112 protein-coding genes, 2 tRNA genes and 2 pseudogenes (2 of these 116 cut by a window edge) are annotated in these 112,472 nt (G+C 63.5%); 25 read left to right on the top strand and 91 right to left on the bottom strand.

Annotated features, from left to right (window positions below; genetic code table 11):
- The 3 genes from fmdA to HMPREF3157_RS02595 all read right to left on the bottom strand — a co-directional run.
- A protein-coding gene (gene fmdA, locus HMPREF3157_RS02585) for a formamidase (protein WP_016664060.1) crosses the window boundary here: on the bottom strand, nt 1–1,128 show its 5' portion. The gene continues 129 nt to the left of window position 1, outside the view; only the first 1,128 of its 1,257 coding nucleotides appear in the window; it begins with the start codon at nt 1,126–1,128; the stop codon falls past the left edge of the window.
- 36 nt (nt 1,129–1,164) lie between these two features.
- Nucleotides 1,165–1,452 (bottom strand): FmdB family zinc ribbon protein, encoded by a 288-nt coding sequence (locus HMPREF3157_RS02590; protein ID WP_016664059.1) that lies wholly within the window; start codon nt 1,450–1,452, stop codon nt 1,165–1,167.
- Nucleotides 1,453–1,582: 130 nt separating this feature from the next.
- The gene (locus tag HMPREF3157_RS02595) at nt 1,583–2,518 is read right to left on the bottom strand and encodes a MaoC/PaaZ C-terminal domain-containing protein (RefSeq protein ID WP_016664058.1); all 936 of its coding nucleotides are present in this window, start codon (nt 2,516–2,518) and stop codon (nt 1,583–1,585) included.
- Nucleotides 2,519–2,606: 88 nt separating this feature from the next.
- Between HMPREF3157_RS02595 and purL the strand changes: the two genes are divergently transcribed.
- Nucleotides 2,607–4,901: a phosphoribosylformylglycinamidine synthase subunit PurL gene (gene purL, locus HMPREF3157_RS02600; RefSeq protein WP_016664057.1), complete on the top strand. Its 2,295-nt coding sequence runs from the start codon at nt 2,607–2,609 to the stop codon at nt 4,899–4,901.
- Nucleotides 4,902–4,991: 90 nt separating this feature from the next.
- Complete coding sequence (locus tag HMPREF3157_RS02605; RefSeq protein ID WP_016664056.1) at nt 4,992–7,298, top strand: N-acetylmuramoyl-L-alanine amidase; 2,307 nt, start codon at nt 4,992–4,994, stop codon at nt 7,296–7,298.
- Nucleotides 7,299–7,434: 136 nt separating this feature from the next.
- Here the strand turns inward: HMPREF3157_RS02605 and rplQ are convergent, their stop codons facing one another.
- The 24 genes and pseudogenes from rplQ to HMPREF3157_RS10190 all read right to left on the bottom strand — a co-directional run.
- Nucleotides 7,435–7,944 carry a 50S ribosomal protein L17 gene (gene rplQ / locus HMPREF3157_RS02610; protein WP_016664055.1) on the bottom strand — a complete coding sequence of 170 codons (510 nt, stop codon included), beginning with the start codon at nt 7,942–7,944 and terminating at the stop codon, nt 7,435–7,437.
- Between the two features lie 30 nt (nt 7,945–7,974).
- Nucleotides 7,975–8,976 (bottom strand): DNA-directed RNA polymerase subunit alpha, encoded by a 1,002-nt coding sequence (locus tag HMPREF3157_RS02615; RefSeq protein ID WP_070435449.1) that lies wholly within the window; start codon nt 8,974–8,976, stop codon nt 7,975–7,977.
- A gap of 96 nt (nt 8,977–9,072) precedes the next feature.
- Entirely contained in the window at nt 9,073–9,480 is a 408-nt protein-coding gene (gene rpsK, locus HMPREF3157_RS02620) for a 30S ribosomal protein S11 (protein WP_016664053.1), read from the bottom strand.
- 77 nt (nt 9,481–9,557) lie between these two features.
- Nucleotides 9,558–9,935 (bottom strand): 30S ribosomal protein S13, encoded by a 378-nt coding sequence (rpsM, locus tag HMPREF3157_RS02625; protein ID WP_016664052.1) that lies wholly within the window; start codon nt 9,933–9,935, stop codon nt 9,558–9,560.
- 172 nt (nt 9,936–10,107) lie between these two features.
- Nucleotides 10,108–10,221: a 50S ribosomal protein L36 gene (gene rpmJ / locus HMPREF3157_RS10185; protein ID WP_016664051.1), complete on the bottom strand. Its 114-nt coding sequence runs from the start codon at nt 10,219–10,221 to the stop codon at nt 10,108–10,110.
- A gap of 75 nt (nt 10,222–10,296) precedes the next feature.
- Nucleotides 10,297–10,518, bottom strand: a complete 222-nt coding sequence (infA, locus tag HMPREF3157_RS02630; protein ID WP_016664050.1) for a translation initiation factor IF-1 — start codon at nt 10,516–10,518, stop codon at nt 10,297–10,299.
- 176 nt (nt 10,519–10,694) lie between these two features.
- Entirely contained in the window at nt 10,695–11,552 is an 858-nt protein-coding gene (gene map / locus HMPREF3157_RS02635; protein WP_016664049.1) for a type I methionyl aminopeptidase, read from the bottom strand.
- A 6-nt stretch (nt 11,553–11,558) separates the two neighbouring features.
- Entirely contained in the window at nt 11,559–12,143 is a 585-nt protein-coding gene (locus HMPREF3157_RS02640; protein ID WP_016664048.1) for an adenylate kinase, read from the bottom strand.
- Nucleotides 12,140–13,447: a preprotein translocase subunit SecY gene (secY, locus tag HMPREF3157_RS02645; protein ID WP_016664047.1), complete on the bottom strand. Its 1,308-nt coding sequence runs from the start codon at nt 13,445–13,447 to the stop codon at nt 12,140–12,142. Before secY ends, HMPREF3157_RS02640 begins: the two co-directional genes overlap by 4 nt.
- Nucleotides 13,448–13,604: 157 nt before the next feature.
- The gene (gene rplO, locus HMPREF3157_RS02650; RefSeq protein ID WP_016664046.1) at nt 13,605–14,057 is read right to left on the bottom strand and encodes a 50S ribosomal protein L15; all 453 of its coding nucleotides are present in this window, start codon (nt 14,055–14,057) and stop codon (nt 13,605–13,607) included.
- 3 nt (nt 14,058–14,060) lie between these two features.
- Nucleotides 14,061–14,243 carry a 50S ribosomal protein L30 gene (rpmD, locus tag HMPREF3157_RS02655; RefSeq protein ID WP_034372287.1) on the bottom strand — a complete coding sequence of 61 codons (183 nt, stop codon included), beginning with the start codon at nt 14,241–14,243 and terminating at the stop codon, nt 14,061–14,063.
- A complete protein-coding gene (rpsE, locus tag HMPREF3157_RS02660) occupies nt 14,240–14,932 on the bottom strand; it encodes a 30S ribosomal protein S5 (RefSeq protein ID WP_016664044.1) in 693 nt (230 codons plus the stop codon). Before rpsE ends, rpmD begins: the two co-directional genes overlap by 4 nt.
- 35 nt (nt 14,933–14,967) lie before the next feature.
- Nucleotides 14,968–15,354, bottom strand: a complete 387-nt coding sequence (gene rplR / locus HMPREF3157_RS02665; protein ID WP_016664043.1) for a 50S ribosomal protein L18 — start codon at nt 15,352–15,354, stop codon at nt 14,968–14,970.
- Between the two features lie 2 nt (nt 15,355–15,356).
- Nucleotides 15,357–15,899 (bottom strand): 50S ribosomal protein L6, encoded by a 543-nt coding sequence (gene rplF, locus HMPREF3157_RS02670; RefSeq protein WP_016664042.1) that lies wholly within the window; start codon nt 15,897–15,899, stop codon nt 15,357–15,359.
- A gap of 18 nt (nt 15,900–15,917) precedes the next feature.
- A complete protein-coding gene (rpsH, locus tag HMPREF3157_RS02675; protein ID WP_016664041.1) occupies nt 15,918–16,316 on the bottom strand; it encodes a 30S ribosomal protein S8 in 399 nt (132 codons plus the stop codon).
- Nucleotides 16,317–16,379: 63 nt separating this feature from the next.
- A complete protein-coding gene (locus tag HMPREF3157_RS02680) occupies nt 16,380–16,565 on the bottom strand; it encodes a type Z 30S ribosomal protein S14 (protein ID WP_016664040.1) in 186 nt (61 codons plus the stop codon).
- Between the two features lies 1 nt (nt 16,566).
- On the bottom strand, nt 16,567–17,124 hold the full coding sequence (rplE, locus tag HMPREF3157_RS02685; RefSeq protein WP_016664039.1) for a 50S ribosomal protein L5: 558 nt from the start codon (nt 17,122–17,124) through the stop codon (nt 16,567–16,569).
- A complete protein-coding gene (rplX, locus tag HMPREF3157_RS02690) occupies nt 17,124–17,534 on the bottom strand; it encodes a 50S ribosomal protein L24 (RefSeq protein ID WP_016664038.1) in 411 nt (136 codons plus the stop codon). The genes rplE and rplX overlap by 1 nt, the downstream gene beginning before the upstream one ends.
- Nucleotide 17,535: 1 nt before the next feature.
- Nucleotides 17,536–17,904 (bottom strand): 50S ribosomal protein L14, encoded by a 369-nt coding sequence (gene rplN / locus HMPREF3157_RS02695; protein ID WP_016664037.1) that lies wholly within the window; start codon nt 17,902–17,904, stop codon nt 17,536–17,538.
- Nucleotides 17,905–18,376: 472 nt separating this feature from the next.
- Complete coding sequence (locus HMPREF3157_RS02700) at nt 18,377–19,288, bottom strand: sensor histidine kinase (RefSeq protein WP_070435450.1); 912 nt, start codon at nt 19,286–19,288, stop codon at nt 18,377–18,379.
- On the bottom strand, nt 19,285–20,058 hold the full coding sequence (locus HMPREF3157_RS02705; protein ID WP_016664035.1) for a response regulator transcription factor: 774 nt from the start codon (nt 20,056–20,058) through the stop codon (nt 19,285–19,287). Before HMPREF3157_RS02705 ends, HMPREF3157_RS02700 begins: the two co-directional genes overlap by 4 nt.
- The gene (locus HMPREF3157_RS02710) at nt 20,048–20,578 is read right to left on the bottom strand and encodes an OmpA/MotB family protein (RefSeq protein ID WP_232049688.1); all 531 of its coding nucleotides are present in this window, start codon (nt 20,576–20,578) and stop codon (nt 20,048–20,050) included. Before HMPREF3157_RS02710 ends, HMPREF3157_RS02705 begins: the two co-directional genes overlap by 11 nt.
- Before the next feature lie 29 nt (nt 20,579–20,607).
- Complete coding sequence (locus HMPREF3157_RS02715) at nt 20,608–21,315, bottom strand: hypothetical protein (RefSeq protein WP_016664033.1); 708 nt, start codon at nt 21,313–21,315, stop codon at nt 20,608–20,610.
- Between the two features lie 328 nt (nt 21,316–21,643).
- Nucleotides 21,644–21,754: pseudogene (locus tag HMPREF3157_RS10190) on the bottom strand (50S ribosomal protein L5); the annotation flags it as partial.
- Between the two features lie 471 nt (nt 21,755–22,225).
- On the opposite strand from HMPREF3157_RS10190, the gene HMPREF3157_RS02720 reads away from it, so the two are divergent.
- On the top strand, nt 22,226–22,627 hold the full coding sequence (locus HMPREF3157_RS02720) for a hypothetical protein (RefSeq protein WP_040386478.1): 402 nt from the start codon (nt 22,226–22,228) through the stop codon (nt 22,625–22,627).
- Entirely contained in the window at nt 22,624–22,770 is a 147-nt protein-coding gene (locus HMPREF3157_RS10490; RefSeq protein WP_168161673.1) for a hypothetical protein, read from the top strand. The genes HMPREF3157_RS02720 and HMPREF3157_RS10490 overlap by 4 nt, the downstream gene beginning before the upstream one ends.
- A gap of 389 nt (nt 22,771–23,159) precedes the next feature.
- Here the strand turns inward: HMPREF3157_RS10490 and rpsQ are convergent, their stop codons facing one another.
- The 11 genes from rpsQ to rpsJ are packed head-to-tail and all read right to left on the bottom strand — an operon-like array spanning nt 23,160 to nt 28,803.
- Entirely contained in the window at nt 23,160–23,435 is a 276-nt protein-coding gene (gene rpsQ / locus HMPREF3157_RS02725) for a 30S ribosomal protein S17 (protein WP_016664029.1), read from the bottom strand.
- 17 nt (nt 23,436–23,452) lie between these two features.
- Nucleotides 23,453–23,686 carry a 50S ribosomal protein L29 gene (rpmC, locus tag HMPREF3157_RS02730; RefSeq protein WP_016664028.1) on the bottom strand — a complete coding sequence of 78 codons (234 nt, stop codon included), beginning with the start codon at nt 23,684–23,686 and terminating at the stop codon, nt 23,453–23,455.
- Nucleotides 23,686–24,105, bottom strand: coding sequence for a 50S ribosomal protein L16 (rplP, locus tag HMPREF3157_RS02735; protein WP_016664027.1), 420 nt, complete (start codon nt 24,103–24,105; stop codon nt 23,686–23,688). Before rplP ends, rpmC begins: the two co-directional genes overlap by 1 nt.
- 5 nt (nt 24,106–24,110) lie before the next feature.
- Nucleotides 24,111–24,938, bottom strand: coding sequence for a 30S ribosomal protein S3 (gene rpsC / locus HMPREF3157_RS02740; RefSeq protein ID WP_016664026.1), 828 nt, complete (start codon nt 24,936–24,938; stop codon nt 24,111–24,113).
- Nucleotides 24,938–25,303 carry a 50S ribosomal protein L22 gene (rplV, locus tag HMPREF3157_RS02745; RefSeq protein WP_016664025.1) on the bottom strand — a complete coding sequence of 122 codons (366 nt, stop codon included), beginning with the start codon at nt 25,301–25,303 and terminating at the stop codon, nt 24,938–24,940. The genes rpsC and rplV overlap by 1 nt, the downstream gene beginning before the upstream one ends.
- Before the next feature lie 59 nt (nt 25,304–25,362).
- Nucleotides 25,363–25,644: a 30S ribosomal protein S19 gene (gene rpsS / locus HMPREF3157_RS02750; protein WP_016664024.1), complete on the bottom strand. Its 282-nt coding sequence runs from the start codon at nt 25,642–25,644 to the stop codon at nt 25,363–25,365.
- 21 nt (nt 25,645–25,665) lie between these two features.
- Nucleotides 25,666–26,502, bottom strand: a complete 837-nt coding sequence (gene rplB, locus HMPREF3157_RS02755; protein WP_016664023.1) for a 50S ribosomal protein L2 — start codon at nt 26,500–26,502, stop codon at nt 25,666–25,668.
- A 46-nt stretch (nt 26,503–26,548) separates the two neighbouring features.
- Entirely contained in the window at nt 26,549–26,851 is a 303-nt protein-coding gene (gene rplW / locus HMPREF3157_RS02760) for a 50S ribosomal protein L23 (protein WP_016664022.1), read from the bottom strand.
- Nucleotides 26,848–27,795, bottom strand: a complete 948-nt coding sequence (rplD, locus tag HMPREF3157_RS02765; RefSeq protein WP_070435451.1) for a 50S ribosomal protein L4, sunset domain variant — start codon at nt 27,793–27,795, stop codon at nt 26,848–26,850. Before rplD ends, rplW begins: the two co-directional genes overlap by 4 nt.
- 5 nt (nt 27,796–27,800) lie before the next feature.
- The gene (rplC, locus tag HMPREF3157_RS02770; RefSeq protein ID WP_016664020.1) at nt 27,801–28,481 is read right to left on the bottom strand and encodes a 50S ribosomal protein L3; all 681 of its coding nucleotides are present in this window, start codon (nt 28,479–28,481) and stop codon (nt 27,801–27,803) included.
- Nucleotides 28,482–28,494: 13 nt separating this feature from the next.
- Nucleotides 28,495–28,803 (bottom strand): 30S ribosomal protein S10, encoded by a 309-nt coding sequence (rpsJ, locus tag HMPREF3157_RS02775; protein WP_055089348.1) that lies wholly within the window; start codon nt 28,801–28,803, stop codon nt 28,495–28,497.
- Nucleotides 28,804–29,375: 572 nt separating this feature from the next.
- Here rpsJ and HMPREF3157_RS02780 point away from each other — a divergent pair.
- Nucleotides 29,376–30,245, top strand: coding sequence for a YflT domain-containing protein (locus tag HMPREF3157_RS02780; protein ID WP_070435452.1), 870 nt, complete (start codon nt 29,376–29,378; stop codon nt 30,243–30,245).
- A gap of 320 nt (nt 30,246–30,565) precedes the next feature.
- Here HMPREF3157_RS02780 and tuf read toward each other — a convergent pair whose 3' ends face one another.
- The 13 genes from tuf to rplJ form a co-directional block, all read right to left on the bottom strand.
- Nucleotides 30,566–31,753 (bottom strand): elongation factor Tu, encoded by a 1,188-nt coding sequence (gene tuf / locus HMPREF3157_RS02785; RefSeq protein ID WP_016664017.1) that lies wholly within the window; start codon nt 31,751–31,753, stop codon nt 30,566–30,568.
- Nucleotides 31,754–31,882: 129 nt separating this feature from the next.
- Nucleotides 31,883–34,030: an elongation factor G gene (fusA, locus tag HMPREF3157_RS02790; RefSeq protein ID WP_070435453.1), complete on the bottom strand. Its 2,148-nt coding sequence runs from the start codon at nt 34,028–34,030 to the stop codon at nt 31,883–31,885.
- Between the two features lie 42 nt (nt 34,031–34,072).
- A complete protein-coding gene (rpsG, locus tag HMPREF3157_RS02795; RefSeq protein ID WP_070435454.1) occupies nt 34,073–34,543 on the bottom strand; it encodes a 30S ribosomal protein S7 in 471 nt (156 codons plus the stop codon).
- A complete protein-coding gene (gene rpsL / locus HMPREF3157_RS02800) occupies nt 34,543–34,917 on the bottom strand; it encodes a 30S ribosomal protein S12 (RefSeq protein WP_016664014.1) in 375 nt (124 codons plus the stop codon). Before rpsL ends, rpsG begins: the two co-directional genes overlap by 1 nt.
- A gap of 401 nt (nt 34,918–35,318) precedes the next feature.
- Nucleotides 35,319–36,581: a septal ring lytic transglycosylase RlpA family protein gene (locus HMPREF3157_RS02805; RefSeq protein WP_070435455.1), complete on the bottom strand. Its 1,263-nt coding sequence runs from the start codon at nt 36,579–36,581 to the stop codon at nt 35,319–35,321.
- Nucleotides 36,582–36,869: 288 nt separating this feature from the next.
- A complete protein-coding gene (locus HMPREF3157_RS02810; protein WP_070435456.1) occupies nt 36,870–40,757 on the bottom strand; it encodes a DNA-directed RNA polymerase subunit beta' in 3,888 nt (1,295 codons plus the stop codon).
- A 117-nt stretch (nt 40,758–40,874) separates the two neighbouring features.
- On the bottom strand, nt 40,875–44,360 hold the full coding sequence (gene rpoB / locus HMPREF3157_RS02815; RefSeq protein WP_070435457.1) for a DNA-directed RNA polymerase subunit beta: 3,486 nt from the start codon (nt 44,358–44,360) through the stop codon (nt 40,875–40,877).
- A 307-nt stretch (nt 44,361–44,667) separates the two neighbouring features.
- Nucleotides 44,668–45,438 (bottom strand): hypothetical protein, encoded by a 771-nt coding sequence (locus tag HMPREF3157_RS02820; RefSeq protein WP_141740593.1) that lies wholly within the window; start codon nt 45,436–45,438, stop codon nt 44,668–44,670.
- A gap of 65 nt (nt 45,439–45,503) precedes the next feature.
- Nucleotides 45,504–46,307: a hypothetical protein gene (locus tag HMPREF3157_RS02825; protein ID WP_070435458.1), complete on the bottom strand. Its 804-nt coding sequence runs from the start codon at nt 46,305–46,307 to the stop codon at nt 45,504–45,506.
- 16 nt (nt 46,308–46,323) lie between these two features.
- Nucleotides 46,324–47,100, bottom strand: coding sequence for a hypothetical protein (locus tag HMPREF3157_RS02830; protein WP_141740594.1), 777 nt, complete (start codon nt 47,098–47,100; stop codon nt 46,324–46,326).
- A 15-nt stretch (nt 47,101–47,115) separates the two neighbouring features.
- Nucleotides 47,116–47,970 (bottom strand): hypothetical protein, encoded by an 855-nt coding sequence (locus HMPREF3157_RS02835; protein ID WP_070435460.1) that lies wholly within the window; start codon nt 47,968–47,970, stop codon nt 47,116–47,118.
- Nucleotides 47,971–48,114: 144 nt separating this feature from the next.
- Nucleotides 48,115–48,501, bottom strand: a complete 387-nt coding sequence (gene rplL, locus HMPREF3157_RS02840; RefSeq protein ID WP_016664006.1) for a 50S ribosomal protein L7/L12 — start codon at nt 48,499–48,501, stop codon at nt 48,115–48,117.
- Nucleotides 48,502–48,618: 117 nt separating this feature from the next.
- The gene (gene rplJ, locus HMPREF3157_RS02845; RefSeq protein WP_016664005.1) at nt 48,619–49,134 is read right to left on the bottom strand and encodes a 50S ribosomal protein L10; all 516 of its coding nucleotides are present in this window, start codon (nt 49,132–49,134) and stop codon (nt 48,619–48,621) included.
- Nucleotides 49,135–49,813: 679 nt separating this feature from the next.
- Between rplJ and adhE the strand changes: the two genes are divergently transcribed.
- Nucleotides 49,814–52,429, top strand: a complete 2,616-nt coding sequence (gene adhE, locus HMPREF3157_RS02850; protein ID WP_070435461.1) for a bifunctional acetaldehyde-CoA/alcohol dehydrogenase — start codon at nt 49,814–49,816, stop codon at nt 52,427–52,429.
- Between the two features lie 93 nt (nt 52,430–52,522).
- Here the strand turns inward: adhE and HMPREF3157_RS02855 are convergent, their stop codons facing one another.
- Nucleotides 52,523–53,704, bottom strand: coding sequence for a Gfo/Idh/MocA family protein (locus HMPREF3157_RS02855; RefSeq protein ID WP_070435462.1), 1,182 nt, complete (start codon nt 53,702–53,704; stop codon nt 52,523–52,525).
- 364 nt (nt 53,705–54,068) lie between these two features.
- Between HMPREF3157_RS02855 and HMPREF3157_RS10705 the strand changes: the two genes are divergently transcribed.
- A complete protein-coding gene (locus tag HMPREF3157_RS10705) occupies nt 54,069–55,022 on the top strand; it encodes a peptide MFS transporter (protein WP_246816495.1) in 954 nt (317 codons plus the stop codon).
- Nucleotides 55,019–55,651, top strand: coding sequence for a POT-type proton-dependent oligopeptide transporter (locus HMPREF3157_RS10710; protein WP_246816497.1), 633 nt, complete (start codon nt 55,019–55,021; stop codon nt 55,649–55,651). The genes HMPREF3157_RS10705 and HMPREF3157_RS10710 overlap by 4 nt, the downstream gene beginning before the upstream one ends.
- An 83-nt stretch (nt 55,652–55,734) precedes the next feature.
- Here HMPREF3157_RS10710 and rplA read toward each other — a convergent pair whose 3' ends face one another.
- From rplA to HMPREF3157_RS02885, 5 genes are all read right to left on the bottom strand, one after another.
- Entirely contained in the window at nt 55,735–56,454 is a 720-nt protein-coding gene (rplA, locus tag HMPREF3157_RS02865; RefSeq protein WP_016664001.1) for a 50S ribosomal protein L1, read from the bottom strand.
- Nucleotides 56,455–56,459: 5 nt separating this feature from the next.
- Nucleotides 56,460–56,891: a 50S ribosomal protein L11 gene (gene rplK, locus HMPREF3157_RS02870; protein WP_016664000.1), complete on the bottom strand. Its 432-nt coding sequence runs from the start codon at nt 56,889–56,891 to the stop codon at nt 56,460–56,462.
- Nucleotides 56,892–56,972: 81 nt separating this feature from the next.
- Nucleotides 56,973–57,737 (bottom strand): transcription termination/antitermination protein NusG, encoded by a 765-nt coding sequence (gene nusG / locus HMPREF3157_RS02875; protein ID WP_193433707.1) that lies wholly within the window; start codon nt 57,735–57,737, stop codon nt 56,973–56,975.
- 28 nt (nt 57,738–57,765) lie between these two features.
- Nucleotides 57,766–58,029 (bottom strand): preprotein translocase subunit SecE, encoded by a 264-nt coding sequence (gene secE, locus HMPREF3157_RS02880; protein WP_034372185.1) that lies wholly within the window; start codon nt 58,027–58,029, stop codon nt 57,766–57,768.
- A 71-nt stretch (nt 58,030–58,100) separates the two neighbouring features.
- A tRNA-Trp gene (locus tag HMPREF3157_RS02885) sits at nt 58,101–58,173 on the bottom strand.
- A 206-nt stretch (nt 58,174–58,379) separates the two neighbouring features.
- Between HMPREF3157_RS02885 and HMPREF3157_RS02890 the strand changes: the two genes are divergently transcribed.
- Both HMPREF3157_RS02890 and HMPREF3157_RS02895 read left to right on the top strand, forming a co-directional pair.
- On the top strand, nt 58,380–59,603 hold the full coding sequence (locus HMPREF3157_RS02890) for a pyridoxal phosphate-dependent aminotransferase (protein WP_070435463.1): 1,224 nt from the start codon (nt 58,380–58,382) through the stop codon (nt 59,601–59,603).
- Nucleotides 59,604–59,606: 3 nt separating this feature from the next.
- Entirely contained in the window at nt 59,607–60,653 is a 1,047-nt protein-coding gene (locus HMPREF3157_RS02895) for an adenosine deaminase (RefSeq protein WP_070435464.1), read from the top strand.
- A gap of 7 nt (nt 60,654–60,660) precedes the next feature.
- On the opposite strand, the gene galK is transcribed toward HMPREF3157_RS02895, so the two are convergent.
- Both galK and HMPREF3157_RS02905 read right to left on the bottom strand, forming a co-directional pair.
- Nucleotides 60,661–61,860 carry a galactokinase gene (galK, locus tag HMPREF3157_RS02900; protein WP_070435465.1) on the bottom strand — a complete coding sequence of 400 codons (1,200 nt, stop codon included), beginning with the start codon at nt 61,858–61,860 and terminating at the stop codon, nt 60,661–60,663.
- Between the two features lie 9 nt (nt 61,861–61,869).
- Nucleotides 61,870–63,432, bottom strand: a complete 1,563-nt coding sequence (locus tag HMPREF3157_RS02905; RefSeq protein WP_070435466.1) for a threonine/serine exporter family protein — start codon at nt 63,430–63,432, stop codon at nt 61,870–61,872.
- Between the two features lie 50 nt (nt 63,433–63,482).
- Here HMPREF3157_RS02905 and HMPREF3157_RS02910 point away from each other — a divergent pair, with 50 nt between their 5' ends.
- Nucleotides 63,483–64,130 carry a carbonic anhydrase gene (locus HMPREF3157_RS02910; RefSeq protein ID WP_070435467.1) on the top strand — a complete coding sequence of 216 codons (648 nt, stop codon included), beginning with the start codon at nt 63,483–63,485 and terminating at the stop codon, nt 64,128–64,130.
- A gap of 8 nt (nt 64,131–64,138) precedes the next feature.
- Here HMPREF3157_RS02910 and HMPREF3157_RS02915 read toward each other — a convergent pair whose 3' ends face one another.
- Complete coding sequence (locus tag HMPREF3157_RS02915; protein ID WP_070435468.1) at nt 64,139–64,426, bottom strand: DUF3017 domain-containing protein; 288 nt, start codon at nt 64,424–64,426, stop codon at nt 64,139–64,141.
- Nucleotides 64,427–64,529: 103 nt separating this feature from the next.
- Here HMPREF3157_RS02915 and HMPREF3157_RS02920 point away from each other — a divergent pair, with 103 nt between their 5' ends.
- On the top strand, nt 64,530–65,996 hold the full coding sequence (locus HMPREF3157_RS02920; protein WP_070435469.1) for an aspartate ammonia-lyase: 1,467 nt from the start codon (nt 64,530–64,532) through the stop codon (nt 65,994–65,996).
- A gap of 24 nt (nt 65,997–66,020) precedes the next feature.
- Here HMPREF3157_RS02920 and ppk2 read toward each other — a convergent pair whose 3' ends face one another.
- From ppk2 to purN, 3 genes are all read right to left on the bottom strand, one after another.
- Nucleotides 66,021–66,971 (bottom strand): polyphosphate kinase 2, encoded by a 951-nt coding sequence (ppk2, locus tag HMPREF3157_RS02925; protein ID WP_051120632.1) that lies wholly within the window; start codon nt 66,969–66,971, stop codon nt 66,021–66,023.
- A 137-nt stretch (nt 66,972–67,108) separates the two neighbouring features.
- Nucleotides 67,109–68,689 carry a bifunctional phosphoribosylaminoimidazolecarboxamide formyltransferase/IMP cyclohydrolase gene (gene purH, locus HMPREF3157_RS02930; RefSeq protein WP_016663989.1) on the bottom strand — a complete coding sequence of 527 codons (1,581 nt, stop codon included), beginning with the start codon at nt 68,687–68,689 and terminating at the stop codon, nt 67,109–67,111.
- Nucleotides 68,690–68,783: 94 nt separating this feature from the next.
- Nucleotides 68,784–69,359 (bottom strand): phosphoribosylglycinamide formyltransferase, encoded by a 576-nt coding sequence (gene purN, locus HMPREF3157_RS02935; protein ID WP_016663988.1) that lies wholly within the window; start codon nt 69,357–69,359, stop codon nt 68,784–68,786.
- Nucleotides 69,360–69,434: 75 nt separating this feature from the next.
- Between purN and HMPREF3157_RS02940 the strand changes: the two genes are divergently transcribed.
- Nucleotides 69,435–69,854 (top strand): hypothetical protein, encoded by a 420-nt coding sequence (locus HMPREF3157_RS02940; protein WP_141740596.1) that lies wholly within the window; start codon nt 69,435–69,437, stop codon nt 69,852–69,854.
- Here HMPREF3157_RS02940 and HMPREF3157_RS02945 read toward each other — a convergent pair.
- On the bottom strand, nt 69,851–71,362 hold the full coding sequence (locus tag HMPREF3157_RS02945; RefSeq protein WP_016663986.1) for a cell division protein PerM: 1,512 nt from the start codon (nt 71,360–71,362) through the stop codon (nt 69,851–69,853). The two genes, HMPREF3157_RS02940 and HMPREF3157_RS02945, sit on opposite strands and share 4 nt — an antisense overlap.
- A 132-nt stretch (nt 71,363–71,494) precedes the next feature.
- On the opposite strand from HMPREF3157_RS02945, the gene HMPREF3157_RS02950 reads away from it, so the two are divergent.
- Nucleotides 71,495–72,760 (top strand): isochorismate synthase, encoded by a 1,266-nt coding sequence (locus tag HMPREF3157_RS02950; protein ID WP_246816498.1) that lies wholly within the window; start codon nt 71,495–71,497, stop codon nt 72,758–72,760.
- On the opposite strand, the gene HMPREF3157_RS02955 is transcribed toward HMPREF3157_RS02950, so the two are convergent.
- From HMPREF3157_RS02955 to HMPREF3157_RS02970, 4 genes are all read right to left on the bottom strand, one after another.
- The gene (locus HMPREF3157_RS02955; protein WP_016663984.1) at nt 72,741–73,865 is read right to left on the bottom strand and encodes a S1C family serine protease; all 1,125 of its coding nucleotides are present in this window, start codon (nt 73,863–73,865) and stop codon (nt 72,741–72,743) included. The two genes, HMPREF3157_RS02950 and HMPREF3157_RS02955, sit on opposite strands and share 20 nt — an antisense overlap.
- Before the next feature lie 9 nt (nt 73,866–73,874).
- Nucleotides 73,875–75,539: a 2-succinyl-5-enolpyruvyl-6-hydroxy-3-cyclohexene-1-carboxylic-acid synthase gene (gene menD / locus HMPREF3157_RS02960; protein WP_016663983.1), complete on the bottom strand. Its 1,665-nt coding sequence runs from the start codon at nt 75,537–75,539 to the stop codon at nt 73,875–73,877.
- 17 nt (nt 75,540–75,556) lie between these two features.
- Nucleotides 75,557–76,534, bottom strand: a complete 978-nt coding sequence (locus HMPREF3157_RS02965; RefSeq protein WP_016663982.1) for an o-succinylbenzoate synthase — start codon at nt 76,532–76,534, stop codon at nt 75,557–75,559.
- A 155-nt stretch (nt 76,535–76,689) separates the two neighbouring features.
- Entirely contained in the window at nt 76,690–79,152 is a 2,463-nt protein-coding gene (locus HMPREF3157_RS02970; RefSeq protein ID WP_016663981.1) for a phosphoketolase family protein, read from the bottom strand.
- Between the two features lie 179 nt (nt 79,153–79,331).
- Between HMPREF3157_RS02970 and HMPREF3157_RS02975 the strand changes: the two genes are divergently transcribed.
- From HMPREF3157_RS02975 to HMPREF3157_RS02985, 3 genes are read left to right on the top strand one after another with little or no spacing between them, the layout of a single operon-like run.
- Nucleotides 79,332–80,312: a 1,4-dihydroxy-2-naphthoyl-CoA synthase gene (locus HMPREF3157_RS02975; protein WP_070435470.1), complete on the top strand. Its 981-nt coding sequence runs from the start codon at nt 79,332–79,334 to the stop codon at nt 80,310–80,312.
- Nucleotides 80,313–80,369: 57 nt separating this feature from the next.
- Nucleotides 80,370–81,899 (top strand): AMP-binding protein, encoded by a 1,530-nt coding sequence (locus tag HMPREF3157_RS02980; RefSeq protein ID WP_016663979.1) that lies wholly within the window; start codon nt 80,370–80,372, stop codon nt 81,897–81,899.
- On the top strand, nt 81,900–82,799 hold the full coding sequence (locus HMPREF3157_RS02985) for a 1,4-dihydroxy-2-naphthoate polyprenyltransferase (RefSeq protein WP_016663978.1): 900 nt from the start codon (nt 81,900–81,902) through the stop codon (nt 82,797–82,799).
- Between the two features lie 9 nt (nt 82,800–82,808).
- On the opposite strand, the gene HMPREF3157_RS02990 is transcribed toward HMPREF3157_RS02985, so the two are convergent.
- Nucleotides 82,809–83,093, bottom strand: a complete 285-nt coding sequence (locus HMPREF3157_RS02990) for a DUF4229 domain-containing protein (RefSeq protein ID WP_051120630.1) — start codon at nt 83,091–83,093, stop codon at nt 82,809–82,811.
- 37 nt (nt 83,094–83,130) lie between these two features.
- Here HMPREF3157_RS02990 and HMPREF3157_RS02995 point away from each other — a divergent pair, with 37 nt between their 5' ends.
- On the top strand, nt 83,131–83,661 hold the full coding sequence (locus tag HMPREF3157_RS02995) for a PLD nuclease N-terminal domain-containing protein (RefSeq protein ID WP_051120629.1): 531 nt from the start codon (nt 83,131–83,133) through the stop codon (nt 83,659–83,661).
- 65 nt (nt 83,662–83,726) lie between these two features.
- Here the strand turns inward: HMPREF3157_RS02995 and HMPREF3157_RS03000 are convergent, their stop codons facing one another.
- The 9 genes from HMPREF3157_RS03000 to HMPREF3157_RS03040 form a co-directional block, all read right to left on the bottom strand.
- The gene (locus HMPREF3157_RS03000; protein ID WP_016663975.1) at nt 83,727–84,956 is read right to left on the bottom strand and encodes a GHMP family kinase ATP-binding protein; all 1,230 of its coding nucleotides are present in this window, start codon (nt 84,954–84,956) and stop codon (nt 83,727–83,729) included.
- The gene (locus HMPREF3157_RS03005; RefSeq protein WP_052126825.1) at nt 84,953–85,747 is read right to left on the bottom strand and encodes a nucleotidyltransferase family protein; all 795 of its coding nucleotides are present in this window, start codon (nt 85,745–85,747) and stop codon (nt 84,953–84,955) included. The genes HMPREF3157_RS03000 and HMPREF3157_RS03005 overlap by 4 nt, the downstream gene beginning before the upstream one ends.
- 44 nt (nt 85,748–85,791) lie before the next feature.
- A complete protein-coding gene (locus HMPREF3157_RS03010; protein ID WP_016663973.1) occupies nt 85,792–86,613 on the bottom strand; it encodes a fructosamine kinase family protein in 822 nt (273 codons plus the stop codon).
- A complete protein-coding gene (gene ccsB / locus HMPREF3157_RS03015; RefSeq protein ID WP_016663972.1) occupies nt 86,614–87,660 on the bottom strand; it encodes a c-type cytochrome biogenesis protein CcsB in 1,047 nt (348 codons plus the stop codon).
- Entirely contained in the window at nt 87,657–89,282 is a 1,626-nt protein-coding gene (locus HMPREF3157_RS03020; RefSeq protein ID WP_070435471.1) for a cytochrome c biogenesis protein ResB, read from the bottom strand. The genes ccsB and HMPREF3157_RS03020 overlap by 4 nt, the downstream gene beginning before the upstream one ends.
- 32 nt (nt 89,283–89,314) lie before the next feature.
- Nucleotides 89,315–90,064: a cytochrome c biogenesis CcdA family protein gene (locus tag HMPREF3157_RS03025; protein WP_168161682.1), complete on the bottom strand. Its 750-nt coding sequence runs from the start codon at nt 90,062–90,064 to the stop codon at nt 89,315–89,317.
- A gap of 5 nt (nt 90,065–90,069) precedes the next feature.
- Complete coding sequence (locus HMPREF3157_RS03030) at nt 90,070–90,648, bottom strand: TlpA family protein disulfide reductase (protein ID WP_070435473.1); 579 nt, start codon at nt 90,646–90,648, stop codon at nt 90,070–90,072.
- A complete protein-coding gene (locus tag HMPREF3157_RS03035) occupies nt 90,645–91,292 on the bottom strand; it encodes a histidine phosphatase family protein (protein WP_070435474.1) in 648 nt (215 codons plus the stop codon). Before HMPREF3157_RS03035 ends, HMPREF3157_RS03030 begins: the two co-directional genes overlap by 4 nt.
- A gap of 68 nt (nt 91,293–91,360) precedes the next feature.
- A complete protein-coding gene (locus HMPREF3157_RS03040) occupies nt 91,361–91,873 on the bottom strand; it encodes a MarR family winged helix-turn-helix transcriptional regulator (protein ID WP_034372109.1) in 513 nt (170 codons plus the stop codon).
- 228 nt (nt 91,874–92,101) lie between these two features.
- Here HMPREF3157_RS03040 and HMPREF3157_RS03045 point away from each other — a divergent pair, with 228 nt between their 5' ends.
- Nucleotides 92,102–92,644, top strand: coding sequence for a YceI family protein (locus tag HMPREF3157_RS03045; protein WP_034372106.1), 543 nt, complete (start codon nt 92,102–92,104; stop codon nt 92,642–92,644).
- Nucleotides 92,641–92,982 (top strand): glutaredoxin family protein, encoded by a 342-nt coding sequence (locus tag HMPREF3157_RS03050; protein WP_016663965.1) that lies wholly within the window; start codon nt 92,641–92,643, stop codon nt 92,980–92,982. Before HMPREF3157_RS03045 ends, HMPREF3157_RS03050 begins: the two co-directional genes overlap by 4 nt.
- Nucleotides 92,983–93,352: 370 nt before the next feature.
- Here HMPREF3157_RS03050 and HMPREF3157_RS10195 read toward each other — a convergent pair whose 3' ends face one another.
- From HMPREF3157_RS10195 to HMPREF3157_RS03060, 3 genes are all read right to left on the bottom strand, one after another.
- Nucleotides 93,353–93,451 (bottom strand): 30S ribosomal protein bS22, encoded by a 99-nt coding sequence (locus HMPREF3157_RS10195; protein ID WP_005504750.1) that lies wholly within the window; start codon nt 93,449–93,451, stop codon nt 93,353–93,355.
- Between the two features lie 197 nt (nt 93,452–93,648).
- The gene (locus HMPREF3157_RS03055; protein WP_070435475.1) at nt 93,649–95,343 is read right to left on the bottom strand and encodes a GTPase family protein; all 1,695 of its coding nucleotides are present in this window, start codon (nt 95,341–95,343) and stop codon (nt 93,649–93,651) included.
- Nucleotides 95,343–97,121 (bottom strand): dynamin family protein, encoded by a 1,779-nt coding sequence (locus HMPREF3157_RS03060; protein WP_070435476.1) that lies wholly within the window; start codon nt 97,119–97,121, stop codon nt 95,343–95,345. Before HMPREF3157_RS03060 ends, HMPREF3157_RS03055 begins: the two co-directional genes overlap by 1 nt.
- Nucleotides 97,122–97,266: 145 nt before the next feature.
- Here HMPREF3157_RS03060 and HMPREF3157_RS03065 point away from each other — a divergent pair, with 145 nt between their 5' ends.
- Nucleotides 97,267–98,673, top strand: coding sequence for a TrkH family potassium uptake protein (locus HMPREF3157_RS03065; RefSeq protein ID WP_141740597.1), 1,407 nt, complete (start codon nt 97,267–97,269; stop codon nt 98,671–98,673).
- A 19-nt stretch (nt 98,674–98,692) separates the two neighbouring features.
- Nucleotides 98,693–99,361 carry a potassium channel family protein gene (locus HMPREF3157_RS03070; protein ID WP_016663961.1) on the top strand — a complete coding sequence of 223 codons (669 nt, stop codon included), beginning with the start codon at nt 98,693–98,695 and terminating at the stop codon, nt 99,359–99,361.
- Nucleotides 99,362–99,402: 41 nt separating this feature from the next.
- Here HMPREF3157_RS03070 and proC read toward each other — a convergent pair whose 3' ends face one another.
- From proC to HMPREF3157_RS03085, 3 genes are read right to left on the bottom strand one after another with little or no spacing between them, the layout of a single operon-like run.
- Nucleotides 99,403–100,242, bottom strand: coding sequence for a pyrroline-5-carboxylate reductase (gene proC / locus HMPREF3157_RS03075; RefSeq protein WP_168161674.1), 840 nt, complete (start codon nt 100,240–100,242; stop codon nt 99,403–99,405).
- Between the two features lie 15 nt (nt 100,243–100,257).
- Nucleotides 100,258–100,437, bottom strand: coding sequence for a hypothetical protein (locus HMPREF3157_RS03080; protein ID WP_070435478.1), 180 nt, complete (start codon nt 100,435–100,437; stop codon nt 100,258–100,260).
- The gene (locus tag HMPREF3157_RS03085; RefSeq protein ID WP_070435479.1) at nt 100,434–104,918 is read right to left on the bottom strand and encodes a hypothetical protein; all 4,485 of its coding nucleotides are present in this window, start codon (nt 104,916–104,918) and stop codon (nt 100,434–100,436) included. Before HMPREF3157_RS03085 ends, HMPREF3157_RS03080 begins: the two co-directional genes overlap by 4 nt.
- 194 nt (nt 104,919–105,112) lie before the next feature.
- Between HMPREF3157_RS03085 and HMPREF3157_RS03090 the strand changes: the two genes are divergently transcribed.
- A complete protein-coding gene (locus HMPREF3157_RS03090; RefSeq protein WP_070435480.1) occupies nt 105,113–105,328 on the top strand; it encodes an Rv0909 family putative TA system antitoxin in 216 nt (71 codons plus the stop codon).
- A gap of 306 nt (nt 105,329–105,634) precedes the next feature.
- On the opposite strand, the gene galE is transcribed toward HMPREF3157_RS03090, so the two are convergent.
- Nucleotides 105,635–106,648 carry a UDP-glucose 4-epimerase GalE gene (galE, locus tag HMPREF3157_RS03095; protein WP_070435481.1) on the bottom strand — a complete coding sequence of 338 codons (1,014 nt, stop codon included), beginning with the start codon at nt 106,646–106,648 and terminating at the stop codon, nt 105,635–105,637.
- A gap of 690 nt (nt 106,649–107,338) precedes the next feature.
- On the opposite strand from galE, the pseudogene HMPREF3157_RS10375 reads away from it, so the two are divergent.
- Nucleotides 107,339–107,467: pseudogene (locus HMPREF3157_RS10375) on the top strand (transposase); the annotation flags it as partial.
- Between the two features lie 125 nt (nt 107,468–107,592).
- Here HMPREF3157_RS10375 and HMPREF3157_RS03100 read toward each other — a convergent pair.
- The gene (locus HMPREF3157_RS03100; RefSeq protein WP_070435482.1) at nt 107,593–108,279 is read right to left on the bottom strand and encodes a copper resistance CopC family protein; all 687 of its coding nucleotides are present in this window, start codon (nt 108,277–108,279) and stop codon (nt 107,593–107,595) included.
- A gap of 26 nt (nt 108,280–108,305) precedes the next feature.
- Nucleotides 108,306–108,992 (bottom strand): molybdenum cofactor guanylyltransferase, encoded by a 687-nt coding sequence (locus HMPREF3157_RS03105; protein ID WP_070435483.1) that lies wholly within the window; start codon nt 108,990–108,992, stop codon nt 108,306–108,308.
- 128 nt (nt 108,993–109,120) lie between these two features.
- On the opposite strand from HMPREF3157_RS03105, the gene HMPREF3157_RS03110 reads away from it, so the two are divergent.
- Nucleotides 109,121–109,193: transfer RNA gene (locus tag HMPREF3157_RS03110), tRNA-Arg, on the top strand.
- Between the two features lie 96 nt (nt 109,194–109,289).
- On the opposite strand, the gene HMPREF3157_RS03115 is transcribed toward HMPREF3157_RS03110, so the two are convergent.
- The 4 genes in view from HMPREF3157_RS03115 to HMPREF3157_RS03130 are tightly spaced (at most 36 nt apart) and all read right to left on the bottom strand, a layout consistent with a single transcriptional unit that may run on beyond the window.
- The gene (locus tag HMPREF3157_RS03115; RefSeq protein WP_070435484.1) at nt 109,290–110,294 is read right to left on the bottom strand and encodes a Gfo/Idh/MocA family protein; all 1,005 of its coding nucleotides are present in this window, start codon (nt 110,292–110,294) and stop codon (nt 109,290–109,292) included.
- Nucleotides 110,291–111,295: a Gfo/Idh/MocA family protein gene (locus HMPREF3157_RS03120; RefSeq protein WP_070435485.1), complete on the bottom strand. Its 1,005-nt coding sequence runs from the start codon at nt 111,293–111,295 to the stop codon at nt 110,291–110,293. The genes HMPREF3157_RS03115 and HMPREF3157_RS03120 overlap by 4 nt, the downstream gene beginning before the upstream one ends.
- Before the next feature lie 36 nt (nt 111,296–111,331).
- Nucleotides 111,332–112,231: a carbohydrate ABC transporter permease gene (locus HMPREF3157_RS03125; RefSeq protein ID WP_061211050.1), complete on the bottom strand. Its 900-nt coding sequence runs from the start codon at nt 112,229–112,231 to the stop codon at nt 111,332–111,334.
- Nucleotides 112,224–112,472, bottom strand: the final stretch of a protein-coding gene (locus HMPREF3157_RS03130; protein WP_016663950.1) for a carbohydrate ABC transporter permease. It continues 723 nt past the right edge of the window; 249 of the gene's 972 nt are visible here — the last part of the coding sequence; the start codon falls outside the window, past its right edge; the stop codon is at nt 112,224–112,226. The genes HMPREF3157_RS03125 and HMPREF3157_RS03130 overlap by 8 nt, the downstream gene beginning before the upstream one ends.

The following is a 112,472-nucleotide window of genomic DNA, read 5'->3' on the forward strand; positions in this document are numbered from 1 at the left end:
AACGACGCCCGAGAAGCGGCCCTCGATCGGCGCGGCACCGAGCAGGAGGAAGATCTGCTCCGGCGTCCAGCCGAAGGTCGTGAGGTAGTCGATCGCGTGGAGGCAGGCGCGCTGGTAGGCAAGCTGCGAATCGAGGTAGCGCTGCTCGCCGTCGAGCGTCACGGACGTACCCGAGAAGGAAATCCACTCGCTGTAGCGCGGCTCGACATTGCCGGGCATGAAGATCGCGTTTTCCTTGACGTTGTACTTGTCCATGCCGCCAGGGATGACATCCACGTGCACGTCGATGAAGCCCGACATCTCGATGCCGCCACAGAAGGTGATCTCGCCATCGCCCTGCGAGAAGTGCAGGTCGCCTACCGAGAAGTGCGCGCCATCCACGTAGACGGGGTAGAACACGCGCGTGCCCTTCGAGAGGTTCTTGATGTCCTGGTTACCGCCGTTTTCGCGCGGCGGAGCGGTGCGTGCACCCTCGGCTGCGACGCGATCGAAATCGTCGCCGGTGAGCGTGCCAAGAACTGCATCCTTCGGTTCGGGCGGGAGCGCGAGCGGAGGCAGGCGGTTCGGGTCCGTGGCGATCAGCGCGGCCTCGCGGTCGTTCCACTTCTTAAGAAGCTCGTGCGAGGGCGCCGTGCCCATGAGGCCCGGATGGATGAGACCCGTAAACGACACGCCAGGCACGTGGCGCGAGGTCGCGGTCTGGCCGTTGAAGTCCCACACAGCCTTGTAGGCATCCGGGAACTGATCCACGAGGAAGCTGCCGCCATTGTTCTTCGCGAAGATGCCGGTGTAGCCCCAGCCCTGACCCGCGAGGGGGCCCTCATCTTCCTGCGGAATCGGGCCAACGTCGAGGATGTCCACGATCAACAGGTCGCCCGGCTTCGCACCCTTAATGTGGAACGGGCCCGAAAGTGCGTGGACCTTGCTCACGGGGGCTTCGAGGATGTCCTGGGCGCTGTCATCGTTCTTGATGTCGCCGTCGAACCACTCGCGGCAGTCGATGCGGAACGTGTCGCCGGGGTTTACCGTGACAGCCGCCGGAATGTCCGGGTGCCAACGGTTGTGGCCAACGATGTCCTGATCTTTGAACGACTTCGTGGAATCAAGCGGGAAAAGATTCTTAGGCATGGCTCTGTGTGCTCCTTTGCTTGCCTACTCGGGGCGTCAGGGACGCGGAAGTGCACGATGGCGCGGATCGTGCGATACAGGGGTTGGCTTGGCGCCTCGCGAAGAGGGAAGCGAAGAATGAACCTGGGGCTCATAGGCGCTGCGCTTCGCTGAATCAATCGCGTTTGTCAGTGCTGGATCGAGCGACCGCACAGCGGGAGCGCTCACGAGGCGCCTCGCGGTGGTGTCGCACTCGGGGCACTGGCGTTCTCGAGTCGTGCTGCTCATCGGCAGCAGTGCTTCGCTGAGGTGACCTTCACCGCACCGAAACTCGTACAGGGGCATGGCACTCCTTCGTCCGCACCTTCGGCGACGCAATTCCCGCGCCACCTTCGTCTTTGCTTAAATCACGCTAACGCCCACCGCATCGAGGTTCCTGAAATCTTCTTGAGTTTACTGAGGCCACGCGGGGCTCTCATGCGCCTCCAAGGACCGTTACGCGGCCAGAAAAGGCACGGTGCGCCGTGCGATCGGCAGGCGTCGGACCCCGCAGGCTGAAGCCTGAGAACGCGACCGAACTGCCCTTCGTTCCTTCCTTCGGCTCCTCTCGCCCGTACCGCACCCACACCGTTGCGGGCAAAGGCGGAAGCGACGGGAACTCGAGTTCCCACAAAAGCGGAGAGTGCGCCCCTACTCCGGCTTCGCTGAGCGCACGCGATCCCAGGAACATGCCGTGGGCGAGCGGCGAAGGGGCACCAAGCGCACGTGCGCTCAGTGCGCTCACGTGAATCGGGTGGACATCGCCGCTCACTCGTGCGAACTCGCGCCCCACACCCGCGGAGAGCTTCCATCGCGACGGAGACGCCGCCGAGGCGAAAGGAGCCGCCTCGGTCTGGAGAGACTTTGCACGCATCGCAGAATTACCGGAGCCACGCAGCAGGTACGTCGAGACGTCGGTCGCGACGATGTCACCCCCGCTCGACAACACCGAGACCACTTCGCACGCGCTCCCCCGTGAAGAGCGTGCGAGGTCCCCAATACGTGTCTCAATGTCGATCCTCTCCCCTATGCACACTGGCCGGTGCAACAAGAGCGAATTCTTGACGTGCACAAGCCCGAGCGCGGGAAGCGGAAAACGCGGAGCCGCCATGAGCGCGAGCCCGAGCGGATGCGCGAGGGCATGCAAGAAACCGGGATGGGCGAGATGCGCATCAGCCCACGCGTCCCTTCCATGAGGCGCAACGACGCGCGAATAGCGCAGGGCGCGCCGCTCCTCAATGGCAACACCGCGCACGCTATAGCGGCGATCGGGAACGTCCTCGGCGCGCGCGACGGGCGCGCGGGTGAGAATCGCTGCCCACGCGGCGGCAGCGTTCGGCACACGCGCAAGAGTCTTCGTGGAAGGCGACATGTCTCTACTCTGTCATTCCGCGTTACCGTGCGCGACGTCGTAAAATACGAGGTGCTGAGAACAACCGACACGGAGGACAGCCGCGAGCATGAACACGCACGAGCCAGACACGATCGAGCGGGCGCGTGAAACCCCGAACGAACAGCAGCCGTGGGCCGATCTGGGCCTCAAGGAAGAGGAGTACGCGAAGATCCGCGAGCTCCTCGGCCGCCGCCCCACGAACGCCGAGCTCGCCATGTACTCCGTTATGTGGTCTGAGCACTGCTCGTACAAGTCCTCCAAGATCCACCTCAAACAGTTCGGCCAGAAACAGACCCCCGCGATGAAGGAAAACCTCCTCGTGGGTATCGGCGAGAACGCTGGCGTCGTTGATATCGGCGACGGCTGGGCCGTGACGTTCAAGGTCGAATCGCACAACCACCCGAGCTACGTCGAGCCTTACCAGGGGGCTGCGACCGGCGTTGGCGGCATCGTCCGCGACATCATCTCGATGGGGGCCCGCCCCGTCGCCGTCATGGATCAGCTCCGATTCGGCGCGATCGACCACCCGGATACTGCACGAGTCGCCACCGGCGTCGTCGCCGGTATCGGCGGATACGGCAACTGCCTCGGTTTGCCCAACATCGGTGGTGAAACCGTGTTCGACCCCGCCTACCAAACCAATCCCCTCGTCAACGCCCTCGCCGTGGGCGTGCTTCGCCACGAGGACATCCACCTGGCCTCCGCGACAGGCGCCGGCAACAAGGTCGTGCTGTTCGGTGCACGCACAGGTGGCGACGGAATCGGCGGCGCGTCGATCCTCGCCTCCGAAACCTTCGAGGACGAGGGCCCGGCGAAACGCCCGAGCGTCCAGGTCGGCGACCCGTTCATGGAGAAGCTGCTCATCGAGTGCTGCCTTGAGCTCTTCGCGAAAGGCACCGTCGAAGGCATCCAGGACCTCGGCGCCGCCGGCATCTCGTGCGCAACGAGCGAACTCGCGTCCAACGGCGGCTCCGGCATGCACATCGACCTCGAAAACGTGCTCCTTCGCGACCCGACGCTGACCGCGGGCGAGATCCTCATGAGCGAATCGCAAGAGCGCATGATGGCCGTCGTCTCCCCCGACAACCTCGAGGAATTCCTCGCCATCACCGACAAGTGGGGTGTTGAAGCCGCCGTCATCGGCGAAGTCACGGGCGAGGGACGGCTCACGATCGACCACTACGGCAAGCGCATCGTCGACGTCGATCCCACGACCGTCGCGCACGAGGGCCCCACCTATGACCGCCCCTACGCGCGCCCGGCATGGCAGGACGCCCTCGAGGCCGACCACGCCGAAGGCCTCCCCCGCCCTGCAAGCACCGACGAACTCGTCACGCAGCTGTGGGCACTCACGACCTCCCCGAACCTCGCGAGCACCGCGTGGGTCACCGACCAATACGACCGCTACGTCGGCGGCAACACCGCGCTCGCGATGCCCGACGACGCAGGTGTGCTCCGCATCGACGAAAAAACGGGCCGCGGCATCGCCATCGCCACCGACGGCAACGGCCGCTTCGCGATGCTGAACCCGAAAGAAGGCGCACGCGCCGCGCTCGCGGAGGCCTACCGCAACGTCGCCACGGCAGGCGCACGCCCTCTCGCCGTGACCGATTGCCTCAACTTCGGCTCGCCCGAAGACCCGGACCGCATGTGGCAGTTCGTCGAAGCAATCACGGGGCTCGCCGACGCCTGCCAGGAGCTCGAAGTTCCCGTGACCGGCGGCAACGTCTCCCTGTACAACTCCACGGGCGAGCCCGGCCGCCTCAACTCGGCAATCCACCCGACCCCCGTCGTCGGCGTCCTCGGCGTGTTTGACAACGTCGCGACGCGGGTGCCCTCCGGATGGCACGAAGAAGGGCTTGCCATCTACCTTCTCGGTGAAACTCGCGAGGAGCTTTCGGGCTCCGCGTGGGCCGACGCCACCCACGCTCACCTCGGCGGCACACCCCCGCGCGTGTCGCTTGCACACGAAAAAGCCCTCGCTACCGTACTCATCGGTGCGGCCGACCAGGGAATCGCACGCGCAAGCCACGACCTCAGCGAAGGCGGCCTCTTCCAGTCACTCGTCGAATCCACCACTCGATTCGACACGGGCGCATCGATCGACCTCACGACCGTGATCGACCGTGACGGCATCGACGCGTTCACAGCCCTCGTCTCCGAGTCGCACGCGCGGGCCATCGTCGCGGTGCGCCCTGACGATGCTCCTGCCCTCGAGGAACTCGCACGCAGTGCGTCGGTCCCCGCGGCTCGCATCGGCACAAGTGGTGGCGACGGCCTGGAGCTGGCTGGCGTCGGAACGTTCCCCCTCGCGGAGCTTCGCGAGCGCCGCGCCCAAACGCTCCCCGAGCATCTCGCTTAACCCGGTCAGATGACGCACGCGGGCCTTCCCAGCGAAGGCCCGCGTGCGCTATGGTAAGGCCGACTTCCCCTCACAAGAAAGCACTTCCCCATGACCTTCGAAAAATCCCCCCTCAATCGTCGCACCCTACTCAAGGTCGGTGCCGTCACCCCCTTCGCCGCAGCCGGAGTGGGCGCTCTCGGAATGGGCCTTGCCCTTGCCGACGACTCCCCCGCCCCCAGCGGTGGTGACACCGCCGTTGTGGATCGCGACCTCGCGCGCACTAACACCGTCGAAACGCAAGGCGCCTCGGAAAACAACCCCGAACTGAACGGTGCTGCGGCAAAGCATGTCGCCGGCTATGTCACCATGGCCGCGGCAACCTGGCCCGCCGATATCGACGCGCCCGACGTGGTGGAGTTCCAGGGCCAAGACATCAACACTGGCGACTGGGGCGATTGGCTCAGCGCAGAGCTGATGACCGACATTGAGGAAAACGCGAGCGAAGCCGTGTGGGTCGGGCCCTCGAGCGCGGTTAATGTCCGCGCCTTCCGCGATGGCATCGACATTTCCGAGCAGCTCACCGCGCACCTCATCACCACGTCGGAATCACGCAGCGACGTGCGCCTCGCCTCAAGCGGTAGCGGTTCCGGCATCACCCGCATTCTGCCTGCTACCGTGACGCCCGGCACCGGCGCGCCAACGTTCATCACCCGTGAGGAATGGAGCGCCGGCACGGTCAACACTTCACGTTTGAGCTACGCGAAGGAACTCAAGGCGATCTGCATCCACCACACGGGCGGCTCCAACACCTACACCGCGGCGCAAAGCCCTCAGGTTGTGCGCGGGATGTTCACCTACCACACTAAAACCCTCGGTTGGGCCGATCTCGGCTACAACGTCGTCGTCGACAAATACGGACAAATCTTTGAGGGGCGCGCGGGTGGCCTGCACCGCAACGTTGCCGGCGCCCACGCCCGCGGCTTCAACACGGGCTCCTGTGGCATCTCCGTCATGGGTGACTACATGGACATTCCCGTGCCCACCGCGGCGCTCAACGCCATCGCAACCGTGGCTGCGTGGAAGCTCGCCAGCACGTTCACTCAGGACGTGTACGGCACCGAGACCTGGACCGTCACCACCTCGAACGTGAAGCGCAGCGGCACCTTCTCCATGCCCCACCTCTTCGCGCACCGCGACGTGAACTACACGGATTGCCCGGGGGACACCTACTACGGCCAGCTTCCGAAGCTGCGCAGCCTCGTGCAGCAAAAGCTCAACGGATTCAAGGAGCGTTACCCCGAGCACCTCGTTGCCTACGTCAACGGCGGCGGGCGCGGTGCGTTCGGAACCGTCACGCACGTTCGCCGGGCAGAAGGGGCCTACGACGTCACTCGCCTCACGGGTGGGCTCATTCTCACGGCAGGTGGTCGCACGAGCGCTCACAAAAGTGCCTTCGGCGCCGACTGGACGTCTGCCTGGGGACGCCCCCTCGAAAGCACGACGGGCACTACCCAGCGCTTCGAGAACGGCACCGCAACACGCGCCAATGGCAGGGTCACTTTCACGCCGCAGAAGAACACGACCTCGCCTTCAGCCGAAGGCGTCACCGGCGCGATCGGGGCTTTCTACGTGAGCAACGGTGGCGCAACGGAATTTGGTGCCCCGCAAGACGCGGAATTCCGCATCGACGGCGGATACCAGCAGAAATTCGCTCGTTCAACCATATCGTGGCACCCTGCGACCGGCGCTTACGATACGCGTAACGCTATCGGCAACAAATGGGATTCCCTTGGCGCAACCGGATCCAGGCTCGGGTTCCCCACGAGCCGCGAGCGAGTTCTGAGCGACGGAGGATTCGCACAATCCTTCCGCAATGGGCAAATTGTCTGGTCCCGCGCTACTGGAGCCGTAACGGTAAGCGAGGCTATCCTCCACTACTGGAACAAGCTCGGCGCCGAAAAAAGCTGGCTAAAGTATCCCGCCCGAGATCCTTTCGCCGGGCTTAGGAATGGCGGCAGCTCGCAATTTTTCCAAGGTGGAATTGTGCTCCACGATGCAAAGAACGGTAAAACCTTCGCCGTCAAGGGCGCGATCCGCGGTGTTTATGTGCGCGAGAACTTCGAGCGCGGAAGTCTCGGTTACCCCGCCAGCGAGGAAGTCGCTGTCAAGGGCGGTGTATACCAAGCGTTCGAGAACGGTCAACGAGTGTATTGGTCGCGTGCAACCGGCGCACGCATTATTAAGAATGGTTTCCTCACCTATTGGCTTCACAGAGGGGGAGAAAAAAGCACACTCGGCTTCCCAACCACGAACGAGTTCAAAGACTCCCGCGGACGCACCGTTCAAGATTTCCAAGGCGGGCGTCTCACGTGGGATCCCAAGAGGCGATCGGTCGCTTTTACTCGACGCAGCTAAGACTCAGCAGTGTGTCGTCCTGCGTGGTTACGGCTGCGCTTAAGGCACGACCGTAGTCGACAACAATAGAGGAAACGGCCCGACACCCCATTCACGGGGGTCGGGCCGTTTCCTCTACGTGAAGAAGAGCCGTGGATCAGGCCTCGGTGTTCTCCGTGGTCTCCTCTGCAGGCGTTTCCTCAGCCGCGGTCTCTTCGACCTTCGTCTCCTCAGCGGGAGCTTCGTCGGCCTTTGCGGATGCCTTGGCAGCGCCTTCGGCTTCCTTCACGACGGCCTGCTTCGGCGAGTACTCTTCCTCCACGAGCTCAAGAAGAGCCATGGGGGCGTTGTCGCCCTTGCGGTTCTCGAGCTTCGTGATGCGGGTGTAACCGCCGGGGCGGTCCGAGAACTTCGGAGCGATCTCAGTCATGAGAACGTGCGCGGCAGTCTTCGTCTTGAGCGTCTGCATCACGCGGCGGCGATTGGCAAGGTCGCCCTTCTTCGCCTGGGTGATGAGGCGCTCAGCGAGGGGCTGAACGCGCTTCGCGCGGGTATGCGTCGTGGTGATGGCACCGTGCTCGAAAAGGGCAGTCGCGAGGTTCGCGAGAATAGCCTTCTCGTGAGCCGGGGACGAGCCGAGTCGAGCGCCCTTAGTGGGTGCAGGCATGTTGTTTCTCCTCGAAGAAAAAGATGGAAATCAGAACTGCTCGCCGAACTCGTCGTCGCCGTACGAGTCAAGAACAGTGGAAGGATCGAAACCGGCCGGGGAATCCTTGAGCGAGAGGCCTAGCTCAGCGAGCTTCGCCTTGACTTCGTCGATGGACTTCTGGCCGAAGTTGCGGATGTCGAGCAGGTCCGCCTCGGAGCGATTGGTGAGCTCACCAACGGTGTACACACCCTCGCGCATAAGGCAGTTGTACGAACGAACCGTGAGGTTGAGGTCGTTGATCGGAAGCGCAAGGTCGGCGGCAAGGGCCTGATCGGTCGGCGAAGGACCAATCTCAATACCCTCTGCCTCGTGGTTGAGCTCCTGTGCGAGACCGAAGAGCTCCACGAGGGTCTTGCCAGCCGAAGCAATGGCATCGCGCGGGGCGATCGCCGGCTTCGTTTCGACATCGATGATGAGTCGATCGAAGTCCGTGCGCTGCTCAACACGAGTGGCTTCAACCTTGTACGTCACCTTGAGAACAGGCGAGTAGATCGAGTCGACCGGAATGCGGCCAATCTCGCTCTCGGCGCCCTTGTTCTGCTGGGCCGAAACGTAGCCGCGGCCACGCTCAACGATCAGCTCGACCTCGAGGCGACCCTTCGAGTTGAGGGTCGCGATGTGAAGGTCGGGGTTGTGAATCTCGACGCCTGCCGGCGGGGGGATGTCGGCGGCGGTCACGACGCCCTCACCCTCCTTACGCAGGTACATTACGACCGGCTCGTCGTTTTCCGACGACACCACGAGGTTCTTGATGTTCAGGATGAGCTCGGTGACATCTTCCTTCACACCCGGAACGGTCGAGAATTCGTGGAGGACGCCGTCGATGCGGATCGACGTCACTGCCGCGCCCGGGATGGACGAGAGCAGTGTGCGGCGCAGCGAGTTGCCGAGCGTGTAGCCGAAGCCCGGCTCGAGCGGCTCGATGACGAACCGTGAGCGGTAGTCAGAAACGACCTCTTCGGTCAGCGTGGGGCGCTGTGCAATGAGCACGTTGTGTCCTTTCTTGGAACGTCCGCTATATGACGTTCGCGGTGGCGGTACGACACTGATGGATGACGGTTATCGTTTCGCGCACCCGAGCAATGCTCAGTTGCGGCGACGCTTCGGCGGGCGAACGCCGTTGTGCGGCTGGGGGGTAACGTCCTGGATCGAACCGACCTCGAGGCCCGCTGCGGTGAGCGAACGGATCGCGGTTTCGCGGCCCGAACCCGGTCCCTTAACGAAGACGTCGACCTTCTTGAGGCCGTGCTCCTGGGCGCGGCGCGCGGCGGCCTCGGCGGCCATCTGCGCAGCGTACGGGGTGGACTTACGCGAGCCCTTGAAGCCGACTTGGCCCGAGGAGGCCCACGAGATCACAGCACCGCTCGGGTCAGTGATCGACACGATGGTGTTGTTGAAGGTGCTCTTAATGTGTGCTTGGCCGTTGACGACGTTCTTCTTGTCCTTGCGGCGAGGCTTACGCGCCGCGGCGGCCTGACGTGACTTGGGAGGCATGTGCCAAAACTCCTTGAGTTCGTGAAAGGTGATCGATACGGGTCAGTGCCGAACACTGCCCGTGGAGTAACTGCCGCTCAGCGAGCAGCCTTCTTCTTGGCGGCCACGGTGCGCTTCGGGCCCTTGCGGGTACGTGCGTTGGTCTTGGTGCGCTGACCACGGACCGGAAGGCCGCGGCGGTGACGCATGCCGGCGTACGAGCCGATCTCGATCTTGCGGCGGATGTCAGCTGCGACCTCGCGTCGCAGGTCGCCCTCGACCTGGTAGTTCTCTTCGATGTAATCGCGCAGCTTGACGAGGTCCTCATCGGAAACCTGGTGGACGCGCTGGTTGCCGTCAACGCCGGTGGCGTTGAGAGCTTCGATTGCGCGGGTGCGACCCACGCCGTAAATGTACGTCAAGGCGACTTCCAGGCGCTTTTCGCGCGGGAGGTCGACGCCAACGAGACGTGCCATGAGCAGTTCTCCTACTGTTTTACTCAGGGGCCTGATCCAGCATGTCGCTCCCGTCTAGGCGGTGCGCCGCGGCCCCTGGCCCGCGGGTGATCCTCGCAATGAGGTTCATGCTGTCTCTTTACTTATAGGTGCGGCGTGAGCCGCGGGGTGCCTCCCGTTGGAGGCGGTGCACTCAGCCCTGGCGCTGCTTGTGGCGCGGGTTCGTGCAGATAACCATGACACGCGAGTGGCGACGAATCACCCTGCAGTTGTCACAGATACGCTTCACGCTGGGGTAAACCTTCATGATGCCCTTCTACAGTTGATCTGCGCTCAGGCCCTGCGGGCCCGAGAGCGTAGCTGACCGCATGCGCGGCCCGGCTTACTTGTATCGGTAAACGATGCGACCCTTTTCAAGGTCGTACGGGCTGAGCTCGACCACAACGCGATCCTCGGGGAGGATCCTGATGTAGTGCTGGCGCATCTTGCCCGAGATATGCGCGAGTACTTTGTGGCCGTTGTCCAGCTCAACGCGGAAGCGCGCGTTTGCGAGCGCTTCGGTCACGGTGCCCTCGACTTCGATCACGCCGTCTTTTTTCGCCATAGTCTCTACTGTCCCTCTGCCCCTTGCGGGGACTGGTTTCGCATGTGCTACCTTCAAGCGCGCACTTTTCAAGCGGCGAACCGCTTAAATTTTCGGGGTTGCCGAAAGAGCGCACTCGACTGTCAATCGTACACGCGCACGCGGGCCGCGATAAGTGGCTTGGCGCGTGCGATCGCTCACCTTCCGTTGACGGTGTGGTCCGACGGTTCCTCAGCGATCGTCACGCCACGCTTTGCAAGTTCAGCTTTGCCGCCGTCTGCGGCACTGAGCACGAAGATTCCCGTGTCGGTCACCGCGACGGAGTGCTCGAAATGGGCTGCGCGCCCACCCTTTGTCGCCACGACGGTCCACTCGTCGTCGAGGATGTCGAATTCACCGTCGCCTTGGATGAGCATGGGTTCGATGCACAGGGCCATACCGGGCACGATTTTCGGGCCGCGATCGCGCGTGCGGAAGTTCATGACGTCGGGCGGCTCATGCATGGCTCGGCCGATGCCGTGCCCTCCGAATTCCTCGAGGTGCTGGATCCGCTCCCCTGCACAGTCGGCGACGTAGTCTTCGATAGCGGCGCCGATCTCTCCCACGCGGCTCGCGGTGGCAAGCGTCGCGATGCCTTCCCACATCGCGCCCCTGGTTACGTCGACGAGCTCGCGATCGGCTTCGCTTCGCGCCGTGCCCACGATATGGGTGCGGGCGGCGTCGGAGTGCCATCCGTCCACGATGCAGCCAGCATCCACGCTCACCACATCACCGTCGCGAATCACCCGGGTGCCGGGGATCCCGTGCACGATTTCCTCATTCACGCTCACGCACACAGTCGCCGGGAAGCCGTGGTAGCCGAGGAAGTTGGACTTCGCACCGGCTTCGGCAATGACGGCACGAGAGATTTGGTCGATGTCTGCCGTCGTCATACCGCTGCGGAGGTTCTTTTCGATCTCATCGTGGATACGGTCAAGCAGAAGCCCCGCGCGGCGCATTGCCCCGAGCTGTTCGGGGGTTTTGAGGCTCACGCGGGGCTTGCGGCGAAAGGACATCCGGGCTCAGACTCCGAGCGCGACGAGGATATCTGCGGTCACAGCGTCGATATCTTTCATGCCGTCGACGCGCTTGACGAGACCTCGCTTGTCGTAGATATCGATGAGGGGCGTGGTCTGCTCGCTGTAAACGTCGATGCGGCGGCGAATGGTCTCTTCGTTGTCGTCGCTGCGGCCCTGCTCTTTTCCGCGCTGAAGAAGCCGCTGCACGATAGCTTCACTCTCAACGTCGAGGAGAATGACGGCGTCGAGCGCCACGCCGAGCTTCTCGAGAATTCCATCGAGAGCCTCCACCTGCGCCACGGTGCGGGGGTAGCCATCGAGGAGGAAGCCGTTCGCGGCATCATCTTCACCAAGGCGGCTCTCCACCATCTCGTTGGTGACCGAGTCGGGAACGTACTCGCCCTTATCCATGTAGGACTTCGCGAGAACACCAAGCTCAGTTTCATTGGAGACGTTCGCACGGAAAATATCGCCCGTGGAAATGGCGGGGACGCCGAGCTTCTCGACAATGCGCTCCGCTTGCGTGCCCTTGCCGGCACCCGGAGGTCCAACAATGAGGAGGCGGCGGGCCGGAGTGGAGGCGGTCATCGGAGAATCCCTTCGTAGTGATGTTGTTGGAGCTTGGAGCTGATCTGCTTCAAGGTATCGAGGCCAACACCGATGATGATGAGGAGCGAGGTTCCGCCGAACGGGAACTTCTGGTCTGCACCAAGAAGCGCGAACGCGATCAGGGGAACAAGCGCCAAGATACCGAGGTACAGGGAGCCCGCGGAGAGCACGCGGTTGATGACGTACTCGAGGTAGCGCGCTGTTGGGCGGCCCGCACGGATACCGGGAACGAAGCCGCCGTACTTCTTCATGTTGTCTGAGATCTCTTCAGCGTTGAAGGTGATCGACACGTAGAAGAACGCAAAGAACACGATGAGGGCGAAATAGACAAGCGAATATATCCACGAGAAGCCCTGGCCGAGCACGAAGTTGGCGTGGATCCACTGCACCCATCCGGACCTCTGGTCGCCAAACGAGGCTATGAGCTGCGGCAGGGCAAGAAGTGAGGATGCGAAGATAATGGGGATAACGCCGGCCTGGTTCACCTTGATCGGGATGTAGGTCGAGGAGCCGCCCACGAGGCGACGGCCCACCTGGCGTTTGGCGTATTGGACGGGGATGCGGCGCTGCGACTGCTCGACGTAGATCACGGCGATCACGATGATCATGCCGATCAGCATGACGATGGAGAAGGTCATCCACCCCTGGAGCTTCAGGATCTGACCGAACGAGGCGGGAAAGCCCGCGGCGATCGACGTGAAGATCAGCAGGGACATGCCATTGCCCACGCCCTTTTCGGTGATGAGCTCGCCGAGCCACATGATAACGAGGGTGCCGGTCGTCATCGTCAGGATCATGAGGACGAGCATCCACCACGACTGATTGGGCACGAGCGGGAGGTTGCAGCCCGCGAAGAAGGCGCCGCTGCGCACGAGGGTGATCACGGTGGTGGACTGCAGGACCGCGAGGCCGATGGTCATGTACCGCGTGTACTGCGTGAGGGTCGCCTGACCTGCTTGGCCGTCCTTGTGCAGCTCCTCGAACTTGGGGATCACGACGCGTAGCAGCTGCACGATAATCGACGCCGTAATGTATGGCATCACGCCGAGCGCAAAGACGGACATCTGCAAGAGCGCCCCGCCGGAGAACAGGTTCACCATGCCGAGCACACCGCCACCGGCACCGTTCAATGCCTGTTCGGTACACGCAGCGATGTTCGTGTAGTCGAATCCGGGGGTCGGCACGAACACGCCGAAGCGGTAGATGGCGAGCATTCCAAGGACAAACAGCAGCTTGTTCCTGAGCTCAGGGGTTCGGAAGGCGCGCACGAAGGCGTTGTCCACCAGGTTCCTCCTGTCGGGCGGCCCGAGGGGTGGGCCTATCATGCACACGGAGCGCATTTGAACTAGGGGCTATTGGCCTATAAAAACAGGCACCGCGCCTCAAAATATCCTGAGTCGCGGTGCCTGGTCAAAGAAGCACTATGAAAATTGCTTCAACTCACGCCACGGTGATCGAGCCGCCAGCGGCGGTGATCTTCTCCTCGGCCGAAGCCGAGAATTTCTGGGCAGTGATGTCGATCTTCACGGTGATGTCGCCAGAGCCGAGCACCTTGACGGGCTGGTTCTTGCGCACGGCACCCTTCGCGACAAGATCCTCGACGGTGACGGTGCCACCCTCGGGGAACAGCGCTTCGATGGTGTCCAGGTTGATGACCTGGAACTCCACACGGAAGGGGTTCTTGAAGCCACGAAGCTTGGGAAGGCGGCGGTGCATCGGGGTCTGACCACCCTCGAAGCCTGCCTTCACCTGGTAGCGCGCCTTCGTACCCTTGGTACCGCGACCCGAGGTCTTACCCTTCGAGCCTTCACCACGGCCCACGCGAATCTTAGCGGTCTTCGCGCCGGGAGCCGGGCGAAGATCGTGGAGCTTAAGCGGGTTTTCGTTCGCCATGGATCAGTCCACCTCTTCAACCGTCACGAGGTGACGGACGGCATTGATCATGCCGCGAATCTCGGGGCGGTCTTCTTTGACGACGACGTCGCCGATGCGCTTGAGACCGAGGCCTCGCACCGTCGAGCGCTGTGCGTCGTTACCGCCGATTACAGACTTGACCTGAGTAACCTTGAGCTGCATCAGGCACCTACCTTCTCTTCACGCGCCTCGCGAGCCGCTGCGCGACCCTCGGCCTGTGCACGAAGCAGGTAGCCGGGGGCGACGTCCTCGAGGGGAAGGCCGCGGCGAGCTGCCACTGCTTCCGGCTCCTCGAGCTGCTTGAGGGCCTTGACGGTCGCGTGCACGATGTTGATCGTGTTCGAGGAACCGAGCGACTTCGACAGAACGTCGGCGACGCCCGCGCACTCGAGAACCGCACGCACCGGACCACCGGCGATTACACCGGTACCGGGAGCAGCCGGGCGGAGGAAGACAACGCCTGCGGCGTCCTCTCCCTGAACCGGATGCACGATCGTGCCCTGGATGCGGGGAACGCGGAAGAAGTTCTTCTTCGCTTCCTCGACACCCTTCGAGATGGCGGCGGGAACTTCCTTCGCCTTGCCGTAGCCGATGCCAACGGTGCCGTCACCGTCGCCAACCACGACGAGCGCGGTGAAGGCGAAGCGGCGACCGCCCTTGACAACCTTCGACACGCGGTTGATTGCTACCACGCGCTCAAGGAAGGCCGACTTCTCTTCCTGACGACCGCCACGGCCCTCGCCGCGACGCCCGCCCTGGTTGCGGTCATTGCCGCGACCGCGGTTGTTACGATCCTCGTTCTCGCCCCTCCGACCGGAGGCCGCGGGACCATTGTTACGCTGCTCAGCAGCCATGTGAATCCTCTTCTCGTCCTATTTCCGGGGGGTGGTCACAGAGTCAGTCCGGCCTCGCGTGCACCGTCAGCGACGGCGGCCACGCGGCCGTGGTACTTGTTGCCGCCACGGTCGAAGACCACGGCGTCGATACCGGCTTCCTTCGCGCGCTGGGCCACGAGCGAGCCGACCTGCTTGGCCTTCTCGGTCTTCGTGGCTTCCGACGAGCGGAGGTCTGCTTCCATGGTCGATGCCGATGCGAGGGTGATGCCCTTCGTATCGTCGATGACCTGAACGTACATGTGGCGCGCCGAACGGGTCACGGCGAGGCGGGGACGCTCAGCGGTACCCGCAACGCGGCGACGGAGGCGCAGGTGACGACGGCCACGTGCGCGGACGCGGCTCTTGCGGTCACCACGAGTGTGCTTTTCAGCGAAACCCATTATCACTTACCAGCCTTTCCGGCCTTGCGCTTCACGGTCTCGTCGGCGTAGCGCACACCCTTGCCCTTGTACGGCTCGGGCTTACGAATCTTGCGAATCTTCGCGGCGGTCTCGCCGACCAGCTGCTTATCAATGCCCGATACCGAGAACTTCGTGGGGCTCTCCACGTTGAACGTGATGCCCATGGGGGCCTTCACGAGCACGGGGTGGGAGAAGCCGAGCGCGAACTCGAGATCGGTTCCCTTCGCGACGACACGGTAGCCGGTGCCCACGATTTCGAGCTTCTTTTCGAAGCCCTCCGTGACACCCTCAACCATGTTCGCGATGAGAGTGCGTGCAAGGCCGTGGAGGGCCTTGTTCTCACGCTCTTCGTTGGGGCGGCGCACGACGATCGAGCCATCCTCAGCGCGCTCAACGCTGAGAGGCTTCGGAACCTCGTACTGAAGCTCGCCCTTGGGGCCAGCGATCTGGACGTGCTGGCCGTCGATAGTCACACCAGTGACGGAAGCCGGTACGGAAACCGGTCGAAGTCCAATGCGGGACATTACGGTTCTCCTTTCCGGTTACCAGACGTAGGCGAGGACTTCCCCACCCACGCCTTTCTTCGTGGCCTGCTTGTCGGTGAGGAGGCCGGAGGACGTGGACAGGATGGCCACGCCGAGGCCGCCGAGCACCTTGGGCAGGTTGGTGGACTTTGCGTACACGCGAAGGCCGGGCTTCGAGACACGGCGGACGCCCGAGATCGCGCGCTCGCGATCGTCGGTGTACTTGAGTTCGATGACGAGGTTCTTTCCAACCTCGGCTTCTTCCTCGCGCCAGTCCTTGATGTACCCCTCGGCCTTCAGAATCTCCGCGATGCGGGACTTAAGGTTCGAGTACGGCATGGTCACGGAATCGTGGAACGCGGTGTTGGCGTTCCGGATTCGCGTGAGCATGTCCGCGATCGGATCAGTCATTGTCATGTCGAATGCTTCTTTCTCACCGTGGTTTCCCTCGCGTAAAGCGGGGACCTGTGGCGATAGTCCTTACCAGCTGCTCTTGGTGACACCGGGCAGTTCACCGCGGTGGGCCATCTCGCGAAGGCACACGCGGCAAAGGCCGAACTTGCGGTACACCGAGTGCGGGCGACCGCACTTCTGGCACCGGGTGTAGGCGCGCACAGCGAACTTGGGCTTGCGCTGCTGCTTGTTCTTAAGCGCTGTCTTGGCCATATCAGTTCTCCTTGAAGGGGAAGCCGAGCGCACGAAGCAGCGCACGTCCCTCGTCATCGGTCTTGGCGGTGGTCACCACGGTGATGTCCATGCCGCGAACGCGGTCGATCTTGTCCGGATCGATCTCATGGAACATGACCTGTTCGGTGAGACCGAAGGTGTAGTTGCCGTTGCCATCGAACTGCTTCGGCGAAAGGCCGCGGAAGTCGCGGATACGCGGAAGCGCGGTCGAGAGCAGGCGGTCGAGGAACTCCCACATGCGGTTGCCGCGCAGGGTCGTGTGGCAGCCAATGGCCTGGCCCTCACGAAGCTTGAACTGCGCGATCGACTTGCGGGCGCGCGTCACCTGAGGCTTCTGGCCGGTGATCGCGGTGAGATCCGCGATGGCACCGTCGATGACCTTCGAGTCACGTGCGGCATCGCCGACACCCATGTTCACAACGACCTTCGTGAGGCCGGGGATGAGCATCGGGTTGGCGTAGTTGAACTCGCTCTGGAGCGAATCCTTAATTTCTTCGCGGTACTTGGTCTTAAGGCGCGGGGTGGTCGTCTCGGTCATCAGATGTCCTTCCCGGTGCGCTTCGAGTAACGCACACGAATGGTCTTCGTGCGGCCGTCCTCGAGCTCGACCTTCTCTTCACGGAAGCCGACGCGGGTCGGCTTGCCGTCGTCAGCCACGAGGGCGACGTTCGAGATGTGGATCGGGGCTTCGACCTGCTCGATGCCACCAGCCTGGCCGTTGTAGCCGGGCTTGTTGTGGCGGGTGATGCGGTTGACGCCCTCGACGAGCACGCGCTGGGTGTCGGGGAACACCTGGAGCACGCGGCCCTGCTTACCCTTGTCGCCAGCGGCGAGCTCGCCCTTGCCCTTTGCGGCGCGGGTCTCGTTGCGCTTGGCGATTTTGTCTGCGTCGCTCGTGCGACCGGTGATGACCTGAACGAGGTCACCCTTCTTAATCTTCATGCTCATGTCACAGCACCTCCGGTGCCAGCGAGATGATCTTCATGAACCGGCGGTCACGCAGCTCGCGGCCCACGGGGCCGAAGATACGCGTGCCACGCGGCTCGCCGTCGTTCTTGAGGATGACGGCTGCGTTCTCATCGAATCGGATGTATGAACCATCGGCACGACGGCGTTCCTTCGTGGTGCGAACCACGACGGCCTTCACAACATCGCCCTTTTTGACGTTTCCGCCAGGGATTGCATCCTTGACGGTCGCAACGATGGTGTCACCAATGCCGGCGTAACGGCGACCGGAGCCACCGAGAACACGGATGCAGAGGATCTCCTTTGCACCGGTGTTGTCGGCGACCTTGAGTCGCGACTCCTGCTGAATCACTAACGTTCTCCTTGCGTCTCGCCGGTTCTCTCGGCGTTCGCCTCAAGCCTTGCGGAACGGATATCGGACTTGTTTTCCACCGCACTCACGTGGGGCGCAGCGGCTTCCAGTTCCCGGGCATCAAAAAACCCCGAGCCGGACTCAGGCACTGCCGAAAGGCGATGCAAGGTCTCCGACTGGGATGGGTCCCACTTGGGGCCCGAGGACCGGGTCCTGTGCTCAGTGGCGCATCCCGCCAACCTCCCGGTTTTTTGGGTGCGTTCACACAGCAACCCGTCTAGTTTACGGCACGCGGGCACCGAACGTAAGGGGGCGAGGGGCCCTGCGCGTGTGTGCTTGGTCTCGCTGCGTTTGGCACCGCCGGTTCAGCGAGTGCGGGGGCGCCGTTTGTCAGGGTCCGACGGTGGACGGCAAGCGTCGGACCTTCTTTTCATACGTGCCCTTAGCCCGACCCGCTCTTTTTCCAGGTGTTTTACCGCGCGGGCCCCGCAAACGGGAGGGTAAGGCTCACGGATGTCCCTTCGCCATGCCACGACGTGAGGGTCGCAGTGCCTCCATGGCGTTCAACGATCGCTTTAACCATGGGCAACCCGAGGCCCGAGCCCTCGATTCCGCGCACCTCGCTCGCGCGTCCGAGCTCTTCCCATACGAGCGGAAGGTCGTCCGGGGAAATCCCGAGTCCGGTGTCGGCGACCTCGAGCACAATGCCGCTTTCGAGCTGGCGCCCCCGCACTTCGATCGCATCGCCCGGCCACGAATACTTCACGGCGTTGCTCAAGACGTTAACGAGGCACAGGAAGAGGAGGTCTTCGTCACCGTTGATCGTCGGCAGAGGGCGCGGAGCCGTGGGAAGCGAGACGCGGATCGAGCGTTCGCTCGCACCGGGCACCTCGCGCGCGGTCTCGATGGCATCGTGGACGAGGCGCGAAGGGTCGATCTGCGTAATCTCGAGCTGGGTGTGCTCGACCTCCCCAATTTTGCGCAGGTCGCTCAGAAGGGAGGTGAGGCGGCGTGATTGGGCGTCGATGCTCGAGCGCTGGCGCTCGGACGGTTCGTCGGCAAGCGCCGCTCGAATGCCCTGGATCGGGTTCTTTATTTCGTGGTCGAGTCGGGCGATGAGCCGACGCCGGCTTGCCGTCTGCTCGGCCACTGTTTCGCGCCGCGCCTTGCTCACGGCGTGGCGCGTGTACCACCACGCGCCAAGGGCTGGGAGCACGGCGAGGGTGAGCACCGCGCCAATCGTGAGCGGGAGCCAGGCGAGCGACATAGAGAAGTAGATGTGCCTCGATTCGCCGAGGACGCTCCATACGAGGGACGCCACCACGCCGATCGCGAGGGGAAGCGCGGCGAAAGCCGAGGCGTAGGCAAGTGGGTGTTTCTTCATGAACGTTCGACCTTCTGGGCGAAGCGATAGCCGAGGCTCGGGACTGTCTCGATGTACGTGGGGGAACCGTCGGCGGAACCAATCACGCGGCGAATCTCGGCGATGCGGTGATCAACGGCTCGCGTGGTCACGATCGCATCGAAACCCCACACGGTCTGCAGGAGCCGCTCACGCGTGAACACTTCGCCGGGGTGCGCCATGAGGTACTCGAGGAGCGCGAACGCCCGCGGCGTGAGCTGGTCTTCCTTGCCACCCACGAAGATCCGCCGGGCCGTGCGATCGATGCGCAGCTCACCGGAGGTGAGTGTCGAGGACGTGCTGAGCGGGGCCGAGCCGCGCGAGCTTCGACGCAGAACTGCCCTGATCCGCGCGAGGAGCTCGTGAGGGTCGAACGGCTTATTGAGGTAATCGTCGGCCCCTTCGTCGAGCGCGGACGCACGCTCGAAGCTCTCCCCCACCTGGGTAAGAAGGATGACGGGTAACCATTCATGGCGTTCCCGGATCCGGCGAAGCGCTTCTCGACCGTCCATGACCGGCATCATGACGTCGAGGATGACGAGATCGGGTTCCTCCTCATCGAGCCTCTCGAGTGCCTCGGCACCGTTCGCTGCCATGCGCACATCAAGCCCGCTGCGTGAGAGCACTCCCCCGAGATGCTCGCGAATCGTCTCATCGTCGTCCACGAGCAGGATGCGCTGACGCGCCGGATCGGCCGGCTCCGCTGAACCGGCCGATCCCGACGCGAATGAAGGAGTCTGGCTACCCGTCATAGCGGATCTCCACGCGCCTGTTCTTAGCGCGCCCTTCAGGGTTGTCCTCGTCGCCGTTCTTGTTCGGCTGCACGGGTTTCGTGTCGCCGTGGCCCGCGACCTCGAGCTTGAGGTCAGGGCGGGCCGCGGAGATCGCGTCGGCCACCGCCTGCGCACGCTCCTTAGAGAGCACGTCGTTGCCGCGATGGTACGGAATGTTGTCAGTGTGACCATCGACCTTCACGGTCGCACCCTGCGGAACGTCTTTGACGAGCTCACCGATGCGCTTTTTCGCGGGGTCCGAAAGCTCGTTGGATCCGTAGTCGAAGAGGATGTCCGAGTTCAAGGTGACGACCTTGGTGTTGCCCTCTTGTGTATCGGTGTTGAGGTCTTCAATATTTTGCTCGAGATCGTAAATGTTTTGGTCGAGCGAGTAGATATTGGACTCGTAAGTTCCGATTTGCGACGGTGGCTCGGGGGCGGGCGTTTCGCCGCCATTGTCCGCGAGGGCTGCTGGCCCCGCAGCGAATACGAAAGCCACGGCCGTGAGGCTTACAAGGTGACGCTTTCTCACTTGATTTCGACCCCCTTCGCGACCTCAGTGCCGTCCATAAGACTCACGTCCATCTGCTTGACGTCCGCCGGCGGCGCGGCAAAGGTTGCGAACGCGTACGTGGTTTGACCGGGCATGAGGTCCACGTCTTCCATAGGAGTCATCGCATAGTGCTGGCTATTCGTCGTCGAAAGTGGCGTGTGCTTCTTCAAGTTCACGTTGTCAATAAGGAATGGCTTCCAGATCAGACTCCCATTGAGGAAAAAGAAGTCCTTAGCCTCTTTCGCCGTCGAGTTGAGTGTGAAAGAGACGTAAGCGGTGACCGTATCACCCTCGCGCTTGAGCTGATGAAGATTGACGGTCAATGTTGCGTTCGGATCTTCTTTCACCTCAACAGGACGCTCGGTCGTGAAAATCGGCGCAGGATAGTTCGCCTTATTCTGACCTCCGCTGGCCGGCTTCCCGTTCTCGCCGCCCTGATCGGAACCTGCCGCAGCGCCGCCGTCATCGCTCGCGCCCTGCGCGGGATTCGCGCCGTCGGACCCGCTTCCCTGATCGCCGCCATTGCCGTTGTCTGCCGGGGCTGCCGCGCTCGTCTGTTCCGTGGGCTTCTCATCGCTGCTACCGAGCACGCCGAACGAGCACCCGCTTGCACCGGCAACAAGAAGAGACGCGGCTGCAAGGGCTGCCGCGAGGCGGCGCTTCGTCATCGTGGTCGTCGTCATGGGATTCACTCCTCAAAGTCACGGGAGCCGCTTCTCGCCTCCTCGTTACCTCCACGCTATTGCCCGGATATCGCGGCGGCGTTGCGACGCGGTACCTACTCTGCCATGTCGTGTCGCAGATTTGCGACAACTGTCGTCACGCGTATGACCATCGGTCATCGTAACGCCACGAGGGCGTGAACGCCCGCTCAATAGCGGAAGGGGCCGCCCGCTGAGCAGCGGACGACCCCTTCTCGGAGATCTTTCGGGACTGAGCCCGACAGATTTACTTAGCCTTCTCGATGATTTCGACGAGACGCCAGCGCTTCGAAGCACCCAGCGGGTAAGTCTCCATGATGAGAACGCGGTCGATCTTGTCCTGATCGATCTCATGGAACATGACCTGTTCCGTGAGGCCAAAGGTGTAGTTGCCGTTGCCGTCGAACTCCCTCGGCGACAAGGCCACGGTTCCCACGAAGCTCACCGCCAAGAACAAGAAGACCGGAGAGACGGACACAAAGACCTCAACGTTCACCCTCGTCAAGGAAGATGGAAAGTGGGTCATCTCCGACGGCGGAAACATGTTTGAGAATTAACCCTTTTCCACCGAATGTGGGGCCGGCCGCCTTTGGCCGGCCCTACATTGCCTTGCCAATCCTCGTTGTTGTTCGCGCGTCACACGGGCGAGCTTCTCGCCCGTGACCCCAACCGAAGCCCAAGCCCAAGTTGCGCCCTACCTCCCAATCCCCAAGCCTCCGCAACACATGTTTGCACGTGCAAACTCAAGCGCGTATCTTTGCAACTGTAACGCAGGTCATGCGAAAGGTGCACAATGACCTACCCCCACTACTCCCCTGCACCCCCTCCCCCATACGTCCGCCCCCAAGGTTCCAGTAGGGGCGTTTTTTGTGGCATTTGCGGTTGCCTAAGCTTGCTCAGCCTCGCCGGTATCGCCGCCCTCGTTCTCGTCATCGGCGGTGGAGCGGCCCTCATCCATGGGCCCAAGAACACTGTGGACGACATGTTCGCTGCCATTGAGTCCCAGGATTGTTCGGCATTCACGGGCGCTCTCGAGGATCAAGCGGCTGACAGCGTCGATTGCGAGCGTTTCAAGAAAGCCGCAGCGGAAATCGACCGTCGCGGCGGATTCGACTACGACATCACGCACATCAGCACCGAAAACACCAAGGCCCAGGTGGAGGTCACCACCACACTGCACGACCCAGCCGTGAGCGTCCCCGAGACAGACCACGTCTTCGACCTCGAGCTCCAGGATGGCGAATGGAAGATCACTGGAAGCAAGAGCAGCAACAACAGCTGGAAGATGCCGTGACAGCGAAGCCCAAGGCCGCCATTATCCTCACCGCGTGCACCGCCCTCGTTATCGCTGGGCTTTGTGCCGGAACCCTCACATTGTGGCTGCTGCTCACCCCGGACAGCGAAGAAGACACAATCAAGGAATCCGCTCATGCATGAGCCATGAGCGTCCGGCAAGATTCGTGCCCCGGGTTGAAGGCAACCGTCGGCCCCGCTTCCCGCACAGCTGCAGCGAACTCCAGAAGCCGCTCATTGCACCACCCCGCCCCCGAATGCCCGAAGACGGACGCGTTGCGGGTATCGATGTTCGCGGCAGGATTGCCCGGGTCCAGTACGAGTACGGCGACGCGGCACATATGGGCTTCACGCCCGAACTCACCGGGTCCCTCACGTTGGCAAAGCAGGCCGACGGCAGCTGGCGCGTCACGAACCTCGAACGTGGGAAGCACTCGCAACCCACACCACGAAGGCACAAAAGAGAGGCCGGGGTGGATCCGCATTGCGGGTCCACCCCGGCCTCTCTATGTTCAGGCGAACCTGAGAACGGCTTACTTAGCCTTCTCGAGAATCTCCACCAGACGCCAGCGCTTGGAAGCGCTCAGCGGGCGGGTTTCCATGATGCGAACAAGATCGCCGACACCGGCGGTGTTCTCCTCATCGTGGGCCTTGAACTTCTTGTGCTTCTTCATAACCTTGCCGTACAGCGAGTGCTTCACGCGCTCCTCGACCTCGACGACGATGGTCTTATCCATCTTGTCGGAGACGACGTAGCCGCGCTGAGTCTTGCGGTACGGACGCTCTTCAGCGACCTGATTTTCGTTCATTACCTAACCTCGCTCGTTCACTCGGCCGAACCGGGGGCCTGGCGGATCCCCAACTCGCGCTCGCGCAGGATCGTGTAGATCCGTGCGATGTCCTTCTTGACCGAACGCAAGCGAGCGCTCGACTCGAGCTGACCGGTCGCGCCCTGGAAACGGAGCTTGAAAAGCTCGTCCTTGGCCTTCGCGAGTTCTTCGGTGAGCTTCGCGTCATCGAGCTTGTTGAGCTCGTCAGCGGTAAGCTTCGTGGCTGCCATCAGATGTCACCACCCTCTCGGCTGAGGATTCGGCACTTCATGGGGAGCTTGTGCATGGCAAGGCGCAGTGCCTCGCGTGCAGTCGGCTCATCGACACCGGCAACCTCAAACATGACGCGGCCGGGCTTGACGTTCGCTACCCAGAACTCCACCGAACCCTTACCGGAGCCCATGCGGACCTCGGCAGGCTTCTTCGTGAGGGGGCGATCGGGGTAGATGTTGATGTACACCTTGCCGCCACGCTTCATGTAGCGCGTCATGGCGATACGTGCGGCCTCAATCTGACGGTTGGTGACGTAGGCGGGCTCGAGAGCCTGGATACCGTAGTCGCCGAACGCGAGATCGAAGCCACCCTTGGCCATACCGGTACGGGTGGGGCGATGCTGCTTGCGGTGCTTGGTCCTACGCGGAATCAGCATTGGACTCAGGCCTCCGTTCCCTTATCGGCCGGAGCGGCAGCGGGAGCCTCGGTGGCGGCCTGAGCCTGAGCCGAAGCTTCCGCCTTCTCACGGCGGGCGGCGTTGCGCTCGTTGCGGCGGCCACGGGGGCGCTCAGCGCGCGGACCACGGCCCTGGCGCGGAGCCTGGGCGGCCTGCTGTGCAGCGAGTTCCTTGGACGTGATGTCGCCCTTGTAGATCCACACCTTCACGCCAATGCGGCCGAATGCGGTGCGGGCCTCGTAGAAGCCGTAGTCGATGTTCGCGCGAAGCGTGTGCAGGGGCACGCGGCCTTCACGGTAGAACTCGCTGCGGCTCATTTCGGCGCCACCGAGGCGGCCCGAAACGGCGACACGGATACCCTTCGCGCCAGCACGCTGCGCGGACTGAATGCCCTTGCGCATAGCGCGGCGGAAGGACACGCGGCTCGCGAGCTGCTCGGCGATACCCTGAGCAACGAGCTGCGCGTCTGCCTCGGGGTTCTTGACCTCGAGGATGTTGAGCTGAATCTGCTTGCCCGTCAGCTTCTCGAGCTGACCGCGGAGACGCTCGGCCTCCGCGCCACGGCGACCGATCACGATGCCGGGGCGTGCGGTGTGCAGATCAACGCGAACGCGATCGCGGGTGCGCTCGATCTCGACCTTCGACACGCCAGCGCGCTCGAGCCCCTCGGAAAGGAGCTTGCGGATGGCGACGTCTTCCTTCACGTAGTCGCGGTAGCGCTGACCTTCCTTCGTGGAGTCGGCGAACCAGCGGCTCGTGTGGTCGGTCGTAATACCGAGACGGAACCCGTTGGGATTGACCTTCTGGCCCACTAGCGGGTCTCCTTCTTCTTCGACGGGGCAACAACCACGGTGATGTGGCTGGTGCGCTTCTTGATCTGGAATGCGCGACCCTGAGCGCGCGGCTGGAACCGCTTCATGGTCGGGCCTTCGTCGACGAATGCAGCGGACACGACGAGATCCTGCTCATCGAAACGCTCCCCTGCTTGATCTGCCTTCACGCGGGCGTTGGCGATCGCGGACTTTACGAGCTTCGAGACGGGCTCGCTGGCGGCCTGCGGTGCGAACCGCAGAATCTCCAGTGCTTCACCCGTGCTCTTACCACGAATAAGGTCAACGACGCGCCGGGCCTTCATGGGCGAAATACGGATGAACCGCACCTGCGCCTTGGCTTCCATTGCTGTCCTGCTTTCTTTAGTGAATAGCGAGGGAAATCATCACTTCGCCACGTGGGCGATCAGCGACGACGTCCCTTCTTGTCGTCCTTGTCATGGCTGCGGAAAGTGCGCGTGGGAGCGAACTCGCCGAGCTTGTGGCCAACCATCGACTCGGTGACGAACACCGAGACGTGCTTGCGGCCATCGTGCACTGCGAAAGTGTGGCCGAGGAAGTCCGGCGTAATGACCGAACGGCGCGACCAGGTCTTGATGACATTCTTGGTACCGGCTTCGTTCTGAGCGTCGACCTTCTTCTGAAGGTGATCGTCAACGAAGGGGCCCTTAGCAATACTGCGTGGCATAACTGTTTATCCCTCGTCCTATCAGCGCTTTTTGCCGGTACGGCGGCGGCGCACGATGAGCTTGTCGCTTTCCTTGTTCGGCTTGCGGGTACGGCCTTCCGGCTGGCCCCAAGGCGAAACGGGATGACGACCGCCCGACGTGCGGCCCTCACCACCACCATGCGGGTGGTCCACGGGGTTCATCACAACACCACGGACGTGCGGGCGCTTGCCCTTCCAGCGCATACGGCCGGCCTTGCCCCAGTTGATGTTGGCTTGTTCGGCGTTGCCCACCTCACCGATGGTCGCGCGGCAGCGCGCATCGACGTTGCGGATTTCGCCGGACGGCATACGAAGCTGGGCGTACTTGCCTTCCCTCGCGACGAGCTGCACGGAGGCACCCGCCGAGCGGGCGATCTTCGCGCCGCCACCGGGGCGGAGCTCGATTGCGTGCACAACGGTACCCACGGGGATGTTGCGCAGCGGAAGGTTGTTGCCGGGCTTGATGTCGGCGCTCGGGCCGCTTTCGAGCACGTCACCCTGGCGAAGCTTCGCCGGGGCGAGGATGTAGCGCTTCTCGCCGTCCAGGTAGTGGAGCAGAGCGATGCGAGCGGTACGGTTCGGGTCGTACTCGATGTGGGCGACCTTGGCGTTGATGCCGTCCTTGTCGTGACGACGGAAGTCGATCACGCGGTAGGCACGCTTGTGGCCACCGCCGCGGTGACGCGAGGTCACGCGGCCCTTGTTGTTACGGCCACCCGTCTTGGACAGGGGGCGGACCAGCGACTTCTCCGGCTCACTACGAGTGATCTCGACGAAGTCGGCGACGCTCGAGCCGCGGCGGCTCGGCGAGGTCGGCTTGTTCTTACGAATTCCCATCGTGGGTTTCCTCAGACTCTCTCGTTTGTCTTCGGGTCACGACCGCTCAGGCGGTCGCGCCTCCGAAGATGTCGATGGATCCGTCCTTGAGGGTGACAATGGCGCGCTTGGTGTCGTTGCGCTTGCCAATGCCGAAACGCGTGCGACGCGTCTTGCCCTGACGGTTGATGGTGTTCACCGAAGCAACCTTGACGTCGAAGATCTCCTCGACGGCAAGCTTGATTTCGGTCTTGTTTGCGCGGCGATCGACGAGGAAGACGTACTTCCCTTCGTCCATCTGGCCGTAGGACTTCTCGGTGAGGACCGGCGCGAAGAGAATGTCGCGCGGGTTCTTGTTAATCGAGGTCACTTGGCTTCCTCCTCATCGGCCGGGCGAACAGCGTTCACGAAGCCGGCAGCTTCCGCTGCTTCGGGCGTCGCGAACCAGACCTCAGCCTTAGTGCGGCCGTACCACGGCGAATCCTCGGTGTGGTACTTCATGGAGTTGCTGTTGCCCTTGATGGTGAAACCTTCGGGGGCCTTGCCACCGTCGAGCGGAAGGGCGCTGCCTTCGCCGTAGGGAGCCTCAACAGCCGCAGCTTCGCTCTTCACCTCAGCCGTGGCGGCCGCCTTGGGGGTTGCCGCAGCCTCGGGCTGCGCGGGAGCCTTCACAGCGGCGAGAGTCGCGCCTGCCACGAAGTCCTCGAGCGCACCTTCGGTGAAGACGACATGGTCGGATGCCATGACGTCGTAGGTGTTGAGCTGATCGGCGAACAGCACGTGAGCGTTCGAGAGGTTGCGCGAGCTGAGCGCGCCGACCTCGTCGTCGCGACGAACAACCAGGAGGAAGTTCGAGCTGTCCGAGACGGTAGCGATGGTCTTCGCCACGAGCTTCGTCGAGGGCTTGTCGCCATCGAGGAGCGCGGTGAAAACGTGGATGCGGCCGAAACGGGCGCGATCCGAAAGGGCACCGCGGAGCGCAGCAGCCTTCATCTTCTTGGGCACACGCTGCGTGTAGTCGCGCGGAACCGGGCCGTGAACGACGCCACCGCCGGTCCACTGAGGTGCGCGGATCGAGCCCTGGCGAGCACGACCGGTACCCTTCTGCTTCCACGGCTTACGGCCGCCGCCGCTAACCTCGCCGCGAGTCTTGGCCTTGTGCGTGCCCTGACGCGCAGCGTTGAGCTGAGCGGTCACGACCTGGTGGATAAGCGCCACGTTGGTCTGAACATCGAAGATGTGAGCGGGCAGCTCGGCAGTGCCGGTCTTCTTTCCTGCGGGGTCGAGAACGTCGACCGTCAGGTTGTTAGCCATGAAAATCAGGCTCCCTTCTTCGGACCCTTGACGGCCGAGCGAACCAGAACGATGCCACCCTTGGGGCCCGGAACGGCACCCTTGATGAGCACGAGGTTCTTCTCGGCGTCCACCGCCTGAACGGTGAGGTTCTGGACGCTATTGCGGTTACCGCCCATGCGGCCCGCCATGCGCATGCCCTTGAACACGCGAGCGGGGGTCGAAGCGCCACCGATCGAGCCGGGCTTGCGGTGGTTGCGGTGCTGACCGTGCGAGGCGCTCACACCGGCGAAGCCGTGACGCTTCATGACACCAGCGTTGCCCTTACCCTTGGTCGTGCCAACGACGTCGACCTTCTGGCCGGCCTCGAAGATCGAAGCGTCGATCTCCTGGCCGAGCTCGTACTCCGCGGCGTCGTTCGTGCGGAGCTCAACGAGGTGACGGCGCGGCGTCACGCCGGCCTTCTCGAAGTGACCCTTGAGGGGCTTCGTCACCTTACGGGGATCGATCGCGCCGTACGCGATCTGGACAGCGTCGTAGCCGTCAACGTCCTGCGAGCGGACCTGCGTGACGACACACGGGCCGGCCTGAACCACGGTCACGGGGACGATGTTGCCGTCCTCGTCCCACACCTGGGTCATGCCAAGCTTGGTGCCGAGCACGCCGTTGATGACGCGATCGCGCTGCCCTGTCAGTTCGTTACTCATGTGTTCCGATACCTCAGAGCTTGATCTCGATGTTGACGTCCGCAGGCAGGTCGAGGCGCATCAGCGAATCCACAGCCTTGGGCGTGGGGTCGACGATGTCGATGAGGCGCTTGTGGGTGCGCATCTCGAACTGCTCACGGGAATCCTTGTACTTGTGCGGCGACTTGATCACAACGAAAACGTTCTTCTCAGTCGGCAGCGGCACCGGGCCCACGACCGTTGCACCAGCGCGGGTGACAGTGTCGACGATTTTGCGCGCCGAGCTGTCAATCACCTCGTGGTCATACGACTTGAGCCGGATGCGGATCTTCTGTCCCGCCATAGCCTAGGTCTATCTCTTTCTCTAAAACCGCTCTTACATGGAGTGGGCCAGACCGACACCCGCGGTCGGGTGTGTCGCTCTTGCGAGGCGCAAAAAGGCCGCGCGAAACCCTTGTCCTTGCGACTTTTCCCTCGAACGATGCGCCCTCAGCGGAGTATCCACACTGTTCGCATCCTTGGGCTGAGCGTCATCCGGTGGTCATTCCCAGAGACGGGGAACGGAACCGGGCATGGCCGCTCGCGCAAGCAACTCATCTAGTTTGCCACGTATCGCAAACGCGCACCAGGGGTCGTGGCGTGGAACGCCTCACAAGCATTCACCGTCGGACATCGACCGTCGGACTCCCCTGCCACAGGGGCACGCCTTCGCGTCCTCACACCCTGCCGCAAGCTCACACCGTCGGACTCTCCCGCCGCGCACTCTCGCGCCCTCGCACTCTGCCGCAAACTCGCACCCCCGCGCGCTGCCAAGCTCTCACCTTCGCGCAGGCTCCAGCGCCATGCCACAGCCTCCAGCGCCGGGCGCCTCACTGTTTCGAAAAGACGCGCAGGTGAGCATCCTAGAGTGGGCCCATGAGCCAACAGTCGCACAGCCCGCTCCAATCGCAGGCATTTTCACTCGAATTTCCGCAATCGCTCGGCACATATAAGGAGTATGCCGACGTTCAGCGCATGGTCGACATCCTCGCCGACGCCGGTTTTCCAGTACAGAACACCCTCATTGTGGGAACCGACCTGCGCCTCATCGAGCGCGTGACCGGACGCAAGACCTGGGGCCGAGTCATCCTTGGAGGCGCGCTCAGCGGCATGTGGATGGGACTTTTCGTGGGCCTGCTGTTCAGCATGCTTTCCTCGAACTGGCTTTCGACGATCCTCAGCTCCGTTCTCCTCGGCGCCGTGTTCTTCACGGTCTGGGCGGTAATTGGGCACGCCATGAGCGGTGGTCAACGCGACTTCACGTCCATGACCGCAACGGTCCCCATGCACTACGAGCTCCTCGTCGAGCACCGCAACGTCATGGACGCGCGCCGCATCCTCACCGGCGCAGGCATCCGCCTCGGCGACGGCGCCTTTGGGGGCAGCGGCTATGGTGACTCCGCAAAGAATCGACCGACAGGGCCCGGCACACAGTCGCCTGGCACTCAATCGCCTGGCACGCAACCTCTTGGTTCGCCCAGCTACGGCGCGGACGGTCCGTCGTCTGCCCGCTCCAATCGACCCCAGTACGGGCAAAGCGCACCTGAGAGCCGGGATCCGATGGAACCGGCACAAGGTTCGATAGCGTCAGGGGCCACCCGCGACGATGCTCACAGCTTCGGCGATTCCACTTCGCTGAAGAGCGACGATGCCGAAGCTCCGAAGCGACCAACATTCGGGTTGCCGTCGGACCCTGATTCCGCGCGCGGCACCCACGGCGATGACGAGCCGCACCCGCGCGGTTAGACGGAACTGACCTCGGCAGAGCACCGAGCACCCCGACCACCCGGCACCCCGACCCCACCTTCTTCTGAACCAGCAAACTAACCCCAACGTTTGCGGCGGTATCACGCCCAATTCCGCCACAAACGTTGGGTACAGATCCGCGGAAGGGATTCCAGCCCGCCCCGAGCACGAAAGGGACTCCACCCCGCCCCGAGCAGCCGTAGCACCCCGTAGACCTCGGGCGCCCCAAGCCCTCTCCCCTCCCCGCAACACAAAGAGAGGCGCCCCGGACGAATCCGGAGCGCCTCTTCTCTTAACTCTGCAGGCTATGCAGCGCTAGATCACTTGATGATCTTGGTAACGCGGCCCGAGCCAACGGTGCGGCCACCCTCACGGATAGCGAAGCCGAGGCCCTCTTCCATAGCGATCGGCTGGATGAGCTCAACGGTCATCTCGGTCGAGTCGCCAGGCATGACCATCTCGGTGCCCTCGGGGAGGGTGATAACGCCGGTCACGTCCGTGGTACGGAAGTAGAACTGCGGGCGGTAGTTCGAGTAGAACGGGTTGTGGCGGCCACCCTCGTCCTTCGAGAGGATGTAGACCTGAGCCTCGAAGTCGGTGTGCGGGGTGATCGAGCCCGGCTTCACAACAACCTGGCCACGCTCAACGTCTTCACGCTTGGTGCCACGGAGGAGGAGGCCACAGTTCTCGCCTGCCCAAGCCTCGTCCATCTGCTTGTGGAACATCTCGATACCGGTAACGGTGGTCTTCTGAGCCTCGCGGATACCCACGATCTCGATTTCCGAGTTGATGGCAAGCTTGCCACGCTCGACCTTACCGGTCACAACGGTGCCACGGCCGGTGATGGTGAAGACGTCCTCGATCGGCATGAGGAACGGCTTGTCCATGTCGCGAACCGGATCCGGGATCGACTCGTCGACGGCAGCCATGAGGTCCTGAACCGACTTGACCCACTTCTCGTCGCCTTCGAGCGCCTTGAACGCCGAAACGCGAACGACGGGAGCGTCCTCGTCGAACTCCTGCGAAGCGAGGAGCTCACGGACCTCCATCTCGACGAGCTCGAGGATTTCCTCATCGTCGACCATGTCGCACTTGTTGAGTGCAACGAGGAGGTAGGGAACGCCAACCTGGCGAGCAAGAAGAACGTGCTCGCGGGTCTGAGCCATCGGGCCGTCGGTGGCGGCAACCACGAGGATTGCGCCGTCCATCTGAGCAGCGCCGGTAATCATGTTCTTGATGTAGTCGGCGTGGCCCGGAGCGTCGACGTGAGCGTAGTGACGCTTGTCGGTCTGGTACTCGATGTGGGAGATGTTGATCGTGATGCCGCGCTGCTTTTCCTCAGGGGCATTGTCGATCGTATCGAAGTTGCGCTGCTCGTTGAGGTCCGGGTACTGGTCGTACAGAACCTTCGAGATGGCAGCGGTAAGCGTGGTCTTGCCGTGGTCAACGTGACCGATGGTGCCGATGTTGACGTGCGGCTTAGTACGCTCGAACTTGGCCTTAGCCATAGTGTGTCCTCCTAGGACTTTGGTTGGGTGTACTTCTGTTGAACGGGTGGGGCGCCCCCGAAGGGAGGCGACCCAAGCGGTCCGAGAATCAGCGAACAGATCTACTCTACCCGCAAATCCTCGTAAGGCTTACTCGCCCCGCGTCTTCGCGATGATCTCTTCCGAGATGTTCCTCGGGACCTCCGCGTAGCTGTCGAACTGCATCGTGTACATCGCGCGGCCCTGCGTGAAGGAACGCAGGTCGCCAATGTAGCCGAACATTTCGGACAGCGGGACGAGAGCACGGATAATCTTGACCCCGCTCGCGTCCTCCATCGACGAAACCTGACCACGTCGCTTGTTCAGGTCGCCGATGACATCTCCCATGTACTCCTCGGGAGTACGAACCTCGACGCTCATGATCGGCTCGAGGAGAATCGGCTGGGCCTTCTTGAGGGCCTCGCGCGTCGCCATCGAACCGGCAATCTTGAACGCCATTTCCGAGGAGTCCACGTCGTGGTAAGCACCGTCGATAAGCGATGCCTTGACATTCACCACCGGGTAGCCGGCGAGAACGCCGGACTGGAGCGCATCCTGAATACCCGCGTCAACGCTCGGGATGTATTCACGCGGGATGCGGCCACCGGTGACGAGGTTTTCGAACTCGTAGAACACGCCTTCTTCAGCGTCGGTGAGAGGCTCAAAGGTGATCTGAACCTTACCGAACTGACCGGAACCACCGGTCTGCTTCTTGTGCGTGTAGTCGAACTTCTCAACGGTCTTTTTGATCGACTCGCGGTAGGCCACCTGCGGCGAGCCCACGTTCGCTTCGACCTTGAACTCGCGGCGCATACGATCCACGAGCACGTCGAGCTGAAGCTCGCCCATGCCCTTGATGACCGTCTGGCCGGTTTCCTCGTCAAGCTCGACCTGGAAGGTCGGGTCTTCCTTGGCGAGACGCTGAATCGCGATACCGAGCTTCTCCTGGTCACCCTTGGTCTTCGGCTCAATCGCCATCGAGATCACGGGCTCCGGGAAGGTCATCGACTCAAGAGCGATCGGGTGCTGCGCGTCGCACAGCGTGTCGCCGGTGGTCGTGTCCTTCAGACCGATGAACGCGTAGATGTGGCCCGCGAATGCCTCGTCGACAGGGTTCTCCTGGTTCGAGTGCATCTGGAAGAGCTTGCCGACGCGTTCCTTCTTGCCCGTGGTGACGTTGAGCACCTGAGTACCGGTCTCAACGTGGCCCGAGTACACGCGCACGTAGGTGAGCGAGCCGAAGAACGGGTGTGCGGCAACCTTGAACGCGAGCGCGGAGAAAGGCTCGTCAGCGGAGGGCTTACGCGTGAGCTCCTTCTCCTCATCGTTGACGTCGTGGCCCACCATCGGCGGGACGTCGAGCGGCGAGGGAAGGAAGTCAACGACGGCGTTGAGCATGGGCTGCACGCCCTTGTTCTTGAACGCCGAGCCACAGAACACCGGGTAGGCCTGCGAGGAAATCGTGAGTTCGCGAATGCCCTTCTTGAGATCCTCAATTGAGAGTTCGCCCTCTTCGAGGTACTTCTCCATGAGCTCTTCGCTTGCCTCGGCGACGTCCTCGACGAGCTTCTCGCGGTATTCCTCAGCCTTGGCCTGGAGATCCGCGGGGATCGGGATCTCCTTCTGGTACTGACCGAGAGCGGCATCGCCCTTCTTCTTGTTGAACTCGGGGGCGTCCTCTTCGAACTCTTCGGGCCACTCGTAGGCCTTCATCTCGAGGAGGTCGATCACGCCGCGGAAGTCCGCTTCAGCGCCGATCGGCACCTGCATGACGAGCGGCTTCGCCTTGAGTCGGTCAACGATGGTGCCGACGGTGAAGAAGAAGTCCGCACCCATCTTGTCCATCTTGTTGACGAAGCAAATGCGCGGCACGTTGTACTTGTCGGCCTGGCGCCACACGGTCTCCGACTGCGGCTCGACACCTTCCTTGCCGTCGAACACGGCAACAGCGCCATCGAGAACGCGCAGCGAGCGCTCCACCTCAACGGTGAAGTCGACGTGGCCGGGCGTGTCGATGATGTTGATCTGGTTGTCGTGCCAGTAGCAGGTCGTTGCCGCGGACGTAATGGTGATGCCGCGTTCCTTTTCCTGCTCCATCCAGTCCATGGTGCCGGCACCGTCGTGGGTTTCGCCAAGCTTGTAGTTGACGCCGGTGTAGTACAGGATGCGCTCGGTGGTGGTGGTCTTACCAGCATCGATGTGTGCCATGATGCCGATGTTGCGGACCTTGCTGAGGTCCTTAAGCACTGCAAGTGCCACGGGCTATGCCTTTCTGCGCTTCGGTTCGAGTACCGCCGGCGATTACCAGCGGTAGTGAGCGAAGGCCTTGTTGGACTCCGCCATCTTGTGGGTGTCTTCGCGACGCTTCACAGCGGCACCGAGGCCGTTCGAAGCGTCGAGGATCTCGTTCATCAGGCGCTCGGTCATCGTGTGCTCACGGCGAGCACGCGAGTAGCCAACGAGCCAGCGCAGCGCGAGGGTCGTCGAGCGGCCGGCACGCACCTCGACGGGCACCTGGTAGGTGGCACCGCCGACGCGACGGGAACGAACCTCGAGGGACGGACGGATGTTGTCCAGAGCCTTCTTGAGGGTCGCAACCGGGTCCTGACCGTTCTTATCACGGCAGCCTTCGAGAGCGCCGTAAACGATGCGCTCGGCGACGGTCTTCTTACCGTCGAGGAGAACCTTGTTGATGAGCTGAGTGACGATGGGCGAGCCGTAGACCGGGTCGACCACGAGCTGACGCTTGGGAGCTGCACCTTTACGTGGCATTACTTCTTCTCCTTCTTCGCGCCGTACCGCGAGCGTGCCTGCTGGCGACCCTTCACGGCCTGGGTATCGAGCGAACCACGAACGACCTTGTAGCGGACGCCCGGGAGGTCCTTCACACGACCGCCGCGAACGAGGACGATCGAGTGCTCCTGAAGGTTGTGGCCTTCACCGGGGATGTAGGCCGTAACTTCGACACCGGAGGAGAGGCGAACACGTGCAATCTTTCGGAGCGCCGAGTTCGGCTTCTTGGGGGTGGTGGTGTACACACGGGTGCACACGCCGCGGCGCTGGGGCGAGCCCTTGAGCGCGGGCGTGCTCGAGGCGACAGGCTTATCCTGGCGACCCTTGCGCACCAACTGCTGAATAGTAGGCACTTTTTCTCTTTCTGTCGCTAGCCGCGCTCTTCACACGGCCAGATCACCTTCTTTGCCCACAGGCGCCGAAGCACCGGGTCCACGGGTGTGGAGTGGGCCGCGACCCGAGACGACGCCGCGAGGGGTGTCAATCTCGACCCGCACGGACCCCTCATGAGGCCCGGTGACTGCGATACCGTACCCCCGCTCATTGCACTCGCACGAGGCGAGGCCGCGAGAGGGCATAGGGCACCCAGGCACAGTTCATCAGTCTACGTTGCGCGTTTTATTCCGGTCAAAGGACTGGGGCCAGTTCGTCGTACATCACATGCACGGGAACCTGGAAGTGTCGCGCAGGCAACAGCAAAGGAAACGGGCCGACGGTAGCTGAGTACCGTCGGCCCGCTTTTTGTCATGGTGGCTTACTCGACGATCTGCCAGTCGACGCGTGCCACGCCGGAGCTCACGCCGCCGATACTCTTCATCGCCGCGTAGGAAAGGTCGAGGCAGCGACCGCCCACGTACGGGCCACGGTCGTTGATGCGCACGACCACGCTGCGGCCGTTGGCCTTATTGGTCACGCGCACGCGGGTGCCGAACGGCAGGCTCTTGTGGGCCGCGGTGTACGCATGCGTGTTGAAACGCTCGCCGCTTGCCGTGGGGCCGCCGTCAGTGCCGTCGCCGTTGCCGTAGAACGAGGCACCGCACGAACGAACGCCGCTCACAGCCTTGCCGCCTTGAGGCGCGGATTCGCTGCGCTTTTTGCGGCTCTGCTTCGGGGCGTCGCCACTAGCTTTGCTCACGTCCTCGCTCTTCGGTTCCGCGCTCTTCGGTTCCTCAGCGGGGCGCTTCTTGGTGCCCTTGGCGACGACCTCGGTGACGGGTTCCTTCGTGACCTCTTCCTTCACGACTTCCTCGCCCGTCGCTTTTCCGTCGGTCGTCGAAATCTTTTTGACGATGGTCTTTTCGCCCTTTTCGCCCTTCGTGACCACGCGAGTTTCGCCTTCGTAGATCGCGTCATCTTTGCGGGTCTCGGTCTTGTAGTCGATCGCAACCTTCTCGGTCTTTTCCTCGGAGCTGAGGCGCACGAGGTGGATCGTGTCGCCATCCTTGAGGACGGTGTCACGCGAGGGCGTGACGTCGTCGTCGGCGTCAACCGAGTCGGCGAAGTACTTATCGAGGAGATCCTGAACGGTTCGAACGGTCGTGCCCTTGGCAACCCACGAGCCGTTCATGCCGGTCACGGTGATGTCCTTGGGGGTCGTCACGGTCACGGGACCGTCGACATCCTCAAGTTTGGTGTCGGGCTTCGGGGAAACCGCGGCCCCTTCGGCGTCGATTCCGGCCTGCGCGAGTGCATCGGCAACGGTATCGCCCTCGACGAGGACCGACTGCTCTGCGCCGTCGACACTGAGCTTGACCTCTTCGCGTTCTTTCACGACGATCTTGTCACCCGAGTCGACGGTCTCGCCGAGAGCAGGCTTCACGAGATCGGTGTGGGAGACATCCACGCCGTGCGCTTCGAGGATGTCGGCCACCTGCGTGTCGAACGTGCGGAACGTTGCCACGCGGCCGTAGGCGTTCACGGTGACTTCGTTCGACATCGCGTAGGCTGCGCCACCGCCACCGCCCGCGAATACGGTCGCGAGTGCGGCTGCGGCGATAATCGGAGTCTTCTTCTTCACGAGTGTCCTTCGCATTGACGAGTGCACGGGAAGCGTCGCGCACGGTGGGCGCGAGTGCGGATTTCGGATGTCTCCATCTTGTCGCGCACGAAAGCGGGACGGTACCCGCAACACCAAGCCTTAAAACAAGACAAACCGCTATTTTGCCAACGCTTGACGCTCGCCGCGGTTTGCCTCACACATGCGCAGGCGGCGCTGCGATCGGCGCGGCAACAGAGAAAAAAGAGGGCCGGCCCTCCCCCGCTTGGGAAAGGACCGGCCCTCCGGTGACGCCCGAAGGCGCGAAGATCAGCGGAAGTCCGTATTGAACGGATCCGAGTAGCTGAAGTCGTCGAGGTTCAGGCTCGAGCCGGCACCACTGAAGTCGGTGAGACCGAAGTCGTCGTACCCGGGAACCGTGTACATCTGCGCCTTCGCCTCGTCGGTGGGCTCCACCTCAAAGTTACGGAAGCGGGGAAGGCCCGTGCCCGCGGGGATGAGCTTACCGATGATGACGTTCTCCTTGAGGCCCATGAGCTTGTCGCTCTTGGAGCTGAGTGCAGCCTCGGTGAGCACGCGGGTCGTCTCCTGGAACGAGGCGGCCGAAAGCCACGACTCGGTCGCAAGCGACGCCTTCGTGATACCCATGAGCTCGGGGCGGCCCTGAGCGGGCTCCCCACCTTCGGCGAGGGCAGCGCGGTTGGCTTCGATGAACGCGGCGTTCTCGACGAGGTCGCCGGGCAGGAGCTTCGTGTCGCCCGAGGCCACGATCGTCACGCGGCGCAGCATCTGGCGAACGATGACCTCGATGTGCTTGGCGTGAATGTCCACACCCTGGCTGACGTATACCTTCTGGACTTCGTCCACGAGGTGCTTCTGTACGGCGCGCGGGCCGAGGATGCGAAGCACCTGCTTCGGGTCAACCGAGCCCGGGGTGAGCTGCTGGCCGACCTCAACGTGGTCGCCGTCGAAGACGAGCGGAGTCACGCGACGCGAAAGCGTGTAGGTCACGGGTTCGCTGCCGTCATCCGGCGTCACGGTGAGCTTGCGCTGCTTTTCGGATTCGTCGACGCTCACGCGGCCCGCAACCTCGGTGATCGGGGCGAAGCCCGCCGGGGTACGTGCCTCGAAGAGCTCCTGCACACGCGGGAGACCGTGCGTGATGTCGCCCTCAGCCGACGCCACACCACCGGAGTGGAAGGTACGCATCGTGAGCTGGGTACCGGGCTCACCAATCGACTGCGCGGCGACGATGCCAACGGCCTCGCCGATGTCCACGAGCTGGCCGGTCGCAAGCGAACGGCCATAGCACTGCGCACACGTGCCCACAGCGGAGTCACACGTGAGAACGGAGCGGACCTTCACCTCGGTGACACCCGCGGCGAGGAGCTTCTCAATGAGCACATCGCCGACGTCGTCACCGGCGGATGCGAGAACCGTGCCGTCTTCGCCTGCCACGTCCTGCGCGAGCGTACGGCCGTACACCGTGATCTCAACGTTGTCGGCGGGCACGATGACACCGTCGAGGTCCTGACCGATGGCCATCGTGAAGCCCTTCGAGGTTCCACAATCGCCCTCACGCACGATGACGTCCTGGGAGACGTCCACGAGACGACGCGTCAGGTAACCCGACTGCGCGGTCTTGAGTGCGGTATCGGCAAGGCCCTTACGCGAACCGTGCGATGCGATGAAGTACTCGAGCACCGAGAGACCCTCGCGGTAGTTCGAGAGGATCGGGCGGGGAATAATCTCGCCCTTCGGGTTGTTCACGAGGCCACGCATACCGGCGATCTGGCGGATCTGCATCCAGTTACCACGGGCACCGGAATGCACCATGCGGTAAATCGTGTTGTCCACCGGGAAGTTCGCCTTCATCGCCTCGGCAACCTCGTTGGTCGCCTCGGTCCAGATGTCGATGAGCTCGCTGCTGCGCTCAGCTTCGGAGACGAGACCAAGGTCGCGGTTCTCCTCGACCTGCGCGGCCTTCGCTTCGTACTTCGCGATGATCTCCGGCTTGTTCGGCGGCGCCACAACGTCACTGAACGCGAAGGTCACGCCCGAGTAGGTCGACCACGAGAAACCGTAGGACTTGAGTGCGTCGAGCGAAGCCGACACCTGGCCCTTGTCGTAGCGTTCGGCGAGCGCGTTCACGACGCCACCGAGGCGCTTCTTGCCAACCTGGCCTTCAACGTAGGGGAAGTCCTCGGGGAGGGTCTCGTTGAAGTAGTAGGTACCGAGCGTGGTCTCGAGGGTGATCGGGTCACCCTCGCTCCAGCCCTCGGGAGCCTTCCAGTCCGACGGCGGCACGACATCGGTGAAGCGCACCTTGATCGGTGCGTTCAGGTCGATCTCGTTGCTATCGAAAGCCATGATCGCCTCGGCGATCGACGAGAACGAGCGGCCGTGGCCGAGTGCCTCGGGCTTCGGGGTCGTCAGGTGGTAGAGGCCGATGACCATGTCCTGTGCGGGCATCGTCACGGGGCGGCCGTCCGACGGCTTGAGGATGTTGTTCGAGGAGAGCATGAGGATGCGCGCCTCTGCCTGCGCCTCGGGCGAAAGCGGGAGGTGCACGGCCATCTGGTCACCGTCGAAGTCAGCGTTGAAGGCGCCACACACGAGCGGGTGCAGGTGGATGGCCTTGCCCTCGACGAGCTTCGGCTCGAACGCCTGAATACCGAGGCGGTGAAGCGTGGGTGCACGGTTGAGCAGCACGGGGTGCTCGGTGATGACCTCTTCGAGAACGTCCCACACCTCGGGGCGCGAACGCTCGACCATGCGCTTGGCGGCCTTGACGTTCTGCGCGAGGGAGAGATCCACGAGGCGCTTCATGACGAACGGCTTGAACAGCTCGAGAGCCATGCCCTTCGGGAGACCACACTGGTGAAGGTGCAGCTCCGGGCCGTTCACGATAACCGAGCGGCCCGAGTAGTCCACGCGCTTACCGAGCAGGTTCGCACGGAAACGACCCTGCTTGCCCTTGAGCATGTCGGAGAGCGACTTGAGCGGGCGGTTGCCGGGTCCCGTGACGGGGCGGCCGCGGCGGCCGTTGTCGAACAGCGAATCAACCGACTCCTGAAGCATGCGCTTTTCGTTGTTCACGATGATCTCGGGCGCACCGAGGTCGATGAGGCGCTTGAGACGGTTGTTGCGGTTGATGACACGTCGGTACAGGTCGTTGAGGTCGGAGGTCGCGAAGCGGCCACCGTCGAGCTGCACCATGGGGCGAAGATCCGGCGGGATCACGGGGATGCAGTCAAGCACCATGCCGGCGGGCGAGTTGGTCGTCTGCTGGAACGCCGAAACGACCTTGAGGCGCTTGAGGGCGCGAGCCTTCTTCTGCCCCTTGCCGTTCGCGATGACCTCGCGGAGCTTCTCAGCCTCGGAGTCGAGGTCGAAGTCGAGCAGGCGCTGCTGCACGGCCTCGGCACCCATGCCACCTTCGAAGTAGTGGCCGTAGCGGAGCTTCATCGCGCGGTAGAGCTGTTCGTCGCCCTCGAGGTCGGCAACCTCGAGGTTCTTGAAGCGCTCCCACACGTTCTGCACGCGCGTGATCTCAGCGTCATACTTCTTGCGGATCTGTGCCTGCTCGCGCTCCGCGGAATCGCGAACCTTACGCTTCGCGTCGGCCTTCGCGCCTTCTTCCTCGAGCTGAGCGAGGTCCTTCTCGGCAGCTACCGCGCGATCGTTGATCGCGGCATCGCGCTCATTTTCGAGTTCACGGATCTCGAGGTCGTGGCGGCTCTGAAGCTCGGGCATGTCGGTGTGACGGGCCTCGTCATCGACCTTCGTGATCATGTAGGCCGCGAAGTAGATGACCTTCTCGAGATCCTTCGGCGCGAGGTCGAGCAGGTAGCCGAGGCGGCTCGGCACGCCCTTGAAATACCAGATGTGCGTCACGGGAGCCGCAAGCTCGATGTGGGCCATGCGCTCACGGCGCACGGAAGACTTGGTGACCTCTACGCCACAGCGCTCACACACGATTCCCTTGAATCGCACGCGCTTGTACTTGCCGCAGTAGCACTCCCAGTCGCGGGTCGGGCCGAAGATGCGCTCACAGAAGAGGCCGTCCATCTCGGGCTTGAGGGTGCGGTAATTGATGGTTTCGGGCTTTTTAACTTCGCCGTATGACCAGGAACGGATGTCGTCGGCCGTCGCGAGGCCGATCTTGAGCTCGTCAAAGTGGTTGACGTCGAGCACGTGTGTCCTTCTCTCGTCTAAAAAGTCGTCAAGGTCTGAATGGTTGGGGCTGAGATCTTCGGGGGATGAAGGTCCGACGGTCGCTGGGCAATCGTCGGACCCTCCCCCGACGATCGATCAGACCTCTTCGATATTGATCGCGCCCTCGTTCGGGCGGCTCGACAGGTTGATTCCGAGTTCCTCCGCGCTGCGGAAGATGTCGTCGTCGCGGTCGCGCACCTCGAGGTTCTGGCCGTCAGCGCCGAGGACTTCGACGTTCAGGCACAGGGACTGCATTTCCTTGAGGAGCACGCGGAACGACTCGGGAATGCCCGGCTCGGGAATGTTGTCGCCCTTGACGATCGCCTCGTAGACCTTCACGCGGCCCGTGATGTCGTCCGACTTGATCGTGAGGAGCTCCTGAAGGGCGTAGGCGGCGCCGTAGGCCTCGAGTGCCCACACCTCCATCTCGCCGAAGCGCTGACCGCCGAACTGGGCCTTACCACCGAGCGGCTGCTGGGTGATCATCGAGTACGGGCCGGTCGAGCGAGCGTGCAGCTTGTCGTCGACGAGGTGGTGCAGCTTGAGGATGTACATGTAGCCGACCGAAATCTCGTGCGGGAACGGCTCGCCGGTGCGGCCGTCGAGCAGGCGTGCCTTGCCGTTCGAGCGGATCATGCGCTCGCCGTCGCGGTTCGGCCTGTAGTTCTCGACGAGAGCGCCGAGCTCAGTGTCGCTCAGGCCGTCGAACACGGGCACGGCAACCGGGGTGCCGGGCTCGCCGTGCAGGGCGTCCTTCGGGAGATCCTTAGCGGCGGGGTTGGATTCGTCGATGTCCCAACCGGACTTCGCAACCCACCCGAGGTGGGTTTCCATCACCTGGCCGATGTTCATACGACCGGGCACACCCATCGGGTTGAGGATGATGTCCACCGGGGTGCCGTCTTCGAGGAACGGCATGTCCTCGACGGGCAGGATCTTCGCGATGACGCCCTTGTTGCCGTGGCGGCCAGCGAGCTTGTCACCGTCGGTGATCTTGCGCTTCTGCGCGATGTACACGCGCACCATCTCGTTGACGCCGGTCGGGAGGATGTCCGAATCTTCTTCCGAATCGAACACGCGCACGCCGATCACGGTGCCGGATTCACCGTGGGGAACGCGCAGCGACGTGTCGCGCACCTCGCGGGCCTTCTCACCGAAGATCGCGCGCAGGAGGCGCTCCTCGGGTGTCAGCTCAGTTTCACCCTTCGGGGTGACCTTGCCGACGAGGATGTCACCGGGGACAACCTCGGCGCCGATACGGATGATGCCGCGCTCGTCGAGGTCGGCGAGAACGTCTTCGCCAACGTTCGGGATGTCGCGCGTGATCTCTTCCTTACCGAGCTTGGTATCACGGGCATCGACTTCGTGCTCCTCGATGTGGATCGACGTGAGCACGTCGTCCTGGACGAGGCGCGAGGACAGGATGATGCCGTCCTCGTAGTTGTGGCCGTGCCACGACATGAACGCCACGAGGAGGTTCTTGCCGAGCGAAAGCTCGCCGTCTTCGGTCGAGGGGCCATCGGCGAGGACCGAGCCGGCCTCAACGCGGTCACCTTCGTCGAAGAGAACGCGGTGGTTGTAGCAGTTACCGGCGTTCGAACGCTGGAACTTGTCAATGCGGTAGGTCTGGTTCGTGCCGTCATCCGCCGCAACGGTGATGAGGTCGGCGGAAAGCTCGGTGATCACACCGGCCTTCTCCGCAACAATCACATCGCCGGCGTCAACAGCTGCACGACGCTCCATACCCGTACCCACGAGAGGCATCTCGGTGCGCAGGAGCGGGACGGCCTGGCGCTGCATGTTCGAGCCCATGAGAGCACGGTTCGCGTCGTCGTGCTCGAGGAACGGAATCATCGCGGTTGCGACCGACACCATCTGTCGAGCCGAAACGTCCATGTAGGTGACGTCGCTCGGGTCGATCAGCTCGGGCTCGCCACCGGGCATACGCGAGAGCACCTGGTCTTCGAGGAACTTTCCGTTCTCATCGATCTTGGCGTTTGCCTGAGCGATGATGTGGCGATCCTCGTCGTCAGCCGTCAGGTAGACGATTTCGTCGGTCACGACACCGTCAACAACCTTGCGGTACGGGGTCTCGACGAAACCGAACGGATTGATGCGCGCGAAGGTTGCGAGCGAACCGATAAGACCGATGTTCGGGCCTTCCGGCGTCTCGATCGGGCACATGCGGCCGTAGTGCGAGGGGTGCACGTCTCGAACTTCCATGCCGGCACGGTCGCGCGACAGGCCGCCCGGGCCGAGCGCCGAGAGGCGGCGCTTGTGGGTGAGGCCCGAAAGCGGGTTGTTCTGGTCCATGAACTGCGAGAGCTGCGAGGTTCCGAAGAACTCTTTGATCGCCGCGGTCACGGGACGGATGTTGATGAGCGTGAGCGGCGTGATCGCTTCGACGTCCTGGGTCGTCATGCGCTCGCGAACGACGCGCTCCATGCGGGACAGGCCCGTGCGAACCTGGTTCTGGATGAGCTCGCCTACGGCGCGAATACGACGGTTGCCGAAGTGGTCGATGTCGTCCGTTTCCACGCGGATCTCGGTGCCGAAGCTGTTCTCCATGCTGTCCATGCCAGCGTGGAGGGCAACGATGTACTTGATCGTCGCGATGACATCCTCGAGGTTGAGCACGCTCTCGCTGAGCGGGCCTTCGAGACCAAGCTTCTTGTTGATCTTATAGCGGCCGACCTTCGCGAGGTCGTAGCGCTTGTCGTTGAAGTAGAGGTTGTTGAGCATCGTCTCGCCGGCATCGCGGCTGGGCGGTTCGCCCGGGCGCTGCTTGCGGTAGATGTCCATGAGGGCCTCGTCCTGAGACTCGACCTTGTCCTTTTCGAGCGTGGCGCGCATCGATTCGAACTCGCCGAACTCCTCGAGGATGTCGCTCTTGGACATGCCGAGCGCCTGGAGGAGGGTCGTCACGGACTGCTTGCGCTTACGGTCGATGCGCACACCGACCTGGTCGCGCTTGTCGACCTCGAATTCGAGCCATGCGCCGCGCGAGGGGATGACCTTCGCGCTAAAGACGTGCTTGTCGCTCGTCTTGTCGATGCTCTCTTCGAAGTACACGCCGGGCGAGCGCACGAGCTGCGAGACAACGACGCGCTCGGTGCCGTTGATGATGAACGTGCCCTTGTCGGTCATGAGCGGGAAATCGCCCATGAACACGGTCTGGGTCTTGATCTCACCGGTCTCGTTGTTCATGAACTCCGCCGTCACGTACAGCGGGGCGGCGTAGGTGAGGTCCTTTTCCTTGCACTCCTCGACCGAGTAGTTCGGCTCTTCGAAGGAGTGGTTCCTGAAGGAGAGCGACATATTTCCGGCGAGATCCTCAATGGGCGAGATCTCTTCGAAAATGTCGGCGAGGCCAGAGGTCTGCGGGACGTCTTCGCGTCCGGCCGCTTCTGCTTCGGCCGCGCGCTCCTGCCAGCGCTCGTTACCGAGCAGCCAGTCAAACGAGCTCGTCTGGAGCGAAAGAAGATCGGGAACTTCGATGGGATCGCCAAGCTTCGCGAAGGTGACGCGGGGCGAGGCGGTGCGCAGTGCAGTGGTGTGAGAATCGGTGCTCGAGGCAGCCAAGGGTTATCCTTCCACGGGATGAGGACTCGTACACGCTTCGATAGACTCGATGTGCTTCGGCCCCTCATTCACGACCAACCCCGCTATATGAGTCGAATGAGTTGAAAAAGGGCGCACGAAACACGGGCGCTAAGTTTCAAGAGTATGCGAGAGCGGCTCTCCCCTCAAGACCTCGCACGAAAAAACTGGCGAGACTGTGGTCACGTCAGCAGTCGAGCCGTCCCGCGTGGGCCGGTCGTATCGACTCAACAGCCGCGCACGTCGCCTCGGTGGGAAGTTCGCGCCTGGATGCACGTGCGGGGGTTCCTCACGCCGCTTCACGCTTGAATTTTTCGATCTGCGCTTTGATGAACGGGGCACTGGTCGGAGCGTCGATGTTGTCCACCTGGATGAAAATATGGTTCTTTCCTCGGGACACTACGCCGAAGTAGGAGGTCGAATACATGCCTTCACCGTCGGAAAAGTGCATGTACACAAACGTGTCCATATCTTCGCCGCCCGGGGTGATGTATTCGTAGAAGCTCGGCTTCTCCCCTCGCTCGTCGGGGCACGTTCCCCACGGGAGACGAAAGACCTCCATGATATTGACGTCCTCGTCGGTCTGGAACGCGATGACCCGAGCCTTCGGGGGTTCACCCACACTCCCCTGCCAGTCGGGGTCTTCCGTGTATTCAGCCGTCACGACTGTGTGCACGCCGGATTGCGGTGTCTGCATCGCTTCCACTGCCGCTTTGCATTCTTTTCTGTAGTCCGCCTCAAGGTAGCTTGGGTCGGGGATTTCAATAGGGAAAGATATCTGCTTATTGGCTGGTCGCTCCGTTGTGATGTCGACCTCGCTAAGGATCAGCAACTCGCCCGAGTCCTCTGGCGTGAGAAGCCACTTTGCGGGCTCGCCCACCGGCTCTTCGGGGGAATCTTGGTCCGACGGCTGCTCGCTCGGCACAGCGCTCGTGGGTGCGGGTTGTCCACCCGCGCCCACGCTCTTCAGTGCTCCACAGCCTGATGCAGACAGCGTCAGGGCGAGTACGGCAAGCGCTACGGAAAACCTCCGAACCGTGAGAAGACCAGGTTCGTTCACGACAACGCACTTCACGACACCTACGTCCTTTCCAAGCGCACACCCGGCCTCGGCGCTACAAATGTCTACCCGGCAGAGTCCACTGATCGATCGAAAAGGTCTACTTGAGCTTTGATGAAGGCGACCGCTTGGGATTCTTCGACGCCCTGAACATAGAGGAAAAGTTGCGCCTTGCCGGCGGAGCGCCCACCAATATAGAAGTGCTTTCCATCAGCCATGATGTGAACAACGTCAAGGTCGTCGACCTGCTCGACGCTCACGTCGAATTTCCCGCCGATATCGCCACATGCCTTCGCCGCCTGGCTATAGAGCGTTATCACGTCAGTTTCCTCGTCAAGGATGACCGTCGCAGCATTGATGCTCACGTCCTCGCCGGGTGTCACAGGTGCGATATCACCTTTATACGTCGCAATCGCACCTTGAGCGATAGTGCCGTGAAAGCTCTCGATCTTCTGCGAAACCTCGGCGCACTCGGGAATCTGTGCGGCTTCGGCGCCGAGTGTAAATTGCAGTGTGAAGTCTCGATCGCTTGAGTCCTCAATCGAGGTCTTGAGGTCGTAATCCTCGACGCCATCGATGAGGGTATTCTCGGGCTTCAGAATCCACGTCGCCGGGTCGTTCACGTCGCCCGCCTCTTGCTCACCAACTCCACCGGCTGAGGTTTTGCCCGTTCCGCCCTTGCTTGAGGATCCGGAGTTTTCTGCGCCCGCCGAAGAGTCAGCGGAAGTGGAGGAGGCGTCGTACTTTTCCTGTTCCCTCGCACTGAGCGCGCCACACCCGCCCAGAGCGCCCACAAGGGCAAGTGCGGCGAGGGCTGAAACCCACGCGCGCGGGCGCAAGAGAGCAGTGGGAAAGATCGTCTGAGTCATGGGGAGCACCTCGCCATTACGTTGCGTTACCTACGGAGCGTTCAAAAAGGTCGATCTGGGCATCGATCACGGCCTTGGCCTCGTCATCACCGACATCGGACATGACGACAAAGATATGGCGCTTGCCGCTGGACTTTCCAGCGAGGAAGAACTCTTCGTCGGGAAGCTTGACGTGCACCCCTTCACCACCAAAAGGTTTTTCAACGGTGACCGGGGGCGCGCCCTGGATATTTCCGCACTTTTGCACAACATCGTTGTAGAAGTCCATGACGTTCATGTCGTCGGGGGTCGTCAGCGCGACAATCTTAATCATCGACTCCGCATTGACGGAGCCCGGAGCGGGCTGCCCTCGAAGCACACTGGTCGCAACAGCCTCGGACGTAAACGTTGCATTGTCGAGCGTGGTGACTGCGTCTGTGCATTCTGCTGAAATATTCGGGTGCTCGAGTGAGAAGCTCAGCTCGAAGTCCCCCTCCTCTTTGTCGACTTCTACCTCGCTGGGTTTCATGCCGTCCACCGGCAGATGCTCCTCGGTAAGAAGCCATGACTTCACATCATCGGGATTGCCCGCGGGCTGCTTTTTCCGGTCGGGAACGCCGCGCCCGCCGCTCCCCTTCGTTTGCCCGTTGTCGCCTGCATTATGCGAGTTCGACGAGGAGCCCGCTTGGTCGTTCTGTCCAGCATCGGTAAGCGCTCCGCACCCAGTCAGCGATGTGGCTAGGGCGAGAGCGGCGAGGCCCGAAAACCACATACCTGAACGGCGAGCAGATATGAATGCAGTTGCGTTGCTCATGACAATTCGCTACGGTCAGGCGGCATTCGTCACAGTGCGATCAAAAAGATCGATTTGGGCATCGATGTATGTTTTTGCTTGCTCAGGCTCGACATTCGCAAGGATCATCCAGACGTGCCGATTGCCGTGCGATTTACACACAATTAGCAGGTCCGCAGACCCCAATCGGGCGTGAATACCGTCGTGCCCGGGAAGCTTTTCCACGACCGACTTCGGCTCCCCGGGGGTGTTCGCACACTCACTGATGACGTCGTTGTAGGCATCGCCGAGATTCAAGTCCTCTTTGGTCACAACCGCAGCTGACTGCACGGTCGCTGCCCCTTCCGTCTCATCCAACGCCTCGAAGTCACCTTCGTACTTCGCAATAGCCATGCCCTGGATGGGAACTTCAAACTCGTTCAATTTAGCCACAGCGTCCACACAACTCTGCGATGCATTCGGGTGTTCGAACGTAAAGCTCAGGGTGAACGTTCCATCACCGGATGGGCCACCTTGCAGCACGTCGACCGTCACGCCTTCGATGCCCTTGAGCGGAACGTAAGGAGTGTTCGCAAGCCAGGTCGCGGGGCTATCCACGCTGCCGGCAGGCTGCTCCTCCCCTTGAGCTGCGGGGGCGCTTTCATCGTCGGTGGGAGATGCAGAGGAGGTGTCCCCCGGCGTGGCGCTCGACGTATCGCTTGGATCGCTACTCGCCCCCTCGCTCGGCTCGGCAGATCCTTCACTCGAGGTCGAAGTGGGGGCCGCGGGAGAGGTTTCGTCCTTTTTAGCGACGCTGCTCCCGAGCGCCCCGCATCCAGCGAGCGAGGCTGCAAGCAGCAGCGCGGCGGCGCCTCGTGCGGCGCGGGTCAACGTGGGGCGTGTACGTGACATGAGAGGCCTTAGGGTCAGGGGGCAAGATCCGGGCACACCCTACCAGCCACCCTTGAGAGCCTCCTCACACCCTCGGGCTGGTAGCAAAAAGGGCCGCCCCCAGGGGCGACCCTTTCGCTATGAAATGCGCCTAAAGCGCAGGAATCACTTGAGGGTGACGGTTGCGCCAGCGCCCTCGAGCTGCTCCTTGGCCTTCTCAGCGTCTTCCTTCGAGGCAGCCTCGAGAACCGGCTTCGGAGCGCCATCGACGAGGTCCTTCGCCTCCTTGAGGCCGAGACCCGTGAGAGCGCGCACCTCCTTGATGACAGCAATCTTGGCCGAACCGACCGACTCGAGGATGACGTCGAATTCGTCCTTTTCCTCAGCAGCGGCAGCTTCGCCACCGGCAGCGCCGCCAGCAGCGGCAACGGCAACGGGGGCAGCAGCGGTCACGTCGAAGACCTCTTCGAACTGCTTCACGAACTCGGAGAGCTCGATGAGGGTCATTTCCTTGAAAGCTTCGATGAGCTCTTCGTTGGTGAGCTTAGCCATTGGGCTAGTCCTTCCTGTCAAGTGGCACCCACGGGTGCCAGGCGCGTGTGCGCCGAGTGTATGTGTAAAAGGTTGTGCCGAGCGCGTGCATCACGCCTCGGGATGAGACTCGAAGCCTCAGCCCTCGTTCTTGGCACGCAGGGCGTCCACGGTGCGCGCGGTCTTGGTGAGCGGCGCAGCGAGAACGAAAACAGCCTTCGACATCGATGCCTTGAGAGCACCGGCAGTCTTGGCAAGAAGAACCTCGCGCGATTCGAGATCGGCAAGCTTCTCAACGTCGTCAGCCGTGAGGGCTTTGCCCTCAAAGTAACCGGACTTGACGACCAGCATGGGGTTGTCCTTGGCAAAGTCACGCAGAGCCTTAGCCGGTTCGACCGGCTCGCCCTTAATGAACGCGATCGCAGTAGGGCCGTTGAGATCGCCCTCAAAGGCGTCGATCCCAGCTTCCCGCGCCGCGATAGCAGCAAGCGTGTTCTTTACCACGGCGTAGGTAGTGTCGGCACCGAGCGAACGACGCAGCGTCTTGAGCTGGTCAACGCTCAGCCCGCGGTACTCGGTCAGAATTGCCGCACTCGACTCGCGGAACAGTTCCGTGAGCTCGGCAACGGCAGCTGCCTTGTCAGGCCTCGCCATGGCCCTCCTTCCAGAGGTCTCGAGGCCGGCCTGAAAGCTTCAGTCATGAAAAAAGCCTTGACCGCAGGGTCAAGGCTTGAGCACGCACATAGCGCGTATCGTTTCTTGAGCACCTGCGCAGGCCGTTTCACCACAGTGAAAGCTTTCGGTCCCCCTGATGGCAGGGCGACGACCGGCGGTCTTCGGTGAGATCAACTTTACCCCCACACCCGCGGCAGCGAAACCCCACGAGCGGTGATCCCTCCCACAAGCAAGCCGCACTTCATGCCGACGTGAATCGGGCCACAGTTCAAAAATGGGGACCAATATCCCTTCGGCTGCCGTCGGACCCTAACCGGCACGTTACCGCGCTTCCATTCCGGCCTCGTCCCCCTCTCTCGAGGTCCAACTTCACCCAGTATTCATGGTCTCAATGAACATGCAGGTCATTCGGGGACCTTATACCCCTAGAGCGCTAGACTGGCGCTTGTGACCGAGACCAAAGCTGGTCCGGGCCCACTATTTCCAGATCCGCACACCACACCCCCAACCTTCCGCAAACAAACTCTCTGACCTGCACTTTTGCTTAATCTAGACAGCTATCAAACGTTGTTGAGTGCACCACGGCAGCCACGTAGGTTGGAGTCACAACGACGTACTTTTCTATTCACTCCACCCGCAGAAAAGGATGGACACGCTCATGGCAGACGCCAAAGCTACGCCCGATACGGACACGCAGGCGATGATCGACGCTCTCGCAGACAAGGGCGCGACCGCGCTCAAAGAGTTCCGCGACTTCACACAAGAGCAGGTCGATCACATCGTGCACCAGGCGACCCTCGCTGCCCTGGACCAACACATGGCGATCGCCAAGCACGCCGTCGAAGAGACCGGGCGCGGTGTGTACGAAGACAAGATCATCAAGAACATCTTCGCCTCCGAATACATTTGGAACTCGATTAAGCACGACAAGACCGTCGGCATCCTCCACGAGGACAAGACTCGCGGTGTGATTGAAGTTGCCGAACCCGTGGGCGTCATTGCAGGCGTCACGCCCACGACCAACCCGACCTCGACCACGATCTTCAAGTCGCTCATCGCCCTGAAGACCCGCAACCCGATCATCTTCGCGTTCCACCCGAGCGCCCAGGAAAGCTCCGCCCACGCCGCACGCGTCGTGTACGAAGCTGCCGTCGAGGCCGGAGCTCCCGAGAACTGCGTGCAGTGGATCGAAACGCCCTCGCTCGAAGCGACCGGCCTGCTCATGAACCACGACAAAGTTGCCCTTGTGCTTGCCACCGGTGGCTCGGGCATGGTCAAAGCCGCCTACTCCACCGGCAAACCCGCCCTCGGCGTGGGCCCGGGCAACGTTCCCGTGTACATCGACAAGACAGCGAAGATTTCGCGCACCGTCAACGATCTTTTGCTGTCGAAGACCTTCGACTCGGGCATGATCTGCGCATCCGAGCAGAGCGTCCTCGTCCATACCGACATCAACAAAGAATTCGTCGCCGAATTCGAAAAGTACGGCGGCTACTTCCTGAACAAGACCGAACGCACGAAGCTCGAGAAGTTCATGATCACCGACAAGGGTGGAGTCAACCCCGCACTCGTCGGCTCGAGCGCCCTCAAGATCGCCGAAGGCGCAGGGCTCAACGTTCCCGACTACACGAAGGTTCTCCTCGTGCCGATCGACGGTGTGGGCAAAGACCACCCGTTCAGCCAGGAAAAGCTCATGCCCGTGCTCGGCTACAAGGTCGTCAAGGACGCCGCCGAGGGCTTCGAACTCGCCGACCAGCTGCTCGAACACGGCGGTCTCGGCCACACCGCCGTCATCCACACTAGCGACGAGAAGCAGGAGCGCGAGTACGGCATCGCGATGCGCGCGTGCCGCATCGTCGTCAACTCCCCGAGCTCGCAGGGCGGCATCGGTGACATCTACAACGGCCTCATCCCTTCGCTCACCCTCGGCTGCGGCTCCTACGGCCACAACTCGGTGTCGCGCAACGTGTCGGCCATCGATCTGATCAACATCAAGCGAATTGCGGAGCGTCGTAACAACATGCAGTGGTTCAAGGTTCCGAAGACCTACTTCGAGCGCTACTCCACCCAGTACCTGCGCGACATGGAAGGTATCAACCGAGCCTTCATCGTGACCGACCCGGGCATGGTCCAGTTCGGTTACGTCGACATCGTTCTCGAGCAGCTTCGCGAGCGCCGCAACCCAATCCAGTACCAGATCTTCTCGGACGTCGAGCCCAACCCGAGCTCCGACACCGTGTTCCGCGGCGTCGAGCAGATGAACCAGTTCAAACCCGACACGATCATCGCCCTCGGCGGCGGCTCCGCAATGGACGCCGCGAAGGGTATGTGGATGTTCTACGAGGACGGCAACGCTTCTTACTTCGGCATGAAGCAGAAGTTCCTCGATATCCGCAAGCGCACCTACACGTTCCCGAAGCTCGGTGAAAAAGCAAGCTTCGTGGCGATCCCGACGACCTCGGGCACCGGCTCGGAGTGCACCCCGTTCGCGGTCATCACCGACTCCGAGAACCACGTGAAGTACCCGATCGCCGACTACGCGATCCTTCCCGACGTCGCCATCGCCGACGCTCAGTTCGTGGACACCGTCCCCGCCCGCACGGCGGCTGACTCGGGCATGGACGCACTCACCCACGCGATCGAGTCGTATGTCTCGACCATGGCCTCGGACTACACAAAGGGCCTCTCGCTCCGCGCGATCCAGATGATCTTCGCGAACCTCCGCAAGTCTGTCCTCGAGGGCGACCGCGAGGCCAAGGAGAACATGCACAATGCCTCCACCATGGCAGGCATCGCTTTCGCGAACGCCTTCCTCGGTATCGTGCACTCGCTTTCGCACAAGGTCGGCGCCGAGTTCAACCTCGCGCATGGCCGCACGAACGCGATCTTCCTCCCGCACGTCATCAACTACAACGCGAAGAAGCCCGTGAAGCACGCGCTCTTCCCGAAGTACGAGTCGTTCCGTGCCGATGAGGACTTCGCCGAGATTGCCCGCGCACTCAACCTCCCGGCGAAGACCACGGAGGAAGGCGTCGCCTCGCTCGTCAAGGCCGTCACCGAGCTCGCCGAGGACATCGGCATCGAGATGTCGCTCAAGGCGAACGGCGCGACGCTCGAGCACCTCGAAAAGACGATCGACACTCTCGCCGATCGCGCCTACGAGGACCAGTGCACGCCGGCAAACCCGAAGCAGCCTCTCGTGAGCGAACTCAAGGCGCTCATCCGCGACGCCTTCGAGGGCGAGCTCGACTACAGCGAGAAGCACGCGAAGTAAGAACGGCATTTCCGCCGCAACGGTATGAGGGGTGGCTCCGCTTGGCGGGGCCACCCCTTCTCACTGCCTCGGCACCGTTTGTGCGTCGTTCGGCTAGGCCTGCCCCGAGTCGAAATACTCGCGAATGTTCGCGGGCACGGGAGGAACCTCGAGCATCTGCCCACCCGCGCGGATCGAAAGAGCGCCGTACACGCCCGTGGCGACCGCCTCGCGCGCGGCAATCACCGACACATCCGTACGGCCACCGGTCCTCGCGAATTCGAGGAATTCATTGATGAGCCGTGGGTCAGCACCGCCGTGGCCGCCGTCGGCCCTCGCGATCACCTCCACCTGATCCGGGCGAGCGGCACCCGAGTGGCGTGAGTTCCACAGGTAGATCTGATCCCCGGCGTTGTCGCCCATGTTTTCGATCCGCCCTTCGTCGCCGATGACCGTATAGTTGCGCCAATAATCCGGGGTGAAATGGCACTGCTGGTACGAGGCATAGACGCCGTTGTCCAGCGTCATATGGAGCATCGAGATGTCCTCGACGTCGATGACAGGATTGAGTTCCCTCTGCTTCGAGGGCGGATAGACGTCCGCATCGAACCAGTCCCACATAATGCGATCGGAGTTATCGCGTCGGTCCTCGATGTCGCCGTAAACCTCGAGGCCGCCGATACCGGAAACCCGGCGGGTGTAGCCACCGGCGAGCCAGTGAATGACGTCGATGTCATGAGCGCCCTTCTGCAGCAAGAGCGAGAACGCGCGCGCACGCTCGGCGTGCCAATCCTTGAAGTAGAAGTCGCCGCCGGCCCCCACGAAATGCCGGCACCAAATGGCACGCACGCGACCGATTAACCCGGCATCAATCATGTCCTTCATCTGGCGGATCACCGGCATATGGCGCATGTTGTGGCCCACGTAAAGCCGCGTGCGCTTCTCGTAGGCGAGGCTCAACATCGCATCGGTGTCCTCGACAGAGATCGCCATGGGCTTTTCGGAAAACGTCGGTATACCCGCCCCGAGCGCTGTGAGTGCGATCGAGGCGTGTAGGTCGTCGGGCGCGAGGATCATGACCGCATCAACGTCGTGGCTGCCCAACAGATCCTCGACGGTGTTCACCGTGTGGACGTCCTCGCCGATGATCTCGCGTGCTTTCCTTTTGCCTCGCTCAGTGGGGTCCGCGACGACCGTGACGCGGGCTCCCTCTCCCGGTTTATGCGCGTGACGCGCCAGAGCGCCACGAGCGCCAAAACCCACTACTCCTACTCGTAGATCGGCGTTCTGAGTCAACGAGATCCCCTTTCAACAGCGGTGCAAGCGCAGCCTTCACTGGGCGACCAGGCGACGCACCGATCACGTGGCCTTGGCCACTAACAGTACCCAATCAGACGACGCGAGCTCAGCAACCGCGGCGTGACAAACGGGCGTCCCTTCGATAACTGTCGTGCCCTAGGTCCCTACATCTCTTACCGATCCGGGCAACCGGATTACGCATAAAATTACGTCTCCTGCACCCGTCTCCTGAGCCTGCGGGCGTCCCGTTCGTCTGATGTCATGGGTGTGGCGCATATCCCGCGCAGCCCGGCCACACACCGTGCGCCGGTTGGCACCCGCGATACGCGATTGATAGGAACGACACAGCAAGGATTTATCGATGACGACCAATCCGACCGCACAAGATTCAGCGGTATACAAGTACCGGCCCACGAAACTACGCACGGGTCCCTCCAAGAACGATAAGTCCTTCATCGGTCACCCTGGCGGCCTACCCTGGATGCTCCAGGTCGAAATGTGGGAGCGCTTTAGCTGGTTCGGCATGCGCGCGATCCTGCTGTACTTCCTCACCGATGTCGCTGCTAACCAGGGTCTCGGTCTTTCGGATACCGCGGGACAGGTCATCGTGTCCGCCTACGGCGCCGCGGTGCTCCTCATGACAATCCCGGGCGGCATCATCGCCGATCGCATCCTCGGGCCGTGGATCTCCGGGCTTATCGGCGGGTCGGTCATCATGCTCGGCCACGTGCTGCTGGCATTCCCTGCCGCGATCACGTCGTGGTCGGGCCTGATCTGCATTGCGATCGGTACCGGCCTCATCAAGCCGAACCTCGCGACGATCGTGGGCGGCCTCTACGATGAGGACGACCCGAGGCGCGATGCGGGCTTCCAGTACTTCTACATGTCGGTGAACGTCGGCTCGCTCGTTGCCCCGCTGATCGTGGGCTTCCTGCGCGGCCACTTCGGCTACCACGTCGGCTTCCTCGCAGCTGCCGTCGGCATGGCGCTTGCACTCGTGTCGTTCTTCTACGGCCGCCACAAGCTCGGCGAGTTCGCCTACCGTATCCCGAACCCGCTCCAGAAGGGCGAAGGCGCGCGTCTCGCCCTCGGCGGCCTCGGCATCGTCGTCGTCGCGACGCTCCTGGTGCTCGGTTTCAATGCCCTGCTCGGCGAGCTTCACTCGGCGATCGCCTACTCGCTGTTCACCTTCGCTCTGATCATGAGCGCCTACTACTTCCTCACGATGTTCAAGAGTCCGAAGGTCACCGCACAGGAGCGCACGCACCTTGGCGCGTTCCTGCCCCTTTGGGTCGGCAGGTTCTGTTCGTCGTGATCTTCGAGCAGGCTGCCGGCAAGATGGCCTTCTTTGCCGAGAACAACACGGACCGCACGATCGGCGCACTGAACCTCTCCCCCGAGGTTTACCAGTCCATCAACCCCGCCGCGGTGCTCTTACTCTCGCCGGTGATCGCGTGGATCTTCACACGCCGCAAGGGCAAGTTCCCGAACACGGCCGCAAAGTTCGCACTTTCTCTCGTCATCATCGCGCTGTCGGCATTGCTCATGGGCTACGGCTTCGGAACGTGGCCGGGTGCGGGCATGCTCGCCCCGTTCTGGTACCTGGGCCTCGTGTTCGTCGTGCAGACGGTTGCCGAGCTGTGCATGAACCCCGTGGGCCTCTCGGTGACGACCAAGCTCGCACCGAAGCAGTTTGCCTCGCAAACCATGACCCTTTGGTACCTTGCGCCGAGCGTCGGCATGGGTCTCACGTCGGTGATTATCGACCAGGTGAAGAGGGCAAACCTCGGTGACGCCGTGTACTACTACGGCCTCGGTGCCGTGACCGTCGTCGTGGCGATCATTATGTTCTTGATTGCCCCCTGGGTGCAGTCGAAGATGGACGACGTCGATCAGCGCGAGCTCAGTGGAGCGCGTGAGGTTGGCGTGAAGGTCGCGAAGTAATCGCACCCTCCTATACGAGAGTGGGCCCCGCGCATTGCGCGGGGCCCACTCTTTTATGCTGTGCTCTCCGGGAGCTTCGAGGCTCAGGCCTCGTCGGTCTCCTCGGTGAGGTTGCGCGTACGGTTCACGTCGATCGGAACACCGGGACCGAAGGTCGTGGACATCGTGACCTTCGAGATGTAGCGGCCCTTCGAGCTCGCCGGCTTGAGGCGCAGGATCTCCTCGAGAGCTGCAACGTAGTTCTCCACGAGCTGCTTCTCGGTGAACGAGGCCTTGCCGATGATGAAGTGAAGGTTGGCAGCACGGTCAACGCGGAAGTCGATCTTGCCGCCCTTGATGTCGCTGACAGCCTTCGCGGTGTCCATCGTGACGGTGCCGGTCTTGGGGTTCGGCATGAGGCCACGGGGACCGAGCACGCGGCCAAGGCGGCCCACCTTACCCATGAGGTTCGGGGTTGCCACGGCGGTGTCGAAGTCGGTCCAGCCGCCTGCAACTTTCTCGATGAGGTCGTCGTCGCCGACCTCGTCGGCGCCTGCGGCGCGTGCTGCCTCGGCCTGGGGGCCGGTCGCGAACACGATGACGCGGGCGGTCTTACCGGTGCCGTGCGGGAGGTTGACGGTGCCGCGCACCATCTGGTCCGCCTTGCGGGGGTCAACGCTCAGGCGCATGGCGACCTCAACGGTCGAGTCGGTCTTCTTGGAACCGGACTTCTTGACGATGCGCACGGCATCGAGGGGCGCGTAGTGGCGACCTTCCTCAATGAGTGCGGCGGCGTCCTGGAATGCCTTTGATTTCTTTGCCATTTGGATCAGCCCTCCACCGTGATGCCCATGGAACGCGCGGTTCCAGCCACGATCTTCGCGGCGGCGTCAATATCGTTTGCGTTGAGATCGGGCATCTTGGTCTGCGCGATCTCCTTGACCTGCTCCATGGTCACCTTGCCCACCTTCTGGGTGTGGGGCACGGGTGAGCCCTTGTCAAGGCCTGCGGCCTTGAGGAGGAGGCGTGCAGCGGGCGGAGTCTTGGTGATGAACGTGAACGAGCGATCCTCGTACACGGTGATCTCAACCGGGACGATGTTGCCGCGCTGGCTTTCGGTGGCGGCGTTGTAGGCCTTGGTGAACTCAACGATGTTCACACCGGCGGCACCGAGTGCCGGGCCGATCGGCGGAGCAGGCGTCGCCTGTCCAGCCTGGATCTGGAGCTTGATAATGCTCGCGACCTTTTTCTTGGGAGCCATTGCTCTTCCTTCTTGTCGTGGTTCGGGCGGATACCGTTCGGCACCCTCCCACTACGGTCCCGCGAGTGCGGGCGGGCGTTTTCAGATCTTGGCGACCTGCTCGAAGCCCAACTCGAGCGGGGTCTCGCGGCCGAAGATCGACACGAGAACCCGAAGTTTCTGGTTGGTGTTGTCGATGTCCGCGATCGTGGCGGGCATCGTTTCGAAGGGGCCGTCCATGACGGTGACGGACTCGCCCACCTCGAACGCCGGGATGGCCTTTTCCTTGGCCTTGGAAGAAGAGGACTTCTTCTTCTCGGGGAGGTTGACCGACGGCGCCAACAGAGAGTAAATCTCATCGAACGAGAGAGGTACAGGATCGGTGCTGTTTCCCACAAAGCCGGTCACGCCCGGGGTGTCACGCACCACTCGCCACGAAGCTTCGGTGAGATCCATGCGCACGTACACGTAGCCGGGAATGCGCACGCGGCGCACGATCTTCTTTTGACCGTTCTTGACCTCGGTCGCATCCTCCATGGGCACCTCGACCTGGAAGATGTAATCCTCCATGTCCTGCGTTTCGGTGCGCGTGAGCAGCTGGGTCTTCACACGATTTTCGTGACCCGAGTAGGAGTGGATGACGTACCACTCGCCGGGTGCGGAACGCAGGTGACGCTTGAGGGCCACAACCGGATCCTCAACCGCGCTCTCCGAGTTTTCGTCGAGAACGACGGGGGCCTCTGCGCCCTCGGCTTCCTCCGCGGGCGCTGCGTTTTCGGGAGCTTCGCCGCTCTCGGGGGCGTCGGCCACTTCCGGGGTGGTGTCGAGGGCCTCGTTTGCGAGGTCGTCGTGCATATCTTCTGCCACGAGTATCGTTTCCTTACTCTCGAAAATCTCAGTGCGCCGTGAACAGTGCGCGCGTGAGCGAGCCGAACACGAAGTCCATGCCGAACACGAGAAGGATCATGAACACGACGAACGCGACAACCGCAATCGTGTAGGTGACCATTTCGCGACCGGTCGGCGTGACAACCTTGCGCAGTTCCGTGAAAACCTGCTGGAGGAAGATCCAGCACGCCTTGAAGGGGTTCTTCGTGCCGATGGTCGACTCTTGCTCGAAGTCGCCACGAGTGGGGTCGGTCTCGGGGTGAACGCTCATCGTTTTCCTTCTCCATCTCGACGTCGGCAACGTGTCGATCGGGCGCTGGGGATTACCGCTTAAAGAAAAAGCAGGGCAGACAGGACTCGAACCTGCAACCTACGGTTTTGGAGACCGTTGCGCTACCAATTGCGCCACTGCCCTGTGCTTCACGAGCACTGCCCGAGGAGCGAAGCCCTCAAAAAGGGCCAGATACGATCATAGGGCAATTGAACGCCGCGGTCTAGTCACGAGGGCCCTTATCGCGATTGTGTGACGCACTCGGCTTGAATCAGGCGCTAGCGTCCTTTGCGGGCGCGTGACGCACGGGTTTCACGCGACGCTCTGCTTTTTCTGACAAGATCGAATCTATGAGCTTCGATGACTCCACCTCCACACCGCACGAACGGCGCCTTTCTGCGCGCCTCACATCGATCGCTGAGTCGGCCACTCTCGCCGTTGACGCGAAGGCGAAGGCTCTCGCCGCGCAAGGAGAAGACGTCATAGGCTTCGGCGCTGGCGAGCCGGATTTCCCCACGCCCGAACACATCGTCGAAGCTGCGATCGCCGCCGCTCGCGATCCAAAGAATCACCGCTACTCCCCCGCGACCGGCCTTCCAGAGCTCAAGGAGGCGATCGCGCACCAGACCTTTGAGAGCGACCGCGTTCGCGTCGATGCCTCACGCATCATCGTCACCAACGGCGGGAAGCAGGCCGTATACGAAGCACTCGCAGCGCTCCTCGATCCGGGCGATGAAGCCATCCTGCCAGCGCCCTACTGGACAACGTATCCGGAGGCAGTTCGGCTTGCGGGCGGAGTTCCCGTCGCCGTGCGCGCGGGCGCCGACCAGGGCTATATCCCCTCGATCGAGCAGCTCGAGGCCGCCCGCACGCCGCGTTCGAAGGTCGTGCTGCTGTGTTCACCGTCGAACCCTACGGGGGCGGTCATGAGCCGCGCTCAGGTGGAAGAGTTCGGGCGTTGGGCACTCGAGACCGATCTGTGGGTGCTCTCCGATGAGATTTACCAGCACCTTGTCTATGACGGCGCGACGTTCCATTCGATCCTTGACGTGGTGCCCGAGCTCGAGGATCGCACGATCCTCGTCAACGGCGTCGCCAAGACGTTCGCCATGACCGGCTGGCGCGTCGGCTGGTTGATCGCTCCGCCGGACATCGCCCAGGGCGTTGCGCGGCTCCAAAGCCACCTGACCTCGAACGTCAACAACGTTGCCCAGCGCGCCGCCATCGCCGCGCTGACGGGCCCCACCGAACCGCTCGACACAATGCGTGAAGCGTTCGATCGGCGACGCCGCACGATGGTCGACATGCTCAGCGAGATCGAAGGTCTCACGCTGCCGACTCCTCGCGGGGCGTTCTACGCCTTCCCCGATGTCACGGGCCTTCTGGGGCGCGAGATCGACGGCACGCGCGTCACCACGTCGGCCGAACTCGCCGCACTCATCCTCGAGCGCGCCAAGGTTGCACTCGTGCCCGGGGAGGCTTTCGATGCGCCGGGTCACCTCCGCCTCAGCTATGCGCTTTCCGACGTAGACCTGGCGAAGGGCGTTTCTCGACTTCAGAAAGTGCTCGGCTAGGCCATGGCAACCGTCGGAAACCCACACCCCAATCGCGAAGGCACGCGAGACCTGCGCGCGCTGCCCAAGGCGCACCTGCACCTGCACTTCACGGGCTCGATGCGTCACGACACGTTGCAAGAACTCGCGGCCGCACAGAACTTGCGGTTGCCGCGCACGCTCACGGAACAGACCGCGCTCAAGGTCGAGCCGAGCGCGCGCGGCTGGTTCCGCTTCCAGCGCTTCTACGACGCCGCACGCACCGTCGTCAACAGCGAGACGATTATGCGCCGCCTCCTTCGCGAGGCCGCCGAGGATGATCTCGCCGAGGGCTCCGTACGGCTCGAGCTGCAAATCGATCCCACGAGTTACGCACCGTTCGTGGGCGGCATCACCCCCGCAATCGAGATCATCGTGGACGAAGCCCGCGCGATCGAGCGCGACCTCGGAATCTCCATGGGGATCATCGTCGCGGCGAGCCGCATGCGCCACCCGCTCGATGCCCGCATCCTCGCCCGCCTTGCCGTCAAGCATGCGGGGACCGTGATCGGATTCGGTCTGTCCAACGACGAGCGGCGCGGGGATACGAGTGCGTTTGCGGGGGCGTTCAGAATTGCCCACAACGGGGGCCTCGCCGCGATGCCCCACGGCGGCGAGCTCCTCGGCCCGCCGCACATCCACGAGGTCGTCGAGGCGTTGAGGCCCACCCGCCTCGGCCACGGCGTGCGCGCGATCGAGGATCCTCGACTGCTCGACACACTCGTGGAGCGCGACATTGCCCTCGAAGTGTGCCCGGCGTCGAACGTTTCCCTCGGCGTGTATGGCGATATCGGCGATGTGCCCGTACCGCAGCTCGCACGCTCCGGTGCCACGATCGCCCTCGGCGCGGACGACCCGCTCCTTTTCGGTTCGCGCCTTCTCGCCCAATACGAAGCCGTGCGCGCAATGGGCATGAGCGACCGAGAAATCGCCGACCTCGCCGCCGGATCAATCCGCGCCTCGCGCATGAGCGACGCGCACAAGGCAGCGCAGCTCGAACGCGTGCGCGAGTGGTACGAAGGCGCGGCTTGAGCGCGTCTTAGCGGTCTCGGCCCGCGCCGCGGCTCGGCGTTGCGAGGAAGAACGCCGGGGCGGTGAACGAGTGCTCGGCGAATGCGCGTGCCACCGCGCCCGCGACGGCCTCCACCCTGTCCGCATCGACGAGAGCGATCACGCTCCCGCCAAAGCCGCCGCCGGTCATGCGCGCACCGTGCGCCCCCGCCGCGCGCGCTGCATCGACGGCGACGTCGAGCTCGGGAACGGTGACCTCGTAATCGTCGCGTAGTGAATCGTGCGAGGCGTTGAGCAGGCCGGCAATCTTCTCGAGGTTGTCGCGGATCGAGCCCGCCTCGAGCGCCGCGGCAAATTCGCGCACGCGCTCGATCTCGTGAATTATGTGGCGGCTACGCTTTTGCACAACGGGATCGGTAAGGCCCTCGCACGCATCCAAAGCCCGCTCGAATGGCACGTCGCGCAGACTGTCCACGCCGAGCGCACGCGCCCCCGCCTCCGCTTGCGCCCTGCGCTCCGCGTACTCGCCACCCACGAGGCTGTGAGGAGCTCGCGTATCGATAATGAGCAGCTCGAGACTCTGTCCCGCGAGATCCCACGGGACCGACGTCGTCGAAAAGTCTCGGCAATCGAGTACGATGGCGTGCCCTTCCTCGCACAGGATCGAGGCCGACTGATCGAGCCCGCCGGTTGCCGCACCAGCGAACTGCGTTTCCGCCTTGATCGCCGCGCGAATACGGTCGTGGGGAGTAGTCCCGAGCTCGCACAGCTCATCGATCGCGGCCGCGACCGCGCATTCGAGGGCTGCGCTCGAGCTGAGGCCGGCGCCGAGGGGAACGTAGCCGTCGATCAAGAGGTCGAAGCCGCACGGCGTTTCGTCCTCGAAGTGTTCCGCGAACGCCCACACGACCCCCGCGACGTATGAAGCCCAGCCTTCGACGGCCCCCGGGGCGAGAGTCGCAACGGGCGCCTCGACCGTCTCGCCTGACTGCACGGACCGCATCCGCACGACGCCCGCGTCAGTGCGGCGTGCCGCGACGAAGCAGCGATGCGAGATCGCCATCGGGACGCACAACCCCTGCTGATAATCGACGTGCTCACCGATGATATTCACTCGGCCGGGCGCAGAAAACACGCCTTCCGGATCGCCGCCAAAGGCCTCGCGAAACTCGCGAGCAGCCTTGTCGATTGCCTCAACGTCACGGGGAGCAGCATGCAGTTCAGTCATGCCTCAAGTCTAGAGGTGCCTGACGCTACTCATGTCCTCATCTGCGCTCTCGTCGGAGCGGATGGCCGGCATCTCGACGTCTTCGGGGTCCATTTCAACAATCTCGAATCCCGATTCGCGCACTTCCGGCTGGAGGTTGTCGACGTCCTCGCGCCATTCCGGGCCGGCCTCAAGATCGATCGTGGGGTCGAGTTCACCGGGATCGAGGTGAACGACTGGAATCGCCGTGGTGAGAGCGCCCGGCTTACGGCGACGCCTAAAGGTCACCATGCGGCGGCGCCGATTCGTGCTAAACGGCTGTGAAATTGCCGGCACGCGCACGCGCCCGCTCGCAAGGAGCGTCACCGCGCGGCTCGCAACGAGCTCACCGAGGATCACGCCCGCCGAAATCGCAATAGCGATCTCGCACGCCAGCAAGAGATAGCCGGCACCCGTATTGCTTCCGTCGCTCAGTCCCAGGAGGCCTCGATAAATAACCGAGCCAGGCACCATCGTGATGATCGCGGGCGCGATGAGGATGTTCACGTATGCCTTTGCGTGTTGCGAAATGGCGACCGCGAACACCCCCGTGAAGAACGCGGTAATGCCGGTAGCCCACGCGCGCTCGAGACCCGCTACCTCGATGAGGAACGATGTCGTTGCCGTGAAGCCCGGCAGGAGCGTCACCCAGTGCAAAAGCCGCGGCGGGACTTGAAAACCTACGGCGAAACCGAGCCCGATAAGCGCTCCCGCAATCGCCACGAGGAGCGTCGAAATCAGGGTGGCTGGAATCGTCGACGTGATCGAGATGTCCGCGCCGACCCACTCGGCGATGAGCATGCCGCCACGAATACCGATGACAGCGCCCACGGTCAGCATGAACGTCTCGAGCACTCGCCCCGCGGCAGTCACGTACCATCCCGTGATCGCATCCTGCATCGCCCCGACCGACGTCGAGCCCGCAAGCACCATGACGAGACACGCGACAACGACGAGCGACGAATTCGCCGTCGGGTCCAGCCAGTTCACGACGAGGGAAATGAGCACCACGATGAATCCCCCCGCGATTTGCGCATAAAACACGGGAAGCCGCAGCTTGTCGAACAGAATGTAGACCTGCCACAACACGCCCGCCGCGAAAGCCGCAAAGGCTGTCACGAGAATCCCCGCGCCGAAGAACATCGCGCACGCGCCACCCATGAGCACCCACGCGAGGGTAGTCACGATCGGGCCGTAATACCGCTTCATTGAGCGCACGCGATCAACCGCGAGGAGCGCCTCGTGAAGATCCATCTCGCCCTTCACGTATTTCGTGGTGATCTCATCGACGCGGTCGAGCTTCGTGAAGTCGTACGTGTAGCCGCCCGCGGTGCTGATGCGCGTGAACGGTGCCGACTGCGTGTCCGGGTAGTAGGAGACCGACACTTCCGTGAGAGTCGTCTGCACCGACACATTTCGAATGCCGGAGGAGGCCGTCACGCGTAGCATTGTCGCGGTCACGTCGGCCGCCGCGGCACCGTTGGAAATCATGACCTCGCCAATGCGCATGGCGAGTTCGAATACCTGGTGCAGACGGGTCAGGGAAGTGCTCACACTCATATCGTGGCACACGCTCGCAGGCCGCGCACGGAAAGGATCAGCGAATGACACACATCCCGATCGACGCTCGCGCTGCACTCGCACGCCTGCGCGAAGGCAACGCTCGATTTGCGAGCGGAACGACCCGTCACCCGAATAGCGACGAGGATCGACGCCTCGACCTGTCCTCGGGTCAAGCACCGTTCGCGGCGGTCCTCGCGTGCGCCGATTCGCGCGTCCCGCCCGAGATCGTGTTCGACTGCGGGCTCGGCGATCTCTTTGTCGTGCGTTCCGCTGGACAGATGGTGGAAAACGCCGTCCTTGCGTCGCTGGAATTCGCGGTGCATAAGCTCGCTGTTCCGTTGATCCTCGTCCTCGGCCACGACAACTGCGGGGCTGTCGCCGCGGCCGAATCCCTCATGGAAGAGCGCGCCAGCGGAACGTCGCTCGCCCTCCTCCCGGGACACCTCAATGCGCTTGCCGAGCAGATTTCGCGGCGTTTGGGATCCGACGCTCGCCGCGCCACCGTCGGAGACCCTCCCCTTTCCGGGGCAGACGCGCCCACGGACGCCGCTGCCGTGAATGCCGCCGCAGCGAAAACGGAAGTGTGCGTGCGTTCCCCGCTCATACGCGCGGCGCACGAGTCGGGCGAGCTCGCGCTTGCCCACGCGATGTACACCCTCGATACGGGGCGCGTCGACTTCGGCGACTAATCCACCGCTCAGAGACCGGGGCTCGAAGAAAGCGCGCAAACGAGAACGGCGAGGATGAGAATCGTCGCGACATCGATCGACCTGCGCCTCACCACGAGCGCTCCGAGAGCATCCACGGGCAGGATGAGCCGCACCACGGCGAGAGCAAACAGCAGCGCCGAGAGCGCGTATCCGGCGGTCGGGACAGAAAAAAAGACCCCGATCGGTAGCACCACGAAAAAAACAATGCCCAGCGTCACCAGCAAAAGTCGCTGGCGGTGCACGGCGGCGCCGAGGGAATAGGGCGATCGATTCACACAACCATCGTAGCCCGACGTGGTTACGCTAGTGGTGTCGCACCCCGTGCAACGCAACGACGCACTACCGCTACCAACCCACCACAAGGACGTGAACCACGATATGACCGCCGTGCGCATCGAGCATGACCTCCTCGGAGACCGCGAGGTACCAGCCGACGCCCTCTACGGGGTCCAAACCCTCAGGGCGCTCGAGAACTTTCGCATTTCCGATTTCCGCCTGAACCACTTCCCCTCGCTCGTCACGGCACTCGCGTATGTCAAGCACGCGGCGGCCCGCACCAACCAGCGACTCGGCGGCCTCGAAAAGACCAAGGCCGATGCGATCGCCCAGGCTTGCACCGAGATCGAAAACGGAGAGCATCACGAGCATTTCGTCGTCGACCTCATCCAGGGCGGTGCGGGCACGAGCACCAACATGAACGCCAACGAGGTCATCGCGAACCGCGGCCTCGAAATCCTCGGTCACGAACGGGGCGAGTACGAATACCTCCACCCGAACAACGACGTGAACTTCGGGCAGTCCACCAACGACGTCTACCCAACGGCGGTGCGCCTCGCGATCCTCTTGAGCTTCCCCGATCTTGCCGACGCGATGCAGGGCCTGATCGAGGCCCTGCGAGCCAAAGGTGACGAGTTCGAGCACGTGCTCAAAATGGGGCGCACGCAAATGCAGGACGCTGTCCCGATGACCGTGGGGCAGGAGTTCCACGCATGGGCGACGACAGTGAGCGAGGACGTCGAGCGTCTCACGCGAACCGCCCGATTCTTCCGGGAAATCAACATGGGTGCGACCGCGATCGGCACGGGCATTACGACCGACCCGAAGTATGCCTCGCTCGTCGTTGAGGAGCTCACGCGGATCACGGGAACAGAGTTCACCCTCGCCGCCGACCTCGTGGAGGCCACGAGCGACACGGGCGCGTTCGTCACCTTTTCGGGCGTGCTCAAGCGGATCGCGGTCAAAGTCTCGAAGATCTGCAACGACCTGCGTCTGCTCTCCTCCGGCCCCCGCGCAGGTTTCAATGAGATCGACCTTCCCGCGGTCCAGCCGGGCAGCTCCATCATGCCGGGCAAGGTCAATCCCGTGATCCCGGAGGTCGTCAATCAAGTGGCCTTCCAGGTGATCGGAAACGACCTCACGGTCACGCTCGCCGCTGAAAGCGGACAGCTTCAGCTCAATGCCTTCGAGCCGGTGATCGCCTACAACATCCTCACTTCAACCCGCATCATGACCCGAGCAATGCGCACACTGACGACGCGCTGCATCGAGGGCATCACCGTGAACGAGGACGTTCTCGCGGGCAACCTCGAGCGCTCGATCGGGATTGTCACGGCGCTCGTGCCCGTAATCGGCTACTCGGCGTCCTCGGAAATTGCCTCGCAGGCCCTCCACACGGGCAAGTCGGTGCGCGATATCGTACTCGAGCGCGGCCTCGTGAGCGAGGGGCACCTCGATGAGATCCTGACGCCGGCTCGCATGACCCAGCCGTACAGGGCAACCGCAACGGGGGCGATCCCCGCGCTCGACAGTTCTGACCCGATCGCCCAGGACGACCTCGAGCTCTAGCTCGGGCCGCCCCCGCTTAGCGGGCTATTCGTCGGCCTCTTCGTTCTTGCCGCGCATCACGAGCAGCGGATCGGGCGTGCCGACGACCTCGTGGTCCTTCCCCTCGTATTCAAACTGCGAGAGGAAGTACTTCATCGCGTTGATGCGAGCGCGCTTCTTGTCGTTCGAGCGGATGATCGTCCACGGCGCATACTTCTTGTCGGTGCGGCGGAACATTTCTTCCTTTGCCGCACCGTACGCTTCCCAGCGGTCGAGCGATTCGAGGTCCATGGGCGAAAGCTTCCATTGGCGGACCGGATCGAGCTGGCGGATCGCGAAGCGGGTGCGCTGCTCCTTTTGCGAAACCGAGAACCAGAACTTCGTGACGTGGATACCAGAGTCGACGAGCATGCGCTCGAAGTGCGGCACCTGGTTCATGAAGGTTTCGTACTCCTCATCGCTCGCGAAGCCCATGACGCGCTCGACACCGGCACGGTTGTACCACGAGCGGTCGAACAGCACCATCTCGCCTTCGGTCGGCAGATGCTCGACGTAGCGCTGGAAGTACCACTGGCCCTTCTCTCGCTCGGTCGGCTTGTTGAGGGCGACGACGCGCGCCATGCGCGGGTTGAGGTGTTCGGTGAAGCGCTTGATCGTACCGCCCTTACCGGCAGCATCGCGCCCCTCAAAAATGATGATCGCTTTCTTCTTCGCGTCCTCGAGCCAGTACTGGAGCTTGAGCAGCTCGACCTGAAGGAAATACTTCTCGCGCTCGTACTCGTCGCGCTCCATGCGTGTCTCGTAGGGGTAGCCCTCCTGCCACGTGTACACGGGGTTGCCATGCGGGTCGATCAGGTCAGGATCGGGCGAGTGGCCATCGGCAACGGTATAGCCGAGTTCGCGAAGGTGCTCGATAAATTCGCGAAGGTTGCTGCTGTGCGGCAGTTCGCCGTTGAGATCGAGTTCGGGCACGGGGGCTTTCTTGCCTTTTTTCATCGCTCGTCTTTCGCTCGTGGGGGCGGGGATTGGGGTCTCAGGGCTGGGATCGACTGGCGCCGGGGCGGGGTCGATGGAAGGTTCCGACGGCTGCTCTGCTTCGGTGCGCTTGCCAAAAATCCGCGCGATAAAGGCGATCAGTGCGCGAAGTGGCGAGTTCCCGTCATGTACATGGTGATTCCCGCGCTCTTGCATGCCTCGATCACCTCCTTATCGCGGATCGACCCTCCGGGCTGCACGATGGCGCTCACGCCCGCGTCGATGAGTTGTTCAGGGCCGTCAGCGAAGGGGAAGAAAGCGTCGGAAGCCGCCACCGCACCGCGTGCGCGCTCCTCGCCCTCGCCGCCGAGGGTGTTGGCGCGCTCCACCGCAAGGCGGCACGCGTCAACGCGGTTCACCTGACCCATGCCTACGCCCACGGCCGCGCCATCTTTCGCGAGCAGGATCGCGTTAGAACGGGGGGCCCGCACGGCGCGCCACGCGAAGGCGAGGTCGGCGAGGGTTGCGGCCGAGGCCGGCTCACCGCACACGAGCTCCCAGTTCGCGGGGTCGTCGCCCGGTGCCTGGTAGCGGTCGGGCTCCTGGTAGAGCACGCCGCCCCAAATCTCGCGGCCGTCGAGGGTGGAATCAGTGCGGGGCGCACCGGAGATCTCGAGGATGCGCAGGTTTTTCTTCGCTTTGAGAGCGTCGAGTGCGCCGTCCTCGTAGCCGGGGGCGACGATGACCTCGGTGAAGACCTCGCTGACGCGCTGTGCCATGTCGAGGCTCACGGGGCGGTTCGCGGCGATCACGCCACCGAAGGCGGATACCGGGTCGGTTGCGTGGGCCTTCGTGTAGGCATCGGCGATGTCGGCATCTTCGGAGGCGATGGCAATGCCGCACGGGTTGTTGTGCTTGATGATCGCGACGCACGGCTCGGGGTGGTCGAAGGCAGCGCGCAGCGCGGCATCGGCATCGACATAGTTGTTGTAGCTCATCGCCTTGCCGCCAAGCGGTTCCGCCTCGGCGAGGGTCGTCGAATCCTCGAACAGCGAACGGCTCGAATCAAGGAAGGCCTTCTGATGCGAGTTTTCGCCGTAGCGAAGCGGCGTGAGGTCCTCGTCTTCAGGATCGACGCCGAGGGCTTCGTCGGCACGGTCCGCCATCCACTCCTCGATAGCGGCGTCGTATTCGGCGATGCGCGAGAAGGCGTCTGCGGCCAGAACGAGGCGTTCTTCGCGTGTGAAGCCACCGTCGGCGACGGCTCCTTCGACCAGGTCGTACTGTTCGATGCTTGTCACCACGGCGCACGTGGAGAAGTTCTTTGCGGCACTGCGCACCATTGCGGGGCCGCCAATGTCGATCTTTTCGACGATGTCGTCGAACGATGCGCCGCTCGCGACGGTGTCCTCGAAGGGATAGAGGTTGCACACGAGCAGGTCGATCGGGGCGATCGCATGCTCCTCGAGCGCGGCGACGTGCGAAGGCTTGTTGCGGTCGGCGAGAAGACCACCGTGGATCTTCGGGTGGAGGGTTTTCACGCGGCCGTCGAGAATTTCGGGAAAGCCCGTCACGTTCTCCACGGCCGTCACGGGGATTCCTGCCTCGGCGATCGCCTTCGCGGTGGAGCCGGTCGAAACGATCTCGACGCCGTTCGCATGGAGACCGGTCGCGAGCTCGATGAGACCAGTCTTGTCGTATACAGAGACCAGGGCGCGCGTGACGGCACGCTTGGACATGCGGGGCTCCTTCGTCGTGGTGTGATTGGGCGATTTGCCCTTTAAACCTATCGCGTTCGCGTGAACGCGATGTGACGTTGAGCTGTCGCGGCGTTTATTCGTTGCGGGCTCGGCGGGCGATGACGTCCACGAGCATCTCGCGTTCGATGACCTTGATCCGCTCGTGAAGCTCTTCTTCGCTTTCACCCGGCCGAATGGTGAGGGCACGCTGATCGATGATTGCGCCGGTATCGACCCCTTCATCGACGTCGATGACCGTCGCACCCGTCACCTTCACGCCGTAGTTGAGGGCGTCGCGCACCCCGTGGGCGCCCGGGAAAGCGGGAAGGAGCGCCGGGTGAGTGTTGATGATGCGCCCCCGGAAGGCTTCGAGCATGGGGGCTCCGAGCAGACGCATGAACCCCGCGAGCACGACGAGGTCGGGGGCGTAATGTGCGGTGCAGTCGACGAGTGCGCGGTTCCAGTCCTCGCGCGTGGAGTAATCGGCGAGCGGAACAACGTGCGCGGGAATCCCGCGATCGCGCGCGAAGCTCAACCCGGGGGCGTCGACGTCGGCGATGACGGCGGCGACCTTCACGCCAGCAAGCGCCCCTTTCTCGATTGCTTCAAGGATCGCTCGAAGATTGCTCCCCGTTCCGGAAATGAACACGACGCACGTGAAATCGTTCATGTCTTAACAGTAGCGGGGCCCGTGCCTGGGGCGCGTGTAGGTTTCGGTAGGCGCCCATGCGGCACAATGGAATTCGTGACTTCCGAACCGAACCACCCTCAACAGGACCAGCCAGCCTTTACCCCCGAGCGTCAGCAAGCGTTCTCTCGTGCACTCCTGCTTGCCGCGACGTGCATGATCCTCGCGTGGGGTGCGACTCTCCTGCCCCTACCCTTTAGCCTGCTCGCGGGCCCCGCGGGCATCGGCGCCCTCGTGTTCCTCGTGCGCCTTTTGATTGTGGCGTGGCCGACGCCAGCCCGGCGTTCAGCGAGTGTCACGGCAGCCTTCGGGATCCCCGCCTCAATCGTGGTCATCGGTCTCGCGCTTGTTTCGCTCGTGTTTTACGGCCCGATGACCCAGTACCAGGAGTGCCTCGATTCCGCGCTCACCAACGCGGCAGTGTCATCGTGCGGCAAGGACCTGCCGGGCGCGATCCTCGAGTGGCTGCACCTCTAGTCTGACTCGCGCAAAGGGGAGGGTGCGCTCTGCGCCTCGCCGCCCTCGTCTGCGTCGCTCACTGCGCGCTCGGGTTTCTCCTCACGCTCGAGCGTGTCTTCAACGGCGTCAGCCTTGATGCCCTCACCGCCCGAGTCCACGCTCCTCTCGGAGCCTTCGCTCGATGAGTCCGCCACGCTCTCGGCGGCGTCACTCTCACCGCGTTCCGCGCCCTCATCTTTCGATTCGGCTTCTTCAACCCGTGCGCGAAGAGCGGCCGCTCCCTCCCTCACGCGGGCACGCCCCGCGCGGAACTGCGAGAAAACCCAGGTGTCGAGACCCGTTTGGCTCCATCCCGCAATGAGAGCGGCAGGCACGGACACGAGAAGTGCCACGGGAAGCACGAGAGTCGTGAGCCGCGGGCCCACGTGCGCGAGTTGAGCCGTGCCGATTGTCCCGCTTCCGAGCAAAAACAGCACCGCGAGAACGATCAGGGCGCCGATCGCGTACGTGAGCCAGGACGTGACCTTTGCGCGAACGTCGAAGTCACGGGTCTGACGGGCAAGGACTACAGCGGCGGCGATCGAGGCGAAGATCGGTATCAGAAGAAAGGCCCACACCCACGGCGAAAAGTGGCCCGGCTCAGGGACCGCGCCGAGAATCGGGAACGCGGGCAGTACCCCCGTCAGCGATCCCTCGAACGACGTGTGCGTGTGAGGGCCGAGCGTTACCGTCCCCGCGCTCACGAACGCCACCATCCACACGAGCATGGTGGGGAAGAAGGCAAGGGCCGCAAGCACGAGCGCAACCGTGCCAAAAAAATCCGGTTCGAGGCCCCGATGAAGGTGAATAATCGCGTCACGGCGAATCACCATCCACACCGTTAGGGCAACTGTCGCGCCGCCGAAAAGTCCAAGTACGAGCACGCCGATCGAGCGCAGCGCCGCTGCGTACTTCTCCGGCACGAGCGCGAGCAGCCCCACGCGCGGCGCCGTCCCGCTCTTGCGCCGCACGAGCGACGCCATGAGGCCGGCAGCACCGGCGATCACCGAAAGCGCGAGTGCACTCACGCCAGCGCTCACCGTCACGGGCTGAACGCCCGGAGTGCGGGCAAGCAGAGAGGCAACTGTCGCCATAAGCGCGTACGAAATTCCAAAGCCCGCAAGGATCAGCCCGAGCGCCGTGAGCGCACCGCGTTTGAGAGCTCCCGAGGTCTCCGTGAGTGTCAATGAGCGACCAGTGCGCAGCATCGTCGCGCCACACACGAGCGCGAACACGAGCGTCAGCCCAAGCGGCGGGAGTACCACCGTGCCATCGATCCCCACATCCTTAAGCGACAGCGCGCCACCATGACCGAGCACGACGAGGCACAGCGACACAATCACGGCATCGAGCGTGCTCGCCTGGGTAAGGGTGTTGAAGCCATGCGCAACGAGCACCGGGACGGCGACGATCGAAAGGTTGATCGTGAAAGCGATTGCGGCGGCCGTGACTCCGAGGAAGATTGGGGTCGCGTCATTTCGCCTCATCGCGGCCCCTGGCTGGTCGTAGAAACCGCGGTAGGTGCGAGAGCAAAACAAACGGTGCGCAATAATGTGGACATCATGCCCATCTTATTAGCCCCTGACGCCCATCCCCCGGTAGATCCCCCACGTTTTTCTGTGCGATCGGTCCAGCTTGACAGCCCCGTCACCATCGCCGAGCGCATCCCGGAGGACCCAAGCGCGCTATGGCTCCACGGATCGGGGGGCCTCATCGGAATCGGTGAGGCTGCAAGGCTCGAGGCCACTGGTGCCGACCGTTTCGATGCACTCGCGCGTGCGTTTCGCGCCGTGAGCGACAATGCCGAGGTAGAAGACCTCGCCAATCTCCGCGGGAGCGGCCTCGTCGCCTTCGCGTCATTCTCCTACTCCCCTGGATCCTCGCGCCCCTCACGCCTCGTGATTCCACGCTACCTGCTCGGCTCCGTAGACGGCTGCGCCTTCCTCACGATCGTGAGCACCGAAAACGAAGCAGCCGTCGGAACCTCCCCCACCTCAGCCGAGCAGGTCCTCGCGCTTTTTCAGGCCGGAAAGTCCCCGACGGTTGCCCCTCGCGCAATGCGACCCGCGCATTCGGGCGAGGCCTACCGCGGGCTCGTCAAAGAAGCCGTCCAGGAGATTGACGACGGCGTGGCCGAAAAGATCGTGCTTTCGGAGCGATTCGAGATCGACCTCGGCGCACTCGAGGCGACAAGTCTCGTGCCAGCGCTCGCCTCCCAGCTCAGTCGCCGCTACCCCACCGCGTGGACATTCGCACTCGACGACATTGTGGGCGCCTCCCCCGAGATGCTCGTGCGCACAGAGGGCTCGACCGTGTTCTCGCGCGTTCTCGCGGGATCGCGGCCCGTGAGCGGGGACGAGGAACTGAGCGCCGAGGAGCGAGAAACGTTCCTCCACGACCCCAAAGAGCGCTCCGAACACGATTTCGCAGCACGCTCGGTGCGCGAACCGCTCGAAAGGCTCGGCGTGCGCCTGGCGCCGTCGGAAGGCCCCTTTGTGCTGCATGTGCCCGGAATCGAGCACCTGGCGACCGACATTCGGGGCGTCGCGCCCGAGGGCCTCGGGATTCTCGAGATCGCCGGGGCGCTGCACCCGTCCGCAGCCGTCTCGGGCACGCCACTTTCGGTCGCGAACGAGGTCATCGCGCGCCTCGAGCGCGTTGACCGCGCCGGCTACGCCTCCCCCGTTGGCTGGATCGGCGCGGACGGCGACGGCGAGCTTGCCATTGCCCTGCGCATGGCCCACGTGGGCGCCACTACGCTCACAGTGCAAGCGGGCGGCGGGCTCGTGAGCGATTCCGATCCGCTCACGGAGCACGCAGAAGCGCTCGCCAAAACCCGCCCGATCGTGCGCGCCCTCGAGGCGCTTAGCTCCCCTGAAGCGTGATATCGACGGTCCGCTCTTTCCCATCGCGCAGCACGGTAAACGTGTGGGTGCTGCCCACCTCGAGACTGCGAACATACGCGGTCAGCGCTGACGAGGAGCCGATCTGAACGTCGTCGACCTTCGTCACGAGATCCGCATTGGCGATTCCTGCCTTGGCCGCGGCGCTATCCGCAGTCACATCGACGACGTGGGCGCCCTGAACCACGGCCGACCCCGTGTTGGCCTCGCCGTCCTTGATACGCACGCCGAGGAACGCGTGCTTGGCCTTGCCGTTTTTCGCAAGCTGCTCCGCGATGAGCTTCACGGTGTTTGAGGGGATCGCGAACCCGAGGCCAATGCTCCCCGCTCCCTCGCTCTTCGACGCGTTCGACGCGATCGAAGAGTTAATGCCGATCACCTCGCCGGCGCGGTTGACGAGCGGGCCGCCCGAGTTACCGGGGTTCACCGAGGCATCGGTCTGGATCGCTGACGTGTACGACGCGGTCGAGGGGTCTTGGTTTTCGCTGCGCTCCGGGCGCGTAACAACGGGACGGTTGAGCGCCGAAACGATGCCGGTCGTCGCCGTGTTCGCGAGACCGAGAGGCGTGCCCATCGCCATGACATCCTGCCCCACCGTAAGGGCGGAGGAATCCGCGAACGTCGCCGGGGTGAGATCCTTCGGCGGGTTCGAGAGGCGAACGAGTGCGATGTCGGTGCTTTCATCCGAACCGATGAGGGTCGCATCGAACGTCCGCCCATCGGAGGTTGTCACGTTAATGAGGACCGCGCCCGCGACTACGTGCGCGTTCGTCACGATCGTGCCCTTGCCGTCGTACACGATGCCCGTGCCTTCTGAACCGCCGTTGCCGGTATCAACGCGAATCGAAACCGTGCTCGGCGAGATGACGCGGGCGGTATCGACCCACGAGTCCTCGACAACGTCACCACCGTGGCCGACCCTTTCAGCCGGGGTCCCCGACTGCGCCTTGCTGCGCGAGGCCTCACCGGGCGCTCCCCAGAACATAAGACCGAGGCCGGTTGCCGCGCCGATCGTGAAGATCGACGAGAGGAGCATGCCAACGATGACGAGGGTGGCGGTCGCAAGCCACGACGGTGATTTCTTCATAGGCGTGATCTAAACCCCGTTTCCTGAACGTTCGCTTCCGATATCCACAAAAAACACCCGGCGGCGAGCGTTGTGTGAGGCGGTCGACAGGCGCCCTGAGAGTTCACCGGGAGCACACCGCTCAACCTGAACGCCGAGCCCCTCGATCGCCGAAGCCAAATCAATCCCATGAGGCGTCGTGAAAAACCGTTCGAGAACCGAGCTCGGCGCCCCCTGGTGCTCAAGGCCCGAGAAGATGCGCCCGCCGTTGTCGTCCACGATCACAATGTCGAGTTCGGGCTCGCGCTCGGTGGGGCCGATGACAAAACCCGTGAGATCGTGAATCGCGCTCACATCGCCGAGGAGGACGCGCGTGCGATTCCGTTCGGCGAGGGCAATGCCGCTCGCCATCGACACTGTGCCGTCGATTCCCGCGAGGCCGCGATTGGCGTACACGCGCGCGCTATTCGATCCCGCGTGCTGTTCGAGGTCGCGGATGAGGGAACTCGCGCCGAGTACGAGTGGGGCGCGGTCCTGCGCGCATGCCTCCCATACCGCGAGCGCGGCCACGGCTTGCGGCGCGAGACGCTCACGGCCCCGCGCGTCGAGTTCCCTGCCGAGGTCCTTCCACGCGTCGAGGTAACTCGGCTGTTCCTCGGCGAGGCTCGAGGTTTCGACGTCGATCAAGGGAATGATGTGCGAGGCGTTGCGAGGCGCATCGGGCCATTCAAGGCGGCTGCTTTCGAGGATGACCTCGATGTCGCTCGCGCCGAGAAGTTGCCGCATCACGGGCCGAGAAAGCGTGGGGTGGCCCACGACGATGACAGTTCGCGGTCGAAGCTCGTGGGCTTCCGCGCCCATGACGTGCGCGATCGCCTCCGGATACATGGGCACGAGGACGTCTGCGCACGCGCGTGCATAGCTGCTCGGCTCGGCGAAAAGCGGCAGGCCCAAGCGTGTGGCGAGCGCGCTGGCTCGGCGCCCGGAGTCATACCCGTCGCCGGCGACGACCACGGTGCGGGCGGGCAGGTCGCGAAGAGGAACACCGGCGCGGTCCGCCGAAGCGGTGTGCTCGGGAATGCGGAGCACTTCCTCGACACGCTCGACTGTCGCCCACGTCGCCGCGAGCGGATCGCGAAAACCGAGGTTGAGGTGCACGGGCCCTGGAGATTCGAGGGTGGCGTGGGCCGCGCGCGCAGCCGTGTCGACCGCGAGCCGAACATCGGTGTGGCTCGCCTCGTGAGCACCGGGCGCGGGAAGGTCGACGTTGAGCACGGTGAACGGCGAAAAGAGCCCCGCCTGGCACGTCGTTTGGTTCGCACCGGTCCCGCGTAGCTCGGCCGGTCGGTCGGCCGTGAGCAGCACGAGGGGTATACCGCTATGGTGGGCTTCCATGGCGGCGGCAAGCAAGTGCGCGGTCGCGGTTCCGCTCGTCGTTCCGACGGCGGCCAGCTCCCCAGCTCGACTAAGTCCGAGGGCCGTAAACGCCGCGGATCGCTCATCGTGGCGCACGTGCACCTCGAATGCCGTGCTTGTGCGCTCGGCGAGGGCACTGGCTGCATAGGCGAGCGGAGCCGAGCGCGATCCGGGGGCAAGCACGAGGTGGCGAAGCCCGCACGCGATGAGGGAGGAAAGAAGGGCGTGTGCGGCCTCAAGCGCGCCCGAACCGGCACGAGGCGGGGCAGAAATATGCATGTCCCCAGCTTACCGGGCTACCGCGTGCGCGCCTCGAGCACCTCGGCTGCCTGGGAAATGCGCGCATGCCATTCGCGCGCGCGACTCTCACTCGCGCGGTACTTCTCAATGAACTCCTCGCTCACGTCGATGCGCCCCGCGGGAAGCGTGCCGTCGTCACTCACGAGCGGACGCTCGCACACGTCCCCTTCGAGGAGTCTCGCCGTGCCGAGCCCGCACGCATGCTCGAGCTCAGGAAGGGCCGCCGCGAACGCGAGACCAGCGCTGAGGCCGACCGACGTTTCGAGCGCGCTCGACACCACAACCGGAAGCCCCGTTTGCTCCGCGAGCGCAAGGGCTCGCCGCACTCCACCGAGCGGCTGTGCCTTCATGACGAGGATGTCGGCGGCTTTCGCTCGCGCCACGGCGAGGGGATCGTCGGCTTTGCGCACCGATTCGTCCGCGGCGATCTTCACGTGGACGCCGCGCCTCACCTCGGCAAGCTCGCGGACGCTCGCGCACGGTTGCTCGACGTATTCGAGACCGCCAGCCGCGCGATCGAGTTCGCGAATCTTCTCGATCGCCTCGTTCACCTCCCACGAGGCGTTCGCATCCACCCGAATTCTGGCCTCATCACCCAGGGCCTCCCGCACGGCCGCGACTCGCGCCACATCATCGCTGTGGGCGCAGCTAGCGTCGGACACCTTCACCTTCGCGGTGGCGGCGCCGAACGACCGGGCAAGCGCGTACGCGCGCTCCGGACTCACGACGGGGATCGTCGCATTGATGGGGATGCGGGGGCGCAGGGGCTCCGGGAAGGGAAGGGTGGCCTGCTCGAGAGCGGCGGCGAGCCAGGCCGAGGCCTCCTCTGGGCCGTATTCGAGAAACGGCGAGAACTCGCCCCAGCCTTCGGGGCCGAGCAGGAGGGCCGCCTCCCGCACGTCGATGCCGCGAAAGCGCGTGCGCATGGGGATGCGCACGATCTCGATGCGCTCGATCTGTCCTTCGAATTGCATAGGAGTTTTGGGGGTAATGGTGGTTCCGTTCGCGCGACTAGGCGGACAAGGGCCACCCGGATTGCATAAGGGTTGTGGGGGTTATCCGCGAGGTCTCGCCCCTCGCAAACCCCCACGACCTCTATGCAATTCAGGAAAGGGGAGGTGGCGGGGAGCTACTCGTTGTCGCCGCCCGTCACGTTCACGGCCTCGCTCGCGATAACCGCATCGTGCTGCTCATCGTCCCACACCCAGTTCGCGACCTCGGGAATGTCGGCGCCGTGCGTGAACGCGTACTGCCGGGCGCGAATACGCTCGTCAGACATGCGCTGGCGCAGTCCCGCGTACCGCGTACCGAGCGAATCGACGTGGTCGATCACATCCATGACGAGGTGGAAACGATCGATGTCGTTGCGCATGAGCATGTCGAACGGCGTCGTCGTCGTGCCCTCTTCCTTGTACCCGCGCACGTGGATGCGCGCGTTCGGGTCGTGGCGGTAGGCAAGGCGGTGAATGAGCCAGGGGTAACCGTGGTAGGCAAACACGACCGGGATGTCCTTGCCGAAGAGGCCGTCGAAGTCCTTCTCGGAAAGACCGTGCGGGTGCTCACGCTCATGCTGGAGACGCATGAGGTCAACGACGTTCACAACGCGCACGCGCAGCTCGGGGATCTCCTCGCGGAGGATTTTCGCGGCCGCGAGAGTCTCGATCGTCGGGATATCGCCCGCGCAGCCGAGGACGACGTCCACGCCCTCACCGTTCACCTCGGTGCCTGCCCACTCCCAAATGCCGATGCCGCGCGTGCAGTGCACGATCGCCTCGTCCATCGTGAGCCAGTTCGGGTTCGGCTGCTTGCCGGCGACGACCACGTTGATGTACTGGCGCGAACGCAAGCAGTGATCGTACGTCGACAACAGCGTGTTGGCGTCCGGCGGAAGGTACACGCGCACAACTTCGCTCTTCTTGTTCACCACGTGATCGATGAAGCCCGGATCCTGGTGGCTAAAGCCGTTGTGGTCCTGGCGCCACACGTGCGAGCTCAGGAGGTAGTTGAGCGAGGCGATGGGGCGCCGCCACTCGATCTCATTTGTAACCTTGAGCCACTTGGCGTGCTGGTTCACCATCGAATCGACGATGTGAATAAATGCCTCGTAGCTCGAGAAAAGGCCGTGGCGGCCAGTCAGCAGGTAGCCTTCGAGCCAGCCCTGCATCTGGTGCTCGGAGAGCATCTCCATGACGCGGCCCTCTTGCGCGAGATTCTCGGAGGCGTCATGGTCCTCGAACTCGCCATTCCACTGCTTTCCCGAGACTTCATAGATCGCCTGGAGACGGTTCGAGGCAGTTTCATCAGGGCCGAACACGCGGAAGTTATGCATGTTGTTCTTGACGACGTCGCGCAGCCACGTGCCAAGAACGCGAGTGGCCTCGGAATTCGTTCCACCGTGATGAGGCACGTCAACGCCGTACTCGCGAAAATCGGGGAGCACGAGGTCGTGGAGGACCTCGCCGCCGTTCGTGATCGGGTTGGCGCTCATGCGCTTGAGCCCCTCCGGCGCAGCATCGACGACCTCGTCGATGAACGCGCCGTCCTCGTCGACGAGCTCCTCGATCTTGTAGGACTCGAGCCATTCGCGCAGGTCGTTCAGGTGCTGATCGGTGTCGCGTGCGCTCGCGAGCGGCACCTGGTGGCTGCGCCACGAGCCCTCGGTTTTCTTCCCGTCGATCTCCTTCGGGCCAGTCCAGCCCTTCGGCGTGCGGAACACGATCATCGGCCACATCGGGCGCTCGATGTCGCCTTCGGCGGCGCGCTTTTTAATGTCGGCGATCATGTCGAGCGCCTCGTCGAGCACCGCAGCGAAACGCTTGTGCGTCTCTTCGATCGGTTCGTCGTCGAAGCCACCTTCGAAGAACAGAGGGGTGTGACCGTAGCCCACCATGAGCGAGCGAAGCTCATCCTCGCTGATGCGCGCAAGAACGGTGGGATTCGCGATCTTGTACCCATTGAGGTGGAGAATCGGCAGCACAACGCCATCGTTCTTCGGGTTGAGGAACTTGTTCGAGTGCCAGCTCGTCGCGAGCGGGCCCGTCTCGGCTTCGCCGTCGCCCACGATCGTGAAGGCGATCTGGTCGGGATTGTCGAGCACCGCACCGTACGCGTGCGAGAGCGCGTAGCCGAGCTCACCGCCCTCGTGGATGGAGCCCGGAGTTTCGGGGGCGACGTGCGAGGGGATACCGCCGGGGAACGAGAACTGCGTGAAGAGCTTCTTGAGGCCGCGCTCATCCTTCGTGATGGCCGGGTAGGTCTCGGTGTAGGTGCCTTCGAGGTAGCTCGCGGCAACGAGGCCCGGGCCGCCGTGGCCTGGGCCCGTCACGTAAAACGCGTTGAGGCCGCGCTGTTTGATCGCGCGGTTTGCGTGCGCGTACAGGAACGTGAGCCCGGGGGTAGTGCCCCAGTGACCGAGAAGGCGCGGCTTCACGTCATCGCGCGAAAGAGGTTCGCGCAGGAGCGGGTTGTTCATGAGGTAGATCTGGCCCACCGAAAGATAGTTCGCGGCGCGCCACCACGAATTGAGCTGATGGGCTTCTTCGGCGGTAAGTGGATGGGATGGCTCGTTCGGCCATTCGCGTGCGGAGCTCATGTCTCTCCCTGCCCATGACTGGGACTTGCACTAGTGGGGCGACACGGCGCAGGGCGGCAGGCCGCTCATGCGCCAATGCCGATTGCTTAATGTAGTCTACGCCTCATTTTTCACGAGCGCTTGGGTGGTTTCAGGCCTGCGACGGCGCGCTTTTCACACGAAGCTTTAAACTTGACATCATGACTGCAGCGCCACTTCCCGCCCCCGTATCAGCGACGTTCGACCCCGATCGTTGGCGTGACATCGACGCGGCCGAACTTGGCTCCGCACCGTTCACGGACATCACCTACCATCGCGCTGTCGAGCGCACGCGCGATGAGCACGGCGAGGAACAGTGCCGGGATCTCAACGCCGTACGCATCGCGTTTGACCGGCCCGAGGTGCGCAATGCCTTTCGCCCGCACACGGTCGACGAGCTGTACCGCGCGTTCGATCACGCACGCCTCGACCCGAGCGTGGGCGTCATCATTCTTACGGGCAACGGTCCCGCCCCCAAGGACGGCGTGTGGGCGTTCTGCTCGGGCGGGGACCAGCGGATCCGCTCGCGCAGCGGGTATCGGTATGCCGACGGTGACACGGCCGAATCGATCCGCCCGGAAAGCGCAGGCCGCCTCCACATCCTCGAAGTTCAGCGTCTCATCCGCACGATGGGCAAGGTCGTGATCGCTGCGGTCAACGGCTGGGCTGCCGGCGGTGGCCACTCACTGCACGTCGTCGCCGACCTCTCGATCGCGAGTAGGGAACACGCGCGCTTCAAGCAGACCGACGCGAATGTGGGCAGCTTCGACGGCGGCTACGGGAGTGCGTACCTCGCGAAGCAGGTCGGGCAGAAGCGCGCGCGCGAAATCTTCTTCCTCGCCGAGGAGTACTCGGCGGAGGATGCCTACAACTGGGGGGCCGTCAACCGCGTCGTGCCTCACGAGGAGCTCGAAAACGAGGCCCTGCGCATGGCCCGCGTGATCGGCACGAAATCCCCGCAGGCAATTCGCATGCTCAAGTTCGCCTTTAATCTCGCTGACGATGGCCTCATGGGCCAGCAGGTTTTCGCGGGTGAGGCCACACGCCTCGCCTACATGACCGACGAAGCGGTCGAAGGGCGCGACGCGTTCCTCGAAAAGCGCGAGCCGGATTGGTCGGCCTTCCCCCACCCGCAAGGCTAGGGTTCCGACGGTTGCCGGCAAGCGTCGGATCGACATTCTTCACCGAAAGGAGCACGCGTGAGCACCTCACATACCCCCGACCGCGAGTCGCTTCCGTGGCTAACGCCCGGCCCGTTCGATGGGACCGTGTGCTCGCAAGCTCAGTACGCGCGCGGCATCGGCGAGGCCCTCGCTGGTACCGCTCGCCTCTGGCTCGGCGCCCATGAGCGACCTGAGCTGATCGGCCCGCTCGAATGCGCGAAACCGCGCGAAAACGCGTGCGCGGGCTGTACGTGTGCGCGTTCTAACGCGGGGGTACGTGAGCCCGATCCGCGCGAGATCGCCCTCGTGGTGCCGACCTCCGGTTCCACCGGGACGCCGAAGTCTGTCGCGCACTCGATCCAGAGCCTCAAGGCCTCGATTCACGCGACGGCCTATGAGTTCGGTTCGCACGGTGCCTGGATGCTGTTTCTTCCCCCCACGCACATCGCGGGCGTGCAGGTCATCGCTCGGGCGAGCGTGGCAAGCACACTTCTGGGACTCGACGATCACGACGGGCTTCCTGGCGCACTCGCGCCGCTCGTGGATCTTTCGGGTCATTTCGATGCGGCGGTGCTGACGGGTGCAATGGAGCGCTGGAACGCACGTGTCCGCAGCGATCAGGCCCTTGCTGACCTGCCGCTTTACACGTCCTTCGTTCCCACGCAGCTCGAACGAATCGTGAGCGCGGCCGAAGCAGGTGATGCTGCTGTATCGCGCGCCCTCTCCCGTTTCGAGGCGGTCCTCGTGGGCGGCGCCGCGACTGCCCCTGAGCTCCTCGATCGCGCGCGAAAGCTCGGCGCACGGATCGTCACGACCTACGGCTCGAGTGAGACCGCCGGTGGCTGCGTCTACAACGGTCTCCCCCTCCAGGGGGTCGAACTCAAGGTCAACGATGAGGATCAGCTCATGATTACGGGGCCGTCGATCGCGCTCGGATATATCTACGAGACGGGCGCGTTCACGAATGTCGACGGCAACGATGCCGATACGCGCCGCCGCTTCTTTTCGACACCCGAGCTCGCCGCAACGCGCCTCTTGCGCACGCGTGACCTCGCACGCCTCACTCGCGACAAGGCCACTGGTCTCACGCGCCTCACCATCCTGGGGCGTGCGGATGACGTCATCATTTCGGGCGGGCGCAAAATCGTTCCGCAGGCACTTGAGCGCGTACTCGAGGGCACGGGCGAGTTTCGCGAAGTTCTCGTCGTTCCCGTCGAGTCGAAGGAGTGGGGCCAGATGGCTGTGGCCCTCACCGTCCCAAAGGTTGAGGGGGCGATGCCCACCCAAACCTGGACGGCGGATCTCCAGGCGCAGCTGACGGTCGCGACCGCCCTTACCGATGCCGGTTTCGCGCGGCACGAAATTCCCCGCAGCGTCCTGACGACGGGCTCCCTCCCCCGCCTCGACAGCGGAAAGGTGGACCGCAAAGCCGCCGCTGAGCTAGCGCACGAGGCGCTGCTCAATATCGAGGCTTTCGAGTACGCGAAGAGCCTCGGCACACGTTTCAGCGCCGACGGGCACCACGAGCTCGAATTCGGCGGGCCCGACGAAGAGGACAACGAGTAAATGGCGAGTGCAGCACAATGGATCGAGGGGGCCCGGCCCCGCACGCTTCCCGCGGCCATCGCCCCGGTCGCGGCAGGCACGGGCCTCGCCCTCATGCACGGGGGTTACCAGGGCAGCGTCACCGTCGGGCGGGCCCTGCTCGCGCTCGTGCTCGCTCTCGCCCTGCAGGTGGGCGTCAATTACGCGAATGATTATTCCGACGGTGTCCGCGGCACCGACGATGACCGCGTCGGCCCGTTCCGGCTGACCGGTTCGGGGGCGGCGCGGCCCATGGCCGTGAAGCGCGCGGCTTTCGCGTCATTTGGGGTGGGGGCCCTCGCGGGCCTCACGCTCGTGATCCTCGCGGGCGCGTGGTGGATGATTCTGGTCGGGATCGTGTGCATTCTCGCGGCGTGGTACTACACGGGCGGCAAGCACCCTTACGGCTACATGGGCCTCGGCGAGGTCATGGTGTTCGTGTTCTTCGGGCTCGTTGCGGTCATGGGAACGAGCTATCTCCTATCTGGGCGCACTGGGCTCGACGACCTGCTCGTTGCGAGCGGCGTTGGCCTGTGGGCCTGCGCGGTCATGCTCACGAACAACCTGCGCGATATCCCCTCCGACCGCGTCTCCGGCAAGCGCACACTTGCTGTCCGGCTCGGCGACGGTGCCACGCGCCTGCTGTATGCGGCGATGATCCTCGTGCCGTTCCTTTTGCTGATTCCCGTGGTTCCGCACGCTCCACTCGTGGCGCTCACGTTCCTCGCACTGCCCCTTGCGATGGCGCCCATCCGGCGCGTGATTGAGCAGCGCGCTTCGGGCCGAGAGTTAATTCCCGTGCTCGCGGCGACGGGCAAACTTGAACTCGTGGCCTCGCTCCTCATGCTCGCGGGGTTCGCCCTGAGTTCGGCGCTCCTCTAAAAGCAGGGGCTACTCACCGCGGTCGATGAGGCTGTCCTCTTCCTCCGCATCGAGCTCGGCGTCAGATTTGTGACCCCGCTTTTTCTCTCGTCGCTCTTCGACGGAGTGCTCAAGGTTCGAGGCAACCCCCTGGCGTAGTTTTCCGAGCGCAAGGATCGAGATCAGCATCGCGATGACCGCGGCGAGCGTTCCTGTGAAGAGCCAATGCACGCCGGGCATGAAGAAGTACAAGAGTGCCCACACCCCGGCAAAGAGGGCGAGGCGGATGACCGAGTAGAGAACATAATTTCGCATTACCTCCATTATCCCTCGTCGTGAAAGAATGGCGAGCATGCCTCGCTTGATCCTGGTTCTCGCCTACGTTGCCCTCACGGTATATGCCCTCGCGGATGTCGCGAACACTCCCGAGTCGCGCTCTAAGGGGCTGCCGAAGCTCGGGTGGCTCCTCGTGATCGTGTTCGTCCCTTTCCTCGGGGCGTTCCTGTGGCTTCTCGCAGGAAAAGACCGAGGTTCACAGTCGAATGCTGCTCGCGCGCCCCGCTCGCGTGCACCTCAGCGCCCGCTGGCCCCGGATGACGACCCGGCTTTCCTCGCGAAGCTCGACCAGGAAAACCGCGCGCGCCGCCGCGAGCACATTCAGGAGGAGATGCGCCGCAAGAAACGCGAAGAGGGCGCCTTAGGTAGTTCCGCAGCGTCGAACAAGCCGCGCCCGGCGCCTGGGCGCACACCCGCGCCAAAAGACGATTCGAGAATCACCCCTGCCAAGGGACCGCGTGATTACACTGTGCGCGACTACGAGCGCCCCGAAGACAAGCCAACGGGCGACCTTGAGGGCCCCGACGACGATGGCGCCCGCCGCTAAGGTCACTTCCCGTCGCTGACGCTAGGTGCCCTGCCCGCGCACGGCGCCGATATCGCCCGCCTGAGCTAGAGGCGGTTTGCCGGCGCTCCGGGCTCGGACATGAGGGTTGTAGCAGAGTGCTGCGGGTATGTTGCCTCGTATTCGCGCTTCCACTGGCGCGCAAACGCCGCGGCATCCGCGCGAGAAACGAGCGCCCACACGCTCCCGCCGAACCCTGCACCGAACGCGGAGGCGGCACGAGCCCCGAGCGCGCGTGCCGAGCGAACAAGCTCGATGGTTTCCGGAATCTGGTTGCCGAGCTTTCGTTCCGCAAGGTCCTGCGAGCGCAACACGATCGCCGAAAACGCGTCGATATCCCCTCGATTGAGGGCTGCGGCAGCCTCGGGCACGAGCACCTCGGACTCCTCGATGAACTGCTCGAGCCTCTGACTCGCATACCCCTCGGGAGCGACGCGCCTGAGCGGATCGAGCTCGCGCGAGGAGCGATCCACGGGCAATGAGGGATCACTGCTCCCGGTCAGCTCTCGCAAGACGCGGTGAAGCGATGAATCATCGCGTCCCTGCTGCTCGTTCCACGCTTCGAGCACCGCCCCGAGCGCAGCAGGCCCACGGTTGTACGCCTCGCGCGCCGCACCCGTCTTTTCGGCGAGGACCCCGCTCACGGCGATGACGAACACCAGATCTTCAGGAAGCGACGAGGTGCCGAGAACCGTCGGCGGATCAAACACCACGTGGCTGAGCGCGCCCGGCTGCGTCGCGAGCATCCCGGTGTGATCGAGCGACCCGCCCGACGTGCCCACGCCCGTGAGACCCGCGAGGTCTTTGAACCGCTTCCCGTTTTCGATCGAGGCGGCGTACCCCGCGAGATCCACGCGATTGTCGATGTTTCGCGTCCACTCTTCACGCGCGGGAAGGTCGTTGAGGTCCGCGAGAGTGAGTGCCACCGCCGTGAGGACCGCGGACGAACTGCTCATCCCCGAGGCGGGTGGCAGATCCGAGTCAATGGTGAGTTCAGCCGGAGCAAGCGGACCGAAGTTCGCCGTGAGGCGGTTGAGCGCCGTTTGCACGTAGTGGGCCCAGTGGCCGTTTGGCAGTTTCGGGTCGCGCAGCGGGGTGAGTTCGGCCGGCTCGCTACTGAGCGACGTGCGGATGGTGAATGTCGAGGAAGCGTCGGGCTTGTTCCGCCCGCGCACCGTCACGGCCCGGCTCACCGCCGATACGAGCACCTGGCCGCCCCCGTAGTCAGTGTGTTTTCCGAGGACTTCGATGCGGCCCGGAACCCGCCACCCGGTCACAGGCGCACGTCCACGTGGGAGAGGCGCGCCTGAACATCGGCGATATCATCGCGGCGCGAGAGGTCGAGCACACCGCCCGACACCGGCACGACCTGCACGCTTTCGAGCGCCATGACGGCATCGACGATCTCGTACTCGCCGCGGGCCGACGGCGCGATGCTTCGGCATGCCTCAAAGATGGACGGCTCGAACGCGAAAAGGTTCATCGATACCGGTGCGCTCTCGCCAAACTCGGCACGCTCGGACTGGGACGGTTTCTCGATCATGCCGGTCAGGCGGTTGCCCTCGTGCCTGATGAGCGCGAACGAGGCGATTCTCTCGGCGGGAATGTTGCTGTTTTCGATGAGCGACGCCCGGTCAAAGCCCGCGATTGCGCTCCCCGACACCTTCGCCATGGCCTCGAGGGCTTCGCGCGGGTAGAGGTTATCGCCGTTGACCATGAGCATCGACTCCTCCCCCACGACGCTCGCAGCGCTCGCGAGGGCGTTCGCCGTGCCGAGAGGCTCATCCTGGACCGCAAAGTCAATGCGCAGGCGGCTCGGCGCGAGCTCGCGGACGTGCGCGCTGAACGCCTCGTGTTCGGGCGCGACAACGACGACGGCCCGCGTGATGCCCGCATCCGCAAGCGCACTGAGCGAATAGTCGATGAGGCGATGCGCGCCGATCGGCATGAGCGCCTTGTAGCCGAGGCTTGCGGCGGCAGCCTGCTCGGCACTCAAGCTCGTGCTTTCGCCCTCAGCGCGCATGCGCGTGCCAAGGCCGCGGGCGAGAATTACAGCGGTGGTGATCACGGGGTTCCTCCGAACCAAGGGTTGTTCCCTGACGGGTATTAATCCTAGGCGTAGCGCCGCGCGATCGTGAGCGCCTCGCCGGCGTACCCGCCGCCAAAAAGTGCGGCGTGCAGGAGCACAAGATGCAGCGAATGGAGAGCGAGAACGTCTCGCCACTCATGCGCGAGTGGATGCGCTGCTTCGTAGCCTTCGACCACGTGGGCGAGATGCGGCGCTCCGAACAAGTGAAGGGCCGCGAGGTCATCCAGACGGTGGCCGGAATACGCCGCGGGATCAATCAACACTGCCCCCTCGGAATCAAAAAGCACGTTGCCCGCCCACAGATCACCGTGGACACGTGCGGGAGGCTCGTCGTCATCAAAATCACCGGCGCACAGCCTCGACATGAGACGCCTGAAAACTTTGCGCTGCTCCGCGTCGAACAGATCCCCCGACGCGCGCACGAGCGGGTCGACCCGCGCATTCGCGAACATCGCGCCCCACGAAAGGTACTCGCCTTCCTGCGCGAGGGGAAGCGCAAGCTGCTCGCCCGCGGGCCCCTGGAGACCGTCTCCCCGCCACGCGCGGCCTTCGGCATCGACCGGCCCGAGCCCGAAACTCCGCTCGCCACTCTCACTCGCGCGGCCGCAACCAGCGCCATGCGTCACGGCGAGTGCCGCGCCAAAGTCGCGCGCCGCACGCGCGCTAGGCGCCACGTGCGAAATGCGTTCGAGGCACAGCTGGGAGGCGTCGGACCCCACGATCCCGACCACCCGAGCACCACCGCTCGTCGCGGCCTCCTCAAGCCACTCGAGACCCGCGCGTTCCCACTGGATCGCGCGCGCGGTCCCAGGTTTGCGGAAGACGTCGCACTCACGCACCGACATTTACAGGCCCGAGTACGAATGCAAGCCGTTGATGACCGTGTTGACGATCGTGTAATTGAAGATCACGCACACGAAACCGGCGATGCAGAAGTACGCGGCGGTCTTTCCTCGGAAACCCACCGTCGCGCGCGCGTGGAGGTACACCGCGTACACGATCCAAATGACGAACGTCCACGTTTCCTTCGGATCCCAGTTCCAGTAGCGCCCCCACGCATAGTTCGCCCAAATAGCACCAAAGATCAGCGTGAACGTCCACAGCACAAAGCCCACGGCCGTCGTTTGAAATGCAACCTGCTCGAGGCGCTTGGCGTTGGGAACCCGCTCGAGCACCCGCTCGAGAAGCGACGAGCCCGCCTCATTCCCCGCCTCGAGGCGACTCTCACGCGAATGCTGGAGCAGCTGCAGCAGCGCGACAACGGCGGACAGGGAGAACAGGGCCATCGAGAGGATCGCCACGATCACGTGAATCACGAGCCACGGCGAATTCTGGAGGCTCGGCGTGAGGTGCGCGGCCGGCAAATACCACGACGTGTACGCGATGACCATAATGAAAAGGACGGGCGTAAGCACGAAGAGTCCAAGCCTACGCATGTCCCGCACTCGGTGCGCGAGCAGCAGAAATATTGCCATGATGACGGCCGCCCCGGTCATCGAGAACTCGTACATGTTGCCCCACGGCACACGCTGAGTCGCGATACCGCGCGCAATGACGCCGAGGAGCTGGAAGGCGGTCGCGATCGTCGCAGCCCCCAGGGCGAAGCTCAGCGGACTCATTCCACGTGCAGGCGTGAGTTCGGCCTCGGCATCGTCGGCGCCGTCAGAAAGGTCGAGATCCGCGGCAGGGGCAGAGCCGGCGAAATTGGAGCTCGCAGGCGCGCCGACGGTGGCGAGCTCACGCTCGCGCGCTTTCTTCGCGAGGCGCACATCCGAGCGCACCCGAACCGCTTTCGCGAGATCGATGGCAAAGGCGACGAACGCCATCATGTACACGACCATCGCGAGCAGGATGAAGAAATCCGATGCCGCGGCGAGCTGCTGAAAATTCACTGACGGGGTCCTTTTCCTCGAGGAACGGCGGAGGGGGAGGCAGGCGCGAGGTGGTCGGCGAGGCGGGCCACGTCGTTCGCGAGGGCGAAGTCTTCGCTACGCGCAAGACCAGCAACCTCGATCTCTACGCCTTCGCCCGCGGGGATCGCGCGCACCCACAGGCGGCGGCGCGGGATGAAGAGCGAAAGCATGAGGCCAGCGGCCGCGGTGAGCGCCATCGCAAGCGTGAAACCCTGCCAGGGGTCATGCTTCACGTCGAAAGCAGCATAGCGCTTGACGCCGCGAAACTCGATGCTCGAGCCATCGGGAAGATCGAAGCTCTCCCCGGGCGAAAGGCTCATGAGCAGAGGTTTCCCATCGGCTTGGGTCACTTGGTCAAGCGTGGAGACGTCGATCTGATAGGCGTTGGTGGGCACGCCGGCATCGAGGCCCAGGTCACCGGTGTGCGCCGTGAGGAAGAGCTTCGGTTCCACGAGGCCCGCGTATGTCGAGTGGGGGCCGCGCTCATCGACGACGGCCGTCGGCGCGAAGATCCCCACGAGAGCCATTTGCTTCGGGGACGCATCGGGTATCTTCAACACGATCTGGCCGGTGTAGTTTTTGTCGTTCGAGACGGCACGAACGGGCCCGTCCGCGACGACGTTCCCCTCGGGGTCACGCACGGTGAGGATGGGGGCGTAGCCGTTGCCGAGAAGAAACGCGCTCGCGCCATCGACCTCGAGGGGCTCGTTCACGCGCACGCGCTTGCGGAATGTTTCGCGGCTCGGTGCCTCAACGGTAAGGTCCGCCTCGAACTTCGTGGGCAGCCCGAAGGCCTTCGGATTCGAGGTATCGGTCGAGAACTCCGCGCGAAACTCGTCGAGCGTGAAGCGGAACGGCGGGAGATCGTCGGGATTGAACCACGCGCCCGACTCAAACGTGTCGTAGCCGGTCAGAGAGTTCGCAAACCCCTCCCCCTCGACGACGGTGATTTGCCCGCGATATGACGTGAGATAGCCGAGCCCCACGCCGATGAGGACGCCGAGGAGCGCGATGTGAAACACGAGATTGCCGGCTTCGCGCAAATACCCGCGCTCGGCGCTCACGCTCAGCGCACCCGTTTCCTCCTCGAGGTGCCGCACGCGATAGCCGGTCCGCTTGAGGCGCTTTCCGGCGCGATCCTGGATATCCTTCGCCGTGGCTGCCTCGACAGGACGTCTCGTGTAGCCAGTGAAGCGCGTAAGCCGGCGCGGCGTGCGGGGCGGCTGCGCGACAACCTGACGCGCGTATGTCACGCAGCGCGGAAGCACACAGCCCACGAGGGAAATGAACAGCAGAAGGTAAATCGCGCTAAACCACGGCGAGGTAAAAACCTCGAAGAATCCTGCCCAGTCAAGAAGCTCGCCCCACCAGCCGTTCTCGGCCAAGAACTGATCCGTTTGCGCGGGATTCACGGAGCGTTGCGGCAAAAGCGACCCGGGCACAGCCGCGACCGCGAGCAGAAGAAGCAGCACGAGCGCCGTGTTCATGCTCGTGAGCTGGCGCCAGATGAAGCGCAAGCTTCCGCGCAGGCCGAGACGCGGCAGGGTGGGTTCTGGCGCGGGTGTGGGGTCAGGGGTGTCCGACGCCTGCTGTGTTTCCACCGCGGCTTCTCCTTTCGTGTGATTCGGGCCGGTCATATGACGGTCGTAAACGAGCCGGTCCACGTGGCAAGCTGCGCCATCCAGGCGCTCCACTGCCCCGTGAGAAGCAGCGTGCCGATCACGATGAGCAGCGCACCGCCGACCACGGTGACGGACCGACGATGATTCTTGAGCCACGCCGACCACGTCAGTGCGCGGTCAAAGAGAAGAGCGAACGCGAGAAATGGGAGCCCGAGACCGAGCGAATAGGCGAGCGCGAGGAGCGCGCCGCGACTCGCGCTCCCGCCGTCGAGGGCGAGGGTGCTCACGGCCGCGAACGTGGGGCCGATGCACGGCGTCCAACCGAAACCGAAGATGATGCCCATGAGCGGGGCGCCCCACAGGCCAGCATCGGGCTGTTTCTTCACGCGTACCTCCCCGCTCAGACGCGGAAAGAGGCCGATGAACAGGAGCCCCATAAGAATCACGAGGACGCCTGCAATGCGGTTGATCCACGTGGTGTGTGCGCTGAGGCTGTACCCAATGGCCCCAACGAAACCGCCCATGACCATGAAGATCGCGGTAAAGCCCAGCACAAACAGAAAAGCTCCCAGGGCGAGGCGCCCGGTGCGATTATTCGTCTCTTCCCTCTGGCCGGCCAGGCCGGAGACATAGGCGAGGTAGCCGGGGACGACCGGGAATACGCACGGCGACAGGAATGCCACGATCCCCGCGAGCGCACTCACGGCAGCGGCGAGAAGAAGCGAACCGTCGAGAACAGTGCTCGCAAACACGTGCTGGATTTCGGTCATTCGGAGAGGACCCGATCGATCATCGCGCCAAGGATTGAGGGGTCGGCGAGGCCGGAGATACGCGCGGCAACCCTCCCCTTCGCGTCAAACACGAGGGTTGAGGGCACGGCGTTCGGGGAGATCTGCCCGCGAAGCGCGTACATGATGGTGCCGTCCCGGTCGGGGATCGACGGGTAGGGAATCGAAAACTTTTGCTCAAACGCCTGGGCGGGGCCGGCTTCGTCTCGCACGTTCACGCCGACGAACGTCACGCCTCTGCTCGCGTAGGTGTCGTGGAGTTTGACGAGGTCGGGAGCCTCCTTGCGGCATGGTGCACACGAGGCGTACCACACGTTGAGCACGACCGGGGCGCCGCGCTTCTCACTCAGCGTGAAGGTCTCGCCGCTAAATGTCTCGCCCGAGAAGTCGTAGGCATCACCCCGCTTGTCGACCGCGATTTCGGTGCTCACGCCCGAGCCTTCAACGTAGCCGGTGTCGTAGCGCGCGGAGGTATCCGTGCTCGCGCAACCCGCAAGGCCCACAATCCCCAAGGGCAGAGCCAGCGCCGCACGACGCGTGAAAGATACGTTCCTCATGTGAGCTTCCCTCCCGTGGCATCGACCGCGCCCTCGTAGAGCGCGGCGGCAGGCTCGGCATACTCGACGTGATTAAGGTGCTCCCCGTTGAACACGAGGGAGGTCACGGATGCGAGGCCGCATTCACGCTTGCGCGGGTCGTGCAGCATCGGCTTGTGCTCGGCGGCGCGGCGCGTGAGCCAAATTGGCAGCTGGTGGAGCACGAGCACTGCCTCGTGCCCCTCGGCGGCGTGTCGAGCATCGCGCACCGCCGCCATGACGCGATCCACCTGGTCGCGGTAGCGCTCGCCCCAACTCGGACGAAACGGATTCACGAAGTATTTCCAGTTGTTCGGATTGGTGAAGCTCGCTTCGCCGTGGCCGATCCTGTGGCCCTCAAAATGATTGAGGGCCTCCGTGAGGCGTTCGTCAGTCTCAATCTCAAGCCCGTGCGGTTCAGCGATCGGCTTTGCCGTTTGCTGCGCGCGCAAAAGTGGAGAGGCCACCACCTTCGCGATGTCACGCTCCGCAAGAGCCGCACCCGTAAGGCGGGCCATCTGTTCACCGCGCTCCGAAAGGCGATAGCCGGGCAGGCGCCCGTAGAGGATCTTTCCCGGGTTGTGCACTTCACCGTGCCGAACCAGGTGAACGATCGTCTCAGTCATATGCCCTCTCGAAGTTAGAAAGAGTGGCCACGAAGCAGCCACAAAGCCTTGGCCGTCCAGCCTAGCGGTTAGTCCCGCCCACCGGTGGAAAACTCAATGCACTCGCGGTCCTCATCACTCACGAGCTTATCGAGGATGCGGGCTAGCTCGAGAAAATCCTCCCGACCCAGCGGCTCCAGAAGAAATTCCCGCACGCTTCTCACATGTACCGGCGCCGCTTGCTCGAGCAGTTCGCGACCCGCGGCCGTCAACACGGCGACGCGCCCGCGACCGTCGGACGCCGAACGCTCCCGCGCCACCAAACCGCGCTTTTCCATGCGCGCCACCGTGTGCGTGAGCCGAGAGCGCGAGTGGACGACCCGCTGGGCGAGATCCGACATGCGCACGCAATCGCTTTCACTCTCGCTCAGCCGCACGAGAATCTCGTACTCGGGAAGCGAAAGGTCGATTCGCGGATCCTGCTCGAGGGTCTGCGAGAGGCGATCTTTGAGGCGCGTGGTCGTGAAGAGGTAGGTACGCCATGCCTCCTGTTCATCGAGGTCGAGCCACGGGACCTCCTGCCCGACGTCCTCGTTCGCCACCTGCGGCCCCTTTCGCTCAAACTCTCGGATAGTGCATGAAAACGCCTCCTATTATGCGCGTATGGGGACCCGGGTGCACGAAAGGGTGTCCCCCACCTCACCTCCTGAGCGGCAGCGAGGGCAGGTCGCGAGGGTTGACAACACCACACATCAGGTTTTAGTTTAGTTTTCAACTTCTGGGGTTGTGGAACACGCCCGCCCCAATCCACGGCAGAAAAGGAGAACCCCATGACCGCACTTCCCGAAGGCCTCACGCAGGGAACCTGGACCCTCGATGCCTCGCACACCACCGTCGCCTTTACCGTTCGTCACGCCGGCATTTCGAAGACTCGCGGGCAGTTCACCGACGTCTCCGGCCGCATGATCATCGGCGAAAAGCTCGAGGACTCTCGCGTCAATGCCGAGATCCAGATTGCGTCCCTCACGACCGGGAACGAGGATCGCGACAACCACCTCAAGAGCGCCGACTTCTTCGACGCCGAGCAATTCACCGCCATGGCGTTCACCTCGACGGCCTTCGACGGCACGACCCTCAAGGGTGATCTCTCGATCAAAGACGTCACCAAGGAAGTCGAACTCGACGTCGACTACGAAGGCGCCGCAACCGACCCCTTCGGCAGCTACCGCGCGGGCTTCTCGGCGACGACCAAGATCTCCCGCAAGGAATTTGGACTCACGTGGAATGCGGCCCTCGAAGCCGGCGGCGTTCTCGTGGGCGACACGGTCACGATCACGATCGACGTCGAGTTCACGGCGCCCGCGGCAGCATGACACCCCCCGAAGGATCCGCCGAGCCGGGCCTCGTCTCCTCGAGCGGCGCGCGCATTGTGCTGCTCGAAAGGCCCGGCTGTCACCTGTGCGAGGAGGCAGCCGAGGTAGTTTCTCGCGTCGCCGCGCTCACGGGTGAAGAGGTCGAGCGCGTCAACATTGAAGCCAATGATGAGCTCGCACGGCGTTGGTCGATTGAGATTCCCGTTGTCGCCGTCGACGGCGACGTTGTCGCCGTCTATCGGGTGAACGAAGAGGAGCTCAAGGCTGCCCTCGTACGCGGCCTGAGGCGCCCGAATCCGCTCTTTGGTGCGGCAGCGCGCATTTTCCGCCGCGGCTAGCGTAGGGCTGGGTGCGGCAACACCGCCCAGTAACTCCCGGTTCAGGCACTAGGGCCCCTCCTCATGAGGAGGGGCCCTAGTGCTTTGTGTGCCTCACCATCCCCCCTATCCATCCCCCTTCTCCTCTCCGCCCCCTCCCTTTCCCCTCTCCGCCTGCCTTTTCGAAAGTGGTGAAAAACGGCGTGAGAGTTGCGTTTTGGCGCGCCAGGAGGCGATTTTTCGCCACTTAGAATCCGGGAGCGAGAACAGAAACCAGGGGCCGAGATTGAAACCGGGGGCTATAGCCTGGAATGAATCACAAAGAAGGCCGCCGCCCTCCGGATGGAGTGGCGGCGGCCTTCTGCACAAGCGGGCTTTGGCCCGCTGCGCCTTACTTCTTGTTGCGGCGCTGGTGGCGGGTCTTGCGGAGAAGCTTGCGGTGCTTCTTCTTCGACATGCGCTTGCGACGCTTCTTGATCACGGAACCCATGATTGCCTCTTTTCTTACAGTACGTGGTGGCGGCGGCACCGCCCAGGTGTCAGTGGCCGGCACGCGCCGAGCGCAGCCGGGGCGGCCACCCTCTCGCGGGGCAGCGGCCACAAACACAGACAATGAACTATTTTAGCGCTGCAGCCCAATGCGCTCAAAGGTCATCGGCGAAGCGTGAGGGGCTTCACGCGCACGTTTCACGCCGACGCCACGAGCGTGGAAAGGGCAGCCTCAAGGCGCGCCGCCCGATCAAGCTCTCCCTGGGCACGCGCAACGACTGTGCGCTCCGCTGCGTCACGAAGCGAGGACCGCAACGCGCGGCGAGCCCGCCGCTTCCGAGAAGCCGCAACGAAGGAATTGAGCACCGCGGCAAAGGCACCCAACACGATTCCGAGCCCAAGCCCCGCAATAATCATCGCCGTCGGTACGGGCACGGGAACCCACAGCCCCTCAAGCATGGGCATGGGCGGTTTCGGCACCTGAAGGAAGTCGAAGCCAGCAAGGGCGAGAAGCCACACGAGGCCCGCTATTGCCATCAGGAATGAGAGCCACTGCACGATGTTGAGCGGGAGCCACGTCCACGACTTTTCAGCGCCGCGAAAGTCCGTATGGGTGAGGGCATAGTCGACCTCGTCGGGAAGTGCGTCTTTCTCCTCTTCGAGAGCGTCCGCGAGACGACCCGGCCACGGATTCGGTGCCTGACCGGCAAGGGACAGCGCGAACTCGTCGACCGCACGATTCATCCGAGCACGTGCGCCGGGGGCATCGATCGAAAGTGAGGATCGTGCGACGAATTCGTCGTCCGAATCTCCCTTGCGGTGCTTGTTACTTCCCCGCCCGACGCGCATGCGCTCGAGCGGGTCAATCTTAAACGCGCCAATCCACCGCAGCGCCGGCCAGCCGGTATGGCGACCCGCGCGCGTGCGGTAGCTTTGCGCAACTGCTTCAGAGATTTTGTCCACCTGGGCCGCGGTGGCGCAGGCATCTTCGAGTCGGTCGAGCTCGACGGTTGGTACTTCTCGCGCGAGCTGAGGAATTTCGGCGGACTTACGCGAAACGATCGCCCCGGTCGCACGCGCGATGGCCTCCCCCTCGGCGCGAGCGTCCGCGAGCAGACGCTCGAGAACAGCGCGCTTCGACTCGACAACGGTGGCGATCTGAGCTCGCAAGTGAGGGAGTCCGGTGCCATCGACGGCACTCACGAGGCATACCTCTGTTTTCGCGAGACCGTCCTCGGCAAGCAGTGCCTTCATCGAGGAGCGCACCGCCGCACCGTCGGCCTTCGTCAGGCGATCGGCCTGGTTCACGACGACGATCGTGACCGCATCGTGGCGCGCGAAGCGGCTAATGAACTCGGTGTGCAGCACGGCGTCCGCATACTTTTCGGGATCCGTGACCCAGACGAGCACATCGACGGTGCCGGCGAGACGCTCGGCAATCTCGCGGTTAGCGCTCTCGACAGAATCGAAGTCGGGGAGGTCCACGAGGATGGCTCCCTGCGGGAGGGATCCGCGGCCCACCGTGTGCCGCTCGCGAATCTCGAGCCAGTCAAGGAGCGAGGCCGCTGAGCCGTCCACGTGTTCATCCGCAGACTCGGGGAGGATCGCGAGAGCTTTCGAGGTCGTGGGGCGCCTGTGCGCAACACGCGCGATGTCCTCACCGACGATCGCATTCACGAGCGAGGATTTCCCCGATCCCGTTGCCCCGAAGAGCCCGATCACGGTGTGCTCGCTCGAATGCTCGAGACGCTCCGTGAGCCGCTCACACGCGGCACGCGCGCCCTCGAGCGTCGCATCGTCGAGGAGCGGCTCCGCCTCCACAACCGCGCCGCTCAGGGCCTCCACGGCAGTGTCGAGTCGGCCGCGGGTCTTCGTGACGGATCGAGTGCTCACTATTGCCCACCCCTTCGGGGAGCAGCGGAGGGGCCACCCAGGTTCTCGATGAGTTGACGCACGGTCTCGGCATCGCTGTGAATCGTGCTCGATGCCGTCGCGATGGGGTGCGCAGCGAGTGCCGTGGCGAAGGCTGTTGCTTGTGTGTCCACGACGTTGCCGATGCGCGAATCGAGCATTCCGCGCGCTTTCTTCGCGAGCCGCCTCACGGCCTCATCGCCAAAGATCGATTCGAGAAGTTTCTGCCCCACGAGCGCCGTCGCCGTTCCCGCGCCTACCTCGAGGCCAGTCGGCATGAAGGCGGTGGAGGCGAACACCACGACCATGAGCGCGATGCCCACGACGTTCACGCCGAGGGACAGCACTCGTGCCTGCGTGCGGCGGTCTGAACCCTCTGATTCGACGAGGTCAAGGACGTCCTTTTGCCACGCCCGTACCTGATCCTCAACAGTGCGGCGGAAGCCTTCGGGCACCTGCATAAGCGTGACGGCAAGGCCGGGGCTCGACTGCAACAGGGACGCGCCTGCCGCATGCGAGTTCCACGCGCGCACGGTACGCGAGCGAGCGTTGGCAACCTGGTCGATGACGACGGTCACGAGGCCCGTCTCAATCGCGTTCTCGGCTGCGACCACCGGGCGCGTACGTCCCGTAAGAGCAGCGGTGATGCGGTCGCGCGTGCGCGACACCCACCCCTGTACGCCCTTGAAAAATTCACCAGTACCAACGACGTCCTGCCAGCGCGCGAGAACTTCGCCGCGCAGCAGCGCACCGTCGCGAGTAAGGTTCGCGATCGAATCCTTCGCCGCATCGAATTCGGCGCGCGCGAGCGCCGCAAGCCGATCCCGTTCGTCTTCCTGCGCGGCGACCGCTTCGCCGAGTTCGTCGAGCGATTGCGCTGTTGCCACGAGCGCCCCGCGCAGGGTGCGCCGCGCGATCGCGCTGCGCGCCTCCTTATCGCGGGCGAGCGCCCCCAGCCACGCCGAAAGCTCGCGCACCTCATCTGTTTCGAGGATCTCCCCCTCGCCGAGCTCCTGCTCGTGGATCGCAAGCAGTCGCTCCGTCATAACGCCGCGCTCCGCGAGCATCGCCCCCAGGTGCGACGTCAAATCTTCGGCAACCCCGTCCTTGTGCGGGATGCGATTCATGATGACGACCACGGTCACCTCGCGCTCCGCGGCTTGCGCAAGGGCGAGCCACGGCACCGCATCCGCGTACCGATGCGCGGTTGTCACGAAAATCCAGAGGTCTGCCGCACGAAGTAGCTGGCCGGCGAGCTCGCGGTTTTCGCGGCTGACCGAATCGATATCGGGCGCGTCCAAAAGTGCGATTCCCTGGGGCACGCGCTCGCTTTCGACCAGGTGAAGGGCCGTGCCGAATCCAGCTCCGCGTTCGCGCGCTTCGGGGCTTGACGCACTCATGTGCACGCGAGGAAGCGAGGGCAGGATTCGGTCCCCTTCGAACCACTGCGCATCAGAGGGGCTGTGCACGAGAACCGGTTGGCGCGTCGTCGGCCGCAAAGCCCCCGCGCGCGAAATGTTCTCCCCCACGAGGGCATTGACGAGCGTCGACTTACCGGAGCCGGTCGAGCCGCCCACCACCGCGAGAAGCGGCGCCTCGAGAGAGGCGAGCCTCGGTGCGAGGTGGTCCTCAATCTGCTGCGCAATATGCCCTGCCTTTTCGCGCGCCTCAGCCGCGCCGGCGATGTCAAAAGGGAGACTCGCCTCGCGCGCGCGTCGCGCGAGCGGCGACAGAAGGGGGGAATCGGCACGTGCATCCATGGCATAAGCCTACCGAACTGGGCCTGCAGTGGAACGCGACAACCGTCGGACCCGAGCGGCCCACCGGTCCCCCGCAAACATGCCCCGCGCCCTGAAAGGGAATAGAGTAAACGCGGCCCCACTTTTCGCGCCGAAAGGAGGCTCCGTGGGAGCACCCGTCATCCCCCGCCTAAAACCACGGCGCCGCCTCAACGCGATCACGTCTTTTATTTCGCGCCTCGTGCGCGAAGCGGCCCGCACCTCCCCCGCGCGCCTCGCACTGTTCGTGTTCACGGCAATGATCCTGCTGTTCACGATCATCCTGGAACTGCCCATTTCAAGCGTGTCCGGTCAGCGCACCCGCTTTGCTGACGCCCTCTTCACCGCCGTGAGCGCCATGTGCGTCACCGGCCTCGTCACCGTACCCACGCAAACCCACTGGTCAACGTTCGGGCTCGTCGTGCTCATGGCCGCGATCAAAGTGGGCGGTCTCGGTGTTTTGACTCTCGCTTCGCTCCTTGGCCTGAGCGTGATGCGGCATATGGGCTTGGCTCAGCGAATCGTGACGGCCCGCGAAACCAAGGCCGCTAAGCTCAGCGAGGTCGGCGGGGTTTTGCGCACGATCGTTATCACCTCAACGGGGTTCGAGATCGCGACGTTCATCGCCCTCGTCCCCTTCCTCTTGCGCCACGAAACGAGCCTCAAGTACGCCCTCTTCAATTCGATTTTCTACGCGATCTCGGCATTCAATAACGCGGGGTTCATCCCGGAGGTTGGCGGCATTTCGCGCTACATGGCGGATCCGTGGTTTTCGATCCCGATCGCCACGTCCGTGTTCGTGGGCGCGCTCGGCTTCCCGGTCATCCTCGTGCTCGTGCAAAACTGGCGCACGCCCGAGCGCTGGAGTCTTCACGCGAAGCTGACGATTTGGACCTCGAGCATCCTGCTGGTCGCGGGCACCGTCGGAGTTCTGCTTTCCGAGTGGGACAACCCCGCCACCCTTGGTGGCCACGGCTTCGACACGAAGCTGCTGTCGTCAGCATTCGCGAGCGTCATGACCCGCTCCGGCGGCTTCTCCACTCTCGATATCGGCGCGATGAACACCGACACGTGGCTCATCATGGATCTGCTCATGTTCATCGGCGGCGGCTCAGGGTCGACGGGTGGTGGCATCAAGGTCACCACGTTCGCCCTGCTCGTGCTCTCGATCATCGCGGAAGCAAGGGGCGACCGTGACATTGAGATTTTCGGTCGAAGCATCCCGTACGACACGATTCGCCAGGCGATTGCCGTTCTCGTGATCAGCGTGCTGTTCGTTGCGATCGCAACGTGGACGATGCTGCGCCTGACGGATTACCCGCTCGATCGCGTCCTGTTCGAGGTCCTGAGCGCGTACGGCACGGTTGGGCTCTCGACGGGGATCACGAGCGACCTCAGCCTTGCCGCGAAGTACGTCATCATCGTGTGCATGTACGTGGGGCGTATCGGTCCAATGACCCTTGGTGCGGCGCTCGCGCTGCGCAGCCGCCGACGGGTCATCCACCTGCCCGAAGAACGGCCCGTCGTCGGCTGAGTCCGGTAGGCTGGAACACATGGCAAACTCCCGCTCCTTCGGCCGCAGCGTCCTGATCGTCGGCCTCGGTCGTTTCGGGGCGTCGATGGCCCTCAACCTTGAATCGCTCGGCACGAACGTGCTCGCGATCGATAAACGCGCTGATCTCGTCCAGGATTACTCGGGCAAGCTGACCCACGTGGTCGAGGCAGATGCCACCAATATTGAAGCGCTCAACCAGGTTGGCGCGTCCAGCTTTGACGTCGCCGTCGTTGGCGTCGGCACGTCGATTGAAGCGAGCGTGCTCATCACCGCGAATCTCGTGGACCTCGCGGGCCCCGTCATTTGGGCGAAGGCCATCTCGGTTGCCCACGGCAAGATTCTCGAGCGCATCGGCGCGCACCACGTCGTGTTCCCCGAGAAAGACGCGGGTCAGCGGGTCGCGCACCTCGTCAACGGTCGCCTCCTCGACTACATCGAGTTCGACGACGGGTGGGCAATCGTGAAGATGCATCCACCGCGCGAAATCCAGGGCTTTTCCCTTGGCGAATCAGACATTCGCACGAAGTACGGTGTCACGGTCGTTGGCGTGAAGTCTCCGGGCCGCGACTTCACCTACGCTGAGCCCGAAACGGTCGTCTCCTCGCACGACACGCTCATCGTTTCCGGCCACACCGAGCTGATCGAGCGTTTCTCTAACCGCCCGTAGCGCGGGTTTCCGGGTAAAGGGTTCCGACGCTTGCCTCGCCCCTAGCGCTCTTCCATTTTCCGCGACGCCTGTGCGGCCGCTCTCATGCCGCGTGCCATGAGCGCACGGATCCCGCCTTCTTCAAGTGCGGCGATGGCCTGCGCGGTCGCACCGCCCGGCGAGGTCACGGCGTAGCGCGCACTCGTGGGCGTTTCACCGGTCTCGTGCAGGAGGGTTGCGCTTCCAAGCATGGTGCCCACCACGAGATCCGTGGCAACGGCCCTCGTGAAGCCTTGGGCGACGGCTTCGTCGATCATCGCCTCGACGATGAGGAAGAAGTACGCGCTTGCGCTCCCGGCGGCGCCGATCACGCCGTGAACCTGGTGTTCGGGAATGTCGACGACGGTCGCGGACCGCGCGAAGAGGGCGTGCGCAAGCGCACGCTCAGCCTCGCTCGCGCGGTCGCCCGGCATGAGGCCCACGACGCCGCGACCGACCGCGATGGGCGTGTTCGGCATCGCCCGCACGAGCGCCGTGTGCCCGTCGAAAGCATCGCCGAGCGTTGCGAGACTCGCTCCGGCGAGAAGCGACACAATGAGCGTGTCCTTCCGCACGTGCGGGGCAATCGCGGGGGCCATGTCGTCGAGGTGGTACGGCTTAAAGCCGAGCACGATCACGTCGGATTCGCGGGCGGCGGCTGCGAGGGTGTCGTCGGACCCGAAGCGTTCAAACGCACTCGTGGCACCGATCTCCCGAGCGGCCTCTCGCGTGGACGTCGCACCCGAGTTGAGAAGAACGAGTCTGTCGGCGCCGACGCCGGCCTTGCGGATGGCACGCGCGACCGCGCCGCCCATGTTGCCGGCGCCGATCACGGTGACGGTGAGGTCAGTAAGGTTCGCCATTGCACGCATCCTTCGCTATCGTGTGCGGCCCCAGTGCGGCGGCACGTCCCGCATGAGCCGCTCGTCGTTTGAGTCGTCGCCGCGATCGGCCGGTGCCCGCTTCGGGATCACGCGGTCCTTCGCTGGCTCGACCTCCATGGGCTTTCCCGTGATGGAGGAAACGACGAGCCTGCCGCGAGCCTTTTTCTCGCTCACCGAGCCTCTCCCTCGCTTTGTTTCGCGAGGTAGCGACGGATCGCGGCTGAAACTGACACGTCGAGCAGGACGCTGCGCTCGGTAAACGCCAGGAACTCGCGCACCTCCGTAGCGAGTTGCTCGGAGAATCGAGCCTGCCCGTCCGAGCAGATGTAGGCGACGACCTGATCGAAGTCGTCCGGTCCGTAGAAGCTCAACGGGTGACCGGCCGGGATCTTCGGCTTCGGCAAGCGATGGCGGGCAGCGCCCCGCCCGATCTTGATGTCCTGCTGCTCGAGGTAGTCGTGGTAGGCGCGCTCGACGCTCTTGATCACGCGTTCTGCTTCACCCTCGGGATCGATGAACAGGGCCCACGACCAGACGCGCTCCACGGTCCATCCCGCCGCTTCAAGACGCTCTGCGCTCAAGCGGTCGCGTTCACGCTGGTCCGTGATTTCGCGGTAGCGCGGGCCGTCTGTCGCGACGGCGACGAGGTAGCGCCCGGGAAGCTCGGGGTGGGCGATCGCAAGTTCGACGCGTTCGCTCGACAGGCCGTAATCAAGTTCGACCGTGTAACCCGCGCGCCACAGACGATCGGCGAGGTCGGCGACGAGCGCTTCGGAACTATCGGGGATGTCCGGTTCGGCGGGATGCTCAGGAGCGTCGGTAGCCTCGCCCTCGACCGCAGTTCCGGGTTCGCCTTCGGCATCAGGCTCGTCGCCCTCGCTGTCCTCGCCGGTGTCGACCGGTTCCGAGGGTTCGGTTTCGGCGGGGCTAGCGTCGGCACTCTCGTTCTGCTCGGCAGGTTCCGACGGCTCCTCGATCTCCACTGCATCCTCGTGATCAAGCACGTCTTGCGAGAATCCAGCCTCGAGGAATTCAAGTAAGAGCCGCAGGTCACGCGCACCCTCGGTGCGAAGCCTATCCACCTCGAGATCGCTGCTGCGCACGGCGCTTACGACGCTCGTATGGAAGCGGGCACGGGTCAAAACCGTGAGGAGGGCCCTGCGGCCGGCGTCCGTCGACAGCGGGCCGAAGCGATGCAAGAGGCGATCGTGGGGCGTGAGACCGAAGCCGAGTGACACGATGACGTCGTCGCGCACGATCGCTGTTGCCGCCTGCGCGGGCACGACCGTGAAGAATTCCTCGCGCTCGGGGTTGAAGAAGTCGTGCAGATCGGGCAGGCGACTCACAGACCGCATGACCGAGTCCTGGACGGCCTTGGCATGCGTGGGTGTGAGGGTCAGGACCGCGAGTGAGCGCTCGGGGTTGTGGCGCGCGTGGTAGATCACGAGGTCGGTGACGCGGCGAAGCTCGGCGTCGGTCGACTCCACAAATTCCGCGCCCTGGCGCACGGGGCCCCTGCCATCCGGGACGTAGATGAAGGTGTCCTCGTCGATGTGCTCGGGGCTCGGCGGCGCGAGCAGCGCACCCCATCCCGCATCGAGCGCCTTCGCGCGGTTCTCGACGAAGCGTCGCACTCCCCCGGTCGCGGGATGCGTGTCCCGCACGAGCCGCAGCACGGGCGCGACTTCACTCGCTTCGTCGAGGAGGCGGGCCATGCCCGAATGGTGGGCGCGAACATCATCGCCATCAACGAAGTCGAACGGGTCGCCGACGATCACGGCCTGGCTCGCTCGCGACAGAGCCGGGATCGCCGCAGCCGTGGGAAGACGCGCGGCATCGGCGAGAATGACGAGATCGAAGTGGCGTCCGGCGGGAATCATTTGCGGCACCATAAACGGCGAAGCGAGCCACAGTGGCCGCGCACGGAACATGATGTCCTGATACTTCCCGGCGGTGTCGCGCACGCTCATCGTTCCCGGAGTATTGAGCTCGATGATCGCGCTGCGCGACGTTTCCGGGAAACGCTTCATGGTTTCCACGAGCAGCTCGTCCACGCGCTTGCGAACCCGGAAGCGACCGGCGTTGAGATTGTGCACGTCGAGGCGGCGATAGCGCTCGGCCACCTGGGAAAGCTTCGTGCCGTCGTACTGCGAAAGGGTCGGTTCAGCCCGCGCGATGAACTCGAGCACGCTCACCCACCACGCGAGGTTGAGCTCGGCGACGGCGAGGTCACTTGTGATTTCCGGGCCGCGAATATCGCGAAGGAGCGCCGCGAATCCCTCGAATTCAAGCTCACGCATGACCTTCGTGCGGCGAGGGAGAACATCGAGCACCTCGCTTCGCGCGTGGAGCTCTTTCATGCGTTCGTGAAGCGCGCCAAGTTCGGTGTTGTCGAAGTCGGTGCCCTGCTCGGTGCCCGCGAGAAGAACCTGCAGTTCATCGAGGCTCTTTTGCGTGCTACCCACGAGCGCCTCGACTTCACCGAGCGACTTCGGCACAACCGGGGTGAGGCCCGCGTCGGTCGCGATCGCTTCCCACTGGCGGTGGATGTCCTGAGCGGCCAGGAGGTGCGCGCGCAAGTTCTCCGTGTTTTCCGACGGTTGCAGCATCGATTTTGCGAGCTTCTTCCAGCGGCGACGCTCGCCAAAGCCCATGACCGCCCCGTGTTCCTCGCGGTAGGTTTTGTCGGAAACCGCTGCGAGAAGCATGTCGATTTTCTCGTTGAAAAGCTCCGGGCGCACGTGGCGGAAGAGGGAGCGCATGGCATCGAGAACGCGCACCGTGTGCCGAAGCTCCGCGAAGCTGCGGGCCTTTTCAAGGTTGCACGGCGCGCCGAGAGCCTCGGCGTGCTCTATGAGCTGCGGAAGTGAGGCCTCATCGAGCTCGGTCACGAGTTCGAGTGCGCGCTTGGCCTGGTGCTCGCTCGTGATCGAGGCCCCGTACCACGGGGTGTCCTCGGGAACCATGCCGAGCGCGCCCGATTCGACTGCCTCGCGCATGAGCCGCTCGTACCGTTCGCGATCCTTGAGGATCGCCACGGCGACGTTCGACGTGAGCCGCACGCCCGTGCGCGGCGCGGGGCGGCGGCGGGCAAGATCGGCCAGTTCATTGATCGCTTCGTGGGCGCTCACACCCCACGGTTCCTGCACGCGGTGCATCGCCTCCACGTGCCCCGTGAGCACGTCGCGCGCCTCTGCCAGCCCTTCGGGCTCAGCGAGACTGACGGGCGGCACGAACGAGCTTGCTTTCGCGAGCGAGAGCAGCATCGAGCGGCTCGCCTCGCGCTGAAGATGCGGATCGGGGACGAGGCTGAGGAGGATGTCCTCGAGGCCCGCGGCCTCGATTTCTGACTGAAGCTCAGCGAGGCGACTCGAGCTCTGCGACACGAGAAGCACGCGTTTACCGGCGGCGATCTGTTCAGCCGCGAACGCCACGACGGTGGGCGCGAGAGGGCGACCTGGCGCGCCGTGAACCACGAGCGCGGGGCGCCCCTGGAGGTTCTCGGCAATGAGGCGCGCATCGGCATCGGCGCTCGCGACCGACTCGGGCACCTCCTCTTCTGAGGAAGGCTCAACTGCGAGTTCATCGCGTGATTCTTCGTCACCCGCGAGCGCGCCGATGATCGGCAGGTCCGCGAGGTCCTCGGCCGGAACATCGAAGTCTTCGAGCATGGGGCCCGAGGTATCCACGAGGTTGCCAACGACAAGAGCGTGAGAGATGCGGAAACCGGGAAGCGGTTCCCCGAGCGAGCGGAACGCGTCGAGGACCGGCTGCGGATCGAAACCGTGGTGAGAGTCGGTAAGTTCGAGTAGCGCGCGGGCGTCGATGAGGACGCCTTCGTCGCGAAGGGCCCTCAGCACGAGGGGGTTGAGGTCGACAGCGGCGTCAAGGTCGATGTCGATGTCCTCGCGGGCGCCGCCACGCACGTGCAAATTGAGCGGACGCAAAAGGAGCGGCGCGTGCACCTGCTCACCCGAAAGATCCACCCACGTTGCCTCACCGATCGCGAGATGGCACGTCGTGAGACCGCGGTTTTCGGCGTGGGCGAGGGCACTCTCACGGATCTGGAACGCGGCTTCGCGCGCACGCTCGAGGGAAGCTTCCTCGCGCACGAGCGAGGAGAGTCGTGTGGAGCCGCGGCTCGCGAATAGGTGGGCGAGCCCCTGCGGATGCGAGTTCGTGAGGTCGAGAAACGCACCCGAGCGCATGTCCGTGAGGAAGTCTTGGTCGCCGGCGAGTGACGCGAGAGCCGTGCGCCACGTCGCGAGCGATTCCTCGATCCGCTCCTCGCGGCTGGCTTCCGTCACGAGCACGCGCGATAGGGCACCCTGCAGGTCGGTGACGTCATCATCGTCGTCGAACGCCGCGGGGGTGAACACGTGCGCGCCGGTATCCTCGACACTGCTTTCGGCGTACTCGTGCATCTCTTCGCGCGTCTCATGCGGGTCACGAATCTCGAGCGTGTGCTCCTCGGCCGCATGCGAGCCGCCGTCATTTTTTGCGTTTTCGGCCTCGCTAGCATCCCGGGCGCCCTCGGCGCTCGCCGATCGCCCCACCCACGCGTGACTTTCGCGCGCGCGTGAAGTCAGCGCGTCATCCTCGGCCTTCTTACTGCCCTGAGATTTCGCGCGTTTTGAACGTCCAAACCAACTCACCTTCCCACGGTATCCGAGCCGAGCCCCTGAGCCGCTGAGGCGGGCATGTGGCGCGCCGCTCCTTACCGCATTTTTACCCTCGCGCACTCTTCTCTGACGACGTTCACGAACCCTCCAGGTTTGTTCCCTAGCGTTTTCGTCGTAGCTTCCACACGGGAGGCTCACGCAGTTGAGACTCTAGGAAAGGACTTGACATGGGATTCGATGACGCACTGAACAAGGCCAAGGGCGCGTTCGAACAGAACGAAGACAAGGTCAAGGATTTCGCCAAGGAGCACGACGCTCAGGTTGACGGCGCGATTGACAAGGCGAGCGAGAAGGCTCAGGACGTCGCTCCCGACCAGCTCGGCGACAAGATTGCTGGCGGTGCCGATAAGGGCAAGGACGCTTTCGACAAGTTCCACGGCTGATCACCATTGACTCGTCGCTAGCGCCACGGCGTTAGCACTGAAGGGGCGTTTCCCGATTCCGGGAAGCGCCCCTTCTTCAATTCCATAGAGGTTGTGGGGGTTTTCAAGGTTCGTGGTGAAGGGGAGCGTCGCGTCGCTGACGTAGAACGGCTCGTTGCCCTGCTGTGATGGGTGTTGTCAAGTCATCCACATCCCGGAGGACCACGAGCCTGTGCACGAGAATAATGGTTCGCAGCGCGATGCTGCGAGCTCTCTCCACTCTGATCCCTCGTGCCCTCGCTTGGGCTTCACGTCAGAATGAGCTGCTCAGTCTGCCAAATCGGGGAGTATAAGCTTCCGACGCTCGAACCACTCCAGGGTACTCGCAATACCGTCCTCAAGAGATGTCGATGCAGTCCAGTTCAAGAGCTCCGCTGCCTTCCTGGAACGAGTAAACGCCCCAGCGCTGTCGCCAGGACGGCGCGGAGCTTCAACGGCACGCACACTCTCCCCGACCACGCTCTCGAACGCGGCGACTAGCTCACGAACGGTAGTTCCTTCACCTGTGCCCAAGTTGATAACTTGATAGGCGGAGTCGGCTGCGATTTTTGCACACTCCCGTACTGCAGCAACATGCGCTTCTGCGAGATCCCAAACATTGACATAATCCCTAATTCCCGAACCGTCCCGAGTGGGATAATCAGTGCCCGTGATTTGGAATTCAGTATCGCCTCGGTGTGCTTCAATCAACTTACCGAGGGCGTGCGAGGGTGAAGCTATTTGAAGCCCGGTTCTAAACTTAGGGTCAGAGCCAATGGGATTGAAGTAACGCAACGACAGTACGTTGATGTCGCTCGCCGCAGCGATGTCTTGAAGCATTACCTCAAACATCGCCTTGCTTCTAGCGTATGGGCTCGTAGGGGCCAGTTCTGAGCTCTCGTCTACCGAAAAGTCCTCGCTCACAGCGTAGATTGACGCCGAACTACTGAACACAAGCTGCGAACAGCCGTTCGCAATCAATCCGCGCACGAACGCCAGGGACTTGCTGATGTTCGCTTCGTAGTAACCCAGCGGGTCCGCAACCGAATCGGGAACCACTATCAGTGCTGCAAAATGAAGCACGACTGCGATGTCAGGATGCTCCTCATAGATCCGGTCTAGTAGGGCACGATCGGCGATATCCCCCTCATAGAACGTCAGGCCTTCAACGAACTCACGTCGACCGGTGATGAGGTTGTCCAGAACTACTACCTCGAAACCTTCGTCCCGTAGCCTAGAAGCAACCGTGCTTCCGATGTAGCCAGCTCCCCCTGAAATGAGTACTTTTGCAGGGTGATTCATGAGAAACTCCTCAGATAGTCACAATAGTGGTTCAGATCCAGTCAATATAAATTCGTCAGAGACTTCCCAGATAGCCTGCGCCACGATCTCGTGTCCAAGCACCATTCCTGACCATTGATTGACATCTCGAGCGATCCCGTGAGGGATCGGTGTGTCGGTAATCCTCAACTGTCAAACGTGACGGCCCAGCAGCCTCTAGGCCCAATGTAGGAACAACCAACTCAGGGCTAAGCAACAGGGGTTGCTTCTGCTCGTCGGGCAACTCCTCAACCTCCGCCATTTCGAATGAACATTGATCTATGTCAACGTTCGTGCCTGTCCCGCTCTTAAAAGACATACCGGACCAAGCTTCAGGAGTCATAGCCTCCAGGCGCGAACTTGCCATAAACTTCGGTGACCGACACGACTACCGATCCCCCAGCTAAAGCTACACCCGGCGCCTCCGGGCAATGTCCGAACAGCCCCCGACTAAGTTATCACGGCTGACTCCACTTACCGAGGGGGTCCGAGCCCGAAGCCCGTTAGGAAGTTGAAGCCTCATCATTCGCAAAACCTTCCTCACAGGGCATTAATTCGCAACAGAACTCGCTCACTGATTCGTGAGGTTCAAGCCCATGATTTTCCACGAACGAGTTCCTCTGAACTCGTCTTAACAACTCGTTCGGATTGGACTTGCACTCGTCGTATTAGAGCAGCGCTGCGTTCGAGGCCGCGAACACCGGCACCAAGAACATCAAACGCACCGGCCGCGGATTCCGCAACCCAGAGAACTACCGGATGCGCATCCTGCTGACCAGCGCCGCAAGAACCGTAGCGTGAATACCCGCCCCAGCAGGATCATTCACCACAAATCGCGAAGAGCCAGTTATGGGGTTTTGGCGGAACCCCACGGATTTACCGCGCCATTACCCCCACAACCCCTATGCAATTCAGTTATGAGTGGGTTAGTCCTCGTCGTCGTTCTTTCGCAGAAGCCAGATAGCCACGACGATCGCGAGCAACGCCACCACAATCACCGGGAGCCACAGCGCCCAGTTGAACGACTTCTTCTCATCGGTGACAACCTTGTCGGGTGTTTCGATCGACGTCGCAGTGGCCTCCGCGCTCGTCTTGTCGTTCTTGTCGCCCTTACCGGCCGCATCGCCGCTCTTACCGGAGTCACCGGACGCCGAGCCACCGTCGGCCCCTTCGCCCGCGCTCTCTTCCGTGGCGGAGCTTGCCGCCTCCTCGGAAGGCTTGCTCGGGTCCTCCTTGACGGTGTAGGTGAGCGTGTCCGAAATCGGGTGGCCGTCGGAACTCACGACGCGCCATTCGAGGGTCATGTCGCCGGGAGCTGGGAGCTGGTCGAGCTCGACACGGACCTCGTGTCCATCGACCTGGGGCTCTCCCTCAAACAGAACCGTTCCGGCGGAATCCTTCGCGCGCACCTCGTTCCCGAGCTTGAGCGGCTCCGCGGAAAACTCGAGCGTAATGGTGCGGGCCTCCCCCTGGAGGATCTCGGCGCCATCCGCCGGCGTCGAACCCACGAGTCGATCGTGCGCGAGTGCGGGCGCCGCGAGAATCATCATCGCGGCAAGGGCCGCACACACGAGGGTAAAAAAGCGGGAAGCAGGGCGTGATAGCGCGTGCATCAAAGTCCTTTCGCAAACACCGGCACTCAGCGGCGCGAGCGGGCCTGCTCGAGCTGCTCGGGTGAATCAATATCGCTGAGCGAGCGGGCCACTAGCTCCGGCGCTAGTCCGCTCGCGCCTGCAAGCGTACCAACGTCAAGCCACGCCGACTGAACGGGCTCGGGCGCAAGCCCGCCGAGAGCGCGATAGAGGGATTTCGCGCTCGCCCCAACGAGAGAGCCACCCTCCCCCGCAACGTGCGAAAGAGCGCGCGCAAGCACCGCGCGCGGCCACGCGGCGCACAGGAATTGCCGACGCCCGCCCGCATCCACGGCACCCGCAACCTTTCCGGGCGCTCCCGCGCACTCATGTACGAGAGCGCCGAGCACGCGCGGCTCGAGCCATGGCATATCTCCGCCGAGCACAAGCACCACCTCATCAGTGCTCCCAAGCCGCTCCAACTCAGCCAGTCCACGCGCGAGCCCCGCGACAGGACCGGAAAAGGGCGGCTCCTCCCGCACGCACACCGCACCGACGCTCTGCACGTCCGCGCCCTCCTCCCCCACGAGGACGAGAGGCGCCCCTTCGCCGAGTGCCGAACGCGCCGCCAACAGCGCGCTCGCGCGCATGGAACGCTCCTCCACCTCGAGAGTGGGTTTATCGACGCCGCCCATGCGCGAACCACGCCCGCCGGCAAGCACGATGGCCGCACCTGTCACCTCAAAAGCTTCCATGTCTCCATCCTCCCACCCGCGCCGCTTCGCGTGACATCCGCTTCCGCGCACCGCTTGGAACTTTGAGGCTGCGGCGATCGCCGCTAGAGTGGAAGGGCTCGAAAGCGTGAAGCATGCGACTTTCGATTGCCCTCGTAGCTCAGGGGATAGAGCACCGCTCTCCTAAAGCGGGTGTCGGACGTTCGAATCGTCTCGGGGGCACAACGAAAGCCCAGGTCATAAGGCCTGGGCTTCGTCGTACGATCTTCCGGTACGCAGTGGGTACGCAGTAGCGTCCACCGCAAGGCGGCCACCGCGTCAGCGCAGTGGCACCGGCCTTCCCGTGCGCACAGACTCCTGCGCAGCGTTCACGACCCGCACGGTGCGCGCACCAACGGCGCCCGACGGCTCCTGCCCCTCGCCGCTGCGCACGGCCTCGAGAAACGCCTCGAGGAGGAGCGCATCGAGGTTGAGGCCGAAGGGGTGCCACTGCCCGGGACCATCGACGCGTTGCGAGAACGCATCGATGTCGAGCTGGCCGCCCGTGCCAGCCACGTGCAGTTTCAGGCCTCCCCACGTGGGGGCTTCGGCGGGCTGCGACCACGAACAGTCGATCGTCGCGATTAACCCGTTCGCGTAGCGAAACGTCACGAGGCCGCCGGTCTCGGCATCGCCGTCGTTCGTGTGGCCGTACAGCACGCCGTTCGCGACCGCGTGCACGGATTCGGGTTCGCCGAAGAGCGAATCGAGAATTTCGGCGATGTGCACGACGTGGTCGACGAGCGCCCCGCCACCGGCAGCTTCCGGGTCGGTGAACCAATCGCGGCCTGCGGGAAGCTTGCCGTTGTTCGCGCCCGCGAGCGCGATGATCTCGCCGAGGCTGCCGTTATCAACAGCTTGGCGCAGCGCGGCAACCTGGGGCGAAAAATGCACGGGGAAGGCCGTCATGAGCACGACTGAGGCGTTCGCGCAGGCGTCGACCATCTCCTCGGCGTCCTCAATGGTTGTCGCGAGCGGCTTCTCGCACAGGACGTGGATGCCACGACGCGCGGCCTCGAGCACGAGAGTTTTGTGGCCGGCATTGTCGCTACAGACGACGACGGCGTCGGGAGCTTCGCCGTCGAATGCCGTCCATGCCTCGTCGATCGTCGCGACGGTGTGCTCGGCGGGAACGTCGCCGTAGCCGTCCGGATCGGCGAGGACCACCTCGATGTCCGCGCGGCTTTCCAGCAAGCGCACGTAGGAGGCAGCGTGGACGTGGGCGGCGCTCAGTACAGCCACGCGGAGGGCGCGGCCCGCAAGGGTGGGGTCGGTCGCGTTCACAGCACGATCCTTTCGCCGGTACGGATGGATTCGCGAGCGGCCTCGGCAACGGCGATGGCGCGGGTGGCGTCGGAACCGTTCACGCGCGGGGTAGGCCCGGGGTTTCCGACACTCGCCTGCTTCACGCAGTTCCAGAAATCCTCGATCTCGGCCCCGTAGGGATCGCGCATCCCGGCGACGCTCGGCAGGTAGCTCTTGCTCTCACCCGACGAGGCAACCGCGTCGAATTCGATCCCGGTGTTTTTCGCGGAGTCGTACGTGAGTTTGCCGCTGCTTCCCGCGACGTCGAACGAGTAGTGGAAGACGGTGCCTTTCGCACCCCACAGGCCGCGGCAGAACGTGAGTGCGCCGTTTGCGTGGGTGAGGATCACGTGAGCGGCGCGCACGCTCTGATCACCGCTCGAGATGTTCTGCGTGGCGAAGACGCTCGTCACTTCGCCCGCGAGCCACAGCGCCTGGTCGATGTCGTGGATCATCTGGTCCATGATGATGCCGCCGCTGACGGATTCGTCGGCGAACCAGGGCTGCACGGGCATCGAACCGGAGCGCTCGAAGCGAAGCACGGCGAGCTCGCCGAGGCGGCCGGAGTCGACGGCACGGCGAAGCGCCTCATATTGGGGGAAGAACCGCACGACGTGTGCGGGGAAAAGAAGCAGGCCTGCCTCGCGAGCGTGCTCCGCCATGCGCGCAGCCTCACCCGATGAGAGGGCGAGCGGCTTCTCGCACAGCACGTGCGTGCCGTGATCGAGCGCGGCGTGCACGTACTCGGGATGCGAAGGGGTCGGGGTACACACGTCAATGACGTCGACCGCCCCGAGGAGACTCTCGAACGAGTCGTGGATCGTGACGGGCGCAAACTGGGCGGCGAAGTCTTCCGCTCCCTGGTTGCTGAACACGTGGATGTCTGCGTCGAGGGCCCGCCAGCCGCGGGCGTGGGAACGGGAAATGCCGCCCGTGCCCACGATGCCCACGCGCGGGCGCGGCTCAGATTGGAGGATCATTCGTTCATTCTTTCAGGTGACACTGAACCGAAGGTTTTAGCGGAAGCTCGAGAGGGCAAAGCCTTCAATGACCTTCTTTTGCATGATGGCGAATGCGAGGAACACCGGGGCCATGGCCATGAGGCTCGCCGCCATAATCATCGGGTAGTCGGGCCCCACCAGGTGGTCGCCCTGGAGCATCGCGAGGCCTACTGCCACCGGGTATTTCTCGGTCGAGTTGATAACGACGAGCGGCCACAGGAGGCTGTTCCAGGCCGACAGGAGCGTGATCACGCCGAAGGAGAACAGCGCCGGTCGCGCGAGCGGAAGCATGATCTTCCAGAACATTTGCCACGGGTTGCAGCCATCGAGCTTCGCGGCGTCGACGAGTTCCTCGGGGATGCGACGGAAGTACTGCATCATGAAGAACACGCCGAATGCACTCACGAGGCCCGGGGCAAGGATCGCGAAGAAGTTATCGAGAAGCCCTGCCGCGTCGACCATTTGGTACTGCGGGATGAGGAAGATTTGCCCGGGAACCATGAGCACCGTGAGCAGAAGGAAGAAGATGACCTTGCGGCCACGAAAGCGCATCCGCGCGAACGCGTATCCGGCGAGTGAACACGTCACGAGTTCCGCAAGGACCCTCAAGATCGCGTAACTGACGGTGACGGTCATCTGCTCGGTGAACGGCACGAACTCGAAGACACGCGCGAAGTTCTCCCACCGGAGTTTCTCGGGCCAGAGGTTCATCGGGATTTCGACGACTTCGGCGCGGGTGCTGAGCGCGAGCTTGATCTGCCACAGGAACGGGAACAGCATCGTGAGGGCGCCGATCGCGAGGATCAGGTGCGCGTCCCACGTGTGCCCGTGCAGGCCTTTGCTGCGCTTTTGCTTCTTCTTTTTCTTCGCCTTGGTGTCGTCGAAGGGAAGATCGGGAGCGAGGGAATCAGTCATAGTTCACCCACTTCTTCTGGACCCGGAACTGGACGATCGTGAGAATGCCGACGATCACGAGGATGAGCAGGGCGATCGCGGAGGCGTAGCCCTTATCGTCGCCCGGGAACGCCGCGCGGTAGAACAGGTACACGAGCGAGAGCGTCTTCTTCGTGACGGGGTTGGCGTCGCCAAGAACCGCGAAGATGAGGTCGAAGAGCTGGAAGCCGCCGATGATGCTCGTGACCGTGAGGAAGAAGAT

Source organism: Dermabacter sp. HMSC06F07, assembly GCF_001807345.1.
Taxonomy (GTDB): domain Bacteria; phylum Actinomycetota; class Actinomycetes; order Actinomycetales; family Dermabacteraceae; genus Dermabacter; species Dermabacter hominis.

Bases quoted from the DNA above. Each gene is read 5' to 3' on its own strand.
- HMPREF3157_RS02590 (WP_016664059.1), bottom strand. From the start codon at position 1,452: ATGCCCCTGTACGAGTTTCGGTGCGGTGAAGGTCACCTCAGCGAAGCA.
- HMPREF3157_RS02595 (WP_016664058.1), bottom strand. From the start codon at position 2,518: ATGTCGCCTTCCACGAAGACTCTTGCGCGTGTGCCGAACGCTGCCGCC.
- purL (WP_016664057.1), top strand. From the start codon at position 2,607: ATGAACACGCACGAGCCAGACACGATCGAGCGGGCGCGTGAAACCCCG.
- HMPREF3157_RS02605 (WP_016664056.1), top strand. From the start codon at position 4,992: ATGACCTTCGAAAAATCCCCCCTCAATCGTCGCACCCTACTCAAGGTC.
- rplQ (WP_016664055.1), bottom strand. From the start codon at position 7,944: ATGCCTGCACCCACTAAGGGCGCTCGACTCGGCTCGTCCCCGGCTCAC.
- rpsK (WP_016664053.1), bottom strand. From the start codon at position 9,480: ATGCCTCCCAAGTCACGTCAGGCCGCCGCGGCGCGTAAGCCTCGCCGC.
- rpsM (WP_016664052.1), bottom strand. From the start codon at position 9,935: ATGGCACGTCTCGTTGGCGTCGACCTCCCGCGCGAAAAGCGCCTGGAA.
- rpmJ (WP_016664051.1), bottom strand. From the start codon at position 10,221: ATGAAGGTTTACCCCAGCGTGAAGCGTATCTGTGACAACTGCAGGGTG.
- infA (WP_016664050.1), bottom strand. From the start codon at position 10,518: ATGGCGAAAAAAGACGGCGTGATCGAAGTCGAGGGCACCGTGACCGAA.
- map (WP_016664049.1), bottom strand. From the start codon at position 11,552: ATGTCCTTTCGCCGCAAGCCCCGCGTGAGCCTCAAAACCCCCGAACAG.
- HMPREF3157_RS02640 (WP_016664048.1), bottom strand. From the start codon at position 12,143: ATGACCGCCTCCACTCCGGCCCGCCGCCTCCTCATTGTTGGACCTCCG.
- rplO (WP_016664046.1), bottom strand. From the start codon at position 14,057: ATGGCGAACGAAAACCCGCTTAAGCTCCACGATCTTCGCCCGGCTCCC.
- rpsE (WP_016664044.1), bottom strand. From the start codon at position 14,932: ATGGCTGCTGAGCAGCGTAACAATGGTCCCGCGGCCTCCGGTCGGAGG.
- rplR (WP_016664043.1), bottom strand. From the start codon at position 15,354: ATGGGTTTCGCTGAAAAGCACACTCGTGGTGACCGCAAGAGCCGCGTC.
- rplF (WP_016664042.1), bottom strand. From the start codon at position 15,899: ATGTCCCGCATTGGACTTCGACCGGTTTCCGTACCGGCTTCCGTCACT.
- rpsH (WP_016664041.1), bottom strand. From the start codon at position 16,316: ATGACAATGACTGATCCGATCGCGGACATGCTCACGCGAATCCGGAAC.
- HMPREF3157_RS02680 (WP_016664040.1), bottom strand. From the start codon at position 16,565: ATGGCCAAGACAGCGCTTAAGAACAAGCAGCAGCGCAAGCCCAAGTTC.
- rplE (WP_016664039.1), bottom strand. From the start codon at position 17,124: ATGACCGAGACGACCACCCCGCGCCTTAAGACCAAGTACCGCGAAGAA.
- rplX (WP_016664038.1), bottom strand. From the start codon at position 17,534: ATGAGCATGAAGATTAAGAAGGGTGACCTCGTTCAGGTCATCACCGGT.
- HMPREF3157_RS02700 (WP_070435450.1), bottom strand. From the start codon at position 19,288: ATGAAGAAACACCCACTTGCCTACGCCTCGGCTTTCGCCGCGCTTCCC.
- HMPREF3157_RS02705 (WP_016664035.1), bottom strand. From the start codon at position 20,058: ATGACGGGTAGCCAGACTCCTTCATTCGCGTCGGGATCGGCCGGTTCA.
- HMPREF3157_RS02715 (WP_016664033.1), bottom strand. From the start codon at position 21,315: ATGACGACGACCACGATGACGAAGCGCCGCCTCGCGGCAGCCCTTGCA.
- rpsQ (WP_016664029.1), bottom strand. From the start codon at position 23,435: ATGAACGAAAATCAGGTCGCTGAAGAGCGTCCGTACCGCAAGACTCAG.
- rpmC (WP_016664028.1), bottom strand. From the start codon at position 23,686: ATGGCAGCCACGAAGCTTACCGCTGACGAGCTCAACAAGCTCGATGAC.
- rplP (WP_016664027.1), bottom strand. From the start codon at position 24,105: ATGCTGATTCCGCGTAGGACCAAGCACCGCAAGCAGCATCGCCCCACC.
- rplV (WP_016664025.1), bottom strand. From the start codon at position 25,303: ATGGAAGCCAAGGCGCAGGTGCGGTTCATCCGTATTTCGCCCATGAAG.
- rpsS (WP_016664024.1), bottom strand. From the start codon at position 25,644: ATGCCACGCAGTATTGCTAAGGGCCCCTTCGTTGACGATCACCTTCAG.
- rplB (WP_016664023.1), bottom strand. From the start codon at position 26,502: ATGGGAATTCGTAAGAACAAGCCGACCTCGCCGAGCCGCCGCGGCTCG.
- rplD (WP_070435451.1), bottom strand. From the start codon at position 27,795: ATGGCTAACAACCTGACGGTCGACGTTCTCGACCCCGCAGGAAAGAAG.
- rplC (WP_016664020.1), bottom strand. From the start codon at position 28,481: ATGAGTAACGAACTGACAGGGCAGCGCGATCGCGTCATCAACGGCGTG.
- rpsJ (WP_055089348.1), bottom strand. From the start codon at position 28,803: ATGGCGGGACAGAAGATCCGCATCCGGCTCAAGTCGTATGACCACGAG.
- HMPREF3157_RS02780 (WP_070435452.1), top strand. From the start codon at position 29,376: ATGAGCCAACAGTCGCACAGCCCGCTCCAATCGCAGGCATTTTCACTC.
- tuf (WP_016664017.1), bottom strand. From the start codon at position 31,753: ATGGCTAAGGCCAAGTTCGAGCGTACTAAGCCGCACGTCAACATCGGC.
- rpsG (WP_070435454.1), bottom strand. From the start codon at position 34,543: ATGCCACGTAAAGGTGCAGCTCCCAAGCGTCAGCTCGTGGTCGACCCG.
- HMPREF3157_RS02825 (WP_070435458.1), bottom strand. From the start codon at position 46,307: ATGACTCAGACGATCTTTCCCACTGCTCTCTTGCGCCCGCGCGCGTGG.
- HMPREF3157_RS02830 (WP_141740594.1), bottom strand. From the start codon at position 47,100: ATGAGCAACGCAACTGCATTCATATCTGCTCGCCGTTCAGGTATGTGG.
- HMPREF3157_RS02835 (WP_070435460.1), bottom strand. From the start codon at position 47,970: ATGTCACGTACACGCCCCACGTTGACCCGCGCCGCACGAGGCGCCGCC.
- rplL (WP_016664006.1), bottom strand. From the start codon at position 48,501: ATGGCTAAGCTCACCAACGAAGAGCTCATCGAAGCTTTCAAGGAAATG.
- rplJ (WP_016664005.1), bottom strand. From the start codon at position 49,134: ATGGCGAGGCCTGACAAGGCAGCTGCCGTTGCCGAGCTCACGGAACTG.
- adhE (WP_070435461.1), top strand. From the start codon at position 49,814: ATGGCAGACGCCAAAGCTACGCCCGATACGGACACGCAGGCGATGATC.
- HMPREF3157_RS10705 (WP_246816495.1), top strand. From the start codon at position 54,069: ATGACGACCAATCCGACCGCACAAGATTCAGCGGTATACAAGTACCGG.
- rplA (WP_016664001.1), bottom strand. From the start codon at position 56,454: ATGGCAAAGAAATCAAAGGCATTCCAGGACGCCGCCGCACTCATTGAG.
- rplK (WP_016664000.1), bottom strand. From the start codon at position 56,891: ATGGCTCCCAAGAAAAAGGTCGCGAGCATTATCAAGCTCCAGATCCAG.
- secE (WP_034372185.1), bottom strand. From the start codon at position 58,029: ATGAGCGTTCACCCCGAGACCGACCCCACTCGTGGCGACTTCGAGCAA.
- HMPREF3157_RS02890 (WP_070435463.1), top strand. From the start codon at position 58,380: ATGAGCTTCGATGACTCCACCTCCACACCGCACGAACGGCGCCTTTCT.
- HMPREF3157_RS02895 (WP_070435464.1), top strand. From the start codon at position 59,607: ATGGCAACCGTCGGAAACCCACACCCCAATCGCGAAGGCACGCGAGAC.
- galK (WP_070435465.1), bottom strand. From the start codon at position 61,860: ATGACTGAACTGCATGCTGCTCCCCGTGACGTTGAGGCAATCGACAAG.
- HMPREF3157_RS02910 (WP_070435467.1), top strand. From the start codon at position 63,483: ATGACACACATCCCGATCGACGCTCGCGCTGCACTCGCACGCCTGCGC.
- HMPREF3157_RS02920 (WP_070435469.1), top strand. From the start codon at position 64,530: ATGACCGCCGTGCGCATCGAGCATGACCTCCTCGGAGACCGCGAGGTA.
- ppk2 (WP_051120632.1), bottom strand. From the start codon at position 66,971: ATGAAAAAAGGCAAGAAAGCCCCCGTGCCCGAACTCGATCTCAACGGC.
- purH (WP_016663989.1), bottom strand. From the start codon at position 68,689: ATGTCCAAGCGTGCCGTCACGCGCGCCCTGGTCTCTGTATACGACAAG.
- purN (WP_016663988.1), bottom strand. From the start codon at position 69,359: ATGAACGATTTCACGTGCGTCGTGTTCATTTCCGGAACGGGGAGCAAT.
- HMPREF3157_RS02945 (WP_016663986.1), bottom strand. From the start codon at position 71,362: ATGAGGCGAAATGACGCGACCCCAATCTTCCTCGGAGTCACGGCCGCC.
- HMPREF3157_RS02955 (WP_016663984.1), bottom strand. From the start codon at position 73,865: ATGAAGAAATCACCGTCGTGGCTTGCGACCGCCACCCTCGTCATCGTT.
- menD (WP_016663983.1), bottom strand. From the start codon at position 75,539: ATGCATATTTCTGCCCCGCCTCGTGCCGGTTCGGGCGCGCTTGAGGCC.
- HMPREF3157_RS02965 (WP_016663982.1), bottom strand. From the start codon at position 76,534: ATGCAATTCGAAGGACAGATCGAGCGCATCGAGATCGTGCGCATCCCC.
- HMPREF3157_RS02970 (WP_016663981.1), bottom strand. From the start codon at position 79,152: ATGAGCTCCGCACGCGAATGGCCGAACGAGCCATCCCATCCACTTACC.
- HMPREF3157_RS02975 (WP_070435470.1), top strand. From the start codon at position 79,332: ATGACTGCAGCGCCACTTCCCGCCCCCGTATCAGCGACGTTCGACCCC.
- HMPREF3157_RS02985 (WP_016663978.1), top strand. From the start codon at position 81,900: ATGGCGAGTGCAGCACAATGGATCGAGGGGGCCCGGCCCCGCACGCTT.
- HMPREF3157_RS02990 (WP_051120630.1), bottom strand. From the start codon at position 83,093: ATGCGAAATTATGTTCTCTACTCGGTCATCCGCCTCGCCCTCTTTGCC.
- HMPREF3157_RS02995 (WP_051120629.1), top strand. From the start codon at position 83,131: ATGCCTCGCTTGATCCTGGTTCTCGCCTACGTTGCCCTCACGGTATAT.
- HMPREF3157_RS03010 (WP_016663973.1), bottom strand. From the start codon at position 86,613: ATGTCGGTGCGTGAGTGCGACGTCTTCCGCAAACCTGGGACCGCGCGC.
- HMPREF3157_RS03030 (WP_070435473.1), bottom strand. From the start codon at position 90,648: ATGAGGAACGTATCTTTCACGCGTCGTGCGGCGCTGGCTCTGCCCTTG.
- HMPREF3157_RS03035 (WP_070435474.1), bottom strand. From the start codon at position 91,292: ATGACTGAGACGATCGTTCACCTGGTTCGGCACGGTGAAGTGCACAAC.
- HMPREF3157_RS03045 (WP_034372106.1), top strand. From the start codon at position 92,102: ATGACCGCACTTCCCGAAGGCCTCACGCAGGGAACCTGGACCCTCGAT.
- HMPREF3157_RS03050 (WP_016663965.1), top strand. From the start codon at position 92,641: ATGACACCCCCCGAAGGATCCGCCGAGCCGGGCCTCGTCTCCTCGAGC.
- HMPREF3157_RS10195 (WP_005504750.1), bottom strand. From the start codon at position 93,451: ATGGGTTCCGTGATCAAGAAGCGTCGCAAGCGCATGTCGAAGAAGAAG.
- HMPREF3157_RS03060 (WP_070435476.1), bottom strand. From the start codon at position 97,121: ATGGATGCACGTGCCGATTCCCCCCTTCTGTCGCCGCTCGCGCGACGC.
- HMPREF3157_RS03070 (WP_016663961.1), top strand. From the start codon at position 98,693: ATGGCAAACTCCCGCTCCTTCGGCCGCAGCGTCCTGATCGTCGGCCTC.
- proC (WP_168161674.1), bottom strand. From the start codon at position 100,242: ATGGCGAACCTTACTGACCTCACCGTCACCGTGATCGGCGCCGGCAAC.
- HMPREF3157_RS03090 (WP_070435480.1), top strand. From the start codon at position 105,113: ATGGGATTCGATGACGCACTGAACAAGGCCAAGGGCGCGTTCGAACAG.
- galE (WP_070435481.1), bottom strand. From the start codon at position 106,648: ATGAATCACCCTGCAAAAGTACTCATTTCAGGGGGAGCTGGCTACATC.
- HMPREF3157_RS03100 (WP_070435482.1), bottom strand. From the start codon at position 108,279: ATGCACGCGCTATCACGCCCTGCTTCCCGCTTTTTTACCCTCGTGTGT.
- HMPREF3157_RS03105 (WP_070435483.1), bottom strand. From the start codon at position 108,992: ATGGAAGCTTTTGAGGTGACAGGTGCGGCCATCGTGCTTGCCGGCGGG.
- HMPREF3157_RS03120 (WP_070435485.1), bottom strand. From the start codon at position 111,295: ATGATCCTCCAATCTGAGCCGCGCCCGCGCGTGGGCATCGTGGGCACG.
- HMPREF3157_RS03125 (WP_061211050.1), bottom strand. From the start codon at position 112,231: ATGACTGATTCCCTCGCTCCCGATCTTCCCTTCGACGACACCAAGGCG.